The 115,343-nt window shown below is 72.1% G+C and carries 104 protein-coding genes (1 of these 104 running past the window's edge); 62 read left to right on the top strand and 42 right to left on the bottom strand.

Annotated elements, in window-relative coordinates:
• Positions 1-531, bottom strand: the 5' portion of a protein-coding gene (locus tag MUE36_08245; GenBank protein ID MCU0310918.1) for a glycerol-3-phosphate dehydrogenase/oxidase. 1,107 nt of this gene lie to the left of the window's left edge; 531 of the gene's 1,638 nt are visible here — the first part of the coding sequence; its start codon is at positions 529-531; the stop codon falls past the left edge of the window.
• A 68-nt stretch (positions 532-599) separates the two neighbouring features.
• Between MUE36_08245 and glpK the strand changes: the two genes are divergently transcribed.
• Positions 600-2,108: a glycerol kinase GlpK gene (gene glpK, locus MUE36_08240; protein ID MCU0310917.1), complete on the top strand. Its 1,509-nt coding sequence runs from the start codon at positions 600-602 to the stop codon at positions 2,106-2,108.
• Between the two features lie 32 nt (positions 2,109-2,140).
• On the opposite strand, the gene MUE36_08235 is transcribed toward glpK, so the two are convergent.
• From MUE36_08235 to MUE36_08225, 3 genes are all read right to left on the bottom strand, one after another.
• Complete coding sequence (locus MUE36_08235) at positions 2,141-3,043, bottom strand: hypothetical protein (protein ID MCU0310916.1); 903 nt, start codon at positions 3,041-3,043, stop codon at positions 2,141-2,143.
• 61 nt (positions 3,044-3,104) lie between these two features.
• Positions 3,105-3,377: a hypothetical protein gene (locus MUE36_08230; GenBank protein MCU0310915.1), complete on the bottom strand. Its 273-nt coding sequence runs from the start codon at positions 3,375-3,377 to the stop codon at positions 3,105-3,107.
• A 17-nt stretch (positions 3,378-3,394) separates the two neighbouring features.
• Complete coding sequence (locus MUE36_08225; protein ID MCU0310914.1) at positions 3,395-4,774, bottom strand: DUF2252 domain-containing protein; 1,380 nt, start codon at positions 4,772-4,774, stop codon at positions 3,395-3,397.
• 175 nt (positions 4,775-4,949) lie between these two features.
• Here MUE36_08225 and MUE36_08220 point away from each other — a divergent pair, with 175 nt between their 5' ends.
• The 6 genes from MUE36_08220 to MUE36_08195 all read left to right on the top strand — a co-directional run bounded on the left by MUE36_08220 (position 4,950) and on the right by MUE36_08195 (position 11,914).
• Positions 4,950-6,542 (top strand): PAS domain-containing sensor histidine kinase, encoded by a 1,593-nt coding sequence (locus tag MUE36_08220; protein MCU0310913.1) that lies wholly within the window; start codon positions 4,950-4,952, stop codon positions 6,540-6,542.
• A complete protein-coding gene (locus MUE36_08215) occupies positions 6,539-7,255 on the top strand; it encodes a response regulator transcription factor (GenBank protein ID MCU0310912.1) in 717 nt (238 codons plus the stop codon). Before MUE36_08220 ends, MUE36_08215 begins: the two co-directional genes overlap by 4 nt.
• A gap of 117 nt (positions 7,256-7,372) precedes the next feature.
• Positions 7,373-7,867 (top strand): hypothetical protein, encoded by a 495-nt coding sequence (locus MUE36_08210; GenBank protein MCU0310911.1) that lies wholly within the window; start codon positions 7,373-7,375, stop codon positions 7,865-7,867.
• A gap of 14 nt (positions 7,868-7,881) precedes the next feature.
• Positions 7,882-8,286 carry a hypothetical protein gene (locus tag MUE36_08205; GenBank protein MCU0310910.1) on the top strand — a complete coding sequence of 135 codons (405 nt, stop codon included), beginning with the start codon at positions 7,882-7,884 and terminating at the stop codon, positions 8,284-8,286.
• Between the two features lie 15 nt (positions 8,287-8,301).
• Positions 8,302-9,942, top strand: a complete 1,641-nt coding sequence (locus tag MUE36_08200; GenBank protein ID MCU0310909.1) for a cation:proton antiporter — start codon at positions 8,302-8,304, stop codon at positions 9,940-9,942.
• A 154-nt stretch (positions 9,943-10,096) separates the two neighbouring features.
• Positions 10,097-11,914 (top strand): glycosyltransferase, encoded by a 1,818-nt coding sequence (locus MUE36_08195; GenBank protein MCU0310908.1) that lies wholly within the window; start codon positions 10,097-10,099, stop codon positions 11,912-11,914.
• Positions 11,915-12,026: 112 nt separating this feature from the next.
• Here MUE36_08195 and MUE36_08190 read toward each other — a convergent pair whose 3' ends face one another.
• Entirely contained in the window at positions 12,027-12,539 is a 513-nt protein-coding gene (locus tag MUE36_08190; GenBank protein ID MCU0310907.1) for a VOC family protein, read from the bottom strand.
• Positions 12,540-12,779: 240 nt separating this feature from the next.
• Between MUE36_08190 and MUE36_08185 the strand changes: the two genes are divergently transcribed.
• The 7 genes from MUE36_08185 to MUE36_08155 are packed head-to-tail and all read left to right on the top strand — an operon-like array spanning position 12,780 to position 20,669.
• Positions 12,780-12,923, top strand: a complete 144-nt coding sequence (locus MUE36_08185; protein MCU0310906.1) for a hypothetical protein — start codon at positions 12,780-12,782, stop codon at positions 12,921-12,923.
• Positions 12,920-13,009, top strand: a complete 90-nt coding sequence (locus tag MUE36_08180; GenBank protein ID MCU0310905.1) for a potassium-transporting ATPase subunit F — start codon at positions 12,920-12,922, stop codon at positions 13,007-13,009. Before MUE36_08185 ends, MUE36_08180 begins: the two co-directional genes overlap by 4 nt.
• Positions 13,009-14,745, top strand: coding sequence for a potassium-transporting ATPase subunit KdpA (gene kdpA / locus MUE36_08175; protein MCU0310904.1), 1,737 nt, complete (start codon positions 13,009-13,011; stop codon positions 14,743-14,745). The genes MUE36_08180 and kdpA overlap by 1 nt, the downstream gene beginning before the upstream one ends.
• Before the next feature lie 9 nt (positions 14,746-14,754).
• On the top strand, positions 14,755-16,842 hold the full coding sequence (gene kdpB, locus MUE36_08170; protein ID MCU0310903.1) for a potassium-transporting ATPase subunit KdpB: 2,088 nt from the start codon (positions 14,755-14,757) through the stop codon (positions 16,840-16,842).
• Positions 16,842-17,423: a K(+)-transporting ATPase subunit C gene (kdpC, locus tag MUE36_08165; GenBank protein MCU0310902.1), complete on the top strand. Its 582-nt coding sequence runs from the start codon at positions 16,842-16,844 to the stop codon at positions 17,421-17,423. Before kdpB ends, kdpC begins: the two co-directional genes overlap by 1 nt.
• A gap of 22 nt (positions 17,424-17,445) precedes the next feature.
• Entirely contained in the window at positions 17,446-19,974 is a 2,529-nt protein-coding gene (locus tag MUE36_08160; protein MCU0310901.1) for a sensor histidine kinase KdpD, read from the top strand.
• Positions 19,971-20,669 (top strand): response regulator, encoded by a 699-nt coding sequence (locus MUE36_08155; protein MCU0310900.1) that lies wholly within the window; start codon positions 19,971-19,973, stop codon positions 20,667-20,669. The genes MUE36_08160 and MUE36_08155 overlap by 4 nt, the downstream gene beginning before the upstream one ends.
• 77 nt (positions 20,670-20,746) lie before the next feature.
• Here MUE36_08155 and MUE36_08150 read toward each other — a convergent pair whose 3' ends face one another.
• Genes MUE36_08150 through MUE36_08140 form a run of 3 tightly spaced genes read right to left on the bottom strand, consistent with a single transcriptional unit; the run spans position 20,747 to position 23,204 of the window.
• The gene (locus MUE36_08150) at positions 20,747-21,406 is read right to left on the bottom strand and encodes a response regulator transcription factor (protein MCU0310899.1); all 660 of its coding nucleotides are present in this window, start codon (positions 21,404-21,406) and stop codon (positions 20,747-20,749) included.
• The gene (locus tag MUE36_08145) at positions 21,391-22,848 is read right to left on the bottom strand and encodes a HAMP domain-containing histidine kinase (GenBank protein ID MCU0310898.1); all 1,458 of its coding nucleotides are present in this window, start codon (positions 22,846-22,848) and stop codon (positions 21,391-21,393) included. The genes MUE36_08150 and MUE36_08145 overlap by 16 nt, the downstream gene beginning before the upstream one ends.
• The gene (locus MUE36_08140) at positions 22,848-23,204 is read right to left on the bottom strand and encodes a hypothetical protein (GenBank protein ID MCU0310897.1); all 357 of its coding nucleotides are present in this window, start codon (positions 23,202-23,204) and stop codon (positions 22,848-22,850) included. Before MUE36_08140 ends, MUE36_08145 begins: the two co-directional genes overlap by 1 nt.
• 119 nt (positions 23,205-23,323) lie before the next feature.
• Here MUE36_08140 and MUE36_08135 point away from each other — a divergent pair, with 119 nt between their 5' ends.
• The 3 genes from MUE36_08135 to MUE36_08125 all read left to right on the top strand — a co-directional run bounded on the left by MUE36_08135 (position 23,324) and on the right by MUE36_08125 (position 25,880).
• Entirely contained in the window at positions 23,324-24,580 is a 1,257-nt protein-coding gene (locus MUE36_08135; protein ID MCU0310896.1) for an aminoglycoside phosphotransferase family protein, read from the top strand.
• Positions 24,581-24,667: 87 nt separating this feature from the next.
• The gene (locus MUE36_08130) at positions 24,668-25,078 is read left to right on the top strand and encodes a hypothetical protein (GenBank protein MCU0310895.1); all 411 of its coding nucleotides are present in this window, start codon (positions 24,668-24,670) and stop codon (positions 25,076-25,078) included.
• A 172-nt stretch (positions 25,079-25,250) separates the two neighbouring features.
• On the top strand, positions 25,251-25,880 hold the full coding sequence (locus MUE36_08125) for a hypothetical protein (protein ID MCU0310894.1): 630 nt from the start codon (positions 25,251-25,253) through the stop codon (positions 25,878-25,880).
• A 28-nt stretch (positions 25,881-25,908) separates the two neighbouring features.
• Here the strand turns inward: MUE36_08125 and MUE36_08120 are convergent, their stop codons facing one another.
• Positions 25,909-26,808, bottom strand: coding sequence for an alpha/beta hydrolase (locus MUE36_08120; protein ID MCU0310893.1), 900 nt, complete (start codon positions 26,806-26,808; stop codon positions 25,909-25,911).
• A 171-nt stretch (positions 26,809-26,979) separates the two neighbouring features.
• On the opposite strand from MUE36_08120, the gene MUE36_08115 reads away from it, so the two are divergent.
• Positions 26,980-28,314, top strand: coding sequence for a glucosaminidase domain-containing protein (locus tag MUE36_08115; GenBank protein ID MCU0310892.1), 1,335 nt, complete (start codon positions 26,980-26,982; stop codon positions 28,312-28,314).
• Positions 28,315-28,423: 109 nt separating this feature from the next.
• Here MUE36_08115 and MUE36_08110 read toward each other — a convergent pair whose 3' ends face one another.
• Complete coding sequence (locus tag MUE36_08110) at positions 28,424-29,938, bottom strand: NAD(P)/FAD-dependent oxidoreductase (GenBank protein MCU0310891.1); 1,515 nt, start codon at positions 29,936-29,938, stop codon at positions 28,424-28,426.
• Positions 29,939-30,023: 85 nt separating this feature from the next.
• Positions 30,024-32,303: an arylsulfatase gene (locus tag MUE36_08105; protein MCU0310890.1), complete on the bottom strand. Its 2,280-nt coding sequence runs from the start codon at positions 32,301-32,303 to the stop codon at positions 30,024-30,026.
• 216 nt (positions 32,304-32,519) lie between these two features.
• On the opposite strand from MUE36_08105, the gene MUE36_08100 reads away from it, so the two are divergent.
• On the top strand, positions 32,520-33,551 hold the full coding sequence (locus MUE36_08100; protein MCU0310889.1) for a TrmO family methyltransferase: 1,032 nt from the start codon (positions 32,520-32,522) through the stop codon (positions 33,549-33,551).
• A gap of 139 nt (positions 33,552-33,690) precedes the next feature.
• Positions 33,691-34,557 carry a hypothetical protein gene (locus tag MUE36_08095; protein MCU0310888.1) on the top strand — a complete coding sequence of 289 codons (867 nt, stop codon included), beginning with the start codon at positions 33,691-33,693 and terminating at the stop codon, positions 34,555-34,557.
• 49 nt (positions 34,558-34,606) lie between these two features.
• Here the strand turns inward: MUE36_08095 and MUE36_08090 are convergent, their stop codons facing one another.
• Complete coding sequence (locus MUE36_08090; GenBank protein MCU0310887.1) at positions 34,607-35,836, bottom strand: CoA transferase; 1,230 nt, start codon at positions 35,834-35,836, stop codon at positions 34,607-34,609.
• A 21-nt stretch (positions 35,837-35,857) separates the two neighbouring features.
• Complete coding sequence (locus tag MUE36_08085; GenBank protein ID MCU0310886.1) at positions 35,858-36,967, bottom strand: nitronate monooxygenase family protein; 1,110 nt, start codon at positions 36,965-36,967, stop codon at positions 35,858-35,860.
• A gap of 171 nt (positions 36,968-37,138) precedes the next feature.
• Between MUE36_08085 and MUE36_08080 the strand changes: the two genes are divergently transcribed.
• From MUE36_08080 to MUE36_08065, 4 genes are all read left to right on the top strand, one after another.
• Entirely contained in the window at positions 37,139-38,557 is a 1,419-nt protein-coding gene (locus MUE36_08080; protein MCU0310885.1) for a wax ester/triacylglycerol synthase family O-acyltransferase, read from the top strand.
• Between the two features lie 44 nt (positions 38,558-38,601).
• Entirely contained in the window at positions 38,602-39,759 is a 1,158-nt protein-coding gene (locus MUE36_08075; protein ID MCU0310884.1) for a low temperature requirement protein A, read from the top strand.
• 96 nt (positions 39,760-39,855) lie between these two features.
• Positions 39,856-41,067 (top strand): cytochrome P450, encoded by a 1,212-nt coding sequence (locus tag MUE36_08070; GenBank protein ID MCU0310883.1) that lies wholly within the window; start codon positions 39,856-39,858, stop codon positions 41,065-41,067.
• Between the two features lie 61 nt (positions 41,068-41,128).
• The gene (locus tag MUE36_08065) at positions 41,129-41,767 is read left to right on the top strand and encodes a hypothetical protein (protein MCU0310882.1); all 639 of its coding nucleotides are present in this window, start codon (positions 41,129-41,131) and stop codon (positions 41,765-41,767) included.
• 50 nt (positions 41,768-41,817) lie between these two features.
• Here MUE36_08065 and MUE36_08060 read toward each other — a convergent pair whose 3' ends face one another.
• The 5 genes from MUE36_08060 to MUE36_08040 all read right to left on the bottom strand — a co-directional run bounded on the left by MUE36_08060 (position 41,818) and on the right by MUE36_08040 (position 46,853).
• Positions 41,818-42,624, bottom strand: coding sequence for a glucose 1-dehydrogenase (locus MUE36_08060; GenBank protein ID MCU0310881.1), 807 nt, complete (start codon positions 42,622-42,624; stop codon positions 41,818-41,820).
• 26 nt (positions 42,625-42,650) lie between these two features.
• A complete protein-coding gene (locus MUE36_08055) occupies positions 42,651-44,027 on the bottom strand; it encodes a phosphotransferase family protein (protein ID MCU0310880.1) in 1,377 nt (458 codons plus the stop codon).
• A 57-nt stretch (positions 44,028-44,084) separates the two neighbouring features.
• Complete coding sequence (locus tag MUE36_08050) at positions 44,085-45,062, bottom strand: NADPH:quinone oxidoreductase family protein (GenBank protein MCU0310879.1); 978 nt, start codon at positions 45,060-45,062, stop codon at positions 44,085-44,087.
• A gap of 40 nt (positions 45,063-45,102) precedes the next feature.
• On the bottom strand, positions 45,103-46,098 hold the full coding sequence (locus MUE36_08045) for an NAD(P)-binding domain-containing protein (protein MCU0310878.1): 996 nt from the start codon (positions 46,096-46,098) through the stop codon (positions 45,103-45,105).
• 74 nt (positions 46,099-46,172) lie between these two features.
• Positions 46,173-46,853 (bottom strand): enoyl-CoA hydratase/isomerase family protein, encoded by a 681-nt coding sequence (locus MUE36_08040; GenBank protein ID MCU0310877.1) that lies wholly within the window; start codon positions 46,851-46,853, stop codon positions 46,173-46,175.
• Positions 46,854-47,060: 207 nt separating this feature from the next.
• Between MUE36_08040 and MUE36_08035 the strand changes: the two genes are divergently transcribed.
• Both MUE36_08035 and MUE36_08030 read left to right on the top strand, forming a co-directional pair.
• Positions 47,061-47,273: a hypothetical protein gene (locus MUE36_08035; protein ID MCU0310876.1), complete on the top strand. Its 213-nt coding sequence runs from the start codon at positions 47,061-47,063 to the stop codon at positions 47,271-47,273.
• Positions 47,274-47,312: 39 nt separating this feature from the next.
• Positions 47,313-47,774 (top strand): nuclear transport factor 2 family protein, encoded by a 462-nt coding sequence (locus MUE36_08030; protein ID MCU0310875.1) that lies wholly within the window; start codon positions 47,313-47,315, stop codon positions 47,772-47,774.
• A gap of 21 nt (positions 47,775-47,795) precedes the next feature.
• On the opposite strand, the gene MUE36_08025 is transcribed toward MUE36_08030, so the two are convergent.
• The gene (locus MUE36_08025; protein MCU0310874.1) at positions 47,796-48,890 is read right to left on the bottom strand and encodes a hypothetical protein; all 1,095 of its coding nucleotides are present in this window, start codon (positions 48,888-48,890) and stop codon (positions 47,796-47,798) included.
• A 161-nt stretch (positions 48,891-49,051) separates the two neighbouring features.
• Here MUE36_08025 and MUE36_08020 point away from each other — a divergent pair, with 161 nt between their 5' ends.
• A complete protein-coding gene (locus MUE36_08020; GenBank protein ID MCU0310873.1) occupies positions 49,052-50,197 on the top strand; it encodes an acyl-CoA dehydrogenase family protein in 1,146 nt (381 codons plus the stop codon).
• Between the two features lie 39 nt (positions 50,198-50,236).
• On the opposite strand, the gene MUE36_08015 is transcribed toward MUE36_08020, so the two are convergent.
• Entirely contained in the window at positions 50,237-51,226 is a 990-nt protein-coding gene (locus MUE36_08015) for an LLM class flavin-dependent oxidoreductase (protein ID MCU0310872.1), read from the bottom strand.
• A 219-nt stretch (positions 51,227-51,445) separates the two neighbouring features.
• On the opposite strand from MUE36_08015, the gene MUE36_08010 reads away from it, so the two are divergent.
• The 5 genes from MUE36_08010 (at position 51,446) to MUE36_07990 (ending at position 56,060) form a co-directional block, all read left to right on the top strand.
• The gene (locus MUE36_08010) at positions 51,446-52,144 is read left to right on the top strand and encodes a Gmad2 immunoglobulin-like domain-containing protein (GenBank protein ID MCU0310871.1); all 699 of its coding nucleotides are present in this window, start codon (positions 51,446-51,448) and stop codon (positions 52,142-52,144) included.
• Between the two features lie 26 nt (positions 52,145-52,170).
• Positions 52,171-53,205: a zinc-dependent alcohol dehydrogenase family protein gene (locus MUE36_08005; GenBank protein ID MCU0310870.1), complete on the top strand. Its 1,035-nt coding sequence runs from the start codon at positions 52,171-52,173 to the stop codon at positions 53,203-53,205.
• A 130-nt stretch (positions 53,206-53,335) separates the two neighbouring features.
• Positions 53,336-54,469, top strand: coding sequence for an acyl-CoA dehydrogenase family protein (locus tag MUE36_08000; GenBank protein MCU0310869.1), 1,134 nt, complete (start codon positions 53,336-53,338; stop codon positions 54,467-54,469).
• Between the two features lie 43 nt (positions 54,470-54,512).
• Positions 54,513-55,778, top strand: a complete 1,266-nt coding sequence (locus MUE36_07995; GenBank protein MCU0310868.1) for an acyl-CoA dehydrogenase family protein — start codon at positions 54,513-54,515, stop codon at positions 55,776-55,778.
• Between the two features lie 90 nt (positions 55,779-55,868).
• Complete coding sequence (locus MUE36_07990; protein MCU0310867.1) at positions 55,869-56,060, top strand: ferredoxin; 192 nt, start codon at positions 55,869-55,871, stop codon at positions 56,058-56,060.
• Positions 56,061-56,090: 30 nt separating this feature from the next.
• On the opposite strand, the gene MUE36_07985 is transcribed toward MUE36_07990, so the two are convergent.
• Entirely contained in the window at positions 56,091-57,368 is a 1,278-nt protein-coding gene (locus tag MUE36_07985; protein ID MCU0310866.1) for a TetR/AcrR family transcriptional regulator, read from the bottom strand.
• Between the two features lie 69 nt (positions 57,369-57,437).
• A complete protein-coding gene (locus MUE36_07980) occupies positions 57,438-58,175 on the bottom strand; it encodes an SDR family oxidoreductase (protein ID MCU0310865.1) in 738 nt (245 codons plus the stop codon).
• Positions 58,176-58,304: 129 nt separating this feature from the next.
• On the opposite strand from MUE36_07980, the gene MUE36_07975 reads away from it, so the two are divergent.
• From MUE36_07975 to MUE36_07930, 10 genes are all read left to right on the top strand, one after another.
• The gene (locus tag MUE36_07975; protein MCU0310864.1) at positions 58,305-59,597 is read left to right on the top strand and encodes an amidohydrolase; all 1,293 of its coding nucleotides are present in this window, start codon (positions 58,305-58,307) and stop codon (positions 59,595-59,597) included.
• 69 nt (positions 59,598-59,666) lie between these two features.
• Positions 59,667-60,077, top strand: a complete 411-nt coding sequence (locus tag MUE36_07970; protein MCU0310863.1) for an OB-fold domain-containing protein — start codon at positions 59,667-59,669, stop codon at positions 60,075-60,077.
• On the top strand, positions 60,074-61,258 hold the full coding sequence (locus MUE36_07965; GenBank protein MCU0310862.1) for a thiolase family protein: 1,185 nt from the start codon (positions 60,074-60,076) through the stop codon (positions 61,256-61,258). The genes MUE36_07970 and MUE36_07965 overlap by 4 nt, the downstream gene beginning before the upstream one ends.
• A gap of 126 nt (positions 61,259-61,384) precedes the next feature.
• Positions 61,385-62,752, top strand: coding sequence for an ABC transporter substrate-binding protein (locus MUE36_07960; GenBank protein MCU0310861.1), 1,368 nt, complete (start codon positions 61,385-61,387; stop codon positions 62,750-62,752).
• 55 nt (positions 62,753-62,807) lie between these two features.
• Positions 62,808-64,976, top strand: coding sequence for an ABC transporter permease (locus MUE36_07955; GenBank protein MCU0310860.1), 2,169 nt, complete (start codon positions 62,808-62,810; stop codon positions 64,974-64,976).
• Positions 64,973-65,743 carry an ABC transporter ATP-binding protein gene (locus MUE36_07950; GenBank protein MCU0310859.1) on the top strand — a complete coding sequence of 257 codons (771 nt, stop codon included), beginning with the start codon at positions 64,973-64,975 and terminating at the stop codon, positions 65,741-65,743. The genes MUE36_07955 and MUE36_07950 overlap by 4 nt, the downstream gene beginning before the upstream one ends.
• Positions 65,744-65,757: 14 nt before the next feature.
• Positions 65,758-66,459 (top strand): ABC transporter ATP-binding protein, encoded by a 702-nt coding sequence (locus MUE36_07945; GenBank protein ID MCU0310858.1) that lies wholly within the window; start codon positions 65,758-65,760, stop codon positions 66,457-66,459.
• 2 nt (positions 66,460-66,461) lie between these two features.
• The gene (locus MUE36_07940) at positions 66,462-67,655 is read left to right on the top strand and encodes a cytochrome P450 (protein MCU0310857.1); all 1,194 of its coding nucleotides are present in this window, start codon (positions 66,462-66,464) and stop codon (positions 67,653-67,655) included.
• A 107-nt stretch (positions 67,656-67,762) separates the two neighbouring features.
• Positions 67,763-68,935, top strand: a complete 1,173-nt coding sequence (locus MUE36_07935; GenBank protein ID MCU0310856.1) for an acyl-CoA dehydrogenase family protein — start codon at positions 67,763-67,765, stop codon at positions 68,933-68,935.
• Positions 68,936-68,998: 63 nt separating this feature from the next.
• Complete coding sequence (locus MUE36_07930) at positions 68,999-70,216, top strand: CoA transferase (GenBank protein ID MCU0310855.1); 1,218 nt, start codon at positions 68,999-69,001, stop codon at positions 70,214-70,216.
• Between the two features lie 26 nt (positions 70,217-70,242).
• Here the strand turns inward: MUE36_07930 and MUE36_07925 are convergent, their stop codons facing one another.
• Positions 70,243-71,124 (bottom strand): LLM class flavin-dependent oxidoreductase, encoded by an 882-nt coding sequence (locus MUE36_07925; GenBank protein MCU0310854.1) that lies wholly within the window; start codon positions 71,122-71,124, stop codon positions 70,243-70,245.
• Between the two features lie 66 nt (positions 71,125-71,190).
• Here MUE36_07925 and MUE36_07920 point away from each other — a divergent pair, with 66 nt between their 5' ends.
• Positions 71,191-72,012, top strand: a complete 822-nt coding sequence (locus MUE36_07920) for a coniferyl-alcohol dehydrogenase (protein MCU0310853.1) — start codon at positions 71,191-71,193, stop codon at positions 72,010-72,012.
• A gap of 6 nt (positions 72,013-72,018) precedes the next feature.
• On the opposite strand, the gene MUE36_07915 is transcribed toward MUE36_07920, so the two are convergent.
• Complete coding sequence (locus MUE36_07915) at positions 72,019-72,468, bottom strand: VOC family protein (GenBank protein ID MCU0310852.1); 450 nt, start codon at positions 72,466-72,468, stop codon at positions 72,019-72,021.
• A 105-nt stretch (positions 72,469-72,573) separates the two neighbouring features.
• Here MUE36_07915 and MUE36_07910 point away from each other — a divergent pair, with 105 nt between their 5' ends.
• Positions 72,574-73,317 (top strand): SDR family oxidoreductase, encoded by a 744-nt coding sequence (locus tag MUE36_07910; protein MCU0310851.1) that lies wholly within the window; start codon positions 72,574-72,576, stop codon positions 73,315-73,317.
• Between the two features lie 13 nt (positions 73,318-73,330).
• Here MUE36_07910 and MUE36_07905 read toward each other — a convergent pair whose 3' ends face one another.
• The 3 genes from MUE36_07905 to MUE36_07895 all read right to left on the bottom strand — a co-directional run bounded on the left by MUE36_07905 (position 73,331) and on the right by MUE36_07895 (position 77,341).
• Entirely contained in the window at positions 73,331-74,554 is a 1,224-nt protein-coding gene (locus MUE36_07905) for a CoA transferase (GenBank protein MCU0310850.1), read from the bottom strand.
• A gap of 51 nt (positions 74,555-74,605) precedes the next feature.
• Positions 74,606-76,069: an aldehyde dehydrogenase family protein gene (locus MUE36_07900; protein MCU0310849.1), complete on the bottom strand. Its 1,464-nt coding sequence runs from the start codon at positions 76,067-76,069 to the stop codon at positions 74,606-74,608.
• 78 nt (positions 76,070-76,147) lie between these two features.
• Positions 76,148-77,341: a cytochrome P450 gene (locus tag MUE36_07895; protein ID MCU0310848.1), complete on the bottom strand. Its 1,194-nt coding sequence runs from the start codon at positions 77,339-77,341 to the stop codon at positions 76,148-76,150.
• Between the two features lie 211 nt (positions 77,342-77,552).
• Between MUE36_07895 and MUE36_07890 the strand changes: the two genes are divergently transcribed.
• Genes MUE36_07890 through MUE36_07880 form a run of 3 tightly spaced genes read left to right on the top strand, consistent with a single transcriptional unit; the run spans position 77,553 to position 80,265 of the window.
• Positions 77,553-78,524, top strand: a complete 972-nt coding sequence (locus MUE36_07890) for a hypothetical protein (protein MCU0310847.1) — start codon at positions 77,553-77,555, stop codon at positions 78,522-78,524.
• A complete protein-coding gene (locus tag MUE36_07885) occupies positions 78,521-79,792 on the top strand; it encodes an acyl-CoA dehydrogenase family protein (GenBank protein MCU0310846.1) in 1,272 nt (423 codons plus the stop codon). Before MUE36_07890 ends, MUE36_07885 begins: the two co-directional genes overlap by 4 nt.
• Positions 79,789-80,265 carry a pyridoxamine 5'-phosphate oxidase family protein gene (locus MUE36_07880; GenBank protein MCU0310845.1) on the top strand — a complete coding sequence of 159 codons (477 nt, stop codon included), beginning with the start codon at positions 79,789-79,791 and terminating at the stop codon, positions 80,263-80,265. Before MUE36_07885 ends, MUE36_07880 begins: the two co-directional genes overlap by 4 nt.
• 4 nt (positions 80,266-80,269) lie before the next feature.
• Here the strand turns inward: MUE36_07880 and MUE36_07875 are convergent, their stop codons facing one another.
• The 3 genes from MUE36_07875 to MUE36_07865 are packed head-to-tail and all read right to left on the bottom strand — an operon-like array spanning position 80,270 to position 84,436.
• A complete protein-coding gene (locus tag MUE36_07875) occupies positions 80,270-81,817 on the bottom strand; it encodes an AMP-binding protein (GenBank protein ID MCU0310844.1) in 1,548 nt (515 codons plus the stop codon).
• A gap of 8 nt (positions 81,818-81,825) precedes the next feature.
• Positions 81,826-83,148, bottom strand: a complete 1,323-nt coding sequence (locus tag MUE36_07870) for a phosphotransferase family protein (protein MCU0310843.1) — start codon at positions 83,146-83,148, stop codon at positions 81,826-81,828.
• Positions 83,149-83,155: 7 nt separating this feature from the next.
• Entirely contained in the window at positions 83,156-84,436 is a 1,281-nt protein-coding gene (locus MUE36_07865; protein MCU0310842.1) for a MaoC family dehydratase N-terminal domain-containing protein, read from the bottom strand.
• Between the two features lie 118 nt (positions 84,437-84,554).
• Here MUE36_07865 and MUE36_07860 point away from each other — a divergent pair, with 118 nt between their 5' ends.
• The 4 genes from MUE36_07860 to MUE36_07845 all read left to right on the top strand — a co-directional run bounded on the left by MUE36_07860 (position 84,555) and on the right by MUE36_07845 (position 88,876).
• Positions 84,555-85,355, top strand: a complete 801-nt coding sequence (locus MUE36_07860; protein MCU0310841.1) for an enoyl-CoA hydratase-related protein — start codon at positions 84,555-84,557, stop codon at positions 85,353-85,355.
• 70 nt (positions 85,356-85,425) lie between these two features.
• Positions 85,426-86,202, top strand: coding sequence for an enoyl-CoA hydratase-related protein (locus MUE36_07855; protein MCU0310840.1), 777 nt, complete (start codon positions 85,426-85,428; stop codon positions 86,200-86,202).
• A gap of 21 nt (positions 86,203-86,223) precedes the next feature.
• The gene (locus tag MUE36_07850; GenBank protein MCU0310839.1) at positions 86,224-87,156 is read left to right on the top strand and encodes a hypothetical protein; all 933 of its coding nucleotides are present in this window, start codon (positions 86,224-86,226) and stop codon (positions 87,154-87,156) included.
• Positions 87,157-87,253: 97 nt separating this feature from the next.
• Entirely contained in the window at positions 87,254-88,876 is a 1,623-nt protein-coding gene (locus MUE36_07845; GenBank protein MCU0310838.1) for an AMP-binding protein, read from the top strand.
• A 134-nt stretch (positions 88,877-89,010) separates the two neighbouring features.
• Here MUE36_07845 and MUE36_07840 read toward each other — a convergent pair whose 3' ends face one another.
• Complete coding sequence (locus MUE36_07840) at positions 89,011-89,913, bottom strand: enoyl-CoA hydratase (GenBank protein MCU0310837.1); 903 nt, start codon at positions 89,911-89,913, stop codon at positions 89,011-89,013.
• Positions 89,914-90,203: 290 nt separating this feature from the next.
• On the opposite strand from MUE36_07840, the gene MUE36_07835 reads away from it, so the two are divergent.
• Entirely contained in the window at positions 90,204-90,896 is a 693-nt protein-coding gene (locus MUE36_07835) for an SHOCT domain-containing protein (protein MCU0310836.1), read from the top strand.
• Positions 90,897-90,958: 62 nt separating this feature from the next.
• Here the strand turns inward: MUE36_07835 and MUE36_07830 are convergent, their stop codons facing one another.
• A complete protein-coding gene (locus MUE36_07830) occupies positions 90,959-91,879 on the bottom strand; it encodes an SDR family NAD(P)-dependent oxidoreductase (GenBank protein ID MCU0310835.1) in 921 nt (306 codons plus the stop codon).
• 170 nt (positions 91,880-92,049) lie between these two features.
• On the opposite strand from MUE36_07830, the gene MUE36_07825 reads away from it, so the two are divergent.
• Positions 92,050-93,393, top strand: coding sequence for an anaerobic sulfatase maturase (locus MUE36_07825; protein ID MCU0310834.1), 1,344 nt, complete (start codon positions 92,050-92,052; stop codon positions 93,391-93,393).
• Positions 93,394-93,404: 11 nt separating this feature from the next.
• Here the strand turns inward: MUE36_07825 and MUE36_07820 are convergent, their stop codons facing one another.
• Positions 93,405-95,507 (bottom strand): molybdopterin-dependent oxidoreductase, encoded by a 2,103-nt coding sequence (locus MUE36_07820; protein ID MCU0310833.1) that lies wholly within the window; start codon positions 95,505-95,507, stop codon positions 93,405-93,407.
• 97 nt (positions 95,508-95,604) lie between these two features.
• On the opposite strand from MUE36_07820, the gene MUE36_07815 reads away from it, so the two are divergent.
• From MUE36_07815 to MUE36_07800, 4 genes are all read left to right on the top strand, one after another.
• Positions 95,605-96,654 (top strand): aldo/keto reductase, encoded by a 1,050-nt coding sequence (locus MUE36_07815; GenBank protein ID MCU0310832.1) that lies wholly within the window; start codon positions 95,605-95,607, stop codon positions 96,652-96,654.
• Positions 96,655-96,715: 61 nt separating this feature from the next.
• Positions 96,716-97,084, top strand: coding sequence for a DUF1622 domain-containing protein (locus MUE36_07810; protein MCU0310831.1), 369 nt, complete (start codon positions 96,716-96,718; stop codon positions 97,082-97,084).
• A gap of 359 nt (positions 97,085-97,443) precedes the next feature.
• Entirely contained in the window at positions 97,444-102,594 is a 5,151-nt protein-coding gene (locus MUE36_07805; protein MCU0310830.1) for an LPXTG cell wall anchor domain-containing protein, read from the top strand.
• Entirely contained in the window at positions 102,591-103,106 is a 516-nt protein-coding gene (locus MUE36_07800; GenBank protein MCU0310829.1) for a hypothetical protein, read from the top strand. Before MUE36_07805 ends, MUE36_07800 begins: the two co-directional genes overlap by 4 nt.
• A gap of 39 nt (positions 103,107-103,145) precedes the next feature.
• Here the strand turns inward: MUE36_07800 and MUE36_07795 are convergent, their stop codons facing one another.
• The 5 genes from MUE36_07795 to MUE36_07775 form a co-directional block, all read right to left on the bottom strand.
• Positions 103,146-103,784, bottom strand: coding sequence for a PaaI family thioesterase (locus tag MUE36_07795; protein MCU0310828.1), 639 nt, complete (start codon positions 103,782-103,784; stop codon positions 103,146-103,148).
• Positions 103,785-103,803: 19 nt separating this feature from the next.
• Entirely contained in the window at positions 103,804-105,471 is a 1,668-nt protein-coding gene (locus MUE36_07790; protein MCU0310827.1) for an FAD-dependent oxidoreductase, read from the bottom strand.
• A 6-nt stretch (positions 105,472-105,477) separates the two neighbouring features.
• Positions 105,478-105,777, bottom strand: coding sequence for a UBP-type zinc finger domain-containing protein (locus tag MUE36_07785; protein ID MCU0310826.1), 300 nt, complete (start codon positions 105,775-105,777; stop codon positions 105,478-105,480).
• A 61-nt stretch (positions 105,778-105,838) separates the two neighbouring features.
• Positions 105,839-106,279 (bottom strand): acyl-CoA thioesterase, encoded by a 441-nt coding sequence (locus MUE36_07780; GenBank protein ID MCU0310825.1) that lies wholly within the window; start codon positions 106,277-106,279, stop codon positions 105,839-105,841.
• Between the two features lie 36 nt (positions 106,280-106,315).
• Positions 106,316-107,338, bottom strand: a complete 1,023-nt coding sequence (locus tag MUE36_07775) for an SDR family NAD(P)-dependent oxidoreductase (protein MCU0310824.1) — start codon at positions 107,336-107,338, stop codon at positions 106,316-106,318.
• 179 nt (positions 107,339-107,517) lie between these two features.
• Here MUE36_07775 and MUE36_07770 point away from each other — a divergent pair, with 179 nt between their 5' ends.
• The 5 genes from MUE36_07770 (at position 107,518) to MUE36_07750 (ending at position 111,583) form a co-directional block, all read left to right on the top strand.
• Positions 107,518-107,853, top strand: a complete 336-nt coding sequence (locus MUE36_07770; GenBank protein MCU0310823.1) for a hypothetical protein — start codon at positions 107,518-107,520, stop codon at positions 107,851-107,853.
• Positions 107,854-108,041: 188 nt separating this feature from the next.
• Positions 108,042-108,833 carry a L,D-transpeptidase gene (locus MUE36_07765; GenBank protein ID MCU0310822.1) on the top strand — a complete coding sequence of 264 codons (792 nt, stop codon included), beginning with the start codon at positions 108,042-108,044 and terminating at the stop codon, positions 108,831-108,833.
• Positions 108,834-108,876: 43 nt separating this feature from the next.
• Entirely contained in the window at positions 108,877-110,436 is a 1,560-nt protein-coding gene (locus MUE36_07760) for a sigma-70 family RNA polymerase sigma factor (GenBank protein ID MCU0310821.1), read from the top strand.
• A 44-nt stretch (positions 110,437-110,480) separates the two neighbouring features.
• Positions 110,481-111,002 carry a VOC family protein gene (locus tag MUE36_07755; protein ID MCU0310820.1) on the top strand — a complete coding sequence of 174 codons (522 nt, stop codon included), beginning with the start codon at positions 110,481-110,483 and terminating at the stop codon, positions 111,000-111,002.
• A gap of 116 nt (positions 111,003-111,118) precedes the next feature.
• Positions 111,119-111,583, top strand: coding sequence for a hypothetical protein (locus tag MUE36_07750; GenBank protein ID MCU0310819.1), 465 nt, complete (start codon positions 111,119-111,121; stop codon positions 111,581-111,583).
• 1 nt (position 111,584) lies between these two features.
• Here the strand turns inward: MUE36_07750 and MUE36_07745 are convergent, their stop codons facing one another.
• From MUE36_07745 to MUE36_07730, 4 genes are all read right to left on the bottom strand, one after another.
• Complete coding sequence (locus MUE36_07745) at positions 111,585-113,465, bottom strand: TIGR03862 family flavoprotein (GenBank protein ID MCU0310818.1); 1,881 nt, start codon at positions 113,463-113,465, stop codon at positions 111,585-111,587.
• A 55-nt stretch (positions 113,466-113,520) separates the two neighbouring features.
• Positions 113,521-113,961 carry a hypothetical protein gene (locus MUE36_07740; GenBank protein ID MCU0310817.1) on the bottom strand — a complete coding sequence of 147 codons (441 nt, stop codon included), beginning with the start codon at positions 113,959-113,961 and terminating at the stop codon, positions 113,521-113,523.
• Entirely contained in the window at positions 113,958-114,506 is a 549-nt protein-coding gene (locus MUE36_07735; GenBank protein ID MCU0310816.1) for a MaoC family dehydratase N-terminal domain-containing protein, read from the bottom strand. Before MUE36_07735 ends, MUE36_07740 begins: the two co-directional genes overlap by 4 nt.
• Positions 114,507-114,655: 149 nt before the next feature.
• A partial coding sequence (locus MUE36_07730) for an HNH endonuclease (GenBank protein ID MCU0310815.1) occupies positions 114,656-115,343 on the bottom strand: 688 nt, incomplete at its 5' end.

Here is a 115,343-nt window from a genome sequence, read left to right as displayed (position 1 = left end):
CGAGCGGACGAACGAGAACACGAAGCGGGCGTCGTTGTCCTTCAGGAGGCAGTCCCGGTACTCGATGCCGCCGCGCACCGAGGTGGTGTCGATGACCGGTTCGGCAGCGCGGATCCGGCGGGCGCTGAGGAGGCGGGGCGCACGGGTGCGGAAGTTCCCGAGCGCCCAGTACGCCGTGGCGCCGAGGGCGCTCAGCCACGGCGGGTACGGCGACGACTCGTCGAGCGCCGCCAGGAACGGGATCTCCTGGACGTTGTCGGGGTAGGCCCGCATCAGCCGGTTGCGCGACCGGCAGAGCTTGCGCACCAACGGGATCTCGTAGTTCTCGAGGTACTTGAACCCGCCCCACACCAGGTTCGACGACTCCTGGCTCGTGAACGACGCGAAGTCGCCCCGGTCGACGAGGGCGACGTTCGCACCCCGTCCGGCCAGCGACGCGGCCACCACCGCACCGTTGATGCCCCCGCCCACGACGAACACGTCGAAGGTGCCGCCGCGCAGGCGGCCGATGTTCGTCGCCCGCAGCGTCATCGGGCCACGGTAGCAACGAGGTCCCGCCGGCCCGTGAGGCGAGGGCGGCCTAATCTCCGCGGACCACCATGTCTCACTACGTCGCCGCCATCGACCAGGGCACCACCAGCACCCGCTTCGTGATCTTCGATGCCGCCGGGCAGCCGGTGGGGACGGCCCAGGAGGAGCACGAGCAGATCTACCCCCGGCCGGGCTGGGTGGAGCACCGGCCCGACGAGATCTGGGCCCGCACCCGAGCGGTCGTCACCGACGCCCTCGACGCCGCCGGCCTCACCGCCGCCGACCTCGTCGCCATCGGGGTCACCAACCAGCGCGAGACCACCGTCGTCTGGGACCGCCGTACCGGCGAGGCGGTCGCCAACGCCATCGTCTGGCAGGACACCCGCACCGACCAGCTCTGCCGCGACCTGGCCGCCGACGGGGGTCCCGACCGGTTCCGGAGCTCCACCGGCCTCCCGCTGGCCACCTACTTCTCCGGCCCGAAGATCGCCTGGATCCTCGACAACGTCCCCGGGGCCCGCGCCCGCGCCGAGGCTGGCGACCTGCTGTTCGGCACGATCGACACCTGGCTCATCTGGAACCTCACCGGCGGCGTCGACGGCGGGCTCCACCTCACCGACGTCACCAACGCCAGCCGCACGCTGCTGATGGACCTCGAGACCCTCGACTGGGCCCCCGACAACCTGGCGGCCCTCGGGATCCCGGCGTCGATGCTCCCGGAGATCCGCTCGTCGAGCGAGGTGTACGGCGAGGCCCGCCTCGAGGCGGTGGCCGGAGTGCCGGTGGCCGGCGCCCTCGGCGACCAGCAGGCGGGCCTCTTCGGTCAGACGTGCTTCTCGGTCGGCGACGCCAAGAACACCTACGGCACCGGCAACTTCCTGCTGCTCAACACCGGCACCTCACCGGTGCGGTCGGAGAACGGCCTCATCACCACCGTCGGCTACCGACTCGGCGACGCACCGCCCGTGTACGCCCTCGAAGGGTCGATCGCCATCGCCGGCGCCCTGGTGCAGTGGCTGCGCGACAACCTCCGCATCATCGACTCGGCGAGCGAGGTGGAGGCGCTGGCCCGCACCGTCGACGACAACGGGGGCTGCTACTTCGTCCCGGCGTTCTCCGGGCTCTTCGCCCCGTACTGGCGCGACGACGCCCGAGGGGTGATCGTCGGGCTCACCCGCTTCGTCGAGCGCGGGCACATCGCCCGGGCCGCCCTCGAGGCGACCGCCTTCCAGGGCCGCGAGATGGTCGACGCCATGCAGGCCGACTCCGGTGTCACCCTCCGGGAGCTGCGCGTCGGCGGCGGCATGGTCGCCAACGATCTGCTGATGCAGTTCCAGGCCGACATCCTCGGCATCCCCGTCGTCAGGCCGACGCTGGCCGAGACGACGGCCGTCGGCGCGGCCTACGCCGCCGGTCTCGCCGTCGGGTTCTGGCCCGACACCGACGCGCTGCGGACGAAGTGGGTGGAGGGGCAGCGCTGGCTCCCGCAGATGGACGAGGCCACCCGCGAGCGCGAGCTCGCCCGGTGGAAGAAGGCCGTCACCCGCACCTTCGACTGGGTCGACCAGGACGACTAGGACGACGCCGGCCGGTCGCGCAGGGCTCGGGCTCAGGTCAGACCGGCGGCGGCACGCACCGCGGCCGCGAAGCCCTCCCGGTCGGCCACCGTCACGGTGAGACCGGGGTGGGCGACGGCGCCGAACGGGTCGAGGCCCCGGACCGGTTCGCGGAAGCACAGGCACACCCCGCCGGCGGTGGTGGTGCCGAAGGTCAGGCCACGGTCGACCAGCGATGCCCGGGCGCCGATGGCGCGATGGGCCCGGTAGGGCCCGGTCAGCTCGACGTCAACGACGTTGTCGGCCGTCGTCTCGCACGACCACGGCCCGAACCGGGCCACCAGGCGATCACCGTCGAGGGTGACGTGCGCGGTCGACGGCACCACCCCGAGCGCCGCCAGCAGCGGGCGGGTGCGGCGATCGAAGGCGAAGTCGAACTGCCGGACGCGTTCCGGTCCCGGGGCGTCGCCGTCCCGCCCCGCCGTCCGATCGAGGGCCGTGCCCAGGCGAACGGCCGTGGCGGCGTCGAAGGCCCCCCGACCCCGCCAGCGCACCGCGCCGGTGGCGTCGACCAGGAACAACCCGACGGTGCCGGTGGACTCGATGCCCAGCCCGTCGGTCACCCGGCGCACGTCGGTGTACACCGTGATGGTGCGGCGCAGCACCACCGGATCGCGGATCGCGCCGGCCATGCCGCCGTCGATCACGCGCCGGGCGGGCGACCACTTCGTGCCGATGGTGGGGACCTCGTAGAAGCGCAGACCAGGGTCCGCGGCGGCCCGGGCCTCCAGCCACGGGACCCACGAGTCGACGAGCGTCTGGTGCTCACGGCGGAACGCCACGATCACGACGTTGCGATCGCCGTCGAACGCGTCGGGGAGCGCCACGACCCGACCCTTGAGGTCTCGCCCTTCGAGGTGGGGGAACGACCGCCGACCGTTCGCATCGTCTGTCACCCCGGCCACGGTACCGACCGACTCCTCGTCGGTCACCCTGGGTGGAGCGTCGGGCGAGGGTTCAGATCCTGCCCTGGCCGGGGAAGCCCACCGGGGCGCCGAGGGCCCGCATGCGCCGCACCGCCGGCCAGGGGAAGAGGAGGAAGGTCAACGCGATGACCAGCCCGATGAACGGCAGGAAGAAGGACAGCAGGATCAACACCAGCCAGAGCCCTCGTGACCTCCCCGCTTGCGACCACGCCCACGCCGGGAAGCGCAGGACGCTGACCAGTGCCCAGACCTTCAGCAGGAACGCGGCGAGCTCCAACAGCATCCATCCGGTCCAGACATCCATGATCGTCCTCGGTTCGGTCAGGCGAGATCGCCGGAGGGCAGCTCGCCGTCGGCGACGGCGTGCGCATGGCGGGCGTGGTCGGCGGCGTTGAGGTCGGCGTAGCGTTCGGCGAAGGTCGCGACGGCTTCGTCGTAGCGGGTCGAGCGCCCGAGGTACGCGGCGATGGCGGCCGGTTCGCCGGATCGGGCGTGGGCCCGGGCCAGGGACCATCCGCACATCCGGGCGTAGACGGCGAGGGCGGTCGCCGACATCGCCTCGACGTCGGCGGACCCCTTCATGTCGCGGAGCTGGCGCCAGTAGTAGTGGCGACCGTCGAGCGCCGAGGTGCTCCACCCGAGGAAGATGTCGCTGGCGGCCTGCATCATGCGCTGCCCCTCGACCACCCGCTGACCGGGATGGTCGTAGCGCCCGGGCGCGACGTGGGGCTCGAGCACCGAGTGCGCGGCCTCCTTGAACTGCAGGACGAGCGGGTCGCCGGCGTCGCTCTCCAGGAGCACCACGAAGGCCCGCAGGCCGACGCTGCCGACGCCGACCACCTTGTGGGCGATGTCGGTGATCCGGTACCGGCCGAGCAGGGCGGCGTGGGAGTCGGCCACCGTCGTCCGGTAGCCGGCGAACGTGGACCGTATGGCGTCGGCGAGCACCTCGGGGTCGGCGTCGGTGCCGACCTGGCCGAGGGGCACGAGCACCGGGGGATCGGCCCGGAAGCGGCGCCCGCCGTCGACCTGCTCGGTGAGCTTGCGCACGGCCTGGAGGCTGGTTCGCCGCCGGGCCGCCCCGATGCCCTCGTCGACCCTTCGGGCGGCCTTGCGCCTGGCGGCGAACGCCTTGCGGACGGCTTCGGTGTCCAGCCGGGCGTACCAGATGTCGAGCGGGCTCCATCCGGCGAAGTCGCGCATGGCGCTGCGGTACGCCGAGGCGACGGTGGCGGACAGATCCCGCGCCGTCGCCGGGGGGAACCCCCGATCGCCGGCTGCGATCGTGAAGCTGGTGGCGAGGCGCAGCAGATCCCACTCCCACGGGCCCCGGGCGGTCTCGTCGAAGTCGTTCAGGTCGAACAACAGCTCCCGGCTCGGCGACGCGAAGACACCCAGGTTGCTCAGGTGGGCGTCCCCGCACAGCTGCGCCTCCAGCCCGGACGTGGGGGTCCCGGCGAGGTCGGCGGCCATGATCGCCGCCGCGCCCCGGTAGAAGGTGAAGGCGCTCACCGCCATGCGGGCATGGCGCAGCGGGACCAGCCCCGGGACCCGGTCGGCGTCCTGGGCGGCGAGGACGGCCACGGGGTCGGGGCGGTCGGCGGCAGGGTGCCAGTCGCCGATCGCCGATCGGGGCGTCGTCCGTCGGGCGGCGCGGCCGGCGTCGGCGTCCGGGCGCGGGACCTCGGTCGTGGGGGGCATCGCGCCAGGATCGCGCCGCGGCGGGGTGCGCCGGGTGCGGATCGGGTGCGAGGCGGGTGCTCCGCTCCTGCACCCGATCCGCACCGGTGCCCGTCCGCGATGGTCGTAGCGTGGGCCGATGGGTCGGCGGTGACCGCCGCTCGGCTTCGTCCGAGGCGACCACGGAGGGGTACCCATGGGTGACGAGCCCACCACCGGGGAGGGGCCGGCAGGATCCACCCCGGTCGTGCTGCCCCTCGCACCGGACCTCGAGGTCCTCTTCGAGCGGGCCCCCGAGATCATCACCATCACCGACGCCCACGGTCGCCAGCAGATGGTCAACCAGGCGGGCCTGCGGCTCCTCGGGTTCGACGACAGCTTCCGCAAGCCCGCCGACGGCTGGCTGTTCGTGCACCCCGACGACCGGGAACGGATCCACGCCCACCGATCCGACCTCGCCGGGCGGGAAGCACGTGGCGAGCCCTTCGATCCCACGAAGGCGTTCCGCTACCGCGTCCGTTCCGGAACGGGCGAGTGGCGGTGGCTCGAGACCGTCGTCGCCGACCTGCACGACGTCCCCGGCGTGCAGGGCCGCGTGGCCTTCTCCCGCGACGTCACCGAGTCCGAGGAGCGCGCCCAGGCCCTCCTCGAGTCACAGGCCCGGCTCGAGGCGCTGGTCGCGAGCTTCGGCGAGGGTGCGTTCATCGACGACGCATCGGGGGTGGTGCTGTTCGCCAACGAGCGCCTCTGCGAGATGTTCCTCGTCGACGGCCCGGCCGCGGCGTTCGTCGGATCGCACCGCGACGAGCTGGTGGCTCGGCTGGCGACCGGGTTGGCGGGTCCGACGCCGCTGCCGAGGGTCGCCGAGGTGGACCACCGGACCCGCTCGGTCTTCCCGTTCGTGTTGTCGACCGGTCGCGAGGTCCGCGTCGAGGTCATCCCCATCCGCGGGGCGGACGCCGACCACGGCCGGCTCTGGCTCTTCACCGACGACACGGCGCGACGCGACGAAGAACGCCGCCAGCAGGCGCTGCTCGAGCTCGAACAGCAGGCCCGCCGGGTGGCCGAGGAGCAGGCGGAACGACTCGAGGCCTACGACCGGCTGCGCAACGACTTCGTGGCCGGCGTGTCGCACGAGCTGCGCACCCCGCTCACCGCGATCGCCGGCGCGACCGAGCTGTTGCAGTCCGACCCGGAGGTGCCCGAGACGGCGATGGGCCACCTCGGGATCATCGGGCGCAACGTCGATCGCCTGCGCTCCATGGTGGAGGACCTCCTCCTCGTCGGGCGTCTCGACGCCGGGATGCTGACCCTCGAGCCCACCGAGATCCGTGTCGCCCCGCTCCTCGCCGAAGCTGCCGAGTCGTTCGCCTCGACCGCCGCACGCCGCTCGGTCACCGTCCGGGTGGAGGTCGGGGAGGGGCTGGTGGTCACCGCCGACCGCCGGCGCCTCACCGAGATCGTCGAGAACCTGGTCGACAACGCCGTCAAGTTCTCGCCGCCCGGGTGCGACGTGACGGTACGGGCCGACCGCGTCGGCAGCCGGTGGTTCCTGGACGTCGTCGACCACGGCCCCGGCATCCCCGCCGACCAGCGCGCTTCGGTGCTCGGCCGCTTCGTGCGCACCCCCGACGCCGAGCGCGCCGGTGTCCCCGGCGCCGGCCTGGGCCTGGCCATCGTGGAGGGCCTCGTCGGCCTCCACGGTGGGACGGTCACCATCGACGACTCCCCCGGGGGAGGGACCCGGGTGCGCTGCGAGATGGCGGACCTCTCCCCGGAGCCGTCGTGACGGCGATCACCGGGCCCGCCCGGCGGGTGCTCGTCGTCGACGACGACGACGACATCCGCGCCGTGCTCGCCGAGGTGCTGCGTCGTGCCGGACTCGACGTGCTCCTGGCCGCCTCCGGACGCGAGGCGCTGCGGCGGGCGTTCGAGAGCCGGCCCGACGCCGTGATCCTCGACCTCGGCCTCCCGGACCTCGACGGCATGGAGGTCCTGCGGCGGCTTCGGGACATGACCGACCTCCCGGTGCTCGTCCTCACCGCCCGGGGCCTCGAGCGCGACAAGGTCGACGCCCTTCTCCTGGGGGCCGACGACTACGTCACCAAGCCGTTCTCGAACGCCGAGCTCCTCGCTCGGGTGATCGCCCTCCTGCGCCGCTCCACGACCGGCGGTGGGGCCGACGTCGTCGAGCGGATCGCCGACGGCGACCTCGTGGTCGACCTCCGGGCGAAGACCGTCCACCTCGCCGACGAGCCGGTCGACCTGTCGCCCACGGAGTGGCAGCTGCTCGTCACGTTCCTGCGTCACCCCGGCCAGGTGCTCTCCCGGGAGCAGCTCCTCGAGCACGCTTGGTCCGACCCCCTCGGGGTCGGACCCGAACGGGTGAAGTTCGCGGTGCTCCGCCTGCGCAAGCGTCTCGGCTGGCAGGACCCCGACACCTCGCCGATCGAGGCCGTGCGGGGGTTCGGATACCGTTACCGGGGTCGCGTCCCCACCTGACCGCGCGCGGTGCAGGGTGCCGGTTGCCACGGTTGCACCTCATCTGCACCGAAACGGAACCCGCGTCGGTGCCGCCGGACGGTCCACTCACACCACCATCGAACGAGGAGATCCTGCGTGCGTCACACCCCCTCCACCCTCCGGCGGGTCCGGCTGACCGCCGGCGCCGTCGTCGTCGTGGTGGCGTCCTTCGGGGCCCTTGCCGCCTGTTCGAGCGATGACGACAGCACGACGGCCACCACCGTCGACGCTGCGCAGAACTACTGCGACGCATGGTCGTCGCTCATCAGCGCGTTCGAGGCCTACGACGAGATCGACATCGTGAACGGGGGGCTCGACAGCGTGCGGAGCTACTTCGACGAGCTCGAGACCGCCGCCCGGCAACTCGCCGAGGCGGCGGACGCCCAACTCGAACCGGCTGTCGACGCCTTCACGACGTCGCTCGACGACCTCGGGACCGCATTGACGTCGTCGTCGCTCCCCGTGGACCGTCGGGACCAGGTCCGCGCCGCCACGGAGGCCGTCGACTCGGCATGGAACGACCTCGTCGAGGCCGCCAAGGCCGGTTGCCCGTCGGTCACCGCCACCACCGTCGACGCCGACGCCGCCTGACGCCCGGGAGCACCATGACCACCCATCCCTTCCTCTCCGACGACTGGATCGAGCAGACCCGGTCGGTCAAGGCCCGCCGGGCGGGGAACCCCGTCGACGAACCGGGGATGGTGGTCAACGCCACGATCACCGGCGTCCCCTTCGGCGAGGCCACCCGCGAGCTGCACTCCGGCCACGGCCCGGTCATCGGGTGGGAGGCGGGCCACGCCTCCGACGCGCGGCTCGCCTTCACCGTCGACTACGCGCTGGCCCGCGAGCTCGTGCTCGATCCCGGCTACGACGTCCTCGAGCAGGCCATCGCCTCGGGCACGCTGCGCATCGACGGCGACACCGCCGCCCTCCGGTCGTGGTGGTCGAACCGCATCGGCAACCCCGAGGCCGTCGCGCTCGACGACGAGATCAGGGCCCTCACGGCCTGACCCCGGTCCATCGCCGTGCTCGCCGTGACCGTGCCGCCGCTGGTGGCCGAGATGGCGGTCGTCCTCCTCGCGGCGGCCGCCATCTCCTATCTGTGCACCCGGATCGGGCTCGTGCCCATCGTCGGGTTCGTGCTGGCCGGCGCGCTGGTCGGGCCCTTCGCGCTCGGCATCGTCGAGGACGTCGAGCTCGTCGAGCAGACCGCGGAGATCGGCGTCATCTTCCTGCTGTTCGGGATCGGCCTCGAGCTGAGCGCCGACCGCCTCCGATCCCTCGGGGCGCTGCTCTTCGGCGGCGGCGCGGTCCAGGTCCTGCTCACCATCGGACTCGTCACCGCCGGCTGCGTCCTGTTCGGCGTCGACACCAAGACCGCGATCTACACGGGTTGCCTCGTGTCGCTCAGCTCCACCGCCATCGTGCTCAAGATCCTCTCGGACCGCCGCCAGACCTCCTCCCCGGTGGGCGAGGTGGCCGTGTCCTTCCTCATCTTCCAGGACCTCGCCGTCGTCATCATGGTGCTGCTCGTGCCCATGTTGGGGCCCGGGTCGTCGGGGGGCGTCGGCGACGTCCTCGGCGCGCTGCTGCGCTCCCTCGTCGTCATCGTCTTCGTCCTCGGCGCCACCCGATGGTTCGTCCCCCGCGCCCTCGACCGCGTCGCCGAGCGTTCGACCGACGAGGTGTTCCTCCTCACCGTTGCGGCGTTCGCACTGGCCGTGGCCTACGGCGCCAGCCTGCTGGGCCTCACCGACTCGCTGGGGGCGTTCATCGCCGGCCTCGTCATCTCCTCGAGCCGCCACCGTGAGCGGGCCCTGCGCTACATCACCCCGTTCCAGATGCTCTTCTCGGCCATCTTCTTCGCCTCGATCGGCATGCTCCTCGACATCGGGTTCGTGCTCGACCGATGGCAGCTCGTCCTCGTCCTCGCCGTCGGCACCGTGGTGATCAAGGTGGTCGCCACCTCCACCGCCGCCAAGGTCTTCTCACGACCCGGACCGGTGATCGCCACCTCCGCGCTCCTCCTCGCCCAGATCGGTGAGTTCTCGTTCGTGCTCGAGCAGAGCGGACGGGCTGAAGGGCTCACCCCGGCCGGCGTCGGCGAGCAGGGATCCCAGGCGTTCATCGCCACCGCCGTGCTGTTGTTCATCCTCACTCCCGTGCTCGACGCGGGCGGGCGGCGCCTCGGTGCGCTCATCGAACGACGGGCGGTCGCCCGCGGCCGCGCCCCGGCCGCCCCACCGGTCCCGCCGGTCGTCGTGGTGGGAGGCGGGGCGGGGGCGCGGGCCCTGCTCACGGCCAGCGTCGAGCAGGCGGGTCTCGACAACCCGGTGGTCGTCACGGCCGCGTCCGACACCGTTCCCGACGACGCCGCGCTGGTGGTCGCCATGGATCTCGACCCGGCCGCGTTGCAGGTGCTGCTCGACGCACGGGGCTCGGATGCCGAGGGCGTTCCCGTGCTGGCCTGGGTCCGCGACCCGGCCAGCGCCGACCGGGCCTCCGGCCACGACGGGGTTCGGGTGATCGACGCCACCGGCGCCGCCGAGCTGACCGTCGCCCGCGCCATGCTCGATGCGCTCGGCGTCGAGCAGGGACGGCGGATCACCGCCCTCACCAAGGCCGTCGAGTCCCTGCCGAGCGAGCTGCGTCGCCCCCTGGCGTGACCTGGTGCCGGCATGGCGACCGATCCGGTCGTGGCCGTCGCCCGGGCACGACCGGTCGCGCTCCGGGAGTCCCTGACGGTGGGCGAGCGGGCGATGAGGGCGTTCTCAGGCCGCTCTCACGGTGGGCTCAGCCGCCGCCGCGACCGTGGCGCCCATGGCACTCCACGAGGTCGTCGACGAGGTCATCACGTCCGGACGAGGGCTCCCACCCGACCCGCCCCCTGACGACCCCACCGACGACCCCACCGGCGAAGGGCGTCCCGCGACCGCGGCCGCTCGGCCCGGCTCGCTCGGCGGGCGGTGGTGGCTCCCCAACCTGGGTCTCGCTCTCGCCGCCGGCACCGGCCTGGCCCTGGCCGTGTCGAACGGATCGGTCGACCTGGCCGAGGTCGGGCCCGGCTGGTGGTGGGTCCTGGTGGCCGCGTTCCACCTGCCGGTCGCCGCCATCGGGGCGTTCCTCCTCGCCGGGCTGATCGAACGGGTCGGCTACTTCTGGCGGGGACGGGCGACGAACCGGCCCGGTCGTCTGCCGGCGGCGTTGCCGACGGTGTGCGTGCAGCTCCCGATGTTCAACGAGGACGCCGTCGCCGAGCGCGCGATCGACGCGGCCTGCTCGCTCGACTGGCCGCGCGATCGCCTCGAGGTCCAGGTGCTCGACGACTCGACCGACCCCGACACCCGAGCGCTCGTCGAGCGGGTGTGCGACCGGATGCGGGCTTCGGGCGTCGACTGCCGGCTGGTCCGCCGGTCGAACCGCGACGGCTACAAGGCGGGGGCGCTCGAGGTGGGTCGGCGCATGACGTCCGCCGACCTGATCGTGATCTTCGACTCGGACTTCCTGCCCCGACCGGACTTCCTGGCCGGGGCGGTCGGCTACTTCTTCGACGACGAGGGCCGCTGGATCGACGACCTGGCGCTCGTGCAGACCCAGTGGGGCCACCTCAACCACGACGAGTCGCCGCTCACGCGTGCCCAGTCGCTCTGGGTCGACGACCACCACACGGTCCAGATGTCGTGGCGGTCCGAGAAGTGGGGCTTCGTCAACTTCACCGGGACGGCGGGGATCTGGCGGGCCGAGGCGATCGAGCGGGCCGGCGGCTGGCGGGCGGCGAGCCTCGTCGAGGACTGCGAGCTGAGCTTCCGGCACCTCTTCGCCGGGTACCGGACACGCTTCGTCAAGGAGGTGGTGGCCCCCTCCGAGCTGCCGGCGACCTACACGGCCTACAAGGCCCAGCAGAAGCGCTGGACGCAGGGATGGATGCAGCTCCAACGCATCCACCTACGCACACTGCTCCGGAGCTACGAGACCACGCCGCTGCGCCGGGCCCACCTCCTGTACCACATGTGCATCCCGTGGCAGTGGGCGTTGTGGGGGCTCTGGCTCCTGGTGCTGCCGATCGGCATCTGGAACGGCGTGTGGCTCGGGACGTTCGGCGTCGGCGTCGGGCTCGGCGTCTACGTGGCCCCGATGGTCCTGTGGCTGACGGCGGCGACCGTCGTCGCCACCATCGAGACCCGGCGCTCCTACCCCGGCCCCCGGACGTGGTCGGTGCTGGCCCGGCGGATGACCCGGGTGGTGCCCTACGCCGTCATCAACACCGGCATGCTGCCCCACCAGTTCAGCGCCTTCGCCGAAGGCCTCTTCGGGCCGATGCACAGCGAGTTCGAGCGCACCCCGAAGGTCGCCACCGTGACCGTCGCGGACACGGGGGCCACCCGCACCGCGGCCTCGGGCGGCGACCGGCCCCCACGGCGGGCGAAGGTCCGGGTGCACCCGCCCTACGTCGCCGCCGAGGTGCTGTTCGTCTGCTACCAGTTCGGATGGGCGGCCGTGTTCCTCGACGCCGGCCTCTGGGCGAGCGCCGTCGCGGCAGGCTTCGTGGGGTCCTGTGTCGCCGGACTGATGTGGTTCTACGGCGACCACGTCGACCGCCGGCTGTTCCTCGTGCCGCGGCGGTCGACGGTCAGGTGAGCGAGACCCGCCCTGGTCAGGCCGTGAGCCGGTAGCCCATGCCCCGCACCGTCTCGCTCGTGAGAGGGCCGAGCCTCCCCGTTCCGCGCGCGGGTCCCTGATGCCGTCGTGGCTACGCCTGTCGCCATTCGTCGTACAGCTCGCGTGGCCAATACCTGACCGGCCGGATCCGGTCGCGCTCGATCAGGTCGAGTCGGACCTCGTCGTAGTCGTAGCAGTTGAGCTCGTACCGGTTGCCCCACGGGTCGGCGAACTCGTAGGCCCAGCAGAGGTCGAAGTCGATGAGCTCGTCGCTGGCCAGGGGTGTTCCCCCGACGTTCGGGATCACACCGGGCAGCGAGCGGGCGAACGCCACGAAGGCCTCGTGGTCGACGCTGAACGCCACCCCGGCGAGGTTGGGTGCCATCGGGTGGGTCTCGCTCGCCTCGAACAACGCGAGGCTCGTCCCCCCTCCGTCCCCGGTGATCTGGAGGGGTCCACCCCCGAAACCCTCGGCCCAGAACCGGTACTCCTCGACGGGCTCGAACCCGAGGTGCTCGGCGTACCACGCTGCCGCCTCGACCCGATCGGGAACCCGGATGTGGACGTGGTCGAGGTGACCCAGGCGGAGCGAGGGGGGAGGCATCGGTCCATCGTCCTCGCCGCCCCCGATGCCGTCAACGGGTCGGGGCACCCCACCCGGCCATCCGAACCCGAGGACCTCCCCGAGGTGACGTCACCGGGTCCCGGTTCGACGGGATCGAGGCGCGGAGGGCGTCGTGCGTGGGTGTGTGGACGTGAAGGTCTCGACAAGATCGGCCCGATCGCCCTCAAGACGACGTCAACCGGGTTCCACGGAGGGTCGTCGCGGCGTAGACGTCTCCTCATGGCCGATGTGCTCTACGTGTTGACCGTCCTCGTGGCGTTCGCCGCGCTCGTCGGGCTCGTTCGCCTGTGCGACCGTCTCGTCGGTCCCGACGAAACGGCAGCTGCGATCACCGGCGAGCCCACCGACGTGGTCGATCGATGACGCCGGAGAACGTCGTCGGCCTCGTCATCGCCGGCGTCGTGCTCGTGTACCTCGCCGTCTCCCTCTTCTTCCCCGAGCGGTTCTGATGTCGCCATCGGCGCTCTTCCAGCTCGTCCTCTTCCTCGCAGTGCTTGCGGTCACGGTGCCCCCGTTGAGTCGCTACCTGGCGAGGGTGTTCGGCGACCCCGAGCACCACGGTGTGCCTCAGGCCACGCCCGGCGACCGGCTGTTCCTGCCCGTCGAGCGGCTGATCTACCGGGTGTGCCGCATCGACCCGCGATCAGAACAGCGCTGGACCACCTACGCCCTCTCCCTGCTGGCCTTCAGCGCCCTGTCCGTCCTCGCCCTGTACGCGCTCCTCCGGTTCCAGGCCTGGCTCCCGCTCAACCCGGACGGGCAGGAGGCGGTGAGCCCCGGAGTGGCGTTCAACACCGCCATCTCGTTCGTCACGAACACGAACTGGCAAGCCTACGGCGGCGAGACGACCATGAGCCACCTCTCCCAGATGCTGGGGCTCACGGTGCAGAACTTCGTGTCGGCCGCCGCCGGGATGGCGGTGATCGTCGCCGTCATCAGAGGACTGACCCGTCGGGGCTCGGCCACCCTCGGCAACTTCTGGGTCGACCTCACCCGGGTGGTCGTGCGAATCCTCGTGCCGCTCTCGCTCCTCGTCGCCGTGGTGCTCGTCAGCCAGGGTGTCATCCAGAACTTCTCGGGTACGACCGAGGTGATCGCGGTCGCCGGCGGTGCCCAGGAGCTCCCCGGCGGGCCGGCTGCATCGCAGGTGGCCATCAAGCAGCTCGGGACCAACGGGGGTGGCTTCTTCAACGTCAACTCCGCTCACCCGTTCGAGAACCCGAACGCATGGTCGAACCTGGTCCAGACGTGGGCGATCGTCGCCCTCCCGCTGGCGATCCCGCTGGCCTACGGACGGATGGCGAAGGACCGTCGGCAGGGCAGCGTGCTGCTGGCGGTGATGGTGGTCCTGTGGTTGGGATCGGTGCTCGTCGCCACCGCGGCGGAGACGAGTGGCAACCCGTTGCTCGCGGACGTGGGCGCCGACCAGAGCGTGGTCGCCACACAGCCCGGCGGGAACATGGAGGGCAAGGACGTGCGCTTCGGGCCCGCCACCTGTGCGCTCTGGGCGGGGAGCACGACCGGGACCTCCAACGGCTCGGTCAACTGCATGCACGACTCCATGACGCCGGCCGGCGGTGGCGTGGCCATGGTCAACATGCTCCTCGGCGAGGTCAGCCCCGGAGGCGTCGGTGTGGGACTGATGGGGTTGCTCGTCTACGCCCTCCTCGCCGTGTTCATCGCCGGGCTGATGGTCGGGCGGACGCCGGAGTACCTCGGAAAGAAGGTCCAGGCCACCGAGATGAAGCTCGTCGTGCTCTTCATCGCCGTGATGCCGCTCACGGTCCTGACCCTCTCGGCGATCAGCATCCGCCTGGGCACCGTGCTCGACACCTCGATCCAGGATCCCGGACCGCACGGGTTGAGCGAGGTGCTCTACGCCTTCGCGTCGCAGGGCAACAACAACGGTTCGGCGTTCGCCGGTTTCACCGCGGACACCCCGTGGATGACGACGAGCGGGGGCATCGCCCTGCTGGCGGGTCGGTTCGCGCTGATCATCCCGGCGCTGGCGATCGCCGGGAGCCTGGCCCGCAAGCAGCGCGTGCCGGTGACGGTCGGGACGTTCCCCACCGACGGTCCGATCTTCGCCGGGCTCGTCACGGGCGTGGTGCTCATCGTGGCCGGGCTCACCTTCTTCCCTGCGCTCGCTCTCGGCCCGGTGGTCGAGCAGCTGATGATGTCCTAGGAGCTCTACGTGGCACTCACCTCCGACCCTGTCGCCGAACGGGGGGCGACGCACGACCCGAACCGGTCGTCGACGAGAGCGCTCTTCGACGGCCAGATCATCGGCACCGCGCTCTTCGACAGCTTCCGAAAGCTCGACCCGCGCGCCATGGCCCGCAACCCGGTGATGTTCGTGGTCGAGGTTGGAGCAGCAGTCACCAGCCTCCTCTTCTTCACCCAGCTCGGTGACGACACCGGGGAGGGAACGCTGTTCACCGGGCTCGTCGTCGTCTTCCTGTGGTTCACGGTTCTGTTCGCCAACTTCGCCGAGGCCATGGCGGAAGGGCGAGGGAAAGCGCAGGCGGCCTCACTTCGCAAGACCCGCCAGGAGACGACCGCCAACCGGCGGGGGCGCGACGGGCGCCTCGAACAGGTGCCCTCCACCGCCCTCGAGGTGGGGGATGAGGTCGAGGTCGTCGCCGGCCAGGTCATCCCCGGCGACGGAGACGTCATCGACGGCATCGCCAGCGTCGACGAGTCGGCGATCACCGGCGAGTCCGCCCCGGTCATCAGGGAGTCGGGCGGTGACCGGTCAGCGGTCACCGGGGGCACGACCGTCCTGTCCGACCGCATCGTCGTGCGCATCTCGGCACGGCCCGGCGAGTCCTTCCTCGACCGGATGATCGCGCTCGTCGAGGGCGCCGAGCGGCAGAAGACCCCCAACGAGATCGCGCTCAGCATCCTCCTGTCGGGATTGACGATCATCTTCCTGCTCGTCGTCGTGACGCTCCAGCCCTTCGCCATCTACTCGGGGGACGAGCAGAGTCTCGTGGTGCTCACCGCGCTGCTGGTCTGCCTCATACCGACGACCATCGGAGGCCTGCTCTCGGCCATCGGGATCGCCGGCATGGACCGGCTCGTCCAGCGCAACGTCCTGGCCATGAGCGGTCGGGCCGTGGAGGCTGCGGGGGACGTGTCCACGCTCCTCCTGGACAAGACCGGCACGATCACCTTCGGGAACCGCCAGGCTGCCGCTCTCGACCCGGTGCACGGCGTCGACGAGCGGGAGATGGCCGTTGCGGCGCTTCTCACCAGCCTGGCCGACGAGACCCCCGAGGGGCGTTCGATCGTGCAGTTCGTCCAGGACCGTTACGACGTAGAGATCCCCGGCACGACGGCTTCGGAGCTCGTTCCCTTCACCGCACAGACCCGGATGAGCGGTGTCGACCTGCCCGACGGGCGTCGGATCCGCAAGGGCGCCACCGACTCGGTCCGCCGTTGGGTCACCGAGCAGGGGGGTGAGGTCCCGCCCGAGCTGCTCTCCTTCGTCACGGACATCTCGAACAGCGGTGGAACGCCGCTCGTCGTGGCCGATGGCGAGCGGGTGCTCGGGGTCGTCCACTTGAAGGACGTGGTGAAGCCCGGGATGCGTGAGCGGTTCGACGACTTGCGGGCACTCGGGATCCGCACGGTGATGATCACGGGTGACAACCCGCTCACGGCGCAGGCGATCGCCGGAGAGGCAGGCGTCGACGACTACCTCGCCGAGGCGACGCCCGAGGACAAGATGACGCTCATCCGCCGGGAGCAGAGCGGGGGACGGCTGGTGGCGATGACAGGCGACGGCACCAACGACGCGCCTGCGCTGGCCGCCGCGGATGTCGGCGTGGCGATGAACACCGGCACCCAGGCTGCCAAGGAAGCCGGGAACATGGTCGATCTCGACTCCGATCCCACGAAGCTCATCGAGATCGTCGAGATCGGCAAGCAGTTGCTCATCACCCGTGGATCGCTCACCACCTTCTCGATCGCCAACGACGTCGCCAAGTACTTCGCGATCATCCCGGCGATGTTCCTCGTCGCCTACCCGGAGCTCGAGGCGCTGAACGTGATGCGACTGGAGTCCGCCCGCACGGCCATCCTCTCGGCGGTCATCTTCAATGCGCTGATCATCGTGGCCCTCATCCCCCTCGCGCTGCGCGGCGTGCGGTTCCGCGCCGTGGGCGCGGCCGACGTGCTGCGCCGCAACATCACGGTCTACGGACTCGGAGGCCTGGTCGCTCCGTTCGTGGGCATCAAGCTCATCGACCTGCTCCTCACCGCCCTGGGGGTCTCCTGATGCGCCGTCAGCTGCTGCCCGCCCTCCTCGTGCTCCTGACGATGACGGTCCTCCTCGGTGTCGCCTACCCCCTGGTCGTGACCGGTGTGGCGCAGCTGGCCTTCACGCGCCAGGCCGACGGCTCGCTCGTCGAGATCGACGGGACACCCGTGGCGTCGGAGTTGATCGGCCAGCCCTTCGACGGGCCCGAGTGGTTCGAGCCACGACCCTCCTCGGCCGGTGAGGGCTACGACGCGACCTCGAGCTCGGGATCGAACCTCGGCCCGACCAACCCCGAGCTGATCGACGCGGTCAGGGAACGGGTCGATGCCTACCGTGCTCGGAACGGGTTGCCCGCCGAGGTCGCGGTGCCGATCGATGCGGTCACCGGATCGGCATCGGGCCTCGACCCTCACATCTCAGTGGCGAACGCTCGGCTCCAGGCGCCCCGAGTCGCCGAGGCCCGGGGGCTCTCCGTGGACCAGGTCCTGGACCTCATCGACGACAACACCGACGAGCGGCCGCTCGGAGTGCTCGGCGACCCCGGGGTGAACGTCGTGCTCCTCAACCTCGCGGTCGACGAAGCGGGGGGCCGGCCGTGAGGGCGCTCCGTACACTCCGGTCGTGAGCCGCGGCCACCTCCGCATCTATCTCGGCGCCGCACCGGGCGTCGGCAAGACGTTCGCCATGCTCAGCGAGGGCCGCCGACGGGCCGCACGGGGCACCGACGTCGTGATCGGGGTGGTCGAGACCCACGGTCGTGCCAACACCGAGGAGCAGATCGGCGATCTGGAGACCGTGCCACGGCGCAGCGTCGACTACCGCGGAACGACCTTCGAGGAGATGGACCTCGACGCGGTCCTGGCCCGTCGACCGGCTGTCGCGTTGGTCGACGAGCTCGCCCACACGAACGCGCCCGGGGGGCTTCACGAGAAGCGATGGGAGGACGTGCACGCCCTGCTCGACGCCGGCATCGACGTCATCTCCACGGTCAACATCCAGCACCTCGAGTCGCTGAACGACGTCGTCGAGACGATCACCGGGATCCACCAACGCGAGACCGTCCCCGACAGGGTGGTCCGCGAGGCCGACCAGGTCGAGCTCGTCGACATGACCCCCGAGGCCCTGCGTCGCCGAATGGCCCACGGCAACATCTACGACGCCGGCAAGGTCGACACCGCCCTCACCAACTACTTCCGGCCGGGCAACCTCTCGGCGCTCCGCGAGCTGGCGCTGCTCTGGGTGGCGGACAAGGTCGACGACGCCCTCCAGGGCTACATGGACGACCACGGGATCACCGGGACGTGGGAGACCCGTGAGCGGGTGGTCGTCGCCGTCACCGGCGCGCCCAGCGGGGAGCACCTCATACGTCGCGCCGCGCGGATGGCGCAGCGAACCCACGCCGACCTGATCGGGGTTCACGTCAAGGCGGGAGAGGGGCTCGCCTCCGGTGTCAGCCAGGCGCTCCTCGACGGCCAACAACTGCTCTGCGATCTCGGAGGCACCTACCACGAGGTCGTGGCCGACGACGTGGCGGACGGCCTCGCCGCCTTCGCCCGGTCCGTCAAGGCCACGCAGCTGGTCCTCGGCTCGACGCGCCGTCGCCGCACGACCGAGCTCGTGCGGGGCTCGGTCATCAACAAGGCGATCCGCCTCTCCGGCGACATCGACGTCCACGTGATCTCCTACGAGGGCGACGAGGCACGGCGGTTGCCGCAAGCGCCACGACGACGGTCCCCGCTGAACCGGCGCCGACAGGTGGTCGGCTGGGGCGTCGCTCTCATCGGCCTGCCGCTCCTGACGGCTGGGCTCGCCGTGGTGCGTGACACCGTCGGGCTCCCCACGGTGTTGCTCCTCTACCTGCTGCTGGTCACCATCGTGGCGGCGATCGGCGGGCTCCGACCGGCGCTGGCCGTCGCACTGCTCGCCTCGGCGACGACCAACTGGTTCTTCACGCAGCCGTACGGGACGTTCGTCATCGACGACGCCGACCAGATCGTGGCGATCGTGGTGTTCATCGCGAGCGGGGCGCTGGTCAGCGTGCTCGTGGGCCAGAGCGCCCGGCACTCGGCCGAGGCACAGCGGGCACGTGCCGAGGCCGAGGTCCTGGCCGTCGCCGCGGCCCGCCTGTCTGCTGATCAGGACCCCCTCGCTGCCATGCTGGCCCACCTCCGCATCACCTTCGGACAGGACGCGATCGCCCTGTTCGCTCGCACCTCCGAGGGCGAGTGGGAACGAGCGGCCGTCGACGGGGCCGACCCGCCCGACACCGTCGACGCAGGAGAGCGGATCGAGATCGGCCAGGGCATGACGCTCGTGATCGTCCCCGGTCGGCTCTCCGGAGAGGATCGTCGCCTCCTCGACGCCTTCACGAACCGCCTCGCAGACGCGCTCGAACGACGCGACCTCGAACGGCTCGCGCGTGAGGCGTCCGTGCGCGGCCGAGCCGACGAGCTGCGCACCGCCATCCTCCGGGCCGTGTCCCACGATCTGCGCAGCCCCTTGGCCTCGATCAAGGCCTCCGCCACCAGCCTCCTCCAGGACGACGTGGAATGGACGGGGGCCGAGCGCAAGGAGTTCGCCCGTACGATCGACGAGGAGGCCGACCGCCTCGACCGCCTCGTTGCGAACCTTCTCGACATGAGCCGGATCGAGGCCGGGGTCGTGCAGTTCACGTCGCGTCCCGTCGGCCTCGAGGAGGTCATCGCCGCCGCCCTCGACAGCCTCTCCGGACCGACCGCCAACGTGGTCGTCGAGATCGGAGCGGACCTCCCGACGGCGTTCGCCGACGCGGGTCTCCTCGAACGGGTCGTCGCCAACCTGGTGGCCAACGCCGTCGAGCACGCCCCGCCCACGTCGCCGGTGCGGGTGCAGGCCGCCGCCCACGGGGGTCGAGCGATCGTCCGGATCGCCGACCAGGGCCCGGGGATCGATGCCGACCACCGCGAGCGCATGTTCGATCCGTTCCAGCGACTGGGGGACTCGAGCCCCACCGGAGTGGGCCTCGGACTGGCGGTGGCTCGAGGGTTCACCCAGGCCATGGGCGGTGAGCTCACCGTCGAGGACACCCCCGGCGGCGGCCTCACCGTGGTCCTGACCCTCCCGCTGGTCGAGCCGGCGGAGGGCCGCCCGCCGGCGGGGGTGCCGAGGTGACTCGGATCCTCGTCGTCGACGACGAGACCCAGATCCGTCGCGCCCTGGCCACGAACCTGCGGGCCCGGGCCTACGAGGTGGACCTGGCGGCGACGGGGGAGCAGGCACTCGAACTCGCCGCGGAGCGGCACCCGGACCTCGTGCTGCTCGATCTCGGTCTCCCCGGCATCGACGGGGTGGACGTGGTCCACGGCCTGCGAGGTTGGACCGACGTCCCGATCATCGTCCTGACCGTTCGCTCGGAGGAGTCGGACAAGGTCCGAGCGCTCGACAGCGGCGCCGACGACTACGTCACCAAGCCCTTCGGGATGAACGAGCTGCTGGCCCGGATGCGAGCCGCCCTGCGGCGCACGACGACTCCGGACAACGAGGAGGCCGTGGTGATCGCCGGTGAGTTGCGGATCGACCTCACGGACCGGCGGATCCATCTCCACGGTCACGAAGCCCACCTCACGCCCACCGAATGGGGCCTCGTGGAGCAACTCGTCCGCAACCGTGACCGTCTGGTCACGCAGCGCCAACTGCTCCAAGCGGTCTGGGGCCCTGGCTACGGCACCGAGGCCAACTACCTACGCGTCCACATGGCCAACCTCCGTCGGAAGGTGGAGGACGAACCGTCGCGCCCCCGTCACTTCCTCACCGAACCCGGCATGGGGTACCGATTCGTCACCGACCCCGCTCCGACCTCACGATGAGTCGCCTCGACCGCCTGCGAGGCCCTGCTCACCGAGAACGACCCATTCAAGCGCACCGCCCCCGCGTCGTCCCCTGGTCAGGCCGTGAGCCGGTAGCCCATGCCCCGCACCGTCTCGATCAGGTCGGCGCCCAGCTTCTTGCGCAGGTAACCGACGTACACCTCGACGATGTTCGACCCGGGTTCGAAGTCGTAGCCCCAGACCATCGACAGCAGCTGCTCTCGTGAGAGCACCTGGCCCGGGTGGCGGAAGAAGGTCTCGGCGAGCGCGAACTCCCGGGCCGACAGCTCGACCGTGCGGCCGTCGACCCCGGCCGTCCGGCGCCGGAGGTCGAGCAGGCATGCGCCGGCCTGCAGGATCGTGGCCTCGGTGGTGCCCTGGTCGCGGAGGCGGGCCCGCACCCGAGCGAGGAGCTCCTCGAAGCGGAACGGCTTCGTGACGTAGTCGTCGGCTCCGGCGTCGAAGCCGGCCACGGTGTCGGCGGTCTGGTCTCGAGCGGTCAGTACGATCACCGGGAGGCGCTCGCCGCGCCTGCGGATCTCGGCCAGCACCGCGAAGCCGTCCTGGCCGGGGAGTCCGACGTCGAGGATCAAGAGGTCGAAGTCGGTGTCGCGGGCCACGGCTGCCGCCGTGACGCCGTCGCCCACCGCCATCGTCGAGTGCCCGTTGGCCTCGAGGCCGCGGGCCAGGAACGACACGATGCGGTCCTCGTCCTCCACGATCAGGATGCGGGCCATGCGTCCTCCGGTTCGGTCGGTGTGGGCTCGGTGTCGAGCGGGAGCTCGATGGTGAAGGTGGCGCCTCCGCCGGGGGTGTCGTCGAGTCGGATCGATCCGCCGTGCGCGACGGCGATCGCGTCGGCGATGGCCAGGCCGAGCCCGGCGCCGTCGGCGCTCGTGCGGCGCGCCGACGCCCCGCGACCGAAGCGCTCGAACACCCGGGCCCGGTCGGCGTCGGCGACGCCCTCGCCCGTGTCGGCGATCCCGAGCTCGAGCGCGCCGTCGCGTTCGCGGCCGAACACGGTGATCGTGTCGCCCTCGGCGGTGTGCTGGGCGGCGTTGCGGGCCAGGTTCATCCAGGCCTGGACGATGCGCTGGCGATCGAGGTCGGCGACCAGGACGGCGTCGGCGGCGACCTGCCAGTCGCGTGGCGCCAGGGCCCGGGCCTTCTCGGCGATGTCGAGGGTGAGGTCGGCGACGTCGACGGGGGCCGGGGTGACGAAGTCCGGGCGCTCGGCCTTGGCGATGGTGACCAGGTCCTCGACGATCCGGCTCATGCGGTCGAGCTCGTCGAGCAGCAGCGCCCGGGTGTCGGCGGGCAGCGGCGCGCCGGGCTCGACGAGCTCGAGGTGTCCGCGCAGCACCGTGATGGGGGTGCGCAGCTCGTGGCCGGCGTCGTCGAGGAAGGCGCGCTGGGTGTCGAAGGCTCCTTCGACCCGGTCGAGCATGGCGTTGAACCGCTGGCCGAGGTCGGCGAGCTCGCCCGAGCCCTCGACGTCGATGCGGTGGCTCAGGTCCCGCTCGTCGATCTCCCCGGCGGCGGTGGCCAGGTTCCGCAGCGGCGACAGCACCCTCCCGGCGATCGCCCACGCCGCCAGGGCGGCGACCACGAACGCCGCCGCCCCGACGACGGCGGCGACCCGGACGGCATCGTCGATCTCGGCGCGCTCGCCGGCGGGGAACCGGGCCACGACGAAGGCCCCCCGGGACTCGCCGTCCCCCGTGACCACCGGCACCGCGAGGGAGCGCAGAGCGCCGGCGGGCGTGTCGTCGGTGCGCAGCTGGGGTGACGCGGTCGTGGCCCATGTGTCCACCAGGGGCGTCAGGTCCTCGATCGGGTAGGGCGCGTCGGCGCTCCGCCCGTAGGGTGCGCCGTCCACGATGGCCAGGAACACCTCGTCCTCGCCCGGGACGTTGCGGGCGAGGAAGGCATCGGCGATGGCCTCGAGGTCGGAACCGAACGGCGCGCCGGTCGCTGGGTCGACCTCCCCGACGAGTCGCCGGAACTCGTCGATCTCCTGGACGAGCTCCGCGTCGAGGCGATCGTCGAGCCGAGCCACGAGCACGGCCCGGTCGACGAGGATCGACACGGCGATCGTCGCCGCCAGCAGCGCCAGGGCGCCGATCAGCACCCGGGCCCGAGCCGAGGACCAGAGGCGGGACAGCCCCGCGGTGCTCATCAGCTGTCGTCCCTCTCGTCGTCGCCCTGGTCCTCGGGGTCGTCGCCGTCGTCGCCGTCGTCGCCGGGATCCGGCGGAGGTGGGGGTGGCGGTGCCGGGAGCGGCGGCGCAGGGGATGGCGGTGCCGGGAGGGGCGGGGCCGGCTCCGTGAGCAGATCCGGCGCAGGGCGCACCTCGATCGGGTCGGGTGGGGCGACGGTGGCCGGAGCGGGGGTCGGTGCGGGTGAGTCGAGCACGATCGGCGTCGGCAGGACGGGGCCGTCGCCCCCGGCGACCCACCTCAGCGCCCCGGCGGTCAGCCCTGCCGCCAGCACGGCCACGACCACGACGGCGCCGTAGCGCAGCGCACGCGTCACCGTCGGGACCTCACGTCGGAAACCCTCGGCGGCGCCGGTGAGCCGGACGTGAGAGGCACATGAGAAGGCTCTCATCTCGCTCTCACTGCGGCCTCATCGGGAACACCGAACCTGCACCCGTGCACATCGACGACCCCCACCTGCCCGCCGCCCGCGAGCTGTACGGCGACGCCGCCATCGACGTCCTCCGACCGGCGGTCACCGCCGCCGGCGGGACGATCCACCACGCCACCTGCACCGAGGTCCACTACCTGCCGGGCCGGGAGATGGTGGCCCGCTACGACTGCGACGTCACCTGGCCGACGGGCCGGACCTCAGAGGTGCTCCTCGCCGCGGCGACCCCCGGCGCGCCGCTCCCCGGCACCGTGGCGGTCACCGCGGCGACGCCGACCTCGGTCCTCGACGCCTGCGTCTGGCGCTGGCCGTTCGACCCGGTCGTCACCGGTCTCCCCGTCGCCACCACGCCGGCCGAGCTCACCCGCCGTCTCGACGGGGTGGTGGCCGGCCCGCTGCAGGTCGAGGTGGTGGCCTACCACCCGACCCGACGGGCCGTGGCCCGGGTCACCGACGCCCGCGGACGGATCTCCTATCTCAAGGCGTTGCCGCCATCCGAGGTCGCCGGCGTCGCCGCCCGCCACGACGCACTGCGGGCGGCGGGCCTCCGCGTGCCCGAGGTGCTCCATGTCGACACCAACGAAGGGCTGCTGCTCCTGTCGGCGATGCCGGGTGCCACGCTGCGCGACCACATCCGGTCGGGCCGCGATCGTTGGCCCGACGCAGAGTCGTTCACCGACCTGTTCCGCCGGCTCGGCGCGGTGGCCCCCGGTGGGCCGGTGACATCCGGCCGGGCGCCGAGGACGCACGATGCCCTCGCGCATGTCGCGTTCCTCGTCTCCGTCGCCCCCGATCTGGCCGGGCGGCTCGCCCCGCTCGGGTCGAGGTTCGAGGACGCGCGGGAGCAGGTCGGTCGGCGCCGCGGACCGGTCGTCCACGGCGACCTGCACGAAGCCCAGCTCTTCGTCGACGACACCGGCACCCTCACCGGGATCATCGATCTCGACGACCTGGGACCCGGCGACCCGCTCGACGACCCGGCCGTGCTGCTCGGCCACCTGGAGTACCGGGCCCTCACGTCCGGCGACGAGATCGCCGCCCGGCTGCGCCCCCACATCGACGAGCTCGGTGCACGGTTCGCGGCGATCCACGGCACCGAGGCGCTCGACGTCACGGTGGCCGCCGTGCTGGTCGGCCTCGCCACCGGCCCGTTCCGCAGTCGCATCCGTGGGTGGCGCGAGCTGACCGACGCCGTGCTCGCCGTCGCCGAACGCCGTGCGGGGCTCGACCGGATGTTCCCCGCCATCTCGGGTGCGGTCTGAGGAACTTCTCATCCGGACCTCAGATCCCGCTCACGCCCGACCCGGATGATCACCCACATCAACCCCGAGTCCCGAGGAGGACACGACATGAAGCAGAACCCCAAGCTCAACTGGAAGATCGCCATCGTGGGTGGCGTCGCACTCGGCGCCGGCTTCGGCACGCTGACCCTCGCCGGCGCCGACAGCCCCCGGCCGACACCCCAGGAGGTCCAGTTGCAGGCGTCGGTGCCCGGACCGACCACCTCGCTGCTGCCCCCGGAGGTCGTGGGCATCCCGCCCGCCCCCGACTTCGGCGTGCCGGTCCCTCCGCTGCCGCCCGTCCCGCCCGCTCCGGCGATCGACTCGGCCCCGTCGGTGGTGTCGGCCCCGCCGGCCCCGGTGATCATGAGCGCCCCGTCGATCGCCTCGCCACCCCCGGCGCCGTCCGTCGTCAGCGCCCCCTCCGTCGTCTCGGCCCCGTCGGTGGCCAGCGCGCCGTCGGTGGGCAGCATCGACTGACGAGCCCCCCACCGACCGCACCGGCGGCGTCCGTTCGCCGTCGGTGCCGGTCGGGCCGCCCCATCAGCGCACGCGCCCCGGCGAGCGGCCACGCCTCACCGACTCGGGCCGTTCGGCCGTGACGTGGGGCGGTGAGGAGGGGGACACTGGACGGGACCGAAAGGGGCGCGACGTGTTCCGGAACCGGGTGGAGGCGGGAACGGCGTTGGGTGAGGCGCTGGTCGGCCGGTTCGACGACGACGACGTCGTCGTGTTGGGCCTGCCCCGAGGCGGGGTCCCGGTGGCCTTCGAGGTCGCGAAGGCCCTGGGCGCACCCCTCGACGTGGTCCTGGTGCGCAAACTCGGCCTGCCGGGCCACCGGGAGCTGGCCATGGGCGCGATCGGCGAAGGCGGCATCCGCGTCCTCGACCCCGAGGTGATGGCCATGGCCGGCGTCGGCGACGCAGACCTCGAACGGGTCGAGGCCTCCGAACGGGAGGTCCTGGCCCAGCGGGCGCAGCGCTTCCGCGCCGGCCGTCCCCGAGTCGACCTGACCGGGCGGACCGCGGTGGTGGTCGACGACGGCGTGGCGACGGGATCGACGGCCCGCGCCGCCTGCCGGATCGCCCGCGCCCACGGCGCCACCCGGGTCGTCCTCGCCGTCCCGGTGGCCCCGCCCGACGTCGAGGCGCGCTTCGCCGACGAGGCCGACGAGGTCGTCGCCCTCCGTCGCCCGTCCTCGTTCCGCGCCGTCGGGCAGTTCTACGACGACTTCACCCAGGTCGACGACGACGAGGTCGTGGCGATCCTCGCCCGGGCGTAGCCCGCCGCAGCACCCGCCGCCCCGCCGGTCAGGGAGCGAAGTCGTCGAGCAGACGGGCCAGCTCCACGGGGGTGTCGCCCTGGACGCTGTGCCCGGCCTCGGCGACGTGCTCGACCCGGGCGTCGGGGCGGCGGCGGACCAGCTCGGCCTCGTCGGCGTCGTCCACGACCGACTGTTCGCGCAGGCCCCGGACGAGCATCAGCGGGACCCCCAGCCGGGAGACCGCCCCCCACAGGTCGGTGAACTCCGGGTGGGCGCCCACCTCCCCCTCCTCCCGGAAGCGCCGGTAGCGCCACACCCAGCTGCCGTCCTCGCGCTGCTCGGCGTTGTGCAGGATGCCGCGCCGCAGCGACGACTCCGTGCGGGTGGGGTTGAACTCGATGGTCCGGGCCAGCAGCTCCTCGAAGCTCGGGAAGCTCTCGGGCCCGTCGACGAACGCCACGATCGACTGGGCCTTCGGGCCGTCCACCCCGGGGGTCACGTCGACCAGCACGAGGCGCCGCACCAGGGCGGGGTGCCGGTCGGCGAGGGCCAGGGCGGTCATCCCGCCGAGGGACATGCCGACCACCGTGCTGGCGCCGGGGGCCAGCGCCCCGACGACCGTGGCCACGTCGTCGGCGTTGCGCCCGACGTCGAGGCTGCCGGCGATGCCGCCGTCGGAGTGGCCGTGACCGGGCAGGTCGACGGCGACGAGGGGACGCCCGAGGGCCAGGGCGACGGTGTCCCAGGTGTGGGCGTTCTGGGCGCCGCCGTGGAGCAGCACCAGCTCGGGTGGAGCGTCCCCCCACACCAGGGCCGAGAGGTGCCGGCCCGGCGCCACCTCCACCCGCTCGCGACGCACGGTCGGCGGACCGTCGTACGGGATGCCGTACTCCGCGGCGTTGTCGGCGAAGTAGGCGAACTCGTCGTAGGTGATGCGCTCGGCCATCCCTGGTGCTCCCCTGTCCCCGGGCTCGTCGTGGTGTCCGCCCTGCGGTCGCCGGTCCCGACGGTACTGTGCGGCTCGAGTCCGGGGGTCGGCGGTCCCGCCGCCGACGCGAGCGGCGCCGACACGAGGGGCCCTTGCGGGCCGTGCGGCGAACGGGCGATCATGGCCGGCGTGCGACCACAGCGAGCCCGTGTCGGCGCACGCGCCCGGTCGTGGGGACGGGTCTTCGCCGTGCTCGCGATCGTGGCGGCGAGCGGGACCGTGGGCGTGAGCGACGCCGTCGGCCAGTCCGTCGAGGAGCCCACGACCACCACGGCCCCCCCGGTGCCCCTCACGCCGGATCCGCCGGTGGCTCCCGATCCGCCCGTGCCGGTCGACGACCCGGTGACCGAGTTCGTCCCGGAGATCCCGACGACCCCCGGCGCCCCGGTGCCCCCGCTGATCAACGAGTCACCGGTGGCGCCCGGCCCGCCCGAACCGGACCCGTCGCCGCGCATCCGGGTGTCGCTGGCCCGCCTCGCCGTCATCGACGCCCAGGAGGTCCTGGCCGAGCAGCAGGCGGCGGCCACCGCCGCCCGCGACGTCGAGGCCGGCGCCCGGGCCGCGGTCGACGACGCCGAGGCGGCCCGCACCGCCGCGGGACGCCGGCTCGAGGCCGCCCGCGAGCAGCTCGGTTCCACGGCGATCTACGCCTACATGCACACCCCCGGCCGCGACCTCGTCGCCGCGCTCCGCGGCGACGCCACCGCCGGCGAGCAGGAGCGGCGCCTGTTCGCAGCCGCCGTCGATCACCACAAGCGCCAGGTCACGAGCGCCGAGCGCGCCGTGGCGCGTTCCGTCGCCGGCGTCGACGCCGCCGAACAGGCCCTCGAGCGCGCCCGGCAGGCCGCCGCCGACCAGGACGGTCGGGTCGAGCTGGCGTCGACCGCGCTCGTGGACGCTCGGACCGAGCTGCGCACGGCGTCGGCCGAAGAGGCGAGCCCGAGATCGTCGTGGCAGCTCTCCCTCCAGGGCCCCACGCTGTTCACCGCCGACGAGCTGACCAGGTGGTACGAGGGCGAGGGTCGCGGCTCGCGGGCGTCGGTGCCCGTCGCCGAGCTCGTCCGGCTCTTCGTCGACCACGGCACGGCCGAGGGGATCCGGGGGGACATGGCCTTCGCCCAGGCGATCCACGAGACCGGCTGGTTCGCCAACCGCGACACCATCACCGCCAACAACTTCGCCGGCATCGGACACTGCTCGGCGTGCGCCGCGGGGTTCCCGTTCGCCACGGCCGACATCGGCGTGCTCGCCCAGATCCAACTGCTCGAGTCGTACGCCGAGGCCAACCCGACCTACGACCTCCCGCGGGCCGCCCCCAACCTCAACGGGCCGCGCGGGTGCTGCCAGACGTGGAACGAGCTCGGGGGCGTGTGGGCCACCGACCCCAACTACGGGCCCCGCATCCTCAGCCAGTACGACCGCATGCTCGGCTGGCTCGTGGCCCAACGCAGCGCCGCCACCTGACCGTTCCGATCGAACCGGATCGAACGTCCCTCCCGAACTGTTGAGTCCCCAGCTCGCTCAGGCGATCCCGGGACTCAACAGTTCGGGTGGTGTCGCCGCCGTCTCGACGTCAGCGGGTACCGACCTCGAAGTCGTCGAGGTTCGGCTCGGCCACCGCGTCGCGGAACCGGAACATCGACCACGGGTACTGCGTCACGACCCGGCCCGAGTCGCTCAGGTAGTAGTGGCTGCACCCGCCCTTCCACACCTCGACGCCGTCGATCCCGGCCTGGAGCTCGTCGTTGTAGGCGTCCATCACCTCACGCCGCACGTTGATCCACGTGATCCCGGCGGCGTCCATCGCCTGGAGGGCCTTCACGGCGTAGCGGGCCTGGTACTCGATCATCGGGATCAGCGAGCCGGCGTTGGTGTTGGGTCCGTAGAGCATGAACAGGTTCGGGAACCCCGTCGTGGTCACGCCCATGTACGCCCGGGCGCCGTCGGCCCACGCCTCGGACAGCGCGAGGCCGCCCCGCCCGGTGATGGGGATGCGCGATGCGAACTTGTCGACCACGTAGCCGGTGGCGAACACGATCACGTCGACCTCCCGCTCGGTGCCGTCGGAGGTCACGACGTCGGTCGGGGTGATGCGCTCGATCGGGTCGGTGACCAGTTCCACGTTCGGGCGGTTGAACGTCGGGTAGTAGTCGTTCGAGAACAGCGGCCGCAGGCACCCCCACGGCGTCGTCGGGGTGAGCTTCCGTCGGGTGGCGGGGTCCTCCACCACCTCGATGGCGCAGGCTGCGATCCACTCCGCGGCACCGTTGATCTCCGGGTTCGAGAACGGGTTGCTCGGACCGATGAACGACATGATCCCGTCGTGGTACTCCTGCAGGGCGTCGGGATCGGTGAACTGCTCGAGCTGCTCGGGGGTGTGCTCCACGTCCTCCTTGGGCAGCACCCAGTTGGCCGACCGCTGGAACACGTGCAGCCGGCCGGCGACCTTCGCGATCTCGGGGATGCTCTGCACCGCACTGGCCGCCGACCCGATGACCGCCACCCGTCGCCCGGTGAGGTCGACCGAGTCGTCCCACGCCCCGGTGTGCATGGCGATCCCCTCGAACGAGTCGCGGCCCTCGATGTCGGGGAACTTCAGCTCGCCGAACATCCCCTGGCCGCTGACGACCACGTCCGCCACCACCTCTTCGCCGGCGTCCGTGGTCAGCACCCAGACGGCGGCGTCGTCGTCCCAACGGGCCGAGGCGATGCCGGTGTTCAGGCGGATGTGCGGCCACAGGTCGAGCTCGGTGACGGTCGCCCTCATGTAGGCGAGGATCTCCGGCTGGGCGGCGTAGGAACGGCTCCAGCCGGGGTTCAGGGCGAAGGTGAACGAGTAGACGTGGCTCCACACGTCGCACGCCAGGCCCGGGTAGCGGTTGCGCTGCCACGTGCCGCCCACGTCGCCGTCGCGTTCGAAGATCGTGAAGTCTTCGTAGCCCGCCTCTCGCAGGTAGTGACCCGTGCTGATCCCTCCCGGACCGGCCCCGATCACGGCGATGCGCCGACCGCGCCGGCCCGGCACGGTCGCGCCGGTGCCGGGTTCGGCGTCCGGGTCTCCGGTGGTGTCGTCCGTCGTGTCCCCCATGGCTCCATCCTGGCGCGGTCTCGTCGTCACCGGAAACGCCGCGAGGGAGGGAACGCCGGCCCAGGCCACCCGCCGGTCGGCGGCGCTACTGCCGGCCCATGGCCGACCGCTGCTCGGCAGCGGCGACGTCGCCGTCCCGGCCGTCGGAGACGCGTACGAGCTGGACCACCACCGAGTGCAGGACCCCCTCGAACGGGAACGGACTCGTGTAGCGGTCGCTCACCGCCATCCCGTGGTCGCGGCCCACGCTGCCCCCGACGCTCGACACGACCCGCATCACGAACGGGACCTCCGCCGACCCCACCGCCCGGTCGTCGACCGTCAGGGTCGCGACGCCCCCGTCCTCGATGCGGCGGAACCGGACGCCGAGCACGCACGGCCCAGCGGGCAGCGGCCCCTCCGATTCGACGATCGTGTGGTCGCCGAAGGCGTTGTAGTCGAACACCAGCCGGTCGCCGAGGACGAACAGCGACAGCCCGGCGTTGCCGTTGCCGAGTGCGTAGAGGACGCCGCCCTCGCCGAGTCCCCGCTCCACCGTTGCGGTGAGGTCCCAGCTACGGCCTCCGACGGCCGCCGTCACCTGCGCCGGGAGGTACGACATCGGCGGCCGGTAGGTGTAGCGCCGGTCGGCGCGGTGGGGGGTGTGGTCCGCGAAACGGGCGGAGAACAGCTCCACCGTGCGGTCGTCGAGGGGAAGGACGCCGTGGGCCTCGGCCTCCTCCCACCACGCGTCGACGAGCGCCGCCAGGCGCTGCGGGTGCTCGGCGGCGAGGTCGTGGCACTCGGACGGATCGGTGGTGAGGTCGTAGAGCTCCCACACGTCGTCGTCGAACGGCCTCCCCTCGCGGTGGAGGGTGACGGCCTTCCACCCGTCGAGGACCATGGCCCGATGGCCCATCATCTCGAAGTGCTGTGCGGTGCGCCGGCTCGGCTCGCCGGCGGCGCCGACGTCGAACGTGTACGCCATCGAGGTCCCCGCCATCGGGAGCTGCGGCACCCCCCGGTACACCTCCGGGGCCTCGACGCCGGCGAGCTCGTAGACGGTCGGTGCGATGTCGGTCACGAAGTGGAACTGGTGACGGATGGCGCCGACGTCGTCGATCCCGTTGGGCCAGTGCACGATGCACGGTACGTGGACCCCACCCTCGTGGTTGTTCGACTTGTACCACTTGAACGGGGTGTTGCCGGCCTGGGCCCAGCCCCACGGGTAGTTCGAGTGGCTGCGCGGCCCGCCGACCTCGTCGAGGTGGGCGACGGCCTCCTCGGGCGTCTCGAGCAGGAAGTTGAAGAACTTCATCTCGTGCAGCACCCCGAACGGGCCCCCCTCCCGGCTGGCGCCGTTGTCGGAGAGCACGACGATCACCGTGTCGTCGAGCAGGTCCATCCGGGCGAGGCCGTCGACCAGTCGTCCGATCTGGTCGTCGGTGTGCTCGAGGAACGCCGCGAACGCCTCCTGGAGGCGAGCGGCCAGGCGACGACCGGCGTCGGACAGGTCGTCCCACGCATCGACACCCGGGTTGCGGGGGGCCAGGTCGGTGCCCGGGGGAAGGATGCCGAGGTCGCGTTGGCGCGCGAACCACCGCCCGCGGGCCTCGTCCCACCCGTCGTCGTAGCGGCCCCGGTGGCGGGCCAGGTACTCGGCCGGCGCCTGGTGGGGGGCGTGGGTGGCCCCGAGGGCGAGGTAGGCGAAGAACGGCCGATCGGGTCGGATCGACACGGAGTCGTTGACGAACTCGAGGGTCCTGTCGACGAGGTCCTCGGTGAGGTGGTAGCCCTCCTCCGGCGTCCGGGGCGGGTCGATCCGGTGGTTGTCGTAGACGAGGTCAGGCGTGAACTGGTCGGTCTCGCCGTCGAGGAACCCGTAGAACCGGTCGAAACCGCGCTGGAGCGGCCACGCGTCGTACGGGCCGGCCGCGGAGGCCTCGCCCATCGGGCACAAGTGCCACTTGCCGAGCATGAAGGTGGCGTAGCCGGCGTCGCGGAGCACCTCGGCCATCGTCGTCGCCTGGTCGCTGATACGGCCGCGCATGTGCGGGAAGCCGGTGTCGAAGTTGGCGACCGCCCGCATGCCGACCTCGTGAGGGTTCCGGCCGGTGAGCAGCGCCGCCCGGGTCGGCGAGCAGAGCGCGGTGACGTGGAAGTTCGTGTAGCGCACCCCGCCGGCGGCCAGCCGGTCGATGTTCGGCGTCGGCAGGTCCGAGCCGTAGCAGCCGAAGTGGGAGAACCCGAGGTCGTCGAAGAGGACCACGAGGACGTTGGGAGCCTGCGCGCCCGGGTGGCGGGGATCCGGCCACGAGGGCCGGGACTCGGCGAGCGTGCGGCCGATGGTGCCGTCGAAGCCCGGGGGGCGGTCGGGGCCGCTCACGCCCTCCACCGCCCTGCGGAACCGTTCACCGTCGTCTCGTCTCGCATCGTGCCCCTTCGGTGCGGCCCGTTGAGCGCGCCGCGTGGGCGACAGTCTGTCCGCTCCGGCGTCGCCCGGCCGGCGGGCGGTTACCGGCCGGCCGGGCCGGCCCATCGCGTCGACACCGCGGCGGAAACGTGCGTCGGCTCAGAGAGGTCGGTGGGGGACACTGTGGCCATGAGCTACGTGATGACGCCTCTCGGCACGGTGCGCAGCGCGCGGACGGAGGCCACCGACGACGACTGGGACCACGTCGACAGCGCCATCCACCTCGACCTCGACGTGCTCGGGGTCGACGCCGTCGTGGGCCTCGGGTCCTTCTCCCACATCGAGGTGGTCTACGTGTTCGACCGGGTCGACCCCGCCGAGGTGGAGCACGGGACCCGGCGTCCCCGGGGCAACCGGGCCTGGCCCGAGGTCGGGATCCTCGCCCAGCGCGCCCGGAACCGGCCGAACCGGATCGGCACGACGGTCTGCGAGCTCCTCGCGGTCCGCTCGGGCGGGGTGCTCGAGGTGCGGGGCCTCGACGCCATCGACGGGACCCCGGTACTCGACGTCAAGCCCTACATGGCCGAGTTCGGCCCCCGTGGCGACGTCCTCCAACCGCGGTGGAGCACCGAGCTCATGGCCGGCTACTGGTCGTCGGGCGAACAACCGCACCCGACGCCCGAGCCCGACGCGTGGCTGGCCGAGGTGCGTCGCTCGCCGTCCGACCGGGGGCGCCTCGACCTGATCGTGCGCCGCCCGGACGTCGACGACCGCGAGGTCGTCACCACCGGAGAGCTCGATCCGGAGGTCGGCCTCGTCGGTGACAGCTGGTCGGTCCGGGGCAGCCGCTCGACCGCCGACGGAGCGGCCGATCCGGCCGCCCAGCTCAACATCATGAACTCGCGCTGCGCCCGCCTGGTGGCCGACGGCGACGATCGCATGGCCCTGGCCGGCGACCAGCTCTTCGTCGACCTCGACCTGTCACCCGGGAACCTCCCCACCGGTACCCGTCTGCGCATCGGCTCGGCGGTCATCGAGGTCACCGCCAAGCCGCACACCGGGTGCGCCAAGTTCGCCCGCCGCTTCGGGGTCGCCGCCCACCGGTGGGTCAACAGCCGTGCCGGGCGCGAGCACCGGCTGCGGGGCATCTGCGCCCGTGTCGTCGTGGCCGGCACGATCACCACCGGCGACGAGATCGTCAAGCTCGGCCCTGCCGGGTGAGCCGGCACGGCGCCGGCCGGTCACGCGTTCGGGAGCGCGAGCGCGGTGCGGCGCGGCGACACCGATGGGCTGCCGGTCGCCTTCCGCAGGTGGACCGGGTCGTGCCGGAGCGCTCGACACCGGCGGATAGCTTGGGTCGGTGCGCCTGAGAGCAGCGACGGCGGGGATCCTCGTGGTGATGGCGACGATCGGCGTCGCGTGCTCCGATGCGACCACGGAGTCGAGCGGGGCGCCGACGACGCAGGGCCTGTCCGCCACCACGACCGAACCTCTTCCCGACCTGCCGATGGACGACCGCAGCCAGCTCACCCGGCGACTCGCCGCCGAGCTCGACGACGAGGCCCTGGCGACGACGGTCGTCGCCGGGCTCGACGACGGCACGGTCGAGGCCCTCGTCGTGCTCGCCGACGGCGACATCGCCGCCAGCCCGGCGCTGTCCTACACCCCGTCGACCGTGCCGGCCGACGAGGTCGACTCGTTGTGGGTGTTCTCCTACGGCTACCGGTTCGCCCCGGGCGTCGACGCCGAGGCGGTGCAGGCCGGCGGAGCGGTGCCGGCGATGTCCGACCTCGCCCCCGGCCCCACCAACGAGGAGCTGGCCCGCCTGGCCGCCGAGTTCGTCGACGAGCACCCGGTGCCGATCATCGCCCAGTGGGAGGTCGCCCGGATCCTCGACGACATGGGGGTCGCAAACGTGATCTCGGTCGAGCCGGACATCGCCCCCGACGGGACCGTCACCTACCTCAGCACCGCCGGCGTGGCGGCCAAGGGACTCACCCTGGCTCGCGACGCCGGGATCGACCCCGGCCATGCCGGGGTCCTGTGCTTCGCCGACCACGCGGTGCGTTGCCTGTTGACGGCGAGGGCCGCGGGCCTCACCGCCGACGTCCCCGAGGGCGTCGACCTGCCGAGCGAGTACGACCCCGAGTCGGGGCAGGCCTGGACGAGGAACCGGTCGGCCTGGGTCCCGATCGACCTGCTCGGCCGAGGCGCGCTGGCCCGCTGACGCGGGACGTCGGCCCGCTGGCGCGGGCCAGGGCGTCGAGTGAAGGTCCTCAGGCCACCACGCCGGTGGCGCGCAGCTCGGCCGTTCGCCCGGCCAGCCCGAGCTCGGCGAGCACCTCGTCGGTGTGCTGGCCGAGGGCCGGCGCCGGTCCGCCGAGTGTCGCCGGAGTGCCGTGGAAGGCGGTCGGGTGGCGGGGGAGGCGGGCCGGACCGACGACGGGGTGGTCGAACTCGGTGAACATCCCGATGGCCACGGCGTGGGGGTCGTCGACGATCTCCGCGGCCGACAGCACCATGGCGAACGCCACCCGTTCGCGTTCGAAGCGGGCGACAGCCTCGTCCTGGGTGAGGTTGGCGGCCATCGCGTAGCACATGTCCATGACCGGCTCGAGGACGTCGCGGTGCTTGCGGCGCTCGGCCACCGTCCGGATGCGGGGGTCGTCCCATCCGGGCACGTCGAGGGCCTTGCACATGCCCGCGAAGTCGGCGTCGGTGGTGGGCACGACGATGCCCCAACCGTCGAGGAAGCGCATGGGCTGGAAGCCGGCGTTGAAGCTCGACGGCATGGACCCGTCGGAGGCCAACAGCACCTCGTTGCCCGCCGACTCGGCCCACAGGAACGACACGCACGCGTCGGCCATCCCGAGCTCGAGGTGCTGGCCCCCGCGGCCCGTCGCACGCGCGAACAGCGCCGCGGTGACGGCCTGGAAGGCGAACAGGGCGCTCACCTTGTCGGCACCGTTCTGACGGAGGAAGGTCGGCGGACCGCCGTTCGGGTCGGCCTGGTTGGCGGCGAACCCGGCGTAGGCCTGGATCGAGGTGTCGTACGCGCTGCGGTCGCGGTACGGGCCGACGGGGCCGTAGCCGGAGATCGAGGCGTAGACCACCTCGGGGTTGATCGCCCGCACGGCGTCGTAGCCGAGCCCGAGCCGGTCGATCACCCCCGGCCGGAAGTTCTGCACCACCACGTCGGCCTCGGCGGCCAGCTGCAGCACGATCGCACGGCCCTCGTCGGTCCCGAGGTCGACGGCGATGCACCGCTTCCCCCGGTTGCAGGCCAGGTAGAACGCGCTCATGTCGTTCACCGCCACCCCCACCCAGCGGGCGATGTCGCCGATGCCGGGGCGCTCGACCTTCACGACGTCGGCGCCCTGATCGGCCATCAGGGCGACGGCGTACGGGCCGGTCAGCGCGATCGACAGGTCGAGCACCTTCACGCCGGCCAGCGGCCCCGTGGCCGCCGGTCCGTCGCCGTCGGCGCGGCCGTCCTCACCCCACATCGACGTCCCCTCCGAGCCCGCTCAGACCTCGAGGCCCTGACCGAGGCGCTCGACGGCCTCGATGTACTCCTCCACGAGCTGGAACATCACGTCGCGCACCGGGCGCACCTCGTTCATGGAGCCGACGATCTGGCCGACCGGCGCGAACTGGAGATCGGCCCGCCCCGAACGGGCGATCCGGGCGTTGGCCTCGGAGGTGAGGATGTTCTGCAACGGCATGCCCAGCGGCCCCGGTCCCTCCGGGTCGGCCCAGGCGTCGGTCCACTGGTTGCGCAGCATGCGGGCCGGCTTGCCCGTGTACGAGCGCGACCGCACCGTGTCGGCCGACGTCGCACCCAGGTAGGCCTCGAGCACCGCGGGGCTGGCGCTGCTCTCGGCCGTGGTGAGCCACAGCGAGCCGAGCCACACCCCCTGGGCGCCGAGCGACAGGGCGGCGGCGATCTGGCGGCCGTTGCCGATGCCGCCGGCGGCCAGCACCGGTGCCGGGGCGATGGCGTCGACCACCTCGGGGACGAGAACCATCGTCGAGATCTCGCCGGTGTGCCCCCCGGCCTCGTAGCCCTGCGCCACGACGATGTCGACGCCGTTGTTCACGTGACGTTGCGCGTGGACCGCCTTGCCGGCCAGCGCCGCCACCTTCACGCCGTGGGCGTGGGCCAGGTCGATCACGTCCTTGGGCGGCGAGCCGAGGGCGTTGGCGATGAGCGAGATCGGGTGGGCGAGGGCGATCTCCACGTGGCGGTGGGCCACGTCGTCGGTCCAGCCCAGCACCCCGCCCGCCTCCTCGCCCTCGGGCAGCGGTGGGAGGTCGAAGCGATCCATGAGCTCGTCCACGTAGCGCCAGTGGTTGGCGTCGATCATCGACCGGATCTGGGCGAGCATCTCGTCGGGGTTCGCGCCCTCCACGTCGACCGCCTTCTGGGGCATGACGGTGTCGACCCCGTAGGGCTTGCCGTCGACGTGCTCGTCGATCCAGTCGAGCTCGATCTCGAGCTGCTCGGGCGAGAAGCCCACCGCCCCGAGCACCCCCATCCCCCCGGCCTTGCTGACCGCGGCGACGACGTCACGGCAGTGGGTGAAGGCGAAGATCGGGTACTCGATGCCGAAGGCGTCGCACAGCGGGGTCTGCATTGCGTCCTCCCGGAGGGGTTCAGGCGTACCTCCCCACCGTAGGTGGACCCGGGTCCGCCCGCTGATCGACGCCCTCACCGCCGTCGCGTCCCGCCGAGGAGCCGACATCGGCTAGAAGATGGTCGAACCGGGCGCAGTCCGCCGGGTGGACGGGGGATCGACGTGAAGCGGATGAGCGGGGTCGACGCGGCATTCCTCTACGGCGAGACGCCGTCGTGGCACATGCACGTGTCGGCCGTCATCGTCCTCGACCCGAGCGACATGCCCGACGGCTTCAGCTTCGAGCACTTCGTGACCCGGCTCGAGCAGCGGCTCCACCTGACGCCGCAGTTCCGGTGGAAGCTGGTGGAGGTCCCCTTCGGCCTCGACCGGCCCGGCTGGGTCGAGGACCCCGACTTCGACATCGGCTACCACGTGCACCACGTGGGGCTGTCCGCTCCGGGTGGACCCGTGCAGCTCGGGGAGCTGATCGGCGACCTCGTGGGCTACAAGCTCAACCGGAGCATCCCGCTCTGGGAGATGTGGGTGATCGAGGGGCTGGCCGACGGGCGGGTCGCCGTCCTCGCCAAGGTGCACCACTCGATCGTCGACGGCATCTCGGGGACCGAGCTCGCCCAGATCATGTTCGACTTCGAACCCGAGCCGGCCGACCCGCCCCCGCCCGAGGACGTCGCCTCGCGGGTGCTCGAGGCCGTGCCCCACCCGGTCGAGCTGGTGGCCCGCGGGGTGGGGCGGATGATGCTCTCGCCGTACCGCGTCGTCCGGTTCGCCGACCAGACGGTTCGCCAGGCGTTCAGCTTCGTCGGCTTCCAACGCCGGCCCAACCCTCCGTCGGGGCCGTTCCAGGCCCCGCGGACCTCGTTCAACGCGGAGCTGTCCCCGTACCGGCGCTTCGCGTTCACGAACGTGGCCCTCGACGACGTCCGCGAGATCAAGGACGCGTTCGGGGTCAAGCTCAACGACGTCGTCCTGGCGCTGTGCGCCGGCACCCTCCGGCGCTACCTCGAGGCCGGTGAGGAGCTCCCCGACGCACCGCTCATCGCCCAGGTCCCGGTGTCGCTGCGCGCCGAGGGCGACAACAACTCGGTGGGCACCCAGGTGGGTGCCATGTTCGCCTCGTTGGCCACCCACGAGGACGACCCGGTGGCCCGGCTCCACCAGATCCACGAGAGCACCCAGAGCGCCAAGGAGATGCAGCACGCCCTTGCCGCCGACAAGATCATGGGCCTCACCGAGCTCGCCGCACCGGGCCTGATCAACCTGGCGGCGCGGATGTACACGCTCGCCGGGCTCGACTCGCTCACACCGCCGATCATGAACCTGATCGTCTCGAACGTGCCCGGCCCGCCGTTCCCGCTCTACTGCGCGGGGGCCCGCATCGAGGCGCTCTACCCGATGGGGCCGCTGCTCTACGGCACCGGGGTGAACATCACCGTCCTCAGCTACACGGGGACCATCGACTTCGGCTTCATGGTCTGTCGCGAGCTCGTCCCCGAACCCTGGCGCCTGGCCGAGGGCATCGAGCTCGCCCTCGACGAGCTCCTCACCGCCGCCCGGGAACGCACCGCCGCCGACGACGCCACGGCCTGAGCAGCAGGCGCCCGGAGCGGTCGGCGGCCCCTACGCTCCTCCCCATGCGGGGGATCGAGGTACCGGAGCGGACCGAGGACTTCACGGCCGACCCGGTCGAGCTGTTCTTCGACCTCGCCTATGTCTTCGCCTTCTCCCAGCTGGTCGGGCGGCTCATCGCCGAGCCCGACTGGGAGGGAGTCGGGCGGGTCACGTTGCTCTTCCTCCTGCTGTGGCTCCCGTGGCAGCAGTTCACGTGGTCGGCCAACGCCGTGTCGGGCAACGGGCGCACCGTCCGCGTGTTCTTCCTCGTGGCCACGGTGGCGAGCGTGCCGATGGCCGCTTCGATCTCGACGGCCTTCGGGCCCGGCGGGCCCGTCTTCGCCCTCTCGCTCGGGGTGATCATGGTGATCGGCCTGGCGACCCAGCTCCTCGGCCACGACCGCTCGAGCTCGGAGTTCGGATCGGTGGTGCGATGGGCCGCACCCAACGTCGTCGGCCTGGCCGTGATCGTCGGCGGATCCTTCGTCGACGGCGCCGGGCGCACGGTCCTGTGGATCGTGGCGGTGCTCATCACGATCGGGGCGATGATCGCCGCCGGGCGGGGGGAGTGGATCATCCGCACGGGCCACTTCGCCGAACGCCACGGACTGATCGTCATCGTCGCCCTGGGCGAGGTCATCGTGGCGCTCGGCCTCCCGGTGGTGAGCTCGCTCGAGGCCGGCGGTGGCGTGCCCGGCAGCACCGTGGCGGTCCTCGTCGCCGCCGGGGTCTTCGCCGGGCTCCTCTGGTGGGGCTACTTCGACCGTCCCTCACCGGCCCTCGAGCACCGGGCCGAGTCGCTCGTCGGGGCCCGGGAACGAGGCCGCTACGTGCGCGACGTGTACACCTGGGCCCACGCCCCCGTCGTCGCCGGGGTGATCCTTTCGGCGGCTGCCCTCGAGGAGATCGCCCTCCATCCCACCGACCCCGTCCCCCAGCAGTTCAGGGTCATGCTCCTGGGCGGTCTGGTGCTCATGGTCGTGGGGATCGCGGTCAGCGTGTGGCGGGCCTTCCGTGCCGTCCCGATCGAGCGCCTCGTCGCCCTCGGGGCGCTCGCCGCGGTCCTGCTCGGCGCCACGTCCTGGAACGGGCTCGTCGTGGTGGTGGTCGTCGACGTCGTCGTCTTCGTCACCTTCGTGATCGAGAACCGCCGGATCGAGCATCCCCGGGTCGCCGACTGAGCGGGCCGCCCTCCCCGGCCCTGACGGGGGTCGTCGGGACGGTAGGTTCGCTCCCGACCCGGCGTTCCAGACCCGGGCGCCACCCGGGGGAGCGACATGGCACACGCGGTCCGAGACGACATCGACCTGCTCGACGGCAACTGGTACGCCGCCCGCCCCTACGAGCAGTGGGCCTGGATGCGCCGCAACGCCCCCGTGTACTACGACGAACCCAACGACGTCTGGGGCATCACCCGCTACGACGACGTCCTGGCCATCGAGAAGGACCCCCGGACGTACTCCTCGGCGCGCGCCCCTCGCCCCCACGGCGACCCGCTCCCGATGATGATCTCGATGGACAACCCCGAGCACCAGAAGCGGCGCTCGCTCGTGAACCGCGGGTTCACCCCGAAGAAGGTCCAGGGCCACGCCGGCACCATCGAGGCCCTGTGCACCACGATCATCGACCGGGTCTGCGAGGACGGCGAGTGCGACTTCGTCTGGGACATCGCCGCCCCGCTGCCGCTGCTGGTGATCGCCGACATGCTCGGCTTCCCCCCGGAGAGCTACGACGACCTGCTGCGGTGGTCCGACGACCTCATCAAGGGCACCACCGGCACGCCGACCGTCGAGGTGCAGACCGCGGCGATGGAGGCCGGTCTGGCCTTCCGCGAGTTCCAGCTCGAGGTGATCGCCGACCGCCGCTCCAAGCCCCGTCAGGACGACCTGGTGAGCACGCTCTGCCATGCCGAGATCGACGGCGAGCGCCTCGACGACGAGTCCCTCGTGCAGGAGAGCCTCCTCATCCTCATCGGCGGCGACGAGACCACCCGCCACGTCATCACCGACGGGATGCTGGCCCTCCTCGACTTCCCCGACCAGCGCGACCGCCTCGTCGCCGACCCGGGCCTCCTGGAGTCGGGGGTCGAGGAGCTGTTGCGGTGGGTGTCGCCGATCAAGAACATGGCCCGGACCGTGACCCGTGACCTCGAGCTGCGCGGACAGCAGCTCCACGAGGGCGACCAGGTGATGCTCTTCTACCCCTCGGCCAACCGCGACGAGGAGGTGTTCGCCGACCCCGACCGGCTCGACGTCGGCCGCACGCCGAACAACCACCTCGCCTTCGGGTTCGGCCCCCACTTCTGCATGGGCGCGTCGCTCGCCCGACTCGAGCTGAAGACCATGTTCGGCGAGCTGCTCCGCCGCCTCCCCGACATCGAGCTGGCCACCGACGAGCCGCTCGAGTACCGGGCGTCGAACTTCATCACCGGACCGGAGGGCATGCCCGTGCGATTCACCCCGTCACCCCGCGAAGGCGCACAGGGCTGATCGGGGCCGACGGATCCCGGGGGCGGTCGTGACGGAGACCGGTTCGAGACCCTTCGTCGTGGTGGCCGGGACCTTCGCCCCGCGACGGGGAGCGGAGCGCTGGTACACCCCGCTCGTCGAGGACCGCGAGCAGGCGGCGGTGCTGGCCCTCAAGCACTTCGGGATGGCCAACACCCGTGACTCCGCGCTGCGGGTCCACCGCTACTGCCGGAAGCGCTTCGACGAACCCGTCGAGCTGGTCGGGCACTCGCAGGGCGCGCTCGTGGTGGTGTGGCTGTGGCTGTTCCGACCCGACTGGTACCTGCCCCCGGTGATGCTCGCCGGACCGTGGGCGGGAGCCCTGCTGTGCCAGACGTGGTACCCACTCGGGGCCGCGCTGAGGTCGATGGCGTCGGAGAGCCGCTTCCTCCACGAGGTCACCGAGGCGTTCGCCGCCCTCCCCGAGGAGGACCGGACGATGCTCACCTCGATCACCGGGCGGGGCGACCGCGTGGTGCAGCTCACCACGGCGATGGTGCCGGGGGCGACGAACATCTGCATCGCCCCCGAACGCGACCACGTCGAGCTGGCCCGGGAGTTCCCCGGGCTGGAGCTGGTTGAAGGCGACGTCGGGCACTCGAACATGCCCCGCTCGCCGCTGGTGCGGGAGGTCATCGACCGACGCCTGGCCGAAGTGCGGGCCCGTCAGGCCGGTCGCTGAGCCCGGGACGCCGGCTCGGTTCGGCCCAGGTCGGCCCAGGTCGGCTCGGCTCAGCGCGGGGCTCGCGGCGGCGCGCCGGGCAGCATCGGGTGGATGTCGCCGGCCAGCCAGCCGCCGTCGACGACGAACTCGGCGCCCGTGCAGTAGCTGGCCTCGTCGGAGGCCAGGAAGAGGACCATGGTGGCGATCTCCTCGGGCATGGCCGACCGGGCCAGCGGCAGCTGGCGGTGGGCCGCATCGAACACATCCTTCGCGATGTCGCCGTTCATCGGGGTGAACACACCACCGGGGTGCACCGAGTTGACCCGGATCCCGAACTGGCCCAGTTCGAGCGCGGCGGTCTTCGTCATCGACCGGATGGCCCCCTTCGAGCTGGAGTAGGCGACCAGGGAGTTCTTGGAGCCGATCCCGTCGATGGAGGAGATGTTGACGATCGAGCCGCCGCCGGCCTCGGTCATCGGTCCGATCGCCGCCTTCATGCCGAGGAAGGTGCCCACCTGGTTCACCATGATGACCCGGAGGTAGTCCTCCAGGCTCGTGTCGGTGATGGCGCTGAAGCGGAGGATGGCGGCGTTGTTGACGAGCACCGAGAGCGGTCCGATCTCGGCGACGACGGCCATCGCGTCGCGCCAGTCGTCCTCGCGGGACACGTCGAGGTGCACGTAGCGGGCGGCCGGCCCGATGTCGGCGGCCACCGCCTCGCCCTCGGCGTCGAGGACGTCGGCCAGGACCACTTGGGCGCCCTCGGCGGCGAAGAGGCGGGCCTCGGCCTCACCCTGGCCACGGGCGGCGCCGGTGACGAGGGCCACCTTGCCGGCGAGGCGTCCGGTGATGGTGGGATCGGGGTCGGTGCTCATGAGGCCCTTCGGGTCGTCGGTTCGGTTCAGGTGTCGAGCGCCGACCAGGTGCGCTCGGGGTACAGCGACACGACCGGCTGGTGGAGCCACTCGTCTCGGTAGGCGCGTCGGGTCAGATAGGTGATCACCGCGGCGTCGGTCCCGGCGTCGAGGTCGCCGTCGTCGATGAGCCGGTCGAGCGCCGCCAGCCCTTCGGCCCTGGAGGCCGGCCGGCTCCCGAGCACCGCGCCGAGCTCGTCGCACTCTGCCTCGTCGAGCGCCGGGCCGAAGCGCCGGCGTCGTTCCATGACCTCGACCAGGCGCACCGCGTCCTCGGCGCGTGACCGGGCGAAGGGGTCGGTCACCTTGGGGACCACGTCGCGCTCGATGGAGTAGGCGGCGGCGCGTGCCACGACGTCGGCGGTGCCGATCTCGGTGGGCATGGTGGGTCGTTCGACGCGCAACCCGGCGGCCTCGGCCAGCGACTCACACGTGGCGCGGTCGCCGAGGTAGCGGTAGCAGAGGTACCAGGCGAGCGACTCCCGGGGGTGGGCGTGCTCGCTGATGTAGTGGATGGGGATCATGCCCCGTACGTTCTGCTGGACCCGGTAGTACTGCGCCGCGAAGCGGGTGTAGGGGATGCCCGATTCGGCCTCGTACAGGTGGAACAGGCCGGTGAGCCCGCCCGAGGGGTTCCAGAACTCCCGCACGCAGATGTTGCCGATGTCCTCGAGCGGGTCGCCGAAGTGCGCCCACTCGAGGTCGATCAGGGCGGTGACCTCGTTGCCGTCGAACATGAAGTTCACCGGCCCGGTGTCGCCCTGCACGAGCGACAGGCGGGCCAGCTCGGTGGGGGCGTGGCGGCGCAGCCAGCTCACCCCGTAGGTGATGAGCGGTTCGGTGTAGGTGGCCAGGAAGCCCTTCCACTGCTCGAGGGCCAGATCCACGTCGTTGAGCGCGGCCTCGGCCGGGGTGCGGGGCAGGTAGGGCATGTGCTCGGCCAGGTCGAGCTCGTCGAGGTCGAGGGTGTGCATCCGGGCGATCACCCGGATGAAGTCCTCCATCACCGCCCGCTGCTGGACGGGGTCGTCGACCTTGTCGATGTCGGAGCGGCCCCGTACCCGTTCGAAGAGGGTGCAGCGCAGCTCGTCGTTGCGGCCGTAGACGTCGGGGACGGGGATGTCGGTGTCGGCGAGGGCCTGGATGACCTTGGTCTCGCGCACCAGCGACGTGGAGGAGTCGGCGGGGACGTCGTGTCGGTCGAGGCGGAGGAAGCCTTCCAGCACCGAGCTGTCGGGCCGGGTCACGTCGACCACCCACGCCTCACGCCGGGCGACGTGGCGTTCGAGGCGGGTGATCTCGCCCCCGCCGACGGACGCGATCCACTCCACCATCCCCTCGGGCAGATCGTGTTGCAGTGTCATGCCGCTCGCCCCCCGGCGGGATCGTAGCCAGGCTGTGGCCGGGACCGGGACGCCTGCTCAGCCCACCTCGACGACGAGCTTGCCGACCGCCGTGCCGGCGTCCACCCGGGCGACCGCGTCGGGGAGCGACCCGAACGGCACCGGGGTCACCGCGACGGTGAGACGGCCGTCGGCGAAGAGGCCGAGCAGCGCCTCGTGGTCGGCGGCGTCCTCGTCGCGTGTGCCCCCGCCGGCGTAGACGCCGACCAGCGAGGCACTGGACCGGACCAGCGCTGCGGTGTCCGGCCGGGCCCACGTGCCGCTGGCGAAGCCCACCGCGAGCAGCCGTCCGCCCGGCCGTAGGCACCCGGCGACGGCGTCGGCGGCGGCGCCGCCGACCGGGTCGTACACCACGTCGACCCCGGCACCGCCGGTCGCCCCGCGTACGGCCTCGGGGACGTCCACCTCGGTGCGGTCGATCACGACCTCGGCACCGAGGCGACGGCACAGGTCCTCCTTCTCCGCCCCGCCCACGACGGCGATGACCGACGCCCCCAGGGCTCGACCGACCTCGATCGCCGCCGTGCCCGACCCACCGGCGCCGCCGAGCACCAGCAGGCGTTCGCCGGCACGGAGACCACCCCGCCGGACGAGCCCGATCCAGGCCGTCGAGTAGCCGATGCGGAAGGCCGCCGCCGAGGTGTCGCTCATGGCGTCGGGCACCCTGAACGCAGTGTCGGCCCGGGCGACGGTCGCGTCGGCGAACCCGCCCCGGCCGTCGTAGAAGCTGGTCACCGCCATCAACCGGGTGCCGACGGCCGTCTCGACGCCCTCGCCGACGGCGTCGACGGTGCCGCAGACCTCCTGCCCGGGCACGAACGGGATCGGGGGCCGGAAGGCGTAGCGGCCCCGGCAGAGGAAGGCGTCCGGCATCCCGATCGCCGCGGCGTGCACGCGCAGGCGCAGCTCGCCGGGTCCCGGCTCGGGTTCGTCGATCTCGACCAGGCGCAGCGCATCCCGCGGTGCGGCGTTGCGATGGACCTGCCAGGCGCGCATCGGGGGGACGCTACCGGTGGGCCGGCGCCGACCGGGGCGCTCAGTCGCCGGCGGGCGCCGGACCGGATGCGGTGACCTTCTCGCCGAGGCGTCGACGCAGGTCCAGCTCGAACGCGGCGATGTCGTCGTTGGCGAACTCCTCCCAGAGCTCGGCGAGTCGGGGGTGGCCGGCGTCGCGTTGCTCGTCCCACTCGTCGGCGAACCGTCCGGAGGTGATCTCGTCGAGGAGCTCGGCCATCCGGGACCGGAGGTCGACGTCGGCGTAGGCGCCCCGGCGGCTGAGCTGTCCGTACTGGCTCGTGGGGGAGTGGAACCCGAGCTGGCCGACGAACCCGACCTGGCGGACCAGCGCGTAGCTGCGCTCGACCTCGCCCGAGAGCATGAGCTCGGTGATGATCGCCTCGAGCGGGACGTCGTTCTCGAGCATGAGGCGGACGAAGGCCTCGTTCACGTGGGCGAGGGCCGGGGACCGGACCTGCTCGACGGCGAGGTCGACGACCGCCTCCTGGCGGGGTGACATCTCGATCGCCCCCTGGCGGAGGCCCCCGATGCCGAGGGCGACGGCGAGGGTGCGGGCGAGCGCGGTCCCCGTCACGTCCTTGTGGACCCCGAGCCCGGTGATGAAGCCCCAGCCCTCCTCGAAGCAGCGCCGCACCTCGGGGCCGAGCATCCGGGGGGCGACCATCGCCTGGTCGCCGGCCGGGTCGAAACGCCCGAAGGCCAGCGTGTAGCCGGAGGCCACGATGGTGAGCGCGTCGTCGCGTGGCCTGATCGGCAGCGTGGGGATGGCGTCGTCGGGCACCAGGAGGCAGATCACGTCGGCGTCGGCGGCGGCCTCGAGCTCGGCGGCGGCGAAGCCCTCCGCGAGGGCCAGGGCGCGCGAGGCGTCGTCGCGGACGCACACCTGCGCGTCGACACCGCTGTCGCGAAGGTTGAGCGCCCAGCTGCGGCCCTGGTTGCCGTAGCCCACGACGGCGACCTGTCGGCCGTCGAGAACCGAGAGGTCGGCTTCGGCCTCGTAGTAGATGCGGGTCATGGAAGCGTTCTAACAGCGCCGTCACCGTGCGTCCACGGTCCGGTCGCGATCGTGGTGGTCGTGCCGGGCAGGGGCTAGAGGTCGAGCGTCCCCGTCGACGGGTCCCGCCCCGATTGCCGGAGGATCTTCGCCTTGTGGCCCACGAGCTGGGCCCGGGGCGCCTCGGCGATCCGGGCGGCGAGCGCCAGGGCGGTGCCGTACACCTCATCGGGCGGCGCGACCCTCGTCGCGACGCCCAGGACGAGGGCCTCCTCGGCGTCGAGGGTGCGGCCGGTGAGCGTGAGGTCGCGGGCGACGGCCCCACCCACCAGCTCGCGCAACGGGCCGTAGACGACCTCGCCGAAGGTCCGCTCGGGGTGGGAGAAGCGGGCCGTGGAGGAGACCACCCGGAGGTCGCAGAGCACGGCGAGATCGAATCCGCCGGCGACGGCCGGGCCGTTCACCGCCGCGACGGTGGGCAGCGGGAAGGAGGCCAGGGTGCGGTGGTAGCGGTCGCTCGACGCCCAGAGGCGGGTCGCGAACTCGCCGTCGGCCGCCGCCACCTCGAACTCCCCGAGGTCGAAGCCGGCGCAGAAGGTCGAGCCCGCCCCGGTGATCACCAGCACCCGCACCGACTCGTCGGCGGCGAGCTCGTCGAGGGCATCGCTGATCTCGTCGCGCACCGCGATCGAGAGGGCGTTGCGTCGCTCGGCTCGATCGATCGTGAGCACCACCGTGGCTTCCCCGGGTCGGTCGATCCTCACGAAGCCGGTCATGCCGGAACCCCCCCCCAGGACGTGGTCGATGGCCCGCCGCCGTGCGGTCGGGCCGGCCCGCAGGCTAGGGGAGCGGCGCCTCCGGGGCGCCGCCCTCGTCGGGCCGACTCCGCACGGCGCGATCGGAGGAGGGGACTTTCGGCCGTGGTGGCCGCCCCGTCGGCCGGGAGAGGGTCGAACGATCCGATTGTGAGAGAGGACCACGCGATGAGCGACGCCGCACCGATCACCCCGGCCGGACGGGCGACGGCCGTGTTCGAGGCCGCCCCCGAGCCGATCCTGCGCTGCTCGCACTGCACGGCGGCGATCACCGACGACGACGCCCAGTGCCCGACGTGCGACTCGCCGCTCGACTGGGGCGCCTCGATCGCCGACTACCGCCAATGGCAGAAGGCGACCGAGGGAGGCACCGCGCTCTGACCGCTAGGGTGCCCGCACCACGGCACCGGGGGGTCCGAGATGGAGAACGCATCGCCTGAGCTGGCGGCCACGCTCGAGCGCTACCTGGCCTTCCGGCGTGAGGTCGACGAGGGTCGGGCGCCATGGTCCGACCTCGTCCAGTTCTTCACCGACGACATGGTGTTCGTCGACCCGGCGTGGGGTCGGATCGAGGGCATCGACGCCGTCCGGGAGTTCCTCGTCGACTCGATGACCGGCATCGAGGACTGGACCTTCCCGGTCGACCACGTCTACGTCGACGGCGACGAGGTGGTGGTGAAGTACCGACAGGTCCTCCCCGACGGTCGCCAGCAGTCGGGGTACACCACCCTGCTCCACGCCGGCGGTGGCAAGTTCCGTTACGAAGAGGACGTGCTCAACATGGCCCAGGTCCTCGAGGACCTCGCCGCCTCGGGCTGGCAGGCCCCTCCGGGGATGAAGTTCCCGCCCCGTTCGCCCGACCGCGACTTCTCCCGGCCCTGACCGCCGCCGGCGTCCGCGGTCTCAGCCGGGGCCCGGGCAGCCGCCCCGGGCCCGGAACACCCGGCCGGCGGCCTCGTCGAAGCGGCCCTCGGGGAGCCGCCCGTCGTCGACCGCCGCGTCCAGGGCGTCGGCGACGGCGGTGATCGAGCTGGCGGGGACCAGGACCATGTCGGCACCGGCCACGACGGCCAGGACGGCGGCGTCGGCCACCGAGTACCGGTCCCGGATGGCGTCCATGGCCCCGAGGTCGTCGGTGACCACGAGACCGTCGAACCCCATCTCGTCGCGCAGGAGCCCCTCGATCGCCGCCGGGGACAGCGACGCGGCCTCGCCCTCGGTGAGTCCCGGCACCGCCAGGTGGCCGATCATCACGGCCACCTCTCCCTCGCCGGTCAGGGTGCGGAAGGGAGCCAGGTCCGCGGCCATGTCGTCGATGGGCGGCGTGGTCACCAGCCCCTCGTGGGAGTCGCCCGACGCCCGACCGTGGCCGGGGAAGTGCTTGAGCGTGGGCAGGACCCCGGCATCGCGCAGCCCCGCCGCGAAGGCGCCGGCCGCCGCGGTGACGACCTCGGGGTCGTCGGAGTAGCTCCGGTCACCGATCGGTCCGGAGTCGGGCTCCTCGGACACGTCGGCCACCGGGGCGAAGTCGACCGTGATCCCGAGCGCCCGCATCGCCTCTCCGTGGGTCCGGGCCGTCTCCCGGATCTGGGCGGGGCTCAGTGTGCGCGCCGCCTCCCGGGCGCTGGGCAGGTCGCCGAGCACGGGCGCCATCCGTTGGACCCGTCCGCCCTCCTCGTCGACGCCGACGAGGGGAGGGAGGTCGGAACCGGCGAGCATGGCGGCGAGGGTGCCGTCGCCGGCCAGGTCGACGGCCGCGCCGGTCACGACGATCCCGCCCACACCGGCGCCGAGCACCCGGTCGAGCTCTTCCACGGTGCCGTCGTCGAGCGAGGCGAACACGAGCGAGGCGATGCGGGCCGATCCGCCGACCGCGGCGCGGCAGTCGGGTGTCGTCGACTCGGCCATCCGCGTGTCGTCGCCGGTTGAACAACCGCTCGTCGCGAGGAGGAGACCCACCACGATCGCGCCGACGATCCGACCGCGACCGGTCCACATGGATGGCTCCTCCTCGTGGTGTCGTCCGACGGCGTACCCGACGATGCCACATCATCGGCAGGGCGGTCGCGTCGGTCGCCGGCGCCGACCCCGGGGGACCCGGGCGGACGGGGTGCCCGCCCAGTTCGGGTGGCGAGCACCGCGATGGCTACCGTTGCGCGATGGACGTGACGCCGTCGTTGCTGGAGCGGGTGCGGGCGCTGGCCCCCATGGTCGAGGCCTCCGCGGACGAGATGGAGCACCGGGCGGCGCTCACCGACGAGGTCGCTGCGGCGGTGCGCGAATCGGGGGCCATCCACCTCATGGTCCCCGAGGAGTTCGGTGGCGACGAGCTCGGGATCGTCGGGACCATCGAGGTGATCGAGGAGCTCGCCCGCCAGGACGGGTCCGTCGGCTGGTCGACGATGGCGGCGTCGGTCAGCACCGCGTTCAGCGCGATCTACACCAGCGACGACGTGGCTCGGGCGCTGTTCGGCACCGACCGGGGGGCCATCCTCGCCGGTCAGCTGGCCCCGATGGGTCGTGCCGACGTCGACGGCGACGGCTACGTGATCTCCGGCAGCTACCGCTTCGGTTCCGGGTCCGACCAGACCACCCACATGCTCGGGGGGTGCCTCGTCTACCGCGACGGTGAGATGGTCATGCGCGACAACGGCATGCCCGATGTCGTCGCCGCCGTGGTCCCGAACGACAAGGTCGAGTTCAAGGGCAACTGGGACGTCATGGGGCTCTCGGGCACGGCCAGCGTCGACTACGAGATCGCTCCGATCCGCGTCGGCGCCGGCGAGGTGTTCTCGATCTTCACCGAGGTCCCCGAACGCGGGTCCGACATGCACCGCCTCGGCGTGATGGTGCTCACTGCCGCCGGTCACGCGGGGTGGGCGCTGGGGGTGGCGCGCCGGGCGCTCGACGAGATCGCGTCGATCGCCGCCACGAAGGTCCGGATGAGTGACAGCCTCCTCGGCGAGCAGCAGGTGTTCCAGGTGGGCTTCGCCGAGGCCGAGGCCAAGGTGCGCGCCGCCCGGGCGTTCGTCCTCGAGACCTTCGCCGCCGCCGAGGCCGAGGTCGCCTCGGGGGAGCGGCTCTCGGCGCGCACGAACCACCTCACCCGCCTCGCCACCACCTGGGCCACGACCGCCGCCGCGGAGGCGGTCGAGTGGGCCTACCGCGAGGCCGGTACCGAGTCGTTGCGCAACCCGAGCGTGCTCGGACGCTGCTTCCGCGACATGAACGCCGCCACCCAGCACGTGATGGTGGGGCGCAAGACCCTCACCGACGCCGCGGTGGAGCTGCTCGGCGTGGCCTGACCGGATCCCGGGGGTGTGCCGGATCGGCGTGCAGGGCCGTCAGGCGGCGACGAGCCCCGCGCCCTCGGCGACGAGCGCCACGGACCGCAGCCGATCGTCGAGGGTCGGTGCCTGGTGGGCGACGATCAGCTCGTCGGCGTCGGCGTGGCGGGCGAAGTCCTCGAGGTAGGCGCCCACAGCCGACGGCGGTCCGACCGCCGTGTAGCGCATCATCTCCTGCAACGGGCGGGCCTGGGGTGAGGCGAGGAGCGCGTCGGCCTCGTCGTCGGTGAAGGTGCGACCGCGACCGACAAAGAGCGAGATGCGGCTGCGCTTCACGGCCTGGTGGTTGGCCTCGGCCTGGGCCTCGGTGGGGGCGGCCACGACGTTGACGCCCGCCAGCACGTAGGGCTCGGAGAGCTGCGCGGACGGCCGGAACTCCCGTCGGTACCGCGCCACCGCCTCGGTCAACGACCCGGGAGCGAAGTGCGAGGCGAAGCCGAACGGGAGCCCGAGGGCGGCGGCGAGCGTCGCGCCGAAGAGCGAGGACCCGAGGATGTAGAGCGGCACGCGGGTGCCCTTGCCGGGCACGGCGTCCACGCCGGGGACCAGGCTCTCGTCGCCGAGGTAGCCCTGGAGCTCCTGGACGTCACGCGGGAACGACTCGGCGGCGCGAGGGTCGCGGCGCAGGGCCCGCATGGTGGGCTGATCGCTCCCCGGTGCCCGTCCGAGGCCCAGGTCGATGCGCCCGGGGTGCAGCGTCTCGAGCGTGCCGAACTGCTCGGCGACGGTGAGCGGCGAGTGGTTCGGGAGCATGATCCCCCCGGCGCCGAGACGGATGCGCTCGGTGTGGGCGGCCACGTGGGCGATGAGCACCGCCGTGGCCGAGGACGCCACGGCCGCCATGTTGTGGTGCTCGGCGTACCAGACCCGCTGGTAGCCGTGGGCCTCGGCGGCGCGGGCCAGCGCCACGCTGCCGTCGAGGCTGGACCGCGCCGTCTCGCCCTTGCCGATGATCGCCAGGTCGAGGATCGAGAGAGGAACGGACATCGCGGGACCTTCGGGTCGGGGGCACGGGCCGGGGTGATCAGGATGCCCGAGATCCGGTCGGTCCCCTCCTCACCGCAGGGATCGTCGCACCGCGGGTTCGTGGACGGCGGGGCGTCCCCATCCACCCCCTTGGTGACGTTCGGCCCTTCCCTCCCCACCTGGTCGTCGGTACGAAGGATGTCGACGATGTCCGGCGGCAGGCCTCGGAGGTGCTTCGGTATGACGGTTCGACGGTTTCTCGTCGTTCTGATCGCGGTCGTGGCGGCGACGACGCTCTCGGCCTGCGGTGACGACGACGGTGCCGGCACCACGACGTCGACGGCCGCCGCCCCGTCGGGCTCGACGGTGGAACCCCAGGATCTCCAGCCGGCCGTGTGGCCGGCGCCGGACGTCGTGCTCGCCGGCCCCGAAGAGGCGGCCCAGGGGTTCGTCACGGAGGTGTTGGGCTCCACGGCCGCCCTGGGCGACTTCCGCCAGGGCGACGCCCGAAGCGGGGAGATCGACGTGCTGTTCGCCGGTGAGGACGCAACAGGTGATCCCCTGGTCCGCTCCACCCTCTTCGTCCGCCAGCTGGGCGAAGGGTGGTTCGTCATCGGCGCGGTGAGTGAGGGGGTCGAGATCACCGTGCCCGAGACGAACGCCGAGGTGCCGGCCGGGCCGATCACCGTCGAAGGCCGCGGGCGGGGTTTCGAGGGGACGATCGTCGTCACCGCCTACCTGCCCGCCCGTCCCGACGTGGCGCCGACGTCGGTCGTGGTGCAGGGCGGCTCACTCGGCACGCTCGAGCCGTTCACCACGACGGTCGCCGTCGAGGCAGCCCGGCCCGGTGACGTCGTGGCCATCGTCGCTCAGGGCGGTACGGGCCTCGAGTCCGATCCCGGCGACGTCGCCGCGCTGCCAATGGTCGTGGCCGGCTGATCGCCCGACCGACGCCGGGAGACGCCATGAGGGCCTGGATCGTCGAGCAGCCGGGCCCGGCGGCCGAGGGCCCCCTGCGCCTCGTCACCCGCGACGTGCCGGAGCCCAGCGGTCACGAAGTGCGCGTCCGGGTGTCGGTGTGCGGGGTGTGCCGCACCGACCTCCACCTCGCCGAGGGCGACCTCGCCCCCCGTCGGCACGGCGTCGTACCCGGCCACGAGATCGTCGGGGTCGTCGACGAGGTGGGGCCGGAGGCCACTCGGTTCGCGGTCGGGGACCGCATCGGCATCGCCTGGTTGCGCCACACGTGCGGTCTCTGTCGGTTCTGCCGTCGGGGCGCCGAGAACCTCTGCCTCGACCCGGGGTTCACCGGGTGGGACGCCGACGGCGGGTTCGCAGAGGCTGCGGTCGTCGACGAGCGCTTCGCCTGCCGGCTGCCCGAGGGCATCGATGACCGCCACGTGGCGCCGCTGCTCTGCGCCGGGATCATCGGCTACCGGGCGCTGCGCCGTGCCGAGGTGCCCGAGGGAGGACGGCTCGGCATCTACGGCTTCGGTGGATCGGCCCACATCACCGCCCAGATCGCGATCGCCGAGGGTGCCGAGGTGCACGTCCTCACCCGCTCGGCCGAGGCCCGGTCCCTGGCGGTGGAGCTCGGCGCGGCGTCGGTGGGGGCCGCCACGGACCGCCCTCCGGTGCCCCTCGACGCCGCCATCCTGTTCGCCCCGGTCGGCGAGCTGGTTCCCGTGGCGCTCGAGGCCCTCGATCGGGCGGGCACGCTGGCCATCGCCGGGATCCACCTGAGCGACGTGCCGCCCCTCGACTACCAGCGCCACCTCTTCCAGGAGCGCCAGGTCCGCAGCGTCACCGCCAACACCCGCGCCGACGGCGAGGAGCTGCTCGCCCTGGCCGCCCGGATCGGCGTGCGCACGACGGTGACGCCCTACGGGCTCGACGACGCCGCTCGGGCGCTCGCCGACCTCGCCGCCGACCGTGTCACCGGCGCCGCCGTGATCGACGTCGGCCTCGCACCGCCCGAGCGGCCCGGTCGAGCGGCCTGATCGGCAGGGACCCGACCCGGTCGACCCACCGGGCTGATCGCCGGGCGCCCTGACCGGCTACCTGACGCCTCTGTTAGGTTGCTCGCGGCGCCGGACGGGGTCCGGCTCGCCCGACCACAGAGGAGGCAGGGTGGAGGTCACCCTCAGCGACGACCAGGAGTTCTTCCGCGACACGACGAGGCGGTTCCTCGCCACGGAGTGCCCGATCACCGAGGTCCGGGCGCTGGCCTCGTCCCCGGAGGGCTTCGACCGGGACTACTGGCGCCAGGGGGCCGAGCTCGGCTGGACGTCCCTGCTCGTGCCCGAAGACCTGGGCGGGGGGAGCATCAGCGGCAGCGGCGTCGTCGACCTCACCGTCGTGGCCGACGCCTTCGGTCGCCTCGTGGCCCCCGGTCCGCTGCTCCCCACCAACGTCGTGGCCGCCGCCGTGGCCCGCGCCGGGAGCGACGAGCAGCGCGCCGCGCTGCTCGAGGCGATCGTCGCCGGCGAGCTGGTCACCGCCTGGTGCGGCGCCGAGCACGCCGTCGGCGTGGCGCCCTCGACGGCCCCCCGGTCCGAGCGCTCCGGCGACGACGTCGTCATCACCGGGAGCTCGACCCCGGTCGAGGCGGCCGCCCAGGCCGACCACCTCCTCGTCACCACCCGCGAGGGCGACGGGCTCGCCCAGTACCTCGTGCCGGCCGACACCCCCGGGGTGGAGGTCACCGCCCTGGAGGGCCTCGACCTCGTCCGCCGCTACGCGCGCGTCGACTTCGACGGCGCCACCGTGCCGGCCTCGGCGGCCGTCGGCACCCCGGCGAGCGTGGCCGGCGACGTCGAGCGCCAGCTCCAGCTGGCCCTCGTGGTGCAGAGCGCCGAGATGGTCGGTGCCGCCGACCGGACCTTCGAGTTCACCGTCGAGTGGGCCTTCGACCGCTACTCCTTCGGTCGACCCCTCGCCTCCTACCAGGAGCTCAAGCACCGCTTCGCCGACATGAAGATGTGGCTCGAGGCCAGCCATGCGCTGGCCGCCGCCCTGGCCCGGGAGGTCCAGGCCGACGATCCGGGTGCCCCCGAGACGGCCAGCGCCACCAAGGCCTATCTGGGTGAGCACCTCGCCGAGCTGATGCAGGACTGCGTGCAGATGCACGGCGGGATCGGCCTCACCTCGGACCACGACATCCACCTCTACCTGCGCAGGGTCGTCGCCGACCGCCAGCTCTTCGGCACCCCGGCCGACCACCGTGAGCGCATCACCGCCTTCCGGGCCGGGACGGCGGCATGACCGCCCCCGCCCCCCGTACGACCGACACGACGAGGAACCCCCGATGACCGACACCGAGATCGAGACCGTCGACGCCTTCGTGGCCCGCGCCGAGACGTGGCTCGCCGCCAACATGCCGCCGCGCACCGGCGAACTGGGGATGCGTGGCTTCGGGTCCGACGAGGAGGAGCTGGCCTCGGTCGCCGAGGCCCGTCGCCTCCAGCGCACCCTCTTCGACGGCGGCTTCGCGGGCATCTGCTTCCCCCGGGAGTACGGGGGCCAGGGCCTGCCGGTCGAGTACCAGCTGGCCTTCAACAGGGCCTGCGCCCCCTACGAGATGCCCCGCATCTTCAACGTCCCGACGTTCGTCCCGTGCGCCGCCGTGCTGTTGGAGTTCGGCACCGAGGAGCAGAAGCAACAGCACATCCCGGCGATCCTGAAGGGCGAGGAGCTGTGGATGCAGTTCCTCTCCGAGCCGAGCGGTGGGTCCGACGTGGCCGGCGCGCTCACGACGGCGGTGCGCGACGGGGACGAGTGGGTGATCAACGGTTCGAAGGTCTGGACGACCGGGGCCTGGTGGTCCGACTACGGGCTGTGCCTGCTGCGCACCAACTGGGACGTGCCGAAGCACCAGGGCCTCTCGGTGTTCATCATCAAGATCCGCCAGCCCGACATCGAGGTGCAGCGGATCGAGATGATCAACGGGTCCAAGGAGTTCTGCCAGGAGTTCATGACCGACCTGCGCATCTCCGACGACCGTCGGGTCGGCGAGGTCGACGACGGGTGGACCATTGGCCGGCGCTGGATGTTCCACGAGCGCAACGCCATGGGCGGGGGCTCGCCGTACGTGAGCGGCCCGGCGCCGGGGCACGCCCCGCCGGAGGAGAGGGAGGACTCCCTCGTGGCGCTGGCCCGCGACACCGGTCGCCTCGACGACCCCCGGGCGCGCGACCTGATCGGCGAGGCCCGGGCGCTCCAGCGGGCCGGCACGGAGCTCAGCAAGCGGATCGGCGCGGGCATGGCCGCCGGCACGATCCCGGAGACCGCGGCGTCGATCGCCCGGCTCATGGGCGCCGTCGTGGGCGAGCGGACGACCACCATCCAGCTGGAGCTGGCCGGACCGGCCGGCGCGGCGTGGGACGCCGACGATCCTGCCGCCGACCTGGGGATGCGCTACCTGATGCGCCAGGCCAACAGCATCGGCGGCGGCACCACCGAGATGGCTCGCAACAACATCAGCGAGCGCGTGCTCGGGATGCCCCGTGAGCGCACGCTCGACAAGGACGTCGCCTTCCGCGAGGTCCCCAAGGGCCCGCCCGCCTCGGGCTGAGGGCCCCGCCCGAGCCCGTCCGGTCCGGCGGTCGTCCCGATCTGACACAGGCGTCACCCCGCCGCGTCGGGGTGCGCTAGAACGGTGCCCATGCGAGTCGAGTTCGATGCCGACGCCTGCACCGGGCACGGCCGGTGCTACGCCATCGGCCCGGAGTTCTACGACGCCGACGACGACGGGTACTGCGTCGACCCCACGGGGACCGTGCCCGCCGGGCTCGAGGCGGCGGCCCGACGGGGCGCGGAGAACTGCCCGGAGAACGCCATCACCATCGTCGAGTGACGGCCGCGGTCGGCGTCGCCGGGACCGGCGTCAGGCCGGTGCGCCCACGAACAGGCTGCGCCGGATCACGAACGCCGATGCGGTGACGGCCTGGTCCTCGGCGAGGTGCCCGAGGACCAGCACGTTGTAGGGGACCCGTTCGATGGCCGCGAGGAGGACGAGGGCATCCACCTCGGCGTCGCCGAACCCCCGCTGGTGGACGATGCGCACGAGCCGATCGAGCGACACCGCGGCGAACCCGAGCGAGAACTCGGCCAGGGCGGGGTCGGCCTGGCCGATCTCCTGCCAGGCGCTGATGATCCCGCCGTTGTCGCGGTAGGTGGCGAACCACCGTTCCAACCACTCGGTCAGACCGGCGCCCGCCCCGGCGGGGAAGGCTCCGAGCAGCTCGACCATCTGGGTGGCGGCGTCGGCGGCGAGCACCTGGAACAGGGCGTCCTTGCTGGCGAAGTAGCGGTAGAAGCTGCCGTGGGAGACCTTGGCCTCCTCGACGATGTCGTCGACCCGGGTGTCGTGGTAGCCGCAGATCGGCAGGATGGCGCTGGCGGCGTCGAGGAGCCGCTGGCGGGTCTGCTGGCCGCGGGGGCGCAGCGGTCGCGCGCCCCCGTCGGGGCTCGGGGAGGTGGGCCACTTGGGCGGGGTGGCCGCCGGCTCGGTGCGGGCCGGCTCGACGTTCACGCCCGGGAGGGGGCCGTGGAGGAGACGGTGGAGGCTGCGGGCCAGGCCCGTCAGGAACCGGTCCCGGTCGAGTTGGCCCAGGCCCACCCGCCAGTAGTGGATCGAGCGCAGGGCCACCGAGACGGCGACGGTGTCCGACGCCGGCGGGAGCGGACCGCCGGTGCCGGCGTCGAAGCTGGTCAGGATGACCTTGCCGAGGCGTTGGCCGACGGCCTGGGAGCCCCGGGCGGTGCGGGCCCGGGTGCGGCTGGCGGCCTGGAAGGAGGTGAGCATCGGGAAGTACGTGGTGCACAGCTCGGCCAGCTCGCCGAGCCAGCGCTCCAGCGCCTCGACGCCGTCGGCGTCGGCGGGGATCGCCGGGAGCTCGGCGGCCAGGGCGTCCATGGCCTTGGCCATGTGGGCGGCGAGGCGCCAGAAGACGTCGTCCTTTCCCGAGAAGTACTGGTAGAAGGCCGGGCGCGAGCAGCCGGCGGCCTCGGTGATCAGCTCGACCCTCGTGTCGTGGTAGCCGTGCTGCTCGAACATCTCGAGCGTGGCGTCGAGGATCCTTCGCTGGGTGGTCGCGCCGCGCTCGCCCACGAGGGGGTTGTCCCCGAACGGTGGACGTCGTACGACATCCGTGCCGTCCATGGCTCCCAACCTAGCGGTCACGGGTGCCCGGGCCGGGATCCGGCCCGGCCCGCCGGTCCGGGCTCGAGCTCACCGGGGCGGCCGGTCGATGACGGCCACGTCGTCGATGTGGGCCGGGGACTCGAGGACGTGCAGCACGGTGGCGGCCACGTCGTCGGGGCTCATGATGCCCTCGGACCCCAGCACGCCGGAGGCCAACCAGCGCTCGGTGGCCGCGCCCAGCGTCTCGGGGTCCCACGACGAGGCGAACTCGGTGTCGCCGGTGTTGCCGACCACCACCCGGGTGACGAGCAGCCCGGGGAACTCGAGCGGGAGGCACTTCATGAGCCCGTCGAGCGCGAACTTCGAGGTGGTGTAGAGGGCGAGGTCGGGGAACGGCCGGCGGACGGCCTTCGACGAGAGGACCACCAGCTGGCCTCCGCTGGCCACGAGGTGCGGAGCGACGGCGGTCGCCACGAGGGCGGCCCCGATCACGTTCGTGTCGAACACCTTGTGCCAGTCGGCCTGGGTGGCGTCGACCATCGGGAGCAGCGGCGACATGCCGACGGAGTTGACGACGGCGTCGAGCCCACCGAGGCCCTCCACGGCGGCGTCGACCACCGAGGCGATCGACGCTTCGTCGCGCACGTCGCCGGCGAGGGCCAGGCGGACGCCGTGGGCCTCGACCAGGCCGGCGAGGCGCTCCTCGCTGCGAGCGGTCACCGCGACGTGCGCCCCGCGTGCGGCGGCCAGGCGGGCGACGGCGGCGCCGATGCCGCTCGACGCCCCCACGACCAGGATTCGCTTGCCGTCAAGGACGTCGGTCATTCGAGAGCCTCGCTTCGGGAGTGGGGTCCGCGGCCCACCCGCGGGAAATGTCGGCCCCGGCTTGCGTCCCGCCCGGGGGCCACTAATCTAACATCACTGTCAGACACCGAAATCGTGGGGGGCCATGAGATGCAGGCAGAAGACCTGATCCTCGTCAGCGTCGACGACCACGTCGTCGAGCCGCCGGATCTCTTCGAGGGACGGCTCTCGGCCAAGGCCGCCGAGCGGGCCCCCTACGTGCAGCGCCTCGACGACGGGCGCGACGTCTGGATGTTCGAGGGCAACGCCATGCCCAACGTCGGGCTCAACGCGGTCGCGGGGCGCGTCCCCGAGGAGTGGGGCCTCGACGCCACCTCGTTCGACCAGATGCGCCCCGGTTGCTACGACATCCACGAGCGCATCCGCGACATGAACGTCAACGGCGTGCTCGGCTCGCTCAACTTCCCGAGCCTCACCGGCTTCGCCGGGCAGCTCTTCGGCACCTGCGACGACAAGGCGATCGCCCTGGAGCTCACGCAGGCGTACAACGACTGGCACATCGAGGAGTGGTGCGGCACCTACCCGGGCCGCATGATCCCGCTGACCATCCCGCCGCTGTGGGACGTCGACCTGATGGCCGCCGAGGTCCGTCGGACCGCCGCCAAGGGCGCCCACGCCGTCACCTTCTCGGAGAACCCCGAGAAGCTCGGCCGCCCGAGCTTCCACAACGACTACTGGGACCCGTTCTGGCAGGCGTGCGTCGAGACCAGCACCGTGGTGTGCCTGCACATCGGCTCGTCGTCGTCGCTGGTGATCACCGCGTCCGATGCGCCCATCGACGCCATGATCACGCTGCAACCCATGAACCTCGTGCAGTGCGCGGCCGACCTCCTGTGGTCGCCGGTGCTGCGGAAGTTCCCCCAGCTGCGGTTCGCCCTCTCCGAGGGCGGCATCGGCTGGATCCCGTACTTCCTGGAGCGGGTCGACTACACGTACCAGCACCACCACACCTGGACCAACCAGGACTTCGGGGACAAGCTCCCGAGCCAGGTGTTCAACGAGAGCATCTACACCTGCTTCATCGACGACGCCGCCGGCATGGAAGTCCGCCACCACCTGAACGGCGACCACATCATGTGGGAGTGCGACTACCCGCACTCCGACTCGACCTGGCCGAACGCGCCCGAGATGGCCTGGAAGTACCTGCAGGGCCTCCCGGAGGACGAGGTGCACAAGATCACCCACCTCAACGCCATGAAGGCCTATTCGTTCGACCCCTTCTCCCACATCCCACGGGAGCAGGCCACGGCCGGCGCGCTGCGGGCCCAGGCGGCGGATGTCGACACAGAGCTGGTGAGCTACGGCACGGGGAGGTTCCAGGACGAGGGTCTCGTGACCACGATGACCCTGGTCGAGCGCATGGCGGCGCGCGAGGGCAAGTAACCCCCGGACCGATCGGGAAGGATCGGTCCTCCCACCGCCCTCGACGTCGACCCGCATGGAGCCCACCCGATGACCGACCTGCCGTTCCGCGCCCTCCCGGTGCTCGACGAGACCACTGAGTTCTTCTGGACCTCCGGCGCCGACGGCCGGTTGCGGTTCCTGCGCTGCGCGTCCTGTGGGTACTTCCTCCATCCGCCGGGCCCACGGTGTCCCGAGTGCGGGGGGAGCGAGCTGGCGCCGCAGGCGGTGAGCGGGCGAGCGAGGGTGCTCACCTACACGGTCAACCACCAGCCGTGGGTGGGACCGGCGGACCCGTACGTGATCGCCATCGTCGGTTTGGCCGAGCAGGACGACCTGCGCCTCACGACCAACATCGTCAACATCGATGTCGACGACGTCGCCATAGGGATGGAGGTGCAGGTCACCTTCGAGCACCAGGGCGACGTGTGGCTCCCGCTGTTCGAGAGGGTGGAGCCGTGACCGACTTCGAACGACGCTCCATCATCTCCGGCATCGGCCAGTCCGACATCGGCCGACGACTCAACCGCACCGGGCTCGACCTGACCGTCCAGGCCGCGCTGGCGGCGGTGGCCGACGCCGGGCTGACCCTGGCCGACATCGACGGCATCGCCACCTACCCGGGAGGTGGCATGGCCGGCGCGCCCGGCTTCGCCGGCCCCGGTACGCCCGAGGTCCAGGAGGCCCTACGGCTCGAGGTGAACTGGCACACCGGCGGCATCGAAGGTCCCGCGCAACTCGCGGCGGTCGTGAACGCGGTGATGGCCGTCGGTGCCGGCCTGGCCAATCACGTGCTCGTGTACCGCACGGTGACCGAGGCGACGGCGCAGGGCGCAGGGGGTCGACAGGGCATCGGCGGCGGCGGAGGCGGGATCAGCGGCTCGATGCAGTGGAACATCCCGTTCAGGGCCTACTCAGCAGCCAACTGGCTGGCCATGAACGCGCAGGCGCACTTCCACGAGTACGGCACCACCCGCGAGCAGATGGGCATGATCGCCGTCACCGCCCGCCGCAACGCGGCGCTCAACCCGAACGCCATCTACACCGACCCCATGACGCTCGACGACTACCTGGCCGCCCGAACGATCACCACCCCGTTCGGCCTCTTCGACTGCGACGTGCCCGTCGACGGGTCGACGGCGCTCGTCGTCTCGCGCGCCGAGCACGCGTCGGCGGTCGACCACCCCGTGGCGCGTGTCGAGGCCATGGGGACGGCGCTGCGGGGCCGTCCCTCCTGGGACCAGTTCGACGACCTCACCACCATGGCCGCTCGCGACGCCGGCGCCCACCTCTGGACGCGAACCGACCTCACTCCGGCCGACGTCGACCTCGTCGAGCTCTACGACGGCTTCAGCTTCCTGGCCATGGTCTGGCTCGAGGCCCTGGGCTTCTGCGGCAAGGGGGAGTCGGGCCCGTTCATCGAGGGCGGCAGCCGGATCGCGCTCGACGGCGAGCTGCCGCTCAACACCCACGGGGGCCAGCTCTCGGCGGGAAGGTTGCACGGCTTCGGGTTCATCCACGAGGCGGTGCTCCAGCTCCGGGGCGAGGCCGGCGCCCGGCAGGTGGCCGGTGCCGAGGTGGCTGCGGTCGGCAACGGCGGTGGCCCCATCGCGGGGACGCTCCTGCTGAGTCGGCACGCCTGACCCTGCCGATCGGGTGACGGCGGGTCCGGCGGTCGACGCGACGAAAATCGGGGAAATCGCGAGCATCTGACGTTCGTGTCACCTAGTGTGGCGCCCGACACACCTGGACCCGGGGGGGATTCGGCAATGCGTATGAGGAACCGACTGCTGGCCATCGTGCTGGCGCTGGCGTTCGTGGCTGCGGCCTGCAGCAACTCCGACTCGGACTCCGGCTCGTCGCCGAGCACCACCTCGGGTTCGTCCGGCACCGCCGTCGAGGGCGACCGCGACACCTTCGTCGAGATCAGCGGCGTGCCCGGCGTGACCGACGATGCCATCAGCTACGCCGTCATCGGCACCAAGGCCAACAACCCTCTGGGCACCTGCATCCTCGACTGCTACGAGGCCGGTGTGAAGGCCTACTTCGAGTACCAGAACACCGAGTTCAACGGCATCTACGGCCGCCAGCTCGAGATCGGGCAGACCCTCGACGACGAGCTCGCCCAGAACCAGGCCCGCTCCATCGAGGTCATCTCCGGCGGCGAGGCCTTCGGCGTCTTCGTGGCCACCCTCGTGGCGTCCGGCTACGGCGACCTCAACGACGCCGGCGTGCCCACCTACGGGTGGGGCATCCACGCCACCGAGGTCACCGGTCGCGAAGCCATCTTCCCGAGCGCGCCGCCGGCGTGCGCCGACTGCACCACCCGGGGCGGCTCCTACCTGCTCCAGCAGGCCGGCAAGACCAAGGTGGCGTCGCTCGGCTACGGGGTGAGCGAGAACTCCAAGGTCTGCTCCCAGTCCCGCAAGGAGTCGTTCGAGAAGTACTCCGACGTCACCGGCGCCGAGGTCGTCTACTTCAACGACGACCTCGCCTTCGGCCTGCCCAACGGCATCGGCCCGGAGGTGACCGCCATGAAGGACGCCGGCGTCGAGTACATCTCCACCTGCATGGACCTCAACGGCATGAAGACCCTCGCCCAGGAGCTCGACCGCCAGGGCATGTCCGACGTGATCCTCGACCACCCCAACACCTACAACCAGGCGTTCGTCACCGAAGCCGGGACCATCTTCGAAGGCGACTACGTCACCCCGGTCTTCCGCCCCTTCGAGGCCACCCCGAACGAGGCCCAGCAGAAGTTCGAGGAGTACATCGCCAAGGTCGGAGCCGAGCCCTCTGAGCTCGCCATGACCGGCTGGATCAACGCCACCCAGGCGGTGCAGGGCCTCCTGCTCGCCGGGCCGGACTTCACCCGCCAGAGCGTGATCGACGCCACCAACACCCAGACCGCCGACACGGCGGGCGGTCTGCTGCCGCCCATCGACTGGACCCGTCAGCACACCCCGCCCACCCAGGAGACACCCGAGGACGGCAGCGTCTTCGAGTGCTTCGCCCCGGTCAAGGTGGTCAACGGCCAGTTCGAGACGGTCGCCGACCCCGCCACACCGTTCATCTGCTGGCCGAACACCTCCCGGGACTGGGTCGAACCGGAGCAGAAGGACTTCGAGGCGAGCTGATCGAGCACGTCGCTGAGCCCCCGATCACCACCGACCCACACAAGGTGACGACCACGTGATCCTCTCGACCGGCGTCCCGGAGGACATCTTCCGGGCCATCCTCCAGGGCACCCCGCCGGGGGCGGTCTACGCCCTCATCGCCCTCGGCTTCGTCCTGACCTACAAGACGTCGGGCGTGTTCAACCTGGCCTTCGGGGCCCAGGCCTACGTGTCGGCCGCGATGTTCTTCAAGGCCCGCACCGAATGGGAGTGGCCGATCGTCCCGGCCTTCGTCGTGTCCGTGGTGATCCTGGCGCCACTGGTGGGCCTCGTCCTCGAGCGCCTCATCTTCCGACACCTCCGCACCGCATCGGCGGTGTCGAAGCTCGTGGTCTCCATCGGCCTCACCGTGGCGATGCCGGCCATCTTCGACATCGTGGCCAACTTCACGGCGGTCGCCGGGAGCACGCCCACCGGCATCGTGTCGGAGGGGTCGACGGTGTTCTACGACCCGTTCGGCGTCTACCCCTTCAGCCGCAACGAGCTCGCCCAGCTCTTCGTGGCGGTGGCGGCGATGCTCGGGTTGGGGGCCCTCTTCAAGTTCACGGCGCTCGGCCTGAAGATGCGGGCGGTGGTCGAGAGCCCGCGGATGACCGAGCTGAACCGGATCAACTCCAACCGGGTCTCGGCGTTCTCGTGGGCGCTGTCGAGCTTCTTCGCCGGTCTCGCCGGGGTGCTCATCGCCCCCCGCTTCAACACCCTCGTCGCCCCCGACTTCTTCGGCCTGGTGGTCGTGGCCGTGGCCGCCGCCGCCGTCGGGCGTCTGGTCAGCCTGCCGAGGGCGTTGATCGGCGGGATCGGCCTGGGCATCACCATCTCCCTGTTCAACACGTTCATCCCGCAGTGGAGCGACTCGCTCGCCTGGCTCCGGCCCATCCAGGACAACATCACGCCGGCCGTCCCGTTCCTGTTGCTGTTCGGGATCTTCGTGTTCTGGCCGGCCATCCGGAAGGCGCCGGAGTCCACCGACCCGATGGCAGGCGTCGACCCGCCCCCGCCCGTCGACCTCAACCTCACCCGCTCCAAGCTGCTCACCCGGGCGACGTGGGTGTTCGGGATCGTCTTCCTCACGACGGTGTTCTCGGTGGTCTTCTTCCGGGGCGACCAGTTCTGGGTGTTCGTCGTCACCCAGGCCGTCGTGCTCTCGATGATCTTCCTCTCCATCACGGTCATCACCGGCTTCGCCGGACAGATCTCCCTGTGCCAGGGGGCCTTCGCGGCGATCGGCGGCTTCACCGTCTTCCAGCTCGCCACGCGCCACGAGATCTCCGTGCTCCTCGGCGCGTTCATCGGGGCCGTCATCGCCGCGGCGATCGGCGCGCTCCTGGCCTTCCCCGTCCGCCGACTGGGCGGGGTGTGGCTGGCCATCGCCACCCTGGCGTTCGCGTTCTTCTTCGACGCCGTCGTCGTCAAGCTCTCCTGGGTGGGCGGGGGCGGCACGTCGCTGCTCCAGGGCACCCGCATCCCGCGCCCCACACTCGGGCCGTTCGACTTCGCCAACGACAAGACCTTCCTCGCGCTGGCGTTGATCATGTTCGTGATCGTCGGGGTCGTCGTCATCCAGCTCCGCGAAGGAACCTTCGGTCGGACGCTGCGGGCCATCCAGGGCAGCGAGGTGGCCGCGCAGTCGATCGGCATCGCACCGGCCAGGGCCCGGATGATCGCCTTCGCCGTCTCGGCCTTCATCGCCGGGCTGGGCGGGGCGATGCTGGCGATCTCGCAGGAGAACGTCAACTACGCCAACAACTTCGCCCCCACGGCGGCGCTGTTCTGGCTGGTGCTCGTCGTGAGCCTCAGCGCCCGAACGGTGGCCGGCGCCGCGCAGGCCGGCGGTGCGTTCGCGCTGTTCGACGCCGTCATCCTGAAGGGCGCGTTCCTCGGCTGGATCCTCGGGGGGGCCAGCCGGATCCCCGACGTGTTCCCGATCTCGCCGCAGTGGCGCTTCGTCCTCTTCGGGCTCACCTCGGTGCAGTACGCCAAGCACCCCGAGGGCATGCTCGAGTACGGCACTCGCCGCTCGACGGCCCGGGTCGACGCCTGGTTGGCCCGCAAGGGTTGGGTGGAAGTCCCCGGCGACGGCGGCCCCGGACCGCCCGACGACCCCGGTGTCGGCGCCGACCCCGGACCCGACGACGATCCCGGTCCCTCGGTCGAGACTGCCCCGACGGTGGAGGCCTCCCGGTGAGCCCCCTGCTCGAGGCCACGCAGATCGTCAAGTCGTTCTCCGGCATCAGGGCCCTCGACGGTGTCGACCTCGCCGTCGACGAGGGCGAGCGCGTCGGGCTGATCGGCCCGAACGGGGCCGGCAAGACCACGTTCTTCAACTGCCTCCTCGGCATCAACCCCCAGACCTCGGGCACCGTGGTGTTCGACGGCCGCGACATCGGCTCGCTCTCCGTGCACCGGCGGGCGCAGGCGGGGATCGGGCGCACCTTCCAGCGCATCGAGCTGTTCGCCGACACGACGGTCCGCGAGCACCTGCTCATCGCCGAGCGGGTGCGCAACGGCACCGGGTCGTTCTGGAAGGACCTGGTGGGCCTCGGTCGTCCGAAGCCCGACGAGATCCGCCGGGCCGACGAGGTCCTCGGCCTGCTCGGCCTGTCCGAACTGGCCGACTCGCCGATCGAGATGCTCAGTCTGGGCAAGGGCCGACTCGTCGAGGTGGGCCGGGCCCTCATGACCGAGCCCAAGCTCCTCCTCCTCGACGAGCCGTCCTCCGGGCTCGACCGCACCGAGACCGCTGCCCTCGCCGAGACGCTGCGCGACGTCCAGGCCCAGCAGGGCTTCGCCATCCTGCTCGTCGAGCACGACGTCGAGCTGGTCACGAGCTTCACCGAGCGCACCTACGTCCTCGACTTCGGGCGCACCATCGCCTCGGGCGCGACCGCCGACGTCATGGTCGACCCGCTCGTGCGTCACGCCTACCTCGGCGACGTGGTGGTGGACCTGTGACCGAGACGCCCCCCATGCTCGAGCTCCGTGACGTGAAGGCCGCCTACGGGCCGTTCCGTGCCCTCTTCGGGGTCTCCTTGACCGTCGGGCGGGGCGAGGCGGTCGCGCTCCTCGGCGCCAACGGCGTGGGCAAGACGACCGTCGCCCGCGTGGCCACCGGGCTGGTGCCGCCCTCGGAGGGGCAGGTGTTCGTCGAGGGCATCGACATGTCGGGGCGACCCACACGCGACTTCGCCCGCATGGGCGTGGCCCACGCCCCGGAGGGTCGTTCGGTCTTCGCCACGTTCACCGTGGAGGAGAACCTCACGCTGTCGTTCCGCGAGTCCCTCGGCAAGCGGGGGGTGCACGACGGGCTCGAACGGGCCTTCGAGCTGTTCCCCCGTCTCCGTGACCGACGGTCCCAGATCGCCGGCACGCTCTCGGGGGGTGAGCAGCGGATGCTCTCGCTCGCCCGGGTCATGGTCGAGTCGCCGCCGTTGCTCATCGCCGACGAGCTCTCCCTGGGGTTGGCGCCGGTCATCATCAACGAGGTCTACGACACCCTCGCCGTCATCCGCGACGCCGGCACCTCGCTGTTGATCGTCGAGCAGATGATCGGACCGGCGCTGCGCCTCTGCAGTCGTGCCGTCCTGCTCGACCGGGGGACGGTGACCTGGGAGGGCGACGCTGAGGGGGCCGCCGACGTCGTCGCCTCCAGCCTCTTCGAAGGAGCGTGACGATGGAGTTCGATCCGTTCAGCCAGGAGTTCTTCGAGGACCCCTACGAGGTGTACCGGTGGCTGCGTGACGAGGCGCCCGTGTACCACAACGAGCGGATCGGCTTCTGGGCGGTGTCGCGGTACCACGACTGCATCGAGGTGCACCGCGACGTGGCCGCGTTCACCTCCACCCGGGGCCTCACGATCGACCAGCTGACCAGCGAGGACTTCGGGTCGATCAGCTCGGGCATCAACTCGATGATCATGATGGACCCCCCGATGCACGACCGGCTCCGCAAGCTGGTCAACCGGGCGTTCACCCCCCGTCGGATCGCCGAGTGGGAGCCCGTCGTCTCCCGGGTCATCACCGCGGTGATGGACCCGCTCGAGGGCCGGGACGACTTCGACGTCGTCAAGGACGTCAGCGGGCCGTTCCCCGTCGAGGTCATCTGCGAGATCGTCGGTATCCCCGAGGCCGACCGCCAACAGATCCGGCACTGGACCGACTCGTTGCTCGAGCGCGAGATCGGCAACCCGTTCCCCACCCAGGCCGGGATCGACGCCGCCATCGCCTCCGGCGCCTACATCAACGCGTTGGTGGCCGACAAGCGGGCCCACCCGAGCGACGACATGATCGGGCACCTGATCGAGGCGCAGGTCGAGCGGGAGGACGGCGCCGTCGACCACCTCACCGACGACGAGATCGCCGGGTTCATCGGCCTGCTCACCGCGGCCGGCAGCGAGACCGTCACCAAGCTCGTGGGCAACGCGGTGCTCACCTTCGCCGACAACCCCGACGAGCTGGCCAAGATGACCTCCGACCCCTCGAAGACCCCCGGGGCGGTCGAGGAGGCCATGCGCTACCGCGCCCCGTCCCAGTACCAGGGCCGTTACTCGCTGAAGGACCGTGAGATCGCTGGGGTCACCATTCCGGCCGGCAACCCCGTCCTCATCCTCACCGGCGCCGCCAACCGCGACCCCCGGGCCTACGACGACCCCGATCGCTTCGACATCGAGCGGGAGGGCCCGTTGCCGATCGCCTTCGGCCACGGGATCCACTACTGCATCGGTGCCCACCTGGCCCGCCTCGAGAGCCGTGTCGCGCTCGACGAGCTCTACCGACGTTGGCCCGACCTCGAGGTCGACCGCGACGGGGTGCGCTGGGTGCAGATGTCGAACGTGGCCGGCCCGGCCAACGTCCCCGTCGCCGCCTGAGCCCTGCGCGTCACGCATGATCGTCACCCGTGGTCGTCGCCTGTCGCCCCGATCTGACGTTCACGTCAGCTTCGCTCTAGCCTGACGCGACGAGAGGAGTGATGCCCGTGTCCGATCAGGCCGACGACGCCGAGGGGTTCCGCCGTGAGTTCCGGGCGTGGCTCGACGAGAACTTCACCGACGAGGTCCGGGCCGCGCTGGCCGGGGACGACGACGACGAGCGCTTCGACGCCCACCGCAAGTGGAACGCCACCCTGGTCGACGCTGGCTACGGGGCGATTGCCTGGCCCCGGGAGTTCGGCGGTCGTGACGCGGGGATCGCCGAGCAGCTCGCCTTCAACGAGGAGACGGCCCGCGCCGGCGTCCCCGGTCCGGTGAACGCCATCGGGGTGGCCAACATCGCCCCCGCCATCATGGCGATGGGGACCGCCGAGCAGAAGGAGCGGTTCCTCCAGCCGATGCTGCGCGGCGACGAGATCTGGAGCCAGGGGATGTCCGAGCCCGGCGCGGGCTCCGACCTGGCATCGTTGTCGTGCCGGGCGGTCCTCGAGGGCGACCACTTCGTGGTGAACGGCCAGAAGACCTGGAACTCCAACGGGAACCGCGCCGACTGGTGCCAGCTCTACGTCCGCACCAACCTCGACGTCCCGAAGCACCAGGGCATCACGTGCCTGCTCGTCGACATGCGCACCCCCGGCATCGAAGCGCGGCCGATCGTCACCATGGCGGGGACGACCGAGTTCAGCGAGCTGTTCTTCACCGACGCCCGGATCCCGGTGTCGGCCCTGCTCGGCGAGGTCGACGGCGGGTGGGCGGTGGCGACCAACACGCTGAGCAACGAGCGGGCCGGTGTGGCGAGCATGTACCTCAGCGTCCGGGCCACGCTCGACCGGGTCCTCGTCGCCGCGGGAGAGGAGGGGCCGTCGGGACGGCGGCCCCTCGACTCGCCGATCGTGCGCGACGACCTGATGCGCCGCTTCGTCGAGGTGCGCCTCCTCGAGTTCCTGGCCAAGCGGGCGCTCGGCGCGGCATTGGCCGGACGCCCGCCGGGGCCCGAGGGCAGCATCATGAAGCTGGCGTGGTCGCAGACCAGCCAGCGCGTGGCGGCCAGCGCCGTCGACGCCCTCGGCCTCGCCGCCCTCGACGGGTCATGGGGGAGGGGCCTGCTCGGCTCGGTCTCGTTGACCATCGCCGGGGGCACCACCGAGGTGAACAGGAACATCATCGGCGAGCGGGTCCTCGGCCTGCCCCGCGAGCCCAAGGCGGCCCGACCGGGCTGACCGACCGGTGGGCCGGATCACAGCATCGACAGCGGCCCGCGGGCCCGGACAGGGGGAACGGCAATGGCAGGGATCATGGACGGCGTCAGGGTGCTGGAGGTGGCGTTCTGGACCTACGTCCCGTCGGCCGGGGCGGTGCTGGCCGAGTGGGGCGCCGACGTGTTGAAGATCGAGCACCCCGACGGCGGTGACCCCCAACGGGGCCTGGTCACGTCGGGGCTCGTCCCGAGCGGGCCAGGTGGTGTCAACCACATGATCGAGCTCCCCAACCGGGGCAAGCGCAGCGTGGCCATCGACCTCAAGACCGACGAGGGGCATGACCTGCTCATGGAGCTCGCCGCCACCTCCGACGTGTTCCTCACCAGCATCCTCCCGGCCAGCCGGAGGGCCATGCGCATCGAGGTCGAGGACATCCGGGCGGCGAACCCGAACATCATCTACGCCCGGGGCTCCGGTCAGGGCCAGGAGGGCCCGGAGGCCGAGCGCGGCGGGTACGACGGCTGCTCGTTCTGGGCCCGCACCGTGGCCGACATCGCCACCCCGGCGGGCGCCGACTGGCCCGCCAACCAGCCCGGCCCGGCCTTCGGCGACCTCATCGGCGGGCTCACCATCGCAGGGGGCATCTCGGCGGCGCTCTTCCACCGGGAGCGCACCGGTGAGGCGCTGGTGGTCGACAACTCGCTCATGGCGACGGGGATGTGGGCGACCGGGGCGACCCTGCTCGCCGCCGGACTGTTCGGCATGGACACCATGCCGTCGTTCGACCGGACCCAGGCCCCGAACCCCATCGTGAACACCTACAAGACCTCCGACGGCCGCTTCCTGTCGCTGATCATGTTGCAGGCCGACCGCTACTGGCCCGACCTGGTGCAGCGCATCGGGCGCCCCGAGCTGCTCGACGACCCCCGGTTCGTCGACGCCGCCGCCCGTCGGGAGAACGCCCCGGCGTGCGTGGCGGCCCTCGACGAGATCTTCGCCAGCCGCACGTTCGAGGAGTGGAAGGCGGTGCTGGCCGACGCCGAGGGGGTGTGGGGTCCGGTGGCGAGGCCCGGGGAGCTCCTGGAGGACCCGCAGGTGCTGGCCAACGGCTACGTCCGGGACGTGGAGAGCGCCTCGGGGTCGTCGTTCCGGATGGTCCCGTCGCCGATCCAGTTCGATCGCACCCCGCCGGACCTCACCCGCGCCCCCGATCTGGGCGAGCACACCGACGAGGTGCTGCTCGAGCTGGGCAAGGACATGGACGAGATCATCGAGCTGAAGCTGGGCGGCTCCGTCCTCTGAGCGTCGGCATCAGGTCGTCGTCGCGCTCAGAACGCGGCGACGACCTGGTCGCCGAACGCGGCCAGCGTGGCGGGCGGGGCGAAGTCGGCGAACCACACGTACACCCGCTCGACGCCTCGGCGGTGAAGGTCCCGGTAGTGCTCGAGGAGCTCGTCGGCGTCGCCGCTCACCAGCCCGCCGCCCATCGTGCCGAACCGCCGGGTGGCCAGCGCCAACGTCTCGTCGCGGGTGGCGGGATCGGCGACGAAGGCCACCATTTCCTGTGTGCTGGCGCGGGCGCTGCCTGTCCGGGGGCGCAGCGCGTCGAACCGGTCGAGGGCGTAGAGCGGGCAGTTCCACCAGGTCGCGTGGGCGGCGACGAGGTCGATCGTGCGGGGGCCGGCGCCTCCGATGACGATGGGGATGTCGCCGAGGGGCGTCGGGCGCTGCACGCCGTCGTGGATCCGGTGGTGGTCGCCCTCGAACTCGACCGTCTCCCCCGACCAGAGGGCGCGGACCACGGTCAACGTCTCGGCCAACCGGGCCACCCGGGTGGGGGCGTCCGTGGCGCCGACGCCGAAGCGGTCGAACTCGGCGGTGACCGAGCCCCATCCGATGCCCAGCTCGAAGCGCCCTCCCGAGGCGTGGTCGAGGGTGACGGCCTGCTTGGCGAGCACCGCCGGATGGCGGAACGAGTCGCACAGCACGAGGTGACCGATGGTGAGCGTGTCGGTGTGGGCGGCCAACCACGCGGCGGTGATCATGGCGTCGTACATGTCGTGCCCCTCGGCCATCGGCGGAGCCAGGTGGTCCATGAGGGCGATGCCGGTGAAGCCCGATGCCTCGGCGGCGCGGGCCCGTTCGACCATGGCGTCGAGCGACAGGCGCATCTGGGGCAGGAACAGGTGGAACTCGGGCGCGTCGTTCATCGGACCTCCAGGGAGACGACAGACTAACATCGGCGTCACTTTCCTCTCCCCGATCGGAGCGCTTCCGTGGACGATTCCCTCCAGTACGACGGCACCCGGGTGGTGGTCACCGGCGCTGCGTCGGGGATGGGCGCCGCGTGCGCGACCGCCCTCACCGGGCTCGGCGCCGAGGTGCACGCTCTCGACGTGAACGAGGGCTCGGCCCCCGTCGCGGCCTTCCACCGCTGCGACCTGGCCGACCCGGCGGCGATCGAGGCGACGGTCGCCGAGATCGGCGGGCCGGTCGACTCGCTCTTCAACTGCGCCGGTCTTCCCACGACCGCCCCGAGCCAGAAGATCATGGTGGTCAACTTCGTCGGGCACCGACACCTGACCGAGGCGCTGTTGCCCCACATGCCACGCGGCTCGAGCGTCGGGTTCATCAGCTCGGCGGCCGGGATGGGCTGGATCATGAGCATGGCCAACCTGTTCGGGCTGCTCACCACCGAGGGGTTCGACGCCGGTCGGGCCTGGTGCGAGGACAACGCCGAGCTCATCGGGGACAACGGCTACGGCTTCTCGAAGGAGGCCATCAACGCCTACGTGGCCCACCGGGGCTTCCAACTCGCGCCCGAGGGCATCCGCGTGAACGGGATCATGCCCGGGCCGACCGACACCCCGATGATGCCGTCGTTCGTCGAGAGCATGGGCGAGGACTTCTTCGCCACGTTCCCCAAGCCGGTGGGCCGCAACTCCACACCGGAGGAGCAGGCGTGGCCGCTGATCATGTTGAACAGCCGCCGCTCGAGCTACGTCACGGCCACGACCCTGATGACCGACGGCGGGTTCTCCGGCGGCATCTACACGGGTGGGATCGACCCCTCGATCCTGGTGCCGCCGGCCGACTGAGCGCCCTCAGCCCTCGCCGGCGCCGAGGTTGCCGATCGCCTCGACCCCGATCAGCTCGACCAGCACCCCGTCGGGGTCGGTCACGACCGCCATCTCCACTCCTCGGGTCGTGGTGCGACGCGGCGTGCCGCCCAGTCCGAGTGCGGCCAGGCGCCCGAGCGCGTCGTCGACGTCGGCCATGAGCGAGACCAGCAGGAAGCCGTGGGTCGGGGGATCCACCGCCGAACCGGGTGGGCCGACGAGCCCGAGATCCACCAGCTCCACGATCCCGGCGTCGTGGCCGGGCCGTCCCAGGAAGACCGATCGCAGCGACGTCGACGGCGCGTGCAGCAGGGTCGGCCAGTCGCCGTCGAAGTGCTCGTCCATGAGCAGGTCGAACCCGAGCCCGTCCCGCCAGAAGCGCAGGCTCTCGTCGACGTCACGGGTACAGATGGCGGTGTGGTGGATGAGCGGCATTCACCCTCCTCGGTCGGTGGCGCGCGACCTCCGGGTCGGCGGACGGGGGCGTCGTAGAGTCGTCGGGCCGGTCCCGCCCGGGGGGCGGGCCCACGAGGGGGAGCGATGACGGCGCAGGGTGCAGGGAAGGGTCCGGCGGTGGTGGTCGGCGGCGGGTCGGGCATCGGTGCCGAGGTCGCACGTCGACAGCGTGGGGCTGGCCTGGAGGTGCTCACCTGGGACCTCGACGGCGCCGGCGACATCGACTGCGACATCGCCGACCCCGACCAGGTGGCTGCGGCCGCGGCGGAGACCCTGGCGAGGCTGGGCGCTCCGGTGACGGTCACCGTCACCGCCGGCATCGGCCACAGCGGACTGCTCGCCGACATCGGTCCCGATGAGTGGGACCGGGTGATCGGAGTGAACGCCAAGGGGGTGTGGCTCGCCATGCGGGCCCTCGTCGCTCCGATGCGGGCGAACGAGGGCGGCTCGGTGGTCGTGACCTCGAGTGTGAGCTCCCGCCTCGTCGACCGGTCGATGGGGCTCTACTGCGCGTCCAAGGCCGCGCTCGACATGGTGGTTCGGGTGGCGGCCACCGAGTGGGCCCCGGCTGTCAGGGTCAACGCCGTCGCCCCCGGGGTGACCGACACCCCGATGCTGGGTCGCGCCCCCAGGACGGGGGAGTGGCTGGGCGGCGTCGTCGATCGCACCGCGCTCGGGCGCCTTGGGACCCCCGAGGACGTGGCCGAGGCGATCCTCGCCGTCCACGGTCTCGGCTGGGTGACCGGGCAGGTGCTCGACGTGGACGGCGGGCTGTCGTTGCAGAGCCCCATCGACTCGTTCCGTCACAACCCTCCCGGACCCCGTTGACACCGATCGGTGGTCAGAGGATGGCGCCGGACGCCTTCAGGGCGCTGATCTCGTCCCACTCGAGCCCCACGGCCAGCAGCGCAGTCTCGGTGTGCTCGCCGTGCTCGGGGCACCGGGTCACCTCGACCGCCACCTCGTCGAACTGGGCCGGGCTGGCCACGAGGTGGACCTCCTGGCCGTTGCCCGCCGTCATGGCGGGCAGGTACCCGTTGGCGATCACCTGCGGGTCCTCGTAGAGCTCGTCGAGCGTCTGGAACGGGGTCCACACGCCGTCGAAGTCGGCGAGGGCCTCCTTCCAGTACGAGAGCGGCTGGGACCCGAAGGCCTCGTCGAGCAGCGTGATGCACTCCGCGCTGTTCTGGGCCCGTGCCGCGGCGTCGACGAAGCGGGGGTCGGTGGCCATCTCCGGCTTGCCGAGGCGACGCACGAAGTCGGCCCAGAACTTGTCGCTCTGCAACAGGATCAGGCTGATGTAGCGCCCGTCGCCGGTCCGGTAGGCCCCCACCCCGGGGTTGGGCGACTGCTTGCGGTCGCCCCCTGACGGGAGCTTCGAGAAGCCGAAGAGCTTGGAGGCCACCACGAGCGGCGAGATCTGCCACATGGCGGTGTTGAGCAGCGACACGTCGACGATGCTCGTCTCGCCGGTGTTGGCCCGCTTGAAGAGCGCCGCGGCGATGCCGCCGGCCGTGGAGAGCCCGCCCATCACGTCGCCGAACGCCGGGCCGGGTTGGTTCGCCGGCCACCCTTCGGCGTTCTCCGGCATGATCGACGCCACCCCGCCACGGGCCCAGAACGAAGCGCCGTCGTAGCCGCCCTTCTCGGCGTCGGGACCCTTCGGGCCCTGTCCGGTGCCGCGGGCGATGATGATGTCGGGGTTGCGGGCCCGGATGTCCTCGGTGTCGAGGCGGAGCTTGCGCCGCACCTTGGGCATGTAGTTCGTGAGCAGGACGTCGGCCGTCTCGATCAGCTTCAGGAACGCTTCTCGACCGTCCTCACGGGTGAGGTCGATGGCCACCGACTGCTTGCCGTGGTTGGGCTGCTCCATCATGAAGTTCACGCCCCCGGGGCCGCCCGGCACGAGGCCCGAGGTGATGAGGCCCCGCTGTGGGTCGCCGGTCTCGGGCGGCTCGACCTTGATGACCTCGGCCCCCCAGTCGACGAGCACGGCGCCCGCCGAGGGGATGAACATCCAGCTCGAGAGCTCGATGACGCGGATGCCGTCGAGGGGTCCGGCCATGGTCGTGGTCCTCCGTCGTGGTTGTCGGATCGAGCGGGTCGAGGGCCGGTGTCAGCCCGCCGGCCAGCCGACGGTCTTGGTCTCGGTGAAGATCTCGAGGCCCTCGATGCCGCACTGGCGGCCGATGCCGGACTGCTTGTAGCCGCCGAACGGGGCGTCGGCGCCGTACCACACCCCGCCGTTCAGGCTGAGCGTGCCGGTGCGGATTCGCCGGGCGACGGCCTTGGCCCGGTCGAGGTCGCCCGACGTGATGGCGCCGGACAGCCCGTACTGGCTCTCGTTGGCGATCCGCACGGCGTCGTCGTCGCCCTCGTAGGGGATCATGACGAGCACCGGCCCGAAGATCTCCTCCTGGGCGATGGTCATGGAGTTGTCGACGTCGGCGAAGAGCGTCGGCTCGACGAAGTACCCCTTGTCGAACTGGCTGGGCACGCCACCGCCGGTCACCAGGCGGGCGCCCTGGGCCTTGCCCTTCTCGATGTAGTCGAGCACGCGGTCCTGCTGGCGCTTGGAGACCTGCGGTCCCTGCAGGTTGCCGGGGTCGGTGGGGTCGCCGTAGGTGACGTTGCCGAAGCCGGTGGCCACGATGTCGACGGCCTCGTCGTACATGGACCGGGGGACCATCAACCGGGTGGGGATGGCGCACCCCTGGCCGGCGTGGAAGCACGCTCCGCTGGCGCTGGCCAGCGCCGTGGTGAGGTCGGCGTCGTCGAGCACGAGGTTGACCGACTTGCCGCCGAGCTCGAGGAACACCGGCTTCAGCGTGGCCGAGGCGGCGGCCATGATGCGCCGGCCCGTGGCGGTGGAGCCCGTGAAGGCGATCATGTCGACGTCGGGGGAGGTGGAGAGCACCTCGCCGATCAGGTGGTCGCGACCCACGACGATGTTGACCACGCCCGGCGGGATGTCGGTCTTCTCGGCGATGAGCCGGCCGAGGCGGGTGGCGTTCCAGGGGGTGTCGGGCGCGGGCTTGAGCACGCAGGTGTTGCCCATGGCCAGCACCGGCCCGAGCTTGTTGAGGATGATCTCGATCGGGAAGTTCCACGGAACGACCACCCCGACCACCCCGATCGGCTCCTTCCACACCTCCCGCTCGGTCATGGAGCCCATCCCGAAGGCGTCCTTCGGGCCGAGGGAGCGTCGCCACTCGAACTGGTCGATCATCTCGGCCGGCCACAGCAGCGCCTCGCGCAGCGGGGCGTCGAGCTGGGGGCCGTAGGTGAGCAGCACGGGGCAGCCGACCTCGGACACGAGCTCGGCGCGCAGCTCCTCCTGCTCGGACTCGATGGCGGCCTGCAACTGCAGGAGGCAGCGCCGGCGCAGCTCGTGGTTCGTCGACCAGTCGGTGGTGTCGAACGCGGTGCGCGCCGCGGCCACGGCGGCCTCCATGTCGGCGGCGGTGCCGTCGGCGACCACCCCCAGCACCTCCTCGGTGGCCGGGTTGATGTTGTCGAACGTCTCGCCGCTCGACGCGTCGACCAGCTTGCCCCCGATGAGCAGACGGGCTTCGCCCATGTTCACTCCCCCTGTCTCGGGACCCGCGTCACGGGCCCGTCTCGATGTCGTCGTGCCGGCACCGGTCGGTGCCGGGGTTCACCAGATCAGCTCCAGGTTGTCGACCGACCGCAGACCCTGGCTGTACAGCAGCTCGGTGCCCGGGGCGATGGCGTAGTCGGGCACCGCGGCGTGCCATTCCTCGAGCGCCACCCGCAACTCCATCCGGGCCAGGTGCGACCCCAGGCACCGGTGGGCGCCCCCGCCGAAGGCGAGGTGCTTGTTGGCCGGTCGTTCGAAGTCGATGGTGTCGGCGGCGTCCCACGCCGCGCCGTCGGTGTTGGCCGAGCCGAGCATCACGCTCACGGTGGTGCCGGCGGCGATGGGGCATCCGCCCAGCTCGGTGTCCTCGGTGGTGATGCGCACCACACCGGACACCGGGCTCTCCCAGCGCAGCATCTCCTCGATGGCCGGGGGGATGAGCTCGGGGTCCTCGACGATGCGCCGCCGTTGCTCGGGGTGCTGAGCGAGGTAGGCGACGAAGCAGTCGAGCGACGCCGTGACCGTGTCGAGGCCGGCGAGGAAGAAGAGGTAGCAGATGTCGAGGATCTCGTCGTGGGTGAGCGTGTGGCCGTCCACCTCGGCGGTGAGGAACCCCGACATGAAGTCGTCCTGGGGCTCGCGCTCGCGCTCGACGAGCACCTCCTCGAGCACGGCGTAGATCTCGGCGCCAGTGGCGTTGACCATCTCCAGACGTTCTTCGGGGGTCCGTGCCGGGGGCCGGATGATGCCGTCCTTCAGCTCGATGAACTCCTTGCGCCTGGACACCGGCAGGCCGAGGAGTTGCAGGAACACGGTCGTGGGCAGCGGCTCGGCGATCGCCTCGTGGAAGTTGCAGCCGCCCTTGTCGGCCACGCCGGCGACGAGCTGGCGGGTGAGGGCCCTGGTGTTCTCTTCGAGCGCGGCGACCTGCTTCGGTGCGAAGAGGGGATCGAGGACCTTGCGGAAGTTCTTGTGGTCGGGGGGGTCGATCTGGAGCGGGATGAGCGGGCGGATCTGGCCGATGTGCACCGCGTCGATGCCCGAGGAGTAGATCTCGGGGTGCTTGAGGACCTCGCGGACCTCGGCCTCCCCGGCGACGAGCATCATCTCGGCGCTCGAGCCGATCCCGGAGTTCGGCATGGGGACCACCGGCGCCACCGTGCGCAGCAGCGCGTAGCCCTCCTGGGGGTGGGCCAGCATGTGCGGATCGATCTCCGGTCCGGGCGGCGGGGCGTGCTCGGTGTCGGTCATCGGGTCTCCCTGGGCGACGTAGATGTCTGTCTATCGTAGATCTAACGGGCGCGTCAGTCAGCGGGGATCGCCGCCACCGCGAAACCCCGTCCCGTCACCGGAGCCCGGGGCGCCACGGCCGAGCCGCTGAGCGCCGCCGTCGCGTCCCGACGATCTGACGACGACGTCAGCTAGGGTTCGGCGACGCGCCGGAACCAGGGGGTCCTTCGTCGTGTTCGTCGAGCTCGTCACCCACCCGGAGTTCCCCACCTCGGTCCTCACGGCCGACGGTGGCACCCTCGACCGCCTCGCCGCCGAGTACACGGTCGCCCTCGACGGGGCGCCTCCCGAGATGGAGCGGTTCCTCTTCGGCGAGGTGCCGCTCCGGGTCTTCCACGACCTCTTCTCCGGCGCCGGTGAGATCGACGACGCCACCGCCCGCTGGCTGCTCCTCCTGTCGGGCTACTTCGGGGGCCGATGGCTCCGCGGCGAGATCGCCGAGGCCCAGCCCGACGCCCTGCTCGTGAGCTTCTCCCAGGCCCCGACCCTCGAGAGCTTCCGAGCGTCGATGGGCATCGCCCAGCAGGCGCTGGACGCTTCCCGCGCCGACACGGCGACGGTCCTGGCCTTCGCCCGCTCGAGCCTGTTCGACACCCCGAGCGACGATCCGGAGGGCGCCCCCCGGCCGGGTCTCACCGATTCCTTCGGCTACAACGCCGGCTACAACCTCGAGATCCTCGAGGCTCCCCCCGTAGGCCTCGACACCCCTGATCGATTCCGGATCTCCTGTACCGGCCTGTTGCACTGCTGGTACGCCACCCCCCGTCTCCCGGCGCTGACCGCCCTCGAGTCGGTGGCACGGGCCCTCGCCGACGGAGGTCCCGGCTGGTCCGAGCTGGCCGCCGAGCTGCAACCGATCCAGGACGCCGCCGTCCCCCGTGGCCGTTCCGTGTGGAGCACGGGGCTCTCGGTCCAGGGCTTCCCCCAGTCGTCCTACGACCAGCTCCTCGAGGTGAGCTCGTCGTTCCTCGAGACGGTCCAGGCCTCGGCGCTCACCATGGCCAAGGGCGTCGTCGAGGCCGACGAGGACGCGGCCCGGGTCGGAGCGAGAGCGGTGGCGGCGATGACCGTCTGGCTCGACGCGTACACCACCGGGCTCGTCGACGGTGAGGGGACGATCGAGCTACCGGCCTTCGTCCCGTGAGCGAGCGAGCCGGGGCCGACGTCGACGAGCTACGGGGCTGGATCAGCGACCACTGGTCCCTCGACCTGACGGTCCGCGAATGGTGGCGACGGCTCGCCGAGGCGGGCTGGGCGATGCCCACCTGGCCGGTGGGGCTGGGCGGACGAGGGCTCTCGTCGTCGGGGGCGCGACGGGTGGCCTCCGAGATCGCGGCGGCCGGTGTGCTGGGCGCGCCCACCGGTGTCGGCCAGACCATGGGCGGCCCGACCGTCGTCGCCCACGGCACCGACCCGCAGCGCCGTGACCTCCTTCCTGCCCTCGCCGCGGGCACCGAGTCGTGGTGCCAGCTCTTCTCCGAGCCCGGCGCCGGCTCCGACCTGGCCGGGTTGTCGACCTCTGCGGTGCCCGACGGGGATGAGTGGGTGGTGAACGGCCAGAAGGTCTGGAACTCGGGGGCCCACCTCTCCGAGCGGGGACTCCTGCTGGCCCGCACCGACCCCGGGGTGGCGAAGCACGAGGGCATCAGCTACTTCGTGGTCGACATGCTCCAGGCGGGCGTCGAGGTCCGGCCGCTGCGCCAGATGAACGGGGCCACCGAGTTCTGCGAGGTCTTCCTCACCGACGTCCGGGTGCCCGCCGACCGGATGATCGGCCCGCCCGGTGCGGGCTGGTCGGTGGCCCAGACCACGTTGGCCTTCGAGCGCCAGGGGGTCTCCGCCGGCGCCCCCCGGGCGGTCGGGGCCTTCCCCGGGTCGCGAGCGGGCCAGCTCGACCGCACCGTCGGGGCGGTCCTGGAGGAGGCCGCCCGGACCACTCGTCGACCGGTGCAGGGCTTCGTGGTGAGCAACGGGGGACTGCGGTCCCTCGTCGCCGAACGGGAGCTCGCCCACGACCCGGTCGTCCGCCAGCACCTCGCCCGGTTCCGGTCGATGACGGAGGTCAACCGCTACAACGGCGTCCGGGCCCGGGCATCCTCCCGATCCGGCTCGCCCGGTCCGGAGGCGTCCATCGGCAAGCTGGCCATGTCGGAGATCGCCCGCCGATCGCGGGACCTGGCGTTCTCGTTCATGGGCCCCGACGGGATGCTCGACGGTGCCGACGCGCCCGGGGCGGGGGCCTTCCACGAGGTGGCTCTGGCCACGTTCGGCGCCAGCCTCGGCGGTGGCACCGACGAGATCCAGCGCAACGTGATCGGCGAGCGCACGCTCGGTCTACCCCGTGAGCCGGCGGTGGACCGTGGGGTCCCGTTCCGGGAGGTCCCCGGTTCGCACGAGAGAGGGCCACGGTGAGCGAACCGACACGCCGCAGCATCCGGTTGAGCGAGGAGGAGGCGTGGGCGTTCGTCGCCGACGCCCACACCGGGATCCTCACGACCCTCCGCCGCGACGGCTCCCCGATCGCGCTGCCGATCTGGTTCGCCGTCGTCGACCGGCGGATCTACGTCACGACCCGGGGGAAGAAGGTCGCGAGGGTGCGCCACGACCCCCGGTGCTCGTTCCTGGTCGAGGCCGGCGAGCGGTGGGCCGAGCTCGAAGCGGTCCACATGGCCTGCACCGGCCGGGTCCTCGACACCGTCGCGCCCGACCTGCTCGAGGCCATCCGGGCCGAGACCCGGCGCAAGTACGACGCCTACCGCACCCCCACCAGGGCGATGCCCGAGGCCACGCGGGCGGCCTACGACCCGGCGGCCGGGGCGATCATCGAGATCACCGTCACCGGGAAGATCCTCACCTGGGACAACCGCCGCCTCGGCTTGTCGTAGCCGATCAGATCGAGCGGTCGACGCCCTCCCAGTACGGGGCGCGCAGGACCCTCTTCTGGAGCTTCCCGCTGGGCAGCCGGGGGAGCGTGGTCACGAAGTCGATGCGTCGTGGCAGCTTGAACCGGGCCAGGCGGGTGGAGCAGTCCGCCAGGATCGCTGCGGCGGTGCCGTCGTCGGGAGCGACGCCGGGAGCGGGCTCCACGATGGCGAGCACGGCCTCGCCCCACTCGTCGTCGGGGACGCCGATGACGGCGGCATCGCCCACGAGCGGGCTCTGCAGCAGCGCGCTCTCGACCTCGGCCGGGTAGATGTTCACGCCCCCCGAGATGATCATGTCGACCGCCCGGTCACGGAGGAAGAGGAAGCCGTCGTCGTCGACGTACCCGACGTCGCCGAGCGTGACCCAGCCGCCGCGACGCATCGTGCTGGTCTTGTCGGGGTCCTTGTAGTACTCCGCGGCGGGGGCGTTGGCGTTCTCGACCCAGATCTGGCCGACCTCCCCGGCGGGGAGCTCGTTGCCGTCGTCGTCGAGGATGTGCAGCGTGATGCCGTGGATGGCCCGTCCCACGGTCCCGGGCTTCTGCAGCCAGCGCCGCGGGGTGGCGATGGTGGCGACGGACTCCGTACCGCCGTAGGTCTCGTAGACGACCGGGCCCAGCCACTCCATCAGCCGGGCCTTCACCGGCGTCGGGCACGGCGCACCGGTGTGCATCACGCTCTCGAGGGTCGCCAGCGAGTAGCGATCCTTCACCTCCGGCGGGAGGGCCAGGAGCCGGTGGAACATCGTCGGCACCATCTGGGTGCTCGTGACCCCGAAGCGGTCGACGGCGTCGAGGCACGCCTCCGGTTCCCAGCGGTCCATGACGACGACGGTGTGCCCGGCGTGCAGCGCGGCCGTGGCCGACGCCGACGGGCCCGCGTGGTACAGCGGGCCGCACACGAGGTGGACGCCGGGACCGGGGGTCATGCCGAACCCCTGGCAGTAGACGGCGGCCGCCGATCCGTAGACGTCGTCGGCCTCGCCGGTCGGGAGGGGTCGACGCACGCCCTTCGGGCGCCCTGTGGTGCCCGAGGTGTACATCATCGTCGTGCCCGCGGCGATGCCGTCGGGGAGCGGGGGCGCGCCGGCGCCGAGCGCCACGAGCTCGGCGAGCGGGCGGTAGCCCTCGGCCGCGGGGTCGGCGAAGCGGTGCCGGAGAGGGATGCCGGCGGCGTCGGCGCCGGCCGCGCACGATGCGGCCAGGTCCGCGCCCACCACCAGCGCCCCGGCGTCGCAGTCGCCGACGATGACGGCGATCTCGGGCCCGGCGAGGTGGGTGTTGATCGGCACCAGGTACAACCCGGCGCGCATCGCCGCCAGGTGGGCACAGAAGAAGGTGACGCCGTTGGGCACGACGATCGCCAGGGTGTCCCCGCGACGGAGACCGAGGGCCCACAGACCCCGGGCCACCGACTCGGCGGCCTCCGCCAGCTCGCCGGCCGTGGTGGTCACCCCGCCGGCGACGACCGCCGCCCGGTCCGGGTGGGCGCGAGCCACCGACCAGAACCCCATCGGCACCGTCATCGCGCCCGGGCCGGTGGTCGCACCACGGTCGGTCCGCCGGCCGAGGGGGTGTCCCACAGCCACAGGTCGCGCTGGGCCCGGCGGGCCAGCAGGTCGAGGACGTCGGGGTCGCCGTGCCGCCCCGCGTCGACGGCGAGGGCGACCAGCTCGTCGTCGCGGGGCATACGTCCGAGCGTGGCGCGTGCGTCGTCGGCCCAGGCGGCGTCGATCGTCGGGCCGAGCTGGCCGCGGGCCCGTTCGTGCTCGAGCACGAGGACGGCCTCGCGGGCCCGGAGCCGCTCGTGGGGGCGGGCGAGCGCAGGCATCACCTCGTCGCGCAACGCCTCGACCGCACCGTCGTGCAGTGGCGACGGCTCCGGCTCGGGTGTGGGGAGCGTGGTGATCGGGTGGCCCGACGCATCGGCGAGGTCGGCGGCGAGCTGACGCCGGAAGCGATGGTGCGGCGCCATGTAGGCCGCCCGTCCGAGTGCGCTTCCGTGCGTCGCGGCGAGGGCGGTGATCACGGCGCAGCGCAGCTGGACCATCACCGCGTGGTAGCGGACCGCGGCGGGGTCGATGGCGATCCCCGACGCCGCTTCGTAGAGCCGGTCGCGTCGGCCGACGTCGGCGAACGGTCCCGAGCTCGGGGCGCGCATGTCGATCCAGGCCACGTCGTCCATGGGGTCGCCGAGGTGACACAGCTCCCAGTCGACGAGGCCGGTGACCGCGGAGCCGTCGTGCACGAAGTTGCCCGGGCCGGTGTCGCCCTGGACCAGGCAGGTCGCTCGGTCGGGGCCGGGGGGATGGTGGGCCAGCCACGCCAGGGCGTAGGCGAGGATCGGGTCGAACCGCCCGTGCTCCCCGGCCAGCGCGCCCCACGTGCGGACCTCCACGAGGGCCGCCTCGGTGGCGTCGTCGGGCCGTGCGAAGCCGGGCAGGTGCAGACCGTCCGGGTCGAGGGCGTGGAGGGCCCCGATGGCTGCCATGAAGTGGGCGAGGAGGGCGTCACCGTCGTCGACGTGGCCGGGTCCGAGCCCCGAGGTCCCCGGCAGGCGTTCGAGCACGAGCGCCCCGCCGTCAGGCGCGGCGGCCAGGAGCCGCGGAACCGGCACGGGGGTGTCACCGAGGGCCCGGTAGGCGGTGGCCTCGCGGGTGAGGTCGAACTCCGTGCCGGAGAGGGCGCCGCCGGAGCCGGATCGCACCACCACCGACGTCGTCCCGCCCGAGCCACCGAGCTCGGCGAACCACAGCTCCCGCGACCCTCCGGTCAGCCACCGGTCGGCGCTGGTCACCGGGCGGTCAAGCGCGTCCTCCACCCAGCGGCGCAGGTCGTCGTCCACCGCCGGCTCAGCCCCGACGGGCGGCGTTGGTGAGCTCGACGTGGCGGGCGTGGATCTGGACGGTCTTCTGGGCGAGGTCGGCGGGCACCGTCGGGAAGCGGGGCAGCCCCGTCGCTCGTGAGGGGAGGGCCACCGTCGCCGTGCCGTTGGCGGTCTCGACCCCCCGCTGGTTGACCATGCGCAGGTCGATGTCGACCAGCGAGGCGTGCTCCTCTACGCGCTTGGCGGTCACCGTGGCGGTCAGGAACTGGGTGTCGCCCTGGTAGTTGAACTTGCGAATCGAGTCCTCGAGGCGCACGAGGCACCCGTCGTCGCCCATCCAGTCGGTGACGTGGTGCTGGAACCAGCTCTGGCGCATGACCCCGTAGTCGTAGGCCATGGGGTTGCCGATGGCCTGCGCCCACGCCGAATCCCAGTGGAGGCGCTGCGCCACGTCGGGGACGCCCATCTCGTTCTTGATGTAGAAGGGCCGGATGCGGGTGCGGTTCTTGTAGCCCACCCGCGACGACCGCAGCCCGTAGGGCACGAACCCGTACCCTCCGGCGTGGAAGGCGATGATCTCGGTGACCGTCAGGGGCCCCTTGACCATGGGGCGCAGCTCCTCGCCGACCTCGACGTCCTCCCACCAGCGTGGCTCGGCTCCCCGGATCTCCTCCTGGGCGTAGATCCGGTCGATCTCCTCGATGTCGTCGTCGGTGTAGCTGGCCGGTTCGATGTCGAGGTACTTCCCGCGGTCCCGCGACTCCTTGCGCGCCGTGAGGATGGTGAGCACCCGGTAGACGCCCACCACCTCGACGCGCTGGTTGAAGATCGCCTGGCGGCTCACCTGCACCACGGACCGTCCGGCGAACTCGGAGTCCTTGGCCTCGACGGACTCGAGGCCGCTGAAGCTGTAGAGCCGATCGCCCGGGTACACCTGGCGGTAGAAGTCCCACGTGCCGCCCGACACGAAGACGTGGATGCCCCGGAAGAGGCCCTTCGTGGCCGCGGCGACGTCCTTGGGCACGGGGTCGCCGAGCAGGGGCGTCTTGATGTGACCGATGAACGTGGGCGAGGCGATCTGCGCACCCCAGCGGGTGGTGGGGCCGTAGTCCTCGTCGACGTGGAGAGGGTTGTCGTCACCCATCCCGAGGGCCCAGTTGCGGATGGCGTCGGGGGTGGCCACCGAGATGTGCTCGCGGCGGCGGTTCGTGGTCTCGATGCCGATGAGCAGACGGGCCCGCTCGATGTCCTCGTCGGCCAGCTCGTAGGAGACGGCCTTCTCGAACTCCTGCTCCAGGTCGGTCATCGTCATCCCCCTGCTGTCGTCGCCCCACACAGGCGCGGCAGGGGCGAGGGTATCGCCATTAGGGTCCGAGGGCCGGGGGAGAGGGCCGCGGACAGGGCGGCGGGAGGGGAGGACCGGAGTGTCGGAGACGACGTCGCTGCTGCACGAGCGCGAGGGCGCTGTGTTGGTGCTCACGCTGAACCGCCCCGAGCGCGGCAACGCCCTCGACGCACCGACGATCACGGCCCTGCTCGACGTCCTCGACGGCCTCGAGGCCGACCCGGGGGAGGTGCGCGCCGTCGTGCTCCGCGGCGCCGGCCGCCACTTCTGCACGGGGGCCGACATCGGCGGCGGCGGAGGCGACGGCGGGCGTCCCTCGGTGGGGCACATCACCCGGGGTCTCGTGACCGGGCCTCATCTGCTCGTGAAGCGGCTCTGGGAGTGCCGCCTGCCCATCGTGGTCGAGCTCACGGGGCGTACCTCGGGGCTGGGGTTGCACGTGGCGCTCACGGGCGACACGACCGTGGCCGCCGAGTCGGCGAGCTTCGCCGAACCCTTCTCGGACCGGGGCTTCAACGTGGACAGCGGGGGGTCCTGGCTCCTGCCGAGGATGATCGGCCTGAGCAGGGCGAAGCGGATGCTCTACACCGCCGAGGTGGTGGACGCGGCGACCGCCGTCGACTGGGGTCTGGTCACCGAGGTGGTGCCCGACGACGAGGTGGGCGAGCGGGCGCTGGCGCTCGCCGCCGAGCTCGCCCGTCGCCCCACCTTCTCCCTGGGCGCCACCAAGGGTCTGCTGCACCGCCACCTCGACGGCGACCTGGCCGACGCCCTCGAGGACGAGGCGGCGGCGATCGAGCTCACGGTCCGCTCGGACGACTTCAAGGAGGGCATGAGGGCCTTCGTCGAGAAGCGTCCGCCCGACTTCACGGGTCGATGACGCCGCAGATGATTCGCTGGCTCATTTTCATGGCGGGCAGCGCCGTCCCCATGCTTCCTACACTCCCGCGATGAGCAACCTCGAGGTCGTCGTCGACGACGGGGTCGCCGTCGTCACCTTCGACCGGCCCCCTGTGAACGCCATCGACCGGGCGTCGATGGACGAGCTCCGCCGGATCTTCTCCGCCTTCGAGGCAGACCGCTCGGTGCGGGTGGCGATCTTCACCTCCGCCGGCACACGCGCCTTCATCGCCGGTGTCGACCTGTCCACGGTCGGCGAGCGCGACGAGGACGTGCCGCCGGGAGAGATGATCGACCCCGGTCGCCCGGCCCGCGACGCCATGTGGGCGATCACCGACTGCGCTGTCCCCGTGATCGCCGCGGTCAACGGTCCGGCGATCGGGGCCGGCCTGGCCTTCGCGGCGTGCTGCGACATCATCGTGGCGAGCGACACGGCCACCTTCGGCACGACCGAGATCAACGTCGGACTCCTCGGGGCCAGCGCCCACGTCTCCTCGCTCGTGGGGCGGCACAAGGCGCGGGAGATGTTCTTCACCGGGGAGCTGGTCCCGGCGGCCGACCTCCACCGCATCGGTGCGGTTCGCGCTGTGGTGCCGGCCGACGAGCTGTTGCCCACGGCGCGGGCCCTCGCCGCCACCCTCGCCGCGAAGAGCCCGATCGCCATGCGGATGGCCAAGGCGTCGATGAACCAGGTCGAGGGCCTCCCCCTCAAGGAGGCCTACCGCGTCGAACAGACCTGGACCGACCGCCTCGTGCGCTTCGAGGACTCCGCCGAGGCCCGTGAGGCCTTCTTCGCCAAGCGCGATCCCGAGTGGAGGTGGCGATGACGCCCGGGGAGGAGCCGCCCCGTGGCTGAGGGGGACCAGGCGCTCCTCGGCGTCGCCGACGACGACTTCCACGAACCCGTGCCCGGCGAGTGGTGGTCGCACGAGACCTGCTGGTTCTGGTTCTTCGTGCCGGAGAAGCGGATCGGGTCCTGGATCTACAACTGGATCCGTCCGAACATCGGGACCTGCGGCGGCGGGCTCTCGATCTGGGACGACCGCACCTCGGTGCACTGGGAGGTGCCGTACTTCTCGAACTACTCCAGCCTGCGGCTACCCGAGCAGCGGGACCTCCGGGCGTTCACCTTCCCGACCGGCATCTCCGTCGAGATGCTCGAACCGCTGTCGCGCTACCGGATCCGCTACGCCAACGACGAGATGGTGCACCTCGACCTCGAGTTCGCCGCGACCATGCCGCCGTGGGTGAGCGCCATCGACGACGACGACGGTCGCCGTCCCCACCACTTCGACCAGTTCGGGCGGGTCACCGGCACCCTGGTGCTGCACGGGGAGCCGTCGTTCGTCGACTGCCTGGCCATCCGTGACCGCACCTGGGCGGTGCGCTCCGAGCGTTGGAAGCACGGCGGGGGCTTCGGGTACACGTCCGCTGCCGCGGACTCGGGGGAGAGCTTCCTGTTCGTCGGTGACACCGTGCGGGCGTCGGGGTTCGTGGTGCTCGACGGCAGGAGGGCCGAGCTCGTGGCCGGGGCGCGCCGGGTCGAGCGCGACCACGATCGCGGTCACGTGACGAGGGTCGTGGTCGAGGCTCGCGACGACGAGGGTCGCCGGCTGCTCGCCGAGGGCCGATCGGTGAGCCGCATCGCCATGCCGGTCCCCGGCGTCCACGGCGTCGTGTGGGCGAGCCTCTGCGAGTGGACGATCAACGGCGTGCCCGCGTGGGGCGACGACCAGGAGCCCTGGCCGATCATGGCCTGGTCGAACCGGCGACGGGCCTGATGGCTGCGCCGGGTCTCGGTACCCTCTCGCCCTGGGGATCGGGGGAGGCGATGGACGTCCGGTTGCGTGCTGTTGCGGACCTGTCGGGCCGACGACGGTGACCGCGCTCGACCTCGCCCGACACGGCCTCGTCCCGATGTCCCGCCCGCCGCGGCCCGTTCCCGGGCCGGCGACCGTCGCCGAGCTCCTCGACGCTCCTCTCGCCGCCGACCCCGACCGGGTGCTCCTCGTCGGACGGCACGGTCGCCACACCGCACAGGGGCTCGACCAAGCCGTCCGTCGGGCGGCGACGGCGCTGCGGGGCCTCGGCCTCGGAGCGGGCGACCGCATCGCGGTGTCGCTCCCGAACGACGACACCATCGTCGTCGCCTTCCTGGCGGCCATGCGGTTGGGAGCGGTGTGGGTGGGCCTGAACCGACCGCTGGCCGCCCCCGAGAAGGCCTACATGCTCCGCGACGCCCAGGTCTCGGTCTTCCTCGGCGACGCCGTCACGGCCCGTGAGGTGGGCTCGTGCCTGGGGGAGCTCCCCGACCTCGGGCGGATCGTGCGCGTCGACCCCGACGGTGACGACGAGTGGTCGGGCCTGCTCGTCGACGACGACCCCGGGCCGCTCGTCCCGGTCGACCCGTTCGCCCCCGCAGCGATCGCCTACACCAGCGGGACCACCGGCTTCCCGAAGGGCGCGGTCCACACCCAGCACAACCTCCTGCTGCCCGGTCGGGTGTCGGCCCGGCGGGCGCCGGTCCCGTCCGCGCAGCAGCCCGCGACTCCGGTGATGGGGGTGCCTCTGCCCCTCACCATCCTGAACCTGATGATCCTCGGCCCCCTCGCCGCCTACCAGTCCGGAGCGGCGGTCGTGGCGATGGACCGCATCGACGCCGTCGGCATGGCCGAGTGGATCCGCGACGAGCGGGTCACCACCTTCGCGGCGGTGCCGGCCATGGTCCACGACCTGTTGACCCACCCCGAGGTCACCGACGAGATGCTGGAGAGCATCGAGGCCATCGGGGTGGGGGGCGCCGACATGCCCGACGCCTTCCGTCGGCTCTACGAGGAGCGCTTCGGCCGCCGGGTCGGCACCGGCTACGGGCTCACCGAGGCACCGACGAGTGTGACCGGCGAGGACGTGAACCTCCCGCCGGTCCCCGGCACGTGCGGTCGGGCGTTGCCCCAGATCCGGATCCACATCCTCGGCGACGACGGCATCGAGCTCGCCGCCGGCGAGGTCGGCGAGGTGTGCGTGGGGCCGTCCGACGACGGCGACTTCGCCGACACCTACCGCCCGATGCTCGGCTACTGGAACCGGCCCGAGGAGACCGCCACGGCGCTGCGCGGCGGCCTCCTGCACACCGGCGACATCGGTGTGCTCGACGAAGAGGGCAACCTCTTCATCAAGGACCGCCGGAACGACCTGGTGATCCGGGGTGGCGCCAACGTGTACCCGGCCGAGGTCGAGCGGGTGCTCCACGACGCGGCGGGGGTGGCCGCCTGTGCGGTGATCGGTGAGCCGGACGACCGCCTCGGGGAGCGGGTCGTGGCGTTCGTGGAGCGCGCCCCGGGGGCCACCGTCGACGAGGCTGCCTTGCTGGCGCACTGTCGGGCGAACCTGGCGCGCTACAAGGTGCCCGAGTCGATCACCTTCGTCGCCGGGTTCGACCGCACCCCGATGGGCAAGATCCGAAAGACCGCGCTGCGAGACGGCGCAGCCCGCCTCGCCTGAGCAGGCCTCTCCGCCCACCCCCTCGGCGAACTGTTGCGCGCGGGGCTCGGCTGGGCGAGCTGGGAACTCAACAGTTCGGGAAAGGAGTGGTTCGGGGGAGGAGTTCGGGGAGGGGTTCCGGGGAGAGGCGGGGCTCAGACGGGAGCGGCGGCTCGCACGGTCGTCTTCTCGGCGGGCACCACCGGCGGAGCGCTCTTCCAGTCGTGCACGCCGTCCTCGGGCTTGGCCGCCGGGTAGCGGTCCTCGTGCACCTCGGCCCAGTGGGCGTGGTTGAGCTGGTGGAGCGTGAAGCAGGCGTTGAGGGCGTTGTGGAAGCCCTGGTTGTCGACCGTCTGGTTGACGGACTCCTTGATCATCAGCGCCGTCATGCTGGGCAGCTCGGCGATGCGGGCGGCCATCTCGTCGGTCCGGGCGTGCAGCTCGTCGCGAGGGAACACCTTGGAGACCATGCCCAGGCGGTGGGCCTCGTCGATGTCGAGGCTGTCGCCGGTGAGGAGGAGCTCCTTCGTCTTGCGGGGGCCGAACTCCCACGGGTGGGCGAAGTACTCGAGCCCGCACATGCCGAGCCGGGTCCCCACGACGTCGGCGAAGGTCACGTTGTCGGCGCCGACGATCAGGTCGCAGGCCCACATGAGCATGAGCCCGGCCCCGTAGACCTTCCCGTGCACCTCGGCGATGGTGATCTTGCGGAGGTTCCGCCAGCGCAGGGTGTTCTGGAAGTAGTAGTGCCACTCCCCGAGCATCCTGGCCTCGGTGCCCTTCCGGGTGCCGCCGTCGCCCTTGAACGACGGGTGGTTCACCCACTCGTCACGGGAGACCTCCGAGCCCATGTCGTGGCCGGAGGAGAACAGCTTCCCCTCGCCGCCGAGGATCACCACCCGGACCTGGTCGTCGATCTCGGCCCGGCGGAAGGCGTCGTCGAGCTCGACGAGCATCCCCCGGTTCTGGGCGTTGCGGGCCTCGGGGCGGTTGAGCATGATCCGCGCCACCCGCCCCTCGTCCTGGGTGGCGTAGGTGATGAAGGTGTAGTCGGACATGGTTCCCCCTGGGAGCGTGGCCAGGCAGCGGGCCGCCCGCCCGCGACGGATAGGTGACGTGAGTGTCAGAGTACCTGCCGGGTGCGCGCCGATCGATTCCGCGTAAGAGTTCGAGGGTCCGGCGGTCAGGAGTCGTGACCGGTCGGACCCGCCGACCCGTCGACCTGGGAGGCTCCCGTGACCGATGGTCCTGCTCGAAACGACGCGACGCCCGTCGTCGCCGCCCGACGCGCCGGCGGAGGCCGAGCGTCATGAGCTGCTTCTGCGGGTGCGGGCGGGACGTGTCGGGGATGAAGGCCCGTGCCGCCAATGCCATCGGCGCCCAGGTGGCGCCGATGCTGGAGGTGCTGCAGGGCGCCGTGGACGCCGGCCTGTGCGGTGGCCCGGACGAGCGGGCCGAGGTCGAGACGCTGGTGGCCGACGGCCGGCGCCACGTCGAGCTGCTGACCCTGTCGGTCCACGGTCAGGCACCTCGTGACGGGCTCGACAAGAAAGGGTTGCGGACCTGGACGTCGCGAGCCACCGACGAGGTTCCCGAGCTCGCCGAACGGGTCGCCGCCGCCGGCTGGTTCGGGCCGGCCATGCACACCCACGAACTGGTGTGCACGGGCGTCCGCGGCACCGGGACGGTCGTCGGCATCGAAGACGGCCACGTCACCCTCCAGAACGATCCCCGCCTGGCGATCACCATCGAGGTCCACCCCGTGGACGGCCCTCCCTACGAGGTCCGTCGTGACGTGACCGTGTCCCGGGTGCGCCTCCCCCGCGTCGGTGACGCCGTCGAGGTGGCCTGGGCGCAGGGCGACCCCGGGTACTTCGCCTACCGGGTGGTGCCCGCCCCCGCGGCTCCGGCGTCCGCCGCCCGTCCCGCCGCGGACCGCCTGGAACAGCTCCGCCAGCTCGGCGACCTGCGGGCGTCGGGCGTGCTCAGCGACTCCGAGTTCGAGACCGAGAAGCAGCGGATCCTCGATGCCCGGGGCTGAGGCCCCGCGCTCCCGGTGGCCGCGCGGGTCACCGATCCGGTTGCCGTCGTCGGTCGTCGTCGTCAGTCGTCGTCGGAGCCCGAGGTGGTCATCAGGTTGGCCTCGAGCAGGTAGGTGGGGGGTGTCATCGCGATCTGGGACTCGGCGCGGAGGCGGATCTTCTCCTGCTGGGGTTCGCTCGGGGCGGTGATCCAGAAGGTGTCGGCCAGGATGCCCTCGAAGCAGATGTCGGCCACCTCCGACAACGGCGCGAACTCGACGGGCATCCCGACGGCGTCCATCCGCTCCTTGAACACGGCGAGGGCGTCGCGACCCTCCCGGGGCGGGGCCCCCGGGCGGTCGTACTGCTCCGGACGGTTCGCCCCGGGCCGCCAGATCCCGGTGTCGAGCACCCCGGGCGTGCGCGTCGACGGGTACAGCAGCGACGCGCTCACCGGGACGTCGATCTCGCGCAGCTGACCCCAGAGGCACTCGGTGATGGTGACGACCGCCGCCTTCGTGGTGGCGTAGACGGCGCTGTTGACGAGCGGGGTGAAGCCCCCGTTCCCCGAGGTCGTGTTCACCACGTGGCCCTCGGTGCCCTGCGCGAGCAGCGTCGGGACGAAGGCGTTGATGCCGTTCACGACACCCATCACGTTCACGTCGAGCGACCAGCGCCAGTCGTTCACGTGGTGCTCCCAGAGGTGGCCTTCGGATCCGCTGCCGATGCCGGCGTTGTTGCACACGAGGTGCACCGCGCCGTACTCGGCGAGGGTCGCGTCCCGCAGGGCCTCCACCGACTCGAGCGACGTCACGTCGGTCACGACCCCGAGCACGTCACGGCCGGCGTCGCGGAGCTCGGCCGTCGTGGTCTCGACCAGCTCCGGCACCACGTCGGCGATCACCGCCTTCATCCCCTCGGCGGTGAACTTCTCGACCAGGGCGCGGCCGATGCCCTGCCCCGCCCCCGTCACGACCGCGACCTTCCCGGCGACGTCTCTCACGACATGCCCTCCCCGTTCGACTCGATGGGCGCCCGTCGTGGGACGACCCGTCCCTGCATCATGGCCCGTGGCGCCGGTGCGGGTGATCCCGGCCGGCGTTCGCCGCCCTGTCATGATCACGGGGTGGACGTGATGCCCCTGCCGCGCCGCCCGCGTCGGGGTGGCCTCCGATGAGCGAGACCCCGGTGGCGCTGGGGCGCACCCGCGCCGCCGTCGACCCTGCGGGACCGACATCGCCCGAGCCGTCGTCGCCGGCGGCACCGACCGCCCCGACAGCACGACGGTCGTTCCACGTCCTCGCCAAGCCCACCGGCCCGATCTGCAATCTCGACTGCGAGTACTGCTTCTTCCTCTCGAAGGAGGCGCTCTACCCCGGCGACCGGTTCCGAATGTCCGACGAGCTGCTCGACACCTATGTGCGCCAGCTCCTCGACGGCCAGCCCGACGGCATCGTGTCGGTGGCGTGGCAGGGCGGCGAGCCCACCCTCATGGGGGTCGACTTCTTCCGGAGGGCGGTGGCGCTGGTCGAGCAGCACCGGCGCCCCACCCAGCAGGTCGAGCACACCATCCAGACCAACGGGACGCTGCTCACCGACGAGTGGTGCGAACTGCTCGCCGAGCACAGGTTCCTGGTCGGGCTGAGCATCGACGGCCCGCCGGAGCTGCACGACGTGTATCGGGTGGACAAGCGGGGCGCGCCGACGTCGGCGAAGGTGCTGCGGGGCCTCGAGCTGCTGAAGGCCCACGGGGTGGACGTGAACGTGCTGTGCACGGTGAACGCCGCCAACCAGGACCACCCGGTCGAGGTGTACCGCTACGTGCGCGACGTCCTCGGCGTCCAGCACCTCCAGCTCATCCCCATCGTCGAGCGCGACAACGACACCGGCTTCCAGGAGGGCGACACCGTCACCGAACGGTCCGTCGACCCCGAGAAGTGGGGGGCGTTCCTCGTCGCCGTCTTCGACGAGTGGGTCGTGCGCGACGTGGGCACCGTCTTCGTCCAGATGTTCGACGCCGCGCTGGCGGCGTGGCTCGATCTCCCCTCGTCGATGTGCATCTTCCGCGAGACCTGCGGTGACGCCCTGGCCCTCGAGCACAACGGCGACCTCTACTCCTGTGACCACTTCGTCGAGCCCGAACACCTCCTCGGGAACATCACGACGACGACGATGGTCGAGTTGGTGAGCTCCCCGAAGCAGCGGGCCTTCGGCCGGGCCAAGGCCGACACCCTCCCCGCCTACTGCCGCGAGTGCGAGGTCCGCTTCGCCTGTCACGGCGAGTGCCCGAAGAACCGGTTCACCCGCACGCCCGACGGCGAGGACGGGTTGAACTACCTCTGCGCCGGATACCGCCATTTCTTCAACCACGTCGACGGCCCCATGCGGATCATGGCCGACCTGCTGCGCGAGGGTCGCCACGCCGACGAGATCGTGGGGATCCTCCGTTCCGCGGGGCGCAACGACCCCTGCCCGTGCGGCAGCGGTCGCAAGGCGAAGCTCTGCCACCAGCGCTGACCCGCTGCCGCTCAAGCTCGGCGGAGGGTGACGGGGACGCCGGACTGGAGGACCATCCCGGTGAGGGGGTCGATGTCGTCGTCGGCGCTGGTGAGTCGACTCACGTTCACGTCACCCCACCCGTGGGCGACAGCCACCGCGCCGGGGTGGAGCCGGTCGTCGGCCCGGAGCCGCCCGGTGACCGAGCCATGGGCGGACGTGACCGTCACCGCCGAGCCGTCGTTCCCCAGGTCGACGGCCACCGACGGGTGCACCCGCACGGTCACCTCGTCGGTGCGGGCTCCCGGGGCGGCGATGTCGCGGAGCTGGGAGTTCATCGTCCGCAGCTGTCGATGAGGGATGAGCACGAGGGCTCCCTCGTCGTCCCGGGCGTGGGCCTCGGCGAGGTGTCGGCGGAGCTGATCGACCAGCGGCTCGGCGCCGAGGCGCCACCCCCCGGGAGGGAGCACCCGGTCGTGCACCCAGCCGAAGACCGCCCCCGACCCCACCACCCCCGACGGGTTCGACACCACCTCCTCGAGGCCGCCGAGGCTGCGCTCGTACAGGGGTCGCAGCAGGTCGGCTTCGGTGGACGTGGCGACGTCGAGCCCCCGGGGAAGGGCGGACAGCCCGAGGCGCTCGGCGAGGGACCCGAGGGCCCACCAGACAGGGCGGCGTTCGGCGGTCGGGGCCACCACCGCGGTGGTGGCCTGGGCGGCGACGGCGAGCTGGTAGCCGTCGAGCAGCCACGTGGTGTCGGCCCGCTCGAGCTGGTCGACGGCGGGCAGGACGTGGGTGGCCACCTCGGTGGTCTCGGTGGGCAGGATGTCGAGGACGACCAGTGTCTCGAGCGATGCCAGCGCAGCACGGGTTCGCTCGGCGTCGGGGAACGCGGTCACCGGGTTGCCCCCCACCACCACGAGCGTGGTCACGTGGCCCGCCTCGATCTCGCTCACCAGCGCGGCGCACGGCCACTCGCCGAAGCGACGGGGGAGCTCGGGCCGGCTCGGTGGCCCCGCCCCGGCGGTCCCGTCGGACGGCTCCCAGTCGCGGGTGTCCATGCGGCCGAGGTAGCCGGGGTTGAACCACATCCCGCCGGGCCGGTCGTAGGAGTCGGTCAGGACGTGCAGGGCCCAGAGCAGGTGCTCGGTCGTGTCGGCCGTGGCCGCCATCGAGGTGCCGGTGCCGGTGAGCGCGCTGATCCGTCCGGCGTCCAGCACGGCGTCGAGCAGTTGCCCGAGGAGGTCGAGCCCGAGGCCGGTCCCGCGGGTGACGAGGTCGTCGGTGAGCCCGGTCTCCGGGTCGTCGAGGACGTCGGCCAGCACCTCGATCCCGGTGGCCCGCGTCGTGGCGTCGGCGCGTCGTGCCGGCTCGTCGAGGAGACGCCGGACCAGCCAGCCGAGCACCAGCCAGTCGCTCCCCGGGCGCACCTGGAGGTGGTGGTCGGCCCGGGACACGGTCTCGGTCCGACGGGGATCGACGACCCACACCCGGCCGCCGGCGGCCCGGTGCTCCCGGAGACGCTCGACGGGGTCGGGGACGGCGTTGGAGTGACCGTGGGAGACCACCGGGTTGCAGCCGAACAGCACGAGCAGCCGGGACCGCTCGTGGTCCCAGACGGGGGTGAGGCCCGACCAGCCGCCGACGAGCTCGGCCACCAGCGGTTTGCAGGGTGTGTCGATGGTCGTGGCGGTGTACTTCTGGGCCGAGCCGAGGACCTGCAGGAACCGCTCGGCGGCCCTGCGCCCCGCGGTGTCGAACGCCGATCCGCTGGCCAGGTACATCGCCACCGAGTCGGGGCCGCCCGTCGAGACGGCATCGCGGAACCGGGCGGCGAGGTCGTCGAGCACCTCGTCCCACGCCGCGGCCCGGCGGGCGTCGCCGCGACCGACGAGCGGCCGGTCGAGGCGTCGAGGCTCGTGGTGCAGCGCGCCGAGCGCACGACCCTTCGGGCACGTGTACCCGCGCGAGAGCGGGTGGTCGTGGTCGCCCCGCACCCGTTCGACCTCGTGGCCGCCGGGCCCCTGGGCCACCGTGACCACGATCCCGCACATGGCGTTGCAGACCCGACAGAACGTGCGGTGCTCGACCCGTTCGATCCGGTCGTCCCCCACGTCGCCGCCACGGTCGCTCATGGGGCCGCTGTTCGTCGACGCCCGTCCATCGAGGGAGTGTCGCGCAACCCCGACCGCCGCCTCCCACCCCCTCCGGCCGGTCGGCGAGACTGGCCCCATGAGCGACGTGAACCCTCCCGACCGCCCCCCGGCGCCCGAACCCTCGCCGACGGGCTACGAGCCGTTCACGTTGGCCGGCTCCGACGTCGTCGTCCCCCCGCTGGGGGTCGGCACCTGGGCCTGGGGCGACCGCTCGACGTGGGGGATGGGGGGCTACGACCGCGACCTCAGCGAGGACACGATCGCAGAGGCGTGGACGGCGAGCGTCGAGGCGGGCGCGACCTTCTTCGACACCGCGGAGGTGTACGGCAAGGGCGAGAGTGAGCGCATCATCGGTCGCCTCCTCGCCCGGGACGCGGCGTCGGGCGGACCGACCCGTGACGACGTGGTGCTCGCCACCAAGTTCATGCCCTCGCCGTGGAAGGTGAACGTGAAGGAGGCGCTGGTGTCGGCGCTGCGGGCGTCGTGCGACCGCTTGGGCGTCGACCGGGTCGACCTCTACCAGATCCACGGGCCGATCAGCCTCCGTGGGCACGCCGCCCTGGCCGATGCTCTCGTCGCCGCGCTCGACGCCGGGCTCACCCGCTGCGTCGGCGTCTCGAACTACTCCGTGAAGGAGATGCGGGCCATCGACCGGGAGCTGCGCGCCCGGGGAGCCCGGCTGGCCACGAACCAGATCGAGTACTCGCTGCTGCGACGCGTCCCCGAGACCAACGGCCTCCTCGCCGCCTGCCGTGAGCTCGGCGTCGTCCCGCTGGCCTACTCCCCGATCGGCCAGGGCCGCCTCACGGGCAAGTACTCGGCCGACAACCCGCCGCCCGGCAAGCGGGGCTTCTCCGACCACCCGATGGAGGCCGTCGACCGGGTGGTGGCCGAGCTGCGGCGCATCGGCGCAGCGCACGGGGACCGTACGCCCAGCCAGGTGGCGCTCAACTGGTTGATGGCCAAGGGCTCGGTGCCGATCCCGGGAGCGAAGAACCGGGCCCAGGCCGAGGAGAACGCCGGGTCGCTCGGGTGGCGTCTCGGGGACGACGACGTGGCGGCGCTCGACGCCGTCGCGCTCCAGGAGCGGCGCAGCATCCAGAACCGCTTCTGGCAACACGGCTGAGCGCCACCGCTCCCCTATCGGGAGCCACCCCGACGGTGGGCGCGGTGGCTAGCGTGCCGGGGTGAGCTACGACGAGTTCGTCATCGACGTCGTGAGGGGGGTCGAGGCGCTCGGGGCGGCGATCATGGTCGTCGGGGGCATCGTGGCGCTCGTCCGGTTCGGCGTCGTCCTGCTCGACCCGGGTCGCCGGGCGACCGCCTACTCCGACCTGCGCCAGCGTCTCGGTCGCTCGATCCTGCTCGGGCTCGAGGTCCTGATCATCGGCGACATCGTCCGCACCATCGTCGTCGACCCCACCCTCGAGAGCGTCGCCGTGCTCGGCGGGATCGTCCTCATCCGGATCCTGCTCAGCTTCTCCCTGGAGGTCGAGATCGAAGGGGTCTGGCCGTGGTCCCGCTGGCGCATCCAGGGGCGCGGCCCCGAGCGCTGACCGCACCGGTGGTTCGCCCACCCGCCGCGTCGGTCACGATCCCAGCGGGGGTCGAAGGGCTCATTTCGGCCAGGTGCCCTTGTCATCCACCACTCTGCGTGGTCTACTGCGACGGCTGACATCTAGCACATCGCAGGGTGAGGGTCGCGGACCCGAGCCCAGGGGTGGCCCTGATCCGTAGGCTGAAGTTGGTCGCTGCGCCTGCGGGGAGCCAGAGCGAAACCGACCCCGAGAGTGGACGATCGGGAGTGGTTTCGATGACGACGCATGTCTCCGGTGGAGTACGCGCAGGTGGTTCGGGCGGGACCGGCCTTCTTCGCAGTCGTCGCCGCGGCCTCGCCGCGGCGGCGATGTCGGTGATGGCCCTGCTCGTGACCACCCTGCCGGCCGCGGGTCCGGTGGCCGCCCACACGGTCGACCTGCCGGGGGCGAACGACGTCTACAACGGCACCTGGCCCCCGAACGCCAACCCCGGGTGGAACGTCCCGGCGGCCAACCCGGACCTGAACCCTGACTGCGGCATCGACGTGGGCATCCTGATCGACCGCTCCGGATCGATCGCCGACGCCGGCCAGCAGGTCAACATGCGCGAGTCGGCCAAGGACATCGTCGAGGCTCTGGCCGGGACCCCCTCCCAGGTCGGCGTGTGGAGCTTCGGCAGCTCGTCGAGCGCGACCGGCACCGTCGAGCATCCGGCACAGCAGCTGACCAAGGTCGGGGGACCCACGGGGCCCGCGGGGGTCGCGTCGCTCAGCGCCACCATCGACAGCATCCCGATCGTCAGCGGCGTGGCCACGAACTGGGAGGCCGGCTTCGCCTCGGTCGACACCGCCTCCGACGCCGGGACCGACCCGGACCTCCTGTTCGTGCTCACCGACGGCAATCCGACGGTCCACGTCGACGACTCGGCCACCGGGGGCACGACCAACAACGACGACGTCGACGGCGGCATCCGCACCGCCAACCTGGTCAAGGCCAACGGGACCCGCATCTTCGGCGTCGGCATCGGTGCAGGCATCACCTCGTCGACCCTCGGGCTCGTGGCCAACCCGCTCGCCTACGACGGCACCAACTTCGCGACCGCCGGCTACACCCTCACCAGCTTCGCGGCCCTCTCCGAGACCGTTCGGGCCCTCGCCATCGAGCTGTGCGGCGGGAGCGTCACGGTGCAGAAGCTGGCCGACGACGGCGACGGTTCCTTCGATCCGGCACAGGGATGGGAGTTCACCCTCGACCCCGCCAACGCCGGGATCCCGAGCCAGACCGATGCCACCGACGACCAGGGCCAGGTCAACTTCGCCCTCGACTCCTTCACCGTGGAGCAGGTCACCCTGACCGAGGACCTCGCCGGACAGTCCGGCTATGTCTTCCTCGCCGACGAGCTCGTGTGCACGAACTCCAACGGTGACGACCCGATCCTCACCCCGGTGGCCAACGGCGCCACCTTCGATCTCGGGCCCACCGACATCATCGAGTGCACGTTCAAGAACAAGCGGGAGTTCGTCGACCTGAGCATCGCGAAGGACGACGGCGGGGTCTCGACCGTTCCCGGCGGTGAGGTCACCTACACGCTCACCTACGGCAACGCCGGCAACGTCGACGCACCCAACACGGTGATCGCCGAGACTGTGCCCGCCGACACGACCGTGGACCTCGGGAGCGGTCCCGCGGACGGGAAGAACGACGGCTGGCTCTGCGCCGGCGCCGACAACGGCGTCTTCGTCGCCGGGACCGCGTGCACGTACGCGGCCGGCACGGTCCCCGCCGGGGCGTCCGGCCTCACCGTGCCGTTCACCGTGACGGTGGTGAACCCGGCACCCTTCGGTCTCACCGAGATCTCCAACACGGCCACCATCGACTACGACGAGACGTCGGGCCCCGACACCAACCCCGACGACAACACGTCCACCGACACCACCCCCGTGGTGGTCGATCCTCAGATCGCCATCACCAAGACCGTCGTCACTTCCGGAGGCCTGTGCCCCGGTGTCGACGAGGTCACCATCGTGGCCGGTGAGTCCGTCACCTACTGCTACGTCGTCACGAACCCCGGCAACGCGCCGACCATCGACGTCGTCGTCGTGGATGACAACGCCACGCCGGGCGACACCAGTGACGACTTCCCCGTGGTCCTGTCCGGCCTCACGGACGAGGACGGCGACGGCACGGCCGACGACCTCGCGCCGGGAGCTTCGGCGTCCGGCCAGTCCGCGGTCACGGTGTTCGCCGCAGGAGGGACCTTCGTGAACGTCGCCACCGCCACCGGTGGGGGCGAGAGCGCGTCGGACGACGCCACGGTGATCGTCACCCAGCCGGCGGTGAACGTCGTCAAGACCGCCGTCGTGACCGGTGACGCCTGCCCGGGCATCGACGGCGTGAACCTCGGTGTGGTGACCGGTCAGTCCGTCACGTTCTGCTACGTCGTCACGAACCCAGGCACGGCCCCCCTGTTGAACGTGACGGTCGTGGACGACAACGCCACGCCTGGCACGGGCGACGACTTCGCCGTGACGTTGTCGGGTCTGACCGACGAGGACGGTGACGGCACGGCCGACGACCTCGCTGCCGGCGAGACCGCCACCGGCTCCTCGTCGCCCAAGGCCTTCGACGCCACGGGCTCGTTCACCAACGTGGCCACGGCGGCTGGGGAGAGCGCGTCGGACGCGCAGTTCTCCGACACCGATCCGGCCACGGTGGTCGTCACCGCACCCCAGGTCGACATCGTCAAGACCGCTGTCGCCTCCGGCGACGCCTGCCCCGGTATCGACGGGGTGAACCTCACCGTCGTCGCCGGTGACGAGGTGACGTACTGCTACGTGGTGACCAACCCCGGTAGTGCGCCCTTGTTGAACGTGACGGTGGTGGACGACAACGCCACGCCTGGCACGGGCGACGACTTCGCCGTGACGTTGTCGGGTCTGACCGACGAAGACGGTGACGGCACCGCCGACGATCTCGCTGCCGGAGCATCCGCCACGGGCCAGTCGCCGGGCAAGGAGTTCGCCGGCGCGGGCAGCTTCACCAACATCGCGACGGTCGACGGTGCCAGCGCGTCGGGTGCAGAGCTCTCCGAGACCGACGACGCGACCGTGGTGGTCACCCGACCGGGTCTGACCATCGTCAAGACCGCGGTCGCCGATCCGGCGGGCTGCCCGGGTGTCGATGGCGTCACCCTGGTGGTCGACGAAGGAGATGACGTCCGCTACTGCTATGTGGTCACCAACCCCGGCGACGCTCCGCTGCTGAACGTGACCGTCGTCGACGACAACGGCACGCCGCTCGTGCCCGGGGACGACTTCGCCGTGACCCTGGGTGGGCTCACCGACGAGGACGGCGACGGCACGGCCGACGACCTGGCCGCCGGGGCGACCGCCACCGGTGCGTCGTCGCTCGTGTCCTTCGAGCCGGGAAGCGTGATCAACGTGGCCACGGCCGACGGGTCGAGCTCGACGGGTGAACCCTTCGAGGCCACCGACACCGCGGTCGTGACGGCGCGAGACGTGCCACCGACGGTGGTGGTCACGAAGACGGCCGGGGTCGACTCGGTCCTCGAGCCGGGTGGCCCGGTGACGTTCACCGTCGAGGTGGAGAACACCTCCGACGAGGCGGTGACGGTCACGTCCATCACCGATTCGGTGGAGGGCGGGGCGCCGTTCAGCGTGCTGGCTCCGGCCACGGCACCGGTGACGGCGACCACGTGCGTGAACGGCTCGCCGATCGCCGCCGGTGGCACCTACACCTGCACGTTCACGTTGAACGTGTCGGGCGACGCCGGTGACGTGGTCGACGACACCGTGGTGGCCACGGTCGTCGACAACGACCAGACCACGGCGAGCGACGACGACGATGCGTCGGTGGAGATCACCGACGTGCCGCCGGTCATCACCGTGACCAAGGGCGCCGACCCGTCCTCGCTGCCCGAGCCGGGTGGCCCGGTGACGTTCCCCGTCACCGTGACCAACAACAGCTTCGAATCGGTGACGGTCACGTCCATCACCGATTCGGTGGAGGGCGGGGCGCCGTTCAGCGTGACCGCCCCGGCCACGGCGCCGGTGACGGCGACCACCTGCGAGACCGGTGTGGTCATCGCACCGGGAGAACCGTACGAGTGCACGTTCACGTTGAACGTGTCGGGTGATGCCGGTGACGTGGTCGACGACACGGTCGTGGCCTCGGTCGTCGACAACGACGGGACCCCGGCGAGCGATGACGACGATGCGTCGGTGGAGATCACCGACGTGCCGCCGACGGTGGTGGTCACGAAGACGGCCGGGGTCGACTCGGTGCCCGAGCCGGGTGGCCCGGTGACGTTCACCGTCGAGGTGGAGAACACCAGCTTCGAGGCGGTGACGGTCACGGCGATCACCGATTCGGTGGAGGGCGGGGCGCCGTTCAGCGTGCTGGCTCCGGCCACGGCGCCGGTGACGGCGACGACGTGTGCCGCCGGTGCGGAGATCGCCGCGGGCGACACCTACACCTGTACGTTCACGTTGAACGTGTCGGGCGACGCCGGTGACGTCGTCGACGACACCGTGGTGGCCACGGTCGTCGACAACGACGGGACCACGGCGAGCGATGACGACGATGCGTCGGTGGAGATCACCGACGTGCCGCCGACCATCGAGGTCACCAAGGACGACGACGGCGCTTCCGTCGGCGCTCCCGGTGGCCCGGTCGAGTACACGGTGGAGGTCACCAACACCAGCTTCGAGGCGGTCACGATCACCTCGATCACCGACTCGATCGACGGGGGGGAACCGTTCGACGTCACCGCCCCGGCCACCGACCCGGTCCTCGAGACGAGCTGCGCGACGGGCGTGGAGATCCCGGCCGGGGAGACCTACACCTGCACCTTCACGGTGCTCGTCGAGGGTCTCGGTGGTGAGATCGTCGAGGACACGGTGGTGGTGAGCGTCGTCGACGACGACGGCACACCCGTCGAGGGCTCCGACGACGAGACGACCCCGGTGACCCCGGTCGTCGACCTCGCCGTGGTGAAGACGGCCGACCAGCCGACCTTCACCGTGGGGACCCAGGCGGTCTACACCCTCGTCGTCTCCAACGCCGGCCCGTCGACGGCCACCGACGTGGTGGTCACCGACACGCTGCCGACGGGGCTGTCGCTCGTCGGGATCGACGAGCCGAGTGGCTGGAACTGCTCCGGCTCGGTCTCCATCAGGTGCACGACGCCGACCCTCGCGGCCGGAGCCTCGGCGACGATCACGGTGACCGTGCTCGTCGGGGCCGACGCCGTCGGTCAGGTGACCAATGTCGTCGAGGTGGACAGCGAGGAACCCGACGCCGACCCGTCCGACAACCGTGACGAGGTGACGACCCCCGTCACCCAGGTGCTCGGTGCCGTCGTCACGCCGCCGGCCCCGGCGGTGTTGACGACCGCGGCCCTGCCCTACACCGGTTCGGACTCGGCTCGGATGGTGCTGCTCGGCGCCGGCTTCCTCGTCCTCGGCGGCCTGCTCGTCCTCGCCACCCGCCGACGCCGGCAGGGGTGATCCGGACCTTCGATCACCGCCACCCCCTCGGTCTGATGGCCGTCGGGGTGGCGGTGGTCGGCCTGGTCGTCGGATGTGCGTCCGAGGACGTGAACGCGCCGGACGACACGGTGAACTTCACCGGGGCCGGCACGGCGGAGCTGGTGATCGACGGCACGACGTCGACCTACCGGGTGGCCTGTGAGTCCACCGAGCTCGGCGGGCAGGGCGTGCTCCTCGTGTCCGGGTCTGCCGAGGTTGCTGCCGGCGAGCCCAACAGCCCGACCGGTGCGTTGTCGTCCGTGCGGCCGTCCCCCGTCGGGCTCGAGCTGCGCATCGACGCGGCGTCGATGGTCGGTACGGTCGGCGCGAACCTCGGGGGCGAGCCCCCGCTCGTGGTCGAGGCGCTCGATGTCGACTTCGAGGAGGACGCCGGCGTCCTCCGGGCCACCGCCGGGTTCGTCGACGTCGACACCGGCGAGGCGCTCGGCGAGGGCTCCGTGGTGCTCGAGGGATGCACGCCGGGACGGTGATGCCGCCCGTCCCGGCGCACGACGCCCTCCCGCGGCTGCTCAGGACTCCGGGTAGCGGATGAAGATCCCCTCCGCCCGGGCGGTCACCCCGCCGGCGTCACCGATGGTCCCCTTGGTGAACACCTTGCGCCCCTCGATGCGATCGAGCCAGGCCTCGAGCGCCAGCTCGGCCCCGATCGGTGTCGTTCGCTCGTAGCGCACCGACAGCGTGCCGGTGAAGGCGCCCATGCCCAGGCACACGTTGGTCGAACCGAGCAGCTCGTCGAAGATCAGGGCGATGATCCCCCCGTGGACCGACGCGGGCGGCCCACCGTAGGGGGGGCCGAGGGTCGTCGTCCCATGCATCCGTTCGCCGTCGAAGTGCATCCGGACCGGTGGGGCCAGGACGTTGAGGGGCCCCACCACCGGGCTGTAGGGGAAGAAGGCCGAGGGGTCGTCGGCCGGCGCCGGCAGCATCCCGTCGACCTCGGGGCGCAGCGCCGCCTGCATGGTGGTCGCCTCGACCACGTGGGGTTCGAGCAACCGGGCGGCGCGCATGACGAGCGCGGCGGCCTCGTCGAGGTCGTCGCCGGGCGCGTCGGCCATGCGCACGGCGGCGACGAGCCGGCGGGTCGCGTCGGCGAGCGCTTCGGTGCGGGCGTGCTCGGCCACCTGCGAGCGGACGGGTTCGGGGGTCATGGGCCCCATCCTCGCAGCGTCAGCGGTGGGGGCGGGCCAGGTACTCGTGCACGGACCGGATGGCGCTCGATCCTTCGCCCACCGCCGCAGCCACCCGCTTCATCGACCGGTGGCGCACATCGCCGACGGCGAAGACCCCGGGGCACGAGGTCTCGAAGGGCAAGGTGCCGCCGTTCGGCGTGGGGAGATCGCGATCGGTGAGCACGAAGCCCTGGTCGTCGAGAGCGCAGTGCCCCCGCAGCCACCCGGTGAAGGGCACCGCCCCGACGAAGGAGAACACCCCGGTGCAGGACACCTCGCGTTGGGTGGCAGTCCCGGCGGCGACGATGCCGGTGCGCAGCGTGACGGAGGTGAGGCGTTCGTCGCCGTGCAGGCCCACCACCTCGGTCCGCGGGGCGAGCGTGATGTTCGGGGCGTGCTCGATCCGATCGATGAGGTAGCGCGACATCGACTCCTCGAGCCCGTCCCGACGGATGCAGATCGTGACCTCGGACCCTCGTTGGGCGAGGAACACCGCGGCCTGTCCCGCGGAGTTCCCGCCCCCCACGACCACCACGGGCTCCGAGGCGCAGGCCTGGGCCTCCAGCTCGGTGGCGGCGTAGTAGACGCCGGCGCCCTCGAAGCGGTCGAGGTCGGGGAGGGGGAGGCGGCGGTACTGCACGCCCACCGCCACGACCACCGCCCGGGTCTCGATCGTGGCGCCGTCGCCGAGCGTCAGGCCGTAGCCCACTTCCGAGTGCTCCAGTCGCTCGACGTGGCACGGGGAGTTGAGGGTGGCGCCCAGGCGGACGGCCTGGAGGGCACCCTGTTCGACGAGGTCGCCGCCCGAGATGCCGGCAGGGAACCCGAAGTAGTTCTCGATCCGCGAGCTCGTGCCGGCCTGGCCGCCCGGGCCCACGCTGTCGAGCACCACCGTGTCGAGGCCTTCCGACGCCCCGTAGACCGCCGCCGCCAGCCCGGCCGGACCGGCGCCGACCACGGCCACGTCGAAGACGTGACCAGCGGGGGTGCGGAACGTGAGGCCGAGGTGGGCGGCGAGCTCGCCCGGCGTGGTTCGACGCAGAGTGGCGGTGGGCGTGATGACGACGGGTGTGTCGCCGCGGCGCACCCCCAGCCCGGCCAGCAGGACGTCGACGTCCTCGATCCCGGGATCGTCGAGATCGACCCAGAGGTGGGCCAGTCGTTGACGGCGGGCGAAGGAGCGCAGCGCGAGCGCCGACGACGAGAACCGGGAGCCCACGATGCGCATCGCGCCGGCCCCGTCGCCGGCCCGCAACGCCTCCCGCCGGGCCACGAAGGCGGCGAAGATCACGTCGGCCAGCGCGGCGTCCGAGGCGAGCAGGTCGCGGAACCGGTCCGATCCGATGCGCACCACGAGCGAGTCGACGTCGGCCCGACCCGCCAGCGAGGTGCGCTGCCCGGTGAGCATGTTCAGCTCCCCGAGGAAGCGGCCCCGGCCGTGCCGGGCGATCAGGGTCTCCTGACCGTCGACACGGCGCACGATGGAGAAGCTCCCGTCGATGATGGCCACGAAGTCGGGGTCGAGCTGGCCTTCGTCGAAGACGACGTCACCGGCGGCGACGGTCTCGACCGTGCCGAAGGCCTTGATCCGCTCGAACTGCTCGGCCGTGAGCTCGGGGAACGCGGCCCCCCCGGAGGAGGTGTCGATCAGCGTCTCCTCGGTCATGGCGGCTCAGGTGTGCGACGGGCTGTCGGCCATCGCCGGGATCTCGAGGGCGACCTCGTCGACGTAGCACCAGATCCAGTCCTCACCGGGCTCGAAGCTCTGCACGAGGGGATGGCGGCCGTCGGCGGCGTGGGCGGTGGCGTGGCGCATCGGTGAGCTGTCGCAACAGCCGACGTGCCCGCAGGTGGCGCAACGCCGCAGGTGGACCCACGTGGTGCCGATGGCCAGGCAGTCGACGCAACCGTCACCCGAGGGGACGGCTGCGTCGGAGATGAGCTCGAGGTGCGTGCAGGAGGGGTGTGCCACCTGCGAGACGCTACCGGGGGCCGGTTCCGCCGTCGCTCGCGTCAGGGCTCCGGGGTGGGCGTCACAGCGTGGTGCCGAGGTCGGCGACCTCGGCCAGCCACGCAGGCATCCGCGCCGCCCGGCCGTCGCGGGTCACGCAGCCGTGCACGGTGACCGCCGTGGCCCGGGCGTCGCCATCGACGGTGAGGAGGTAGCCGACCTGGAACGTGGCCCGGGTGACCTTCCCGATGCCCAGGTGGACGTCGACCTCCTCGTCGAAGCTCAGCGCCGAGCGGTAGCGCACGTATGCCTCGAGCACCGCGAACTCGACGCCGTCGTCCCGCACGGACTGGTAGTGGTGACCGAGGGTGCGCAGCCACGCCACCCGGGCCTCCTCCATGTACAGCAGGTACGACGAGTGGTGCACCACCCCCATGGCGTCGGTCTCGGCGAAACGGGTCCGCAGGCGGTGGGCGAACGCGTAGGCGGACGGGTCGAGCGGCGGGACGAGGGACAGGCGCACGAGGGGCGACGGTAGTGCCGCCCGTTGCGGCTCGGCTCAGGCCGCGGGATCGACGCCGGCGTGCTCGACGCACCACGCCCAGAGGCGGTCGCGCTCCTCGGGGGTGTCGGCGCGGCGGGTGGCGGGGAGGCGATGGGTGGCCCGCACCCGACGGTCGTGCCAGAAGCGTCCCGTCGTCGCCAGCGGCTCGCCGTCGTCGGCGGCCAGCCACACGATCGTGTCCGCCCCCTGGTCCGGGGAGCGCAACAGGGGGCCGGTGAGCGTGCGAAAGGTGGGCAGGGAGGCGGCCACCCCCGGCGTGTCGGCCCACCCGGGGTGCATGGCGTGGAAGCGGACGCCCTGTCCGTCGAGGCGCTCGGCCCACAGCTCGTTGAGCGTCACCTGGGCCCGCTTGGCCCGGGCGTACTGCTCGGTGCCGCGGTAGTCGTCGCCCATCTCGAGGTGTTCGACGTCGAGCGAGGCGGCGTACATGCCCCCGGAGGACACGGTGATCACCCTGCTCGGGGCCGACGCCCGGAGCCGGTCGAACAGCTGCGCCGTGAGGAGGAACGGGCCGACCACCTGGGCGGCCACCGTCAACTCGGTCCCGTCCTGGGCCTCGCGGCGATCGGGGTGGAGCGCGCCGGCGTTGTGGATCAGCGTGTCGATCGCAGGGTGGGCGTCGAGGATCTCGTCGGCGGCCCGCCGCACCGCCTCGGGGTCGGCCATGTCGGCCAGCGCCACGGACACCCGGTCGTTGCCGGTGGCCCCGACGATCTCGTCGGCCACCCGTCCGGTGCGGTCCCTGTCGCGCCCCAGCAGCACGACCGTCGCACCGAGGGTCGCCACCCGGCGAGCGGTGGCCAGCCCGAGGCCGGACGTCGGGCCGGTGACCACCACCACCCGATCGCTGAGGTCGTAGCTGTCGAGCGGGCGCCACCGGTCGAGGCGTGACCGGACGTCGTAGCCGATGCGGCTGAAGCTCGGCGCCACCGGCACCTCGAGGACGGCGTCGACGAACGAGCCGGCTCGCGTCCGGTACTCGGGGTGCTCCTCGCGCAACGGCGGGTCTGGGGTCATCGGGCGTCCTCCGTGCGGATCAGCACCGCTGCGCCCCCCGGCATTCCGGGCACCGTCGAGGAACCTGGGTCGTCCCGGCAGATTCTGCGGTCGTGGCGCGTAAGGGGTCGGGCGGTCGCCGGTCAGGAGGGGTGACGGGCCGGAGACACCGGCTCCCACCACACCGAGGAGACATCCCGATGAACACCTTCCGCACCCGCACCGCCCGCATCGCCCTCGCCGCCGTCCTCACCCTGGGGATCGCCGGCACCGGCACCGCCGCCCACGCCGCCGTCCCGGCCTTCCCGCAGGGCCCGACCGACCTCGTCCCCGGTGGCAACGGCCCCGACGACCCCCGCCCGGAAGGCCCCGGTGACCTCACCGGCACGCCGGACGAGCCCGACTGCCCGCCGCTGCTCGCCTCCTGCGACATCACCTCCGACCCCGGCGATGCCGGCGACGGGGGCAACGGCGGCAACGGCGGCGAGGCCCAGGTCGACCCCGCCGTGGTGGCCACCCCCACCTTCACCGGTTGACCGCATCCCCGAGGGCGGGAGGAGCCGGGCCTCGGGCCCGGCTCCTCCCGCGTCCGGCGTCCGGGGCAGTGCTCGTGCCTGTGCCCGTGTCGAGATCCTGTCGATGAACGCGTAAGGGATCGGCGAGCGAGCGGTCAGGACGGGCGACGGGCCACGTCGGCCCGCATCACCGCCCAGGAGGCTCCGCCATGTCCACCGCCCTGTCCACCGCCGTGATCACCACCCGTTCCACCCACACCACCCGGCTCCTGTTCGTTCTCCTCGTCCCGTTGGTCGCCCTGGTGGCGGCCTGCGGGGGTTCGACCGACGGGTCCGCGCCGACCGCACCGATCGCCGCCGCCCCCGCCCCGGCTCCCGCCGCGCCGGCGGCACCCGCGTCCGCCGACGTCACGCGGGTCGCGAGGCCGATGGAGGACACCCCGGTCTTCGCCGCTCCCGGCGACGACACCCCCACCCAGGTCCTCCCCGCGACCTCGGAGTTCGGCTCCCCCCTCGCCCTCGTGGTGGTGGAGGAGCGTCCCGACGGCTGGCTCCGGGTGCAGCTCCCCACCCGGCCGAACGAGTCGACCGGGTGGATCGACGCCGACGGCGTCGCCGTGCGCGAGGTGACCGTCGCGGTGCACGTCGACGTCGCCGCCCGCCGGCTCACCGTCACCGACGCCGGTGTCACCCTGTTCGAGACCCCGGTGGCGGTGGGCGCCCCCGCCACCCCGACCCCCGTCGGGCGCTTCTTCGTGGTCGACAAGCTCGTCACCCCGGACCCGTCCGGCGCCTACGGGCCGTTCGCGCTGGGCCTGTCCGCCCACTCCGACGTCCTGACCGACTTCGCCGGCGGCGACGGCCAGGTCGGCATCCACGGCACCGACCGACCGGACTCGATCGGCCGGGACGTCTCGAACGGCTGCGTGCGGGTGCCCAACGACATCGCGGTCCGGCTCGACGAGCTGCTGCCCCTCGGCACGCCCGTCGTGGTGTCGTGACCCACCGGGCCCCGACCCTCGGACCGTGTGATGCTTGACGGCGATGGTGCGACGCTACGACGACGAGGCCTCCCTCGTGGAGGCCGCCCGCGACGGCGACGAGGCGGCCTTCACCACCCTCTTCCGGCACTGGTTCGACCCCTGCTTCGACCTGGCCCAAAGGATCGTCCACGACGACGACACCGCCGCGGAGGTCGCCCAGGAGACGTTCCTGGTGGCCTGGCGCCAGCTCGCCACGCTCCGCGACCCCTCGGCCTTCGGGGGATGGGTGTTGCGGACCAGCCGCAACAAGGCCCTGAACCGGTTGGAGCGGGAGCGGCGCAGCACCCCCGTGGACCGGGACGAGCACCCGGCCCTGGCCGGCCTCGAGGCGGCGGGCGACGTGGCCGGTGAGGTGGACGCGCGCGCCCACCAGGACCTCCTGTGGGCGGCCGCGGCGGCGCTGGGCGAGCGGGACGCCAGCGTCCTCGACCTGCACCTGCGTCACGGCTTCGACGCCGCCGAGATCGCCGAGGCGCTCGACGTGACCACCAACAACGCCCACCAGCTCCTGTTCCGCATGAAGGGCCGGCTGGCCACCGGGATCAGGGCGTGGGTGCTGTTCAAGGGCGGCGACCCCCAGTGCGAGGAGCTCGGCCGGGTGCTGCGCGCCGCCGGGGTCACCTCCTTCTCCGCGGCGACGGTCAAGGTCGTCGCCCGACACGTCGACGACTGCGACGAGTGCACGCGCCGCCAGGCGGCGGTGCTCGCCCCCGAGGCGATGTTCGCGGCCGTGCCGCTCCTGCCGGCCGGCGCCGTCCTGCGCGACCGCGTGGCGTCGGCGTTGCGCACCGACGGCGTGCCCCTCGGCCCCGACGCCGCCCGGCCGCTCCCGTCGTCGGACCCGGAGGCGACCGGTGCCTCGGAGGGTCCGGGGCAGTCGCCTCCCGACGGGAGCCCGGCGAGCGACGCCGTCGCGGCGGGCGCCGTGGCCCCGGTGGTGGCCGTCGTCGTCGACGGGGCGGGCGACGACAGCGACCCCGACCCGGGCTCCGGTCGTTCGAAGCTCCTCGCCATGGTGGCGATCGTCGTGGCGCTGCTGGTGCTCGGCGGACTGGCGATCCTGCAGGGCGGGGCCGACGAGGCCGATGGGGTCGACGTGGCGGTGGCCCCGGTCGACACCCCGGCGGGCACCGAGCCCCGATCGGGGACCTCGGTCCCCGGTGAGGTCGTCGCGCCGCCCGTCGAGCCGTCGACGACGGCGGTTCCGACCTCTCCGCCGTCCACCCCTGTTCCCCGACCCCCCGTCACCGCGGCGCCGCCCACCACCGTGGCCCCGCCGCCACCGCCGCCACCGCCCGCACCCCCGGCGCCGCCGGTCATCTCGGGCTTCCGGGCCACGCCGGCCACGACCCCGGGCGGGGCGTGCCCGCCGGGCCAGTGGGCGTCCACCCTGGTGTGGTCCACCACGGGCGCCACGGGGGTGTCGATCGTGGGCAGCTTCGGTGGCCCGGCGCTCGCCGGTCCGGTCAGCGGGAGCCTCGTGGCGTGCGCGCCCACCCCCGGCGCCACCTGGACCCTCACCGCGACCGGCCCCGGCGGCCAGGCCGAAGCCACGGCGTGACAGCGCGTAGCGTCGGGGAGTCCGCCGGACCGGGGAGACCGAGGATGAGCATCGACGACGGAGGCACGACCCGCCACGGGGCCGACATCGACCGGACGGCGGAGTGGGACGAGCTCCGAGCCCGTCACCAGCGGGCCGCCGAGGACCGCCCGGCGTCGTCGGCGCGCGGCGTACACCACGTGGCGCTGCTGTCGGGCGACGTCGAGACGACGATCCGCTTCTACCAGGACCTGCTCGAGTTCCCGCTCACCGAGTTGTTCGAGAACCGCGACTACCAGGGCTCGACGCACTTCTTCTTCGACATCGGCCACGGCAACGCGCTGGCCTTCTTCGACATGCCGGGTCTCGATCTCGGGCCCTACGCCGAGGTCCTCGGTGGCCTGCACCACCTCGCCATCTCGGTCGAGCCGGAGCGGTGGGCCCACCTGCGGGCCAAGCTCGACGCCGCCGGGGTCGACGTGCTCGAGCTGTCGAACACGTCGTTGTACTTCCGCGGCCCCGACGGGGAGCGCCTCGAGCTCATCTCCGACCCGCTCGGGGAGATGTACGGCACGATGGTGATGTAGCAGGTGATGCCGCCGGACCGTTCGGGTAGGTCATGCGTGAGCGTCAGCGCCGTCCACGAACGAGGAGCACCCATGGCAACCACCCGCCCGACCCGTCGCCCCATCGACGTCGCCCCGTGAGCGCCGACGAGGCGCCCCGGCGCCGGCCGGAGGAGGCCACCGACGAGCTCGTCCAGGCCGTCGGCAAGGTGTCCGAGGCGCTCGAGTACGTCGAGCGGGCTCGGGGCCACCTGTTCTCGTTCCACCAGCTCATGGGGCACGCCGATCTCCTGCTCGGCGAGGCCGCCGACGATCTCGGGGACGCGGGTGCCGCCGAGGAGGCGGAGATGCTCCGTGAGGAGATCATCGGTCGCAACGCCATCGACGGGCGCTGGACCTTCCAGATCGTGGAGGAGTTCGACGACCTCTACTACGGACCGGTGCGCGACGCAGTGCGACGCATCGAGCGCGACCGCATGGGCGGGCAACGCCACGTCTTCGAGTCCGAGATGAAGGAGTCACGGCGCAGCAGGGGCCGCCGAGGCCACGACGCGCGGCCGCCCTCGGCCCACGTCGACGGGGTCGAGACCACCGCGGGGTGACTCAGGCGCGTCGGCCGATGTAGGCCAGGACCCTGGTCTGGTCGTCGGCGTCGTCGCCGACGGGGATCTCCTCGCCGAACACGCCGGGGCTCCTGGCGATCTCGCCGAAGGACCGCGCGCCGCGGTCGAGACGGGAGAGGTCGTCGGGATCGATCCGCTCGTCCTGGCCGGTGGCCCGGGCGAGGTCCCACCCGTGGGCGATGAGGTCGAGCACCACGAACCGGTCGATGGACTCCTCGAGCGTCGTCGGGCCCATGAAGCCCTCGAACGGCGCGGCGGCGCGTTCGGGGTCGTCGAGCTCGGCCTGGACGGTGGCGCTCGTCGTCCGCCACGCCCCTTCGGGATCGGCGGCCACGTCGACGACGGGTGCGGCGATCCCCACGCGGTCGAGGAAGATCCCCTGGCTGTCGACGACGTGTCGAACGAGCGCCCGCACGGTCCACTCCTCGCACGGGGTGGGGTCGTCCCAGGCCGTGTCGGGGACGCCGGCGATGCGCTCGGCGAACTGTGCGGAGAGGCGACGGTAGCGGTCGGCGGTCTCGTTCATGCCCCCAGCCTCGCCGACCGGCGCCTCGGCGTCGACCGCCCCGGGGACGACAGGGGCGTCGAGGACGTCGAGGACGGCGAGGGCGCCGCGGGCGGCGGCGACGGCGGTGCTGAAGGTGGCCTGCAACAGGTACCCCCCGGTGGGCGCGTCCCAGTCGAGCATCTCGCCCACCACGAAGGTGCCGGGCCGGCGACGCAGCATGAAGTGCTCGTCGACCTCGTCGAAGGCGATGCCGCCGGCGGTGGAGATGGCCCGGTCGACCGGTTCGGTCGCCGTCACGGTGAGCGGGATCGCCGTGACGAGGGCGGCCAGCTCGTGCCCGTCGGTGGGCACCCGGTTCCCGGTGGCCTCGCGCAGCAGCCCGACGGCCACCGGGGTGAGCCCGAGGGTGCGGCGCAGGTTTGAGGCGAGGGAGTCCTTCGGCCGGCGCCGGGCCCAACGCGCCGCGACGGCGGCGGGGGAGAGGTCGGGCAGCAGGTCGACCAGCAGGCGGGCCGTGCCGTCGTCGTCGAGCGCGCGTCGCACCCCGGGCGACAGCGCGTACACGGGCCCGCCCTCGAGGCCGGTCCGGGTGGCGACCACGTCGCCCCGGCTCCACGCCGCCGCGTGGTCGTGCTCGGGCGCCACGGCCACGCGCACGTCCTTCAACGGTTCGCCGGCGAAGCGGTCGGCGAAGGTCGGCGACCATGCGACCTTCACCCCCACGTTCGAGGCCCGCAGCGGCCGGACCTGGATCCCGGCCGCCTCCACGACCTCCAGCCAGCCGCCGTCGGAGCCGGTGCGGGGCCAGCTCGCCCCACCGAGCGCCAGCACGACCACGTCGGCGGTCAGGACCTCCCGCTTTCCGTCTGCGCCGGACACGACCACCCGGTGGCCCTCGCCGACGGACCCATCCGGGTCGTCGTCGTCCCACCCGAGCCAGCTGGTCTCGGTGCGCAGCGAGACGCCGAGCGCACCCAGTCGAGCCAGCCACGCCCGCAGCAGGGGAGTGGCCCGGAACGCCTCGGGGAACACCCGCCCGCTGGTGCCCACGAAGGTGGCCTGGCCCAGTCCCTCCGCCCAGGCCCGCAGGTCGTCCGGTCCGAAGCCTTCGACGGCGGCGCGCAGCTGCGGGGCAGGGTCGCCGTAGCGGGCCAGGAGGTCGCCGAGCGGCTCGGTGTGGGTGAGGTTCAGTCCCCCTCGCCCGGCGAGGAGGAGCTTGCGACCCACCGAGCGCCGGTGCTCGACGACCGTGACGGACACCCCGGCGCCGGCCAGCACCTCGGCGGCCATCAGCCCCCCGGGGCCGCCGCCGACCACCAGCGCGGTGGGCGCGGGTTCGGCGGGGAACGGCATCCGACCACGTTACGAGCGGTCGGTCGGGTGCGGCGCCGGCCTCGCGTCCGCCGGGTCAGTCCGGGGGAAGGGTGAGCGTGGCGGTGCCGGTGACGTGGTCGCCGAGCGCGTTGGTGGCCCGGAGAGCGACCTCGACGACGCCCTCGTCGCCCTCGACCCGGGTCCCGGTGACGGTCCCGGTGAAGGTCAGGGTGCTGTGCGGGTGCACGCTCACCCCGAGGCGGATGGACAGCGTGCGGATCATCGCCTCGGGGCCGGCCCAGTCGGTGAGGAAGCGGCTGCAGTAGGCGTTCGTCGACAGGATGTTCATGAAGATGTCGGGGGCGCCCTGGGCGTTGGCGTAGTCCCGGTCGTGGTGCACGGGCATGAAGTCGCGGGTGGCGATGGCGCCGGCGGCGATGACGGTGGCGGTGACGTCGATGACCATCGGGGTCAGCTCGTCCCCTGCGGAGATCGACGAGAAGGGCCTGGGCTCGGGGGTCGCAGGGGCGCTCACGGGTTCCCTCCGGGCTTGAACTTGAGGATCCGGAAGAGCTGGGTGCCGACGACCTCGCCCGACTCCACGGTGTAGGTGGTGAGCCAGGTCACGAAGTGTCCGGGTCCGATGCGGGTCTGCTTCTCGTCGGAGATCGACTCCATCACGGTCGAGGACGACACCACCTCCCCGAGACGCAGCGGTCGCACGATCTCGAACTCGGAGTTGGCGGCCAACGTGGCCACGAACCCGGCGTCGTCGAGCACCTTGAGGGGGCTGTCGCCCTCGGCCTCCACCGGCGATCCACCCCGTTCGGCGATGCCGGTGATCTTCGGGGTGGCCATCGTCCAGGTCTGCAACATCAGCGGCGGGGCGATGACCTCACCGAACCGGGACGCTGCGGCGGCCGCGGGGTCGGTGTAGACGGGGTTGGCGTCCTCGAAGGCCGCGGCCCAGTGGCGGATCATCGGCTGGTTCACCGGATCGGGCGCCACCGACGGGCCTCGGCTCCCCACCGGCTTGCCGACCAGGGCGTCGAGCGTGGCTCGCAGTTCGGGATCGGTCACGCCGGCGACGTTAGCGAGGCCCGCGACCCTGGGGCTCGACGGGCCGGTCGACGACAACCTCGTTCCCAGCCGTTCGACCAGGCGCCGGATCGTGACGGCCTCGATCGGCCCCGGGCGGGAGATCGTCTGCTTCAGGTCGCGCGGCCAGGTCATGGCGGCCCCGAGCCGGGCAGCGCCGGCGGTTCGGGATCGGATGACGGCTCCGGCTCAGGTGGTGCCGGTCCGGGTGGGGGGTGGTGGTGGGGGTGGCTGGTGACGGTGGTGGTGCCGGTGGGGTTGGTGGCGTGGAGCGCGCTGTTGGGATCACCGGACAGTGTCCAGCCGCCTTCGTGGACGAGGTGGTGGTGGTGCCAGCACAACAGGGCGAGGTTCGCGGTGGTGGTCGGTGATGGCCAGGGGGTGATGTGGTGGGCCTGCAGGAAGCGGGTCGAGGTGCAGTTCCCGAATCGGCAGTGTCCGTCGCGGTGTGTGAGGGCGCGGCGTAGGCCGGGGGACACGGTTCGGTTGGTGGTGCCGACACCGACGGCGATGCCGGCGCGGTCCTGGACCACCACCTCGATCCGGCTGTCGCAGAGCAGCCGGCGGGCGGTCTCGGTGGCGAGAGGCTGGCCCGTCTCGAGTTCGGCGGTGGCACCGGGGTCGTCGTCGCAGATGGCGGCGAGCTCGACGACGGCGACGACGGTGGCCCGGTCGGGATCGGCATCGGCGGCGAGGGTGGCGCCGGCGAGGGCGAGGAGCCCGTCGGCGCGGCGTTGGTCGGGGGTGGCGGTCGTCTCGGTGTGGGGGTCGCGTGGTGGCATGGCGCGTTCGACGGCGGTGAGGAGGCGGGCGCCTTCG

This window comes from Acidimicrobiales bacterium (assembly GCA_025455885.1).
Taxonomy (GTDB): domain Bacteria; phylum Actinomycetota; class Acidimicrobiia; order Acidimicrobiales; family Acidimicrobilacustridaceae; genus Rhabdothermincola_A.
The sequence above is the reverse complement of the archived record's forward strand: the minus strand, read 5'-3'. Positions and strand labels throughout refer to the sequence as shown.

Bases quoted from the DNA above. Each gene is read 5' to 3' on its own strand.
- glpK (MCU0310917.1), top strand. From the start codon at position 600: ATGTCTCACTACGTCGCCGCCATCGACCAGGGCACCACCAGCACCCGC.
- MUE36_08230 (MCU0310915.1), bottom strand. From the start codon at position 3,377: ATGGATGTCTGGACCGGATGGATGCTGTTGGAGCTCGCCGCGTTCCTG.
- MUE36_08225 (MCU0310914.1), bottom strand. From the start codon at position 4,774: ATGCCCCCCACGACCGAGGTCCCGCGCCCGGACGCCGACGCCGGCCGC.
- MUE36_08220 (MCU0310913.1), top strand. From the start codon at position 4,950: ATGGGTGACGAGCCCACCACCGGGGAGGGGCCGGCAGGATCCACCCCG.
- MUE36_08205 (MCU0310910.1), top strand. From the start codon at position 7,882: ATGACCACCCATCCCTTCCTCTCCGACGACTGGATCGAGCAGACCCGG.
- MUE36_08195 (MCU0310908.1), top strand. From the start codon at position 10,097: ATGGCACTCCACGAGGTCGTCGACGAGGTCATCACGTCCGGACGAGGG.
- MUE36_08190 (MCU0310907.1), bottom strand. From the start codon at position 12,539: ATGCCTCCCCCCTCGCTCCGCCTGGGTCACCTCGACCACGTCCACATC.
- MUE36_08185 (MCU0310906.1), top strand. From the start codon at position 12,780: ATGGCCGATGTGCTCTACGTGTTGACCGTCCTCGTGGCGTTCGCCGCG.
- MUE36_08180 (MCU0310905.1), top strand. From the start codon at position 12,920: ATGACGCCGGAGAACGTCGTCGGCCTCGTCATCGCCGGCGTCGTGCTC.
- kdpA (MCU0310904.1), top strand. From the start codon at position 13,009: ATGTCGCCATCGGCGCTCTTCCAGCTCGTCCTCTTCCTCGCAGTGCTT.
- kdpC (MCU0310902.1), top strand. From the start codon at position 16,842: ATGCGCCGTCAGCTGCTGCCCGCCCTCCTCGTGCTCCTGACGATGACG.
- MUE36_08150 (MCU0310899.1), bottom strand. From the start codon at position 21,406: ATGGCCCGCATCCTGATCGTGGAGGACGAGGACCGCATCGTGTCGTTC.
- MUE36_08145 (MCU0310898.1), bottom strand. From the start codon at position 22,848: ATGAGCACCGCGGGGCTGTCCCGCCTCTGGTCCTCGGCTCGGGCCCGG.
- MUE36_08130 (MCU0310895.1), top strand. From the start codon at position 24,668: ATGAAGCAGAACCCCAAGCTCAACTGGAAGATCGCCATCGTGGGTGGC.
- MUE36_08120 (MCU0310893.1), bottom strand. From the start codon at position 26,808: ATGGCCGAGCGCATCACCTACGACGAGTTCGCCTACTTCGCCGACAAC.
- MUE36_08110 (MCU0310891.1), bottom strand. From the start codon at position 29,938: ATGGGGGACACGACGGACGACACCACCGGAGACCCGGACGCCGAACCC.
- MUE36_08100 (MCU0310889.1), top strand. From the start codon at position 32,520: ATGAGCTACGTGATGACGCCTCTCGGCACGGTGCGCAGCGCGCGGACG.
- MUE36_08090 (MCU0310887.1), bottom strand. From the start codon at position 35,836: ATGTGGGGTGAGGACGGCCGCGCCGACGGCGACGGACCGGCGGCCACG.
- MUE36_08085 (MCU0310886.1), bottom strand. From the start codon at position 36,967: ATGCAGACCCCGCTGTGCGACGCCTTCGGCATCGAGTACCCGATCTTC.
- MUE36_08080 (MCU0310885.1), top strand. From the start codon at position 37,139: ATGAGCGGGGTCGACGCGGCATTCCTCTACGGCGAGACGCCGTCGTGG.
- MUE36_08075 (MCU0310884.1), top strand. From the start codon at position 38,602: ATGCGGGGGATCGAGGTACCGGAGCGGACCGAGGACTTCACGGCCGAC.
- MUE36_08070 (MCU0310883.1), top strand. From the start codon at position 39,856: ATGGCACACGCGGTCCGAGACGACATCGACCTGCTCGACGGCAACTGG.
- MUE36_08060 (MCU0310881.1), bottom strand. From the start codon at position 42,624: ATGAGCACCGACCCCGATCCCACCATCACCGGACGCCTCGCCGGCAAG.
- MUE36_08055 (MCU0310880.1), bottom strand. From the start codon at position 44,027: ATGACACTGCAACACGATCTGCCCGAGGGGATGGTGGAGTGGATCGCG.
- MUE36_08050 (MCU0310879.1), bottom strand. From the start codon at position 45,062: ATGCGCGCCTGGCAGGTCCATCGCAACGCCGCACCGCGGGATGCGCTG.
- MUE36_08045 (MCU0310878.1), bottom strand. From the start codon at position 46,098: ATGACCCGCATCTACTACGAGGCCGAAGCCGACCTCTCGGTTCTCGAC.
- MUE36_08040 (MCU0310877.1), bottom strand. From the start codon at position 46,853: ATGACCGGCTTCGTGAGGATCGACCGACCCGGGGAAGCCACGGTGGTG.
- MUE36_08035 (MCU0310876.1), top strand. From the start codon at position 47,061: ATGAGCGACGCCGCACCGATCACCCCGGCCGGACGGGCGACGGCCGTG.
- MUE36_08030 (MCU0310875.1), top strand. From the start codon at position 47,313: ATGGAGAACGCATCGCCTGAGCTGGCGGCCACGCTCGAGCGCTACCTG.
- MUE36_08025 (MCU0310874.1), bottom strand. From the start codon at position 48,890: ATGTGGACCGGTCGCGGTCGGATCGTCGGCGCGATCGTGGTGGGTCTC.
- MUE36_08020 (MCU0310873.1), top strand. From the start codon at position 49,052: ATGGACGTGACGCCGTCGTTGCTGGAGCGGGTGCGGGCGCTGGCCCCC.
- MUE36_08015 (MCU0310872.1), bottom strand. From the start codon at position 51,226: ATGTCCGTTCCTCTCTCGATCCTCGACCTGGCGATCATCGGCAAGGGC.
- MUE36_08010 (MCU0310871.1), top strand. From the start codon at position 51,446: ATGACGGTTCGACGGTTTCTCGTCGTTCTGATCGCGGTCGTGGCGGCG.
- MUE36_08005 (MCU0310870.1), top strand. From the start codon at position 52,171: ATGAGGGCCTGGATCGTCGAGCAGCCGGGCCCGGCGGCCGAGGGCCCC.
- MUE36_07995 (MCU0310868.1), top strand. From the start codon at position 54,513: ATGACCGACACCGAGATCGAGACCGTCGACGCCTTCGTGGCCCGCGCC.
- MUE36_07990 (MCU0310867.1), top strand. From the start codon at position 55,869: ATGCGAGTCGAGTTCGATGCCGACGCCTGCACCGGGCACGGCCGGTGC.
- MUE36_07985 (MCU0310866.1), bottom strand. From the start codon at position 57,368: ATGGACGGCACGGATGTCGTACGACGTCCACCGTTCGGGGACAACCCC.
- MUE36_07980 (MCU0310865.1), bottom strand. From the start codon at position 58,175: ATGACCGACGTCCTTGACGGCAAGCGAATCCTGGTCGTGGGGGCGTCG.
- MUE36_07975 (MCU0310864.1), top strand. From the start codon at position 58,305: ATGCAGGCAGAAGACCTGATCCTCGTCAGCGTCGACGACCACGTCGTC.
- MUE36_07970 (MCU0310863.1), top strand. From the start codon at position 59,667: ATGACCGACCTGCCGTTCCGCGCCCTCCCGGTGCTCGACGAGACCACT.
- MUE36_07960 (MCU0310861.1), top strand. From the start codon at position 61,385: ATGCGTATGAGGAACCGACTGCTGGCCATCGTGCTGGCGCTGGCGTTC.
- MUE36_07945 (MCU0310858.1), top strand. From the start codon at position 65,758: ATGCTCGAGCTCCGTGACGTGAAGGCCGCCTACGGGCCGTTCCGTGCC.
- MUE36_07940 (MCU0310857.1), top strand. From the start codon at position 66,462: ATGGAGTTCGATCCGTTCAGCCAGGAGTTCTTCGAGGACCCCTACGAG.
- MUE36_07930 (MCU0310855.1), top strand. From the start codon at position 68,999: ATGGCAGGGATCATGGACGGCGTCAGGGTGCTGGAGGTGGCGTTCTGG.
- MUE36_07925 (MCU0310854.1), bottom strand. From the start codon at position 71,124: ATGAACGACGCGCCCGAGTTCCACCTGTTCCTGCCCCAGATGCGCCTG.
- MUE36_07915 (MCU0310852.1), bottom strand. From the start codon at position 72,468: ATGCCGCTCATCCACCACACCGCCATCTGTACCCGTGACGTCGACGAG.
- MUE36_07910 (MCU0310851.1), top strand. From the start codon at position 72,574: ATGACGGCGCAGGGTGCAGGGAAGGGTCCGGCGGTGGTGGTCGGCGGC.
- MUE36_07905 (MCU0310850.1), bottom strand. From the start codon at position 74,554: ATGGCCGGACCCCTCGACGGCATCCGCGTCATCGAGCTCTCGAGCTGG.
- MUE36_07900 (MCU0310849.1), bottom strand. From the start codon at position 76,069: ATGGGCGAAGCCCGTCTGCTCATCGGGGGCAAGCTGGTCGACGCGTCG.
- MUE36_07895 (MCU0310848.1), bottom strand. From the start codon at position 77,341: ATGACCGACACCGAGCACGCCCCGCCGCCCGGACCGGAGATCGATCCG.
- MUE36_07875 (MCU0310844.1), bottom strand. From the start codon at position 81,817: ATGGGGTTCTGGTCGGTGGCTCGCGCCCACCCGGACCGGGCGGCGGTC.
- MUE36_07865 (MCU0310842.1), bottom strand. From the start codon at position 84,436: ATGACCGACCTGGAGCAGGAGTTCGAGAAGGCCGTCTCCTACGAGCTG.
- MUE36_07855 (MCU0310840.1), top strand. From the start codon at position 85,426: ATGAGCAACCTCGAGGTCGTCGTCGACGACGGGGTCGCCGTCGTCACC.
- MUE36_07840 (MCU0310837.1), bottom strand. From the start codon at position 89,913: ATGTCCGACTACACCTTCATCACCTACGCCACCCAGGACGAGGGGCGG.
- MUE36_07835 (MCU0310836.1), top strand. From the start codon at position 90,204: ATGAAGGCCCGTGCCGCCAATGCCATCGGCGCCCAGGTGGCGCCGATG.
- MUE36_07825 (MCU0310834.1), top strand. From the start codon at position 92,050: ATGAGCGAGACCCCGGTGGCGCTGGGGCGCACCCGCGCCGCCGTCGAC.
- MUE36_07820 (MCU0310833.1), bottom strand. From the start codon at position 95,507: ATGAGCGACCGTGGCGGCGACGTGGGGGACGACCGGATCGAACGGGTC.
- MUE36_07815 (MCU0310832.1), top strand. From the start codon at position 95,605: ATGAGCGACGTGAACCCTCCCGACCGCCCCCCGGCGCCCGAACCCTCG.
- MUE36_07805 (MCU0310830.1), top strand. From the start codon at position 97,444: ATGGCCCTGCTCGTGACCACCCTGCCGGCCGCGGGTCCGGTGGCCGCC.
- MUE36_07795 (MCU0310828.1), bottom strand. From the start codon at position 103,784: ATGACCCCCGAACCCGTCCGCTCGCAGGTGGCCGAGCACGCCCGCACC.
- MUE36_07790 (MCU0310827.1), bottom strand. From the start codon at position 105,471: ATGACCGAGGAGACGCTGATCGACACCTCCTCCGGGGGGGCCGCGTTC.
- MUE36_07775 (MCU0310824.1), bottom strand. From the start codon at position 107,338: ATGACCCCAGACCCGCCGTTGCGCGAGGAGCACCCCGAGTACCGGACG.
- MUE36_07770 (MCU0310823.1), top strand. From the start codon at position 107,518: ATGAACACCTTCCGCACCCGCACCGCCCGCATCGCCCTCGCCGCCGTC.
- MUE36_07765 (MCU0310822.1), top strand. From the start codon at position 108,042: ATGTCCACCGCCCTGTCCACCGCCGTGATCACCACCCGTTCCACCCAC.
- MUE36_07760 (MCU0310821.1), top strand. From the start codon at position 108,877: ATGGTGCGACGCTACGACGACGAGGCCTCCCTCGTGGAGGCCGCCCGC.
- MUE36_07755 (MCU0310820.1), top strand. From the start codon at position 110,481: ATGAGCATCGACGACGGAGGCACGACCCGCCACGGGGCCGACATCGAC.
- MUE36_07745 (MCU0310818.1), bottom strand. From the start codon at position 113,465: ATGCCGTTCCCCGCCGAACCCGCGCCCACCGCGCTGGTGGTCGGCGGC.